Here is a 111,611-nt window from a genome sequence, read left to right as displayed (position 1 = left end):
GGATGCAGGCGACGTCAGCGGCGGTCTTGCCGGCGGCCGACCATTTCAGCACTTCCAGTTCCCGTTCGCTCATTTTTGGCTGGGGTGGGCAGAGGGCGTTCAGGTGGTGCTCGCACAGTACGGCGTGCAGGGTGTGGCACAGCCACTGCACGCTGCCGCCTTTTTCATAGAGTTCGTCGATCGCTATCCTGCCCGCCGGCCTGGCGACGCTCACCTGGCTCTCGTTGTGTTGCAGGTCGTGCAGCGACTGCGTCCAGCCATGACGCAGGCCATGTTCGCAGGCTACTTCGCGAAAGTGCGGGGCTTCACGGTACAGCTCGTCAGTCCAGAGCACGGGCGTGGTCTGGCAATGGCTTACGCGTGCGGCAGGGTCTTGCTTGTAGAACTCATCGCGCTGATAGCACTCGATCCACTCGGCGGGGTAGTTGCTGTAGAGGTACACCCGGGGCGACTGGGTGGCGATTTGGATGCGGATGTTCAGCCCGAGGTGTTGCATGCCCAGGTCCTGCACCAGGTGCACAGCGATGTCGAACAGCTTCCGTGGGGATCGCTCGCTGACAAAATGATGAAGATGCTCAGGCTTCCAGTGATGCATCCGTAACACTCCGAAGGGGCAACAGGATCCAATCCGATTGCATACCCGAAATATTGTAGGAAAAGACCTAGTGTAGCGTTGGGATTTTTTGTTATAGCGATCAGGATTATCTGCGTCATCGGCGGCATCGGCGTGGTGAGGCCTTACAAACCGGTGGTTTTTATCCAGGCCGCTTTGCGCGACACTGTGCGCACGTCAACCTTGGAGCCCGATATGACCGCCAGCGCCGAAAAGTTCACCCGCCAGACACTGCTCGATGTTCAGCCATTGACGCCGAACCTCTTCAGCCTGCGGGTCACGCGCGATTCGGGTTTTCGCTTCCGTGCGGGCCAGTTCGCTCGCCTTGGCGTGACCAAGGCCGATGGCAGTGTAGTCTGGCGCGCCTATTCCATGGTCAGCGCACCCCATGACGAGTACCTCGACTTCTTCTCGATCGTGGTGCCCGGCGGGGAGTTCACCAGCGAACTGAGCCGGCTGGGCGAAGGTGACAGCTTACTGATCGACCGGCAGGCCTTTGGTTTTCTGACCCTCGATCGCTTCATCGGCGGCCGCGACCTGTGGCTGCTGGCCACCGGCACCGGCATCGCACCGTTCATGTCCATCCTGCAGGACTTCGAGGCCTGGGAGCGGTTTGACAGCATCAAGCTGGTGTATTCGGTACGCGAGGCGAAGGAGCTGGCCTACGTGGACGACATCGCCGGGTTGGAGCAACGGGATTACCTGGCCGAGTTTGCCGGCAAGTTGCAGTTCATTCCGGTGGTCACGCGCGAGCAGCACCCCGGTGCGTTGAATGCGCGTATTACCACGTTGATCGAGAATGGCGAGCTGGAGAAGGCGGCGGGGCTGGAACTGTCGCCCGAGCATTCGCGCATCATGCTCTGCGGTAACCCGGAGATGATCGATGAAACCCGAAAGGTGCTCAAAGCGCGTGACCTGCAGTTGAGCCTGAGCAAGCGGCCGGGGCAGGTGGCGGTGGAAAACTACTGGTAACGTACGGGGCCGCAATGCGGCCCCAGTACGTTTCAGGGCAAGCGATTCTGGTTCTGCGTCTTGAGCAGGTCACGAATCTCGGTCAGCAGCGTTTCTTCAGCGCTTGGCACGGGCGGTGCGCTCGGTGCCACGGCTTCTTCGCGCTTCAGGCGGTTGATCGCCTTCACACCCATGAAGATGGCAAACGCAACGATCACGAAGTCGATCACGGTCTGGATGAACTTGCCGTAGGCCAGCACCACCGCCGGAATGTCACCTTCTGCAGCTTTCAAGGTAATCGCCAGGTCACTGAAGTCCACGCCACCGATCAACAGCCCCAGTGGCGGCATGACCACGTCACCCACGAAGGACGAGACGATCTTGCCGAATGCCGCGCCGATGATGATACCGACCGCCATGTCGACGACATTGCCTTTGACCGCGAAGGCCTTGAACTCACTGATCATACCCATGTTCGATTCCTTTGTAACAAATGGTGAGGTAAACGCAGTGTAAGCCACTTAAACGCTTCATGCGTTATGTACAGCCCTAATGACTGTGGTTAGAACGAATAGTTTTGTCGCATCTCGAAGCGTTCGAGACACGTCTCGCTCGGCTATCATGGCGGTTTTTCCAGGAGATTCCGCCCATGGCCAAGGCCAAGCGCTTGTATGGCTGCACCGAGTGCGGCGCGACCTTTCCCAAATGGGCCGGCCAGTGCGGTGAATGCGGGGCCTGGAACACCCTGGTCGAAACCATGATCGAAAGCGGCGGCGCGGCCGCGCCCAGCAGCGGCCGTGCCGGCTGGACCGGGCAGCAGGCGCAGATCAAGACACTGGCCGAAGTCAGTGTGGAAGAAATCCCGCGGTTTACCACCAGCAGCACCGAACTGGACCGCGTACTGGGCGGCGGCTTGGTCGACGGCTCGGTGGTGCTGATCGGGGGTGACCCAGGCATCGGCAAGTCGACCATCCTGCTGCAGACGTTGTGCAACATCGCGGTGCAGATGCCCGCGCTGTACGTCACCGGCGAAGAGTCGCAACAGCAGGTGGCCATGCGCTCGCGCCGCCTGGGCCTGCCCCAGGACCAGCTCAAGGTGATGACCGAAACCTGCATCGAGACCATCATCGCCACGGCCCGGGTGGAAAAACCCCGGGTCATGGTCATCGACTCGATCCAGACCATTTTCACCGAACAACTGCAATCGGCGCCCGGCGGCGTGGCCCAGGTGCGCGAGAGCACGGCATTGCTGGTGCGCTACGCCAAGCAGAGCGGCACGGCGATTTTCCTCGTTGGCCACGTCACCAAGGAAGGCTCGCTGGCCGGGCCTCGCGTGCTCGAGCACATGGTCGATACGGTGCTGTATTTCGAAGGTGAGTCCGATGGCCGCCTGCGGCTTCTGCGGGCGGTGAAGAACCGTTTTGGCGCGGTCAACGAACTGGGCGTGTTCGGCATGACCGACCGCGGCCTCAAGGAGGTCTCGAACCCGTCGGCGATCTTCCTCAACCGCACCCAGGAAGAAGTGCCGGGCAGTGTGGTGATGGCTACCTGGGAGGGCACGCGGCCGATGTTGGTCGAGGTGCAGGCGCTGGTCGATGACAGCCACCTGGCCAACCCGCGCCGGGTGACCCTGGGCCTGGATCAGAACCGGTTGGCCATGTTGCTGGCGGTGCTGCACCGCCATGGCGGCATTCCCACCCACGACCAGGACGTGTTCCTTAACGTGGTGGGCGGGGTGAAGGTGCTCGAAACCGCGTCTGACCTGGCGTTGCTGGCTGCGGTGATGTCCAGCTTGCGCAACCGGCCGTTGGCCCATGGGCTGCTGGTGTTTGGCGAAATTGGCCTGTCGGGTGAGGTGCGGCCGGTGCCCAGCGGCCAGGAGCGGTTGAAAGAGGCGGCCAAGCACGGCTTCAAGCGGGCCATCGTGCCCAAGGGCAATGCGCCGAAGGAGCCGCCTGCGGGTTTGCAGGTGATTGCCGTGACCCGGCTGGAGCAGGCCTTGGACGCCCTGTTCGAGTAATCCTGTGCCGGCCTCTTCGCGGGGCAAGCCCGCTCCCACAAGGTGGACTGCAAACCTGTAATTCCCTGGACTGCCCCCAAGAAGTTGGACACCAATACAACCCTTGGGGGATCTATGGGCAAGTACACCCTGTGGGAGCGGGCTTGCCCCGCGAAGAGGCCGGTGCAGGCAAACAAAAAGGGGAGCCGACGATGCGCATCGGCTCCCCCCGCGTAACCGCTCAATCAGCGGTCAATGCTCGGCAACCGCACTGCGCCTGGGCGCCTCGTTGCCATGCTCGTCCAGCTCCATCATCGGCACTTCATTGCCCTCGGCATCGAACAGCTTGCCCTCCTTGAAGTAGTCGCCATCGCGCAGTGCAGAGATGTCCGAGTACTGGATGGTGCGCTCGTAGGCCGCAGCGAACACCGACTGCTGGTCCGAATTACCGGCTGTGAAGTGGTTGAAGATCAGGTTCAGCAGAATGGCCATGATCGCCGCCGAGCTGATGCCGGAGTGGAAGATGGTCTCGAACCAGTTCGGGAAGTGGTGATAGAAGGTCGGTGCGGCAATCGGGATCATGCCGAAGCCCAGCGACGCGGCGACGATGATCAGGTTGACGTTGTTCTTGTAGCTGACCTTGGACAGGGTCCGGATGCCGCTGGCCGCCACGGTGCCGAACAGCACGATGCCCGCGCCACCCAGTACCGGGGTGGGTACCGCGGCAATCACCCGGCCCATGATCGGCAGCAGGCCGAGCACCACCAGGATCACGCCGCCGGTGGCCACCACATAACGGCTCTTGACCCCGGTCACGGCCACCAGGCCGACGTTCTGGGCGAAGGCACTTTGGGTGAACGAGCCGAAGATCGGCGCCAGGATGCTCGACGCCATGTCGGCACGCAGGCCATTGCCCAGGCGCTTGGAGTCGACCTTGGTTTCAATGATGTCGCCCACTGCGAGGATGTCGGCCGAGGTTTCCACCAGGGTCACCATGATCACGATGCACATCGACAGGATCGCGGCGATGTGGAATTCCGGCATGCCGAAGTGGAACGGCGTGGGGAAGGCGAACATCGGGCCTTGGGTGACCTTGCTGAAATCGGTCATGCCCAGCGCCCAGGCGATCAAGGTGCCTACCACCATGGCCAGCAGAATCGACAGACGGGAGATGGTCGCGCTGCCCAGCTTGCTCAGCAGCAAGACGATGGCGAAGGTCAGCGCCGCCAGGCCGATGTTGGCCATGCTGCCGAACTCCGGCGAGGCGCTGTTGCCGCCCATCACCCAGCGTGCGGCCACTGGCATCAGGGTCAGGCCGATGGTGGTGATGACGATGCCGGTCACCAGCGGCGGGAAGAACTTGGTGATGCGCGAAAACACGGGGGTAATCAGGAAGCCGATGAACGAGGCCGCCATGACCGCGCCCAGCACACCTGGCAGGCCACCGCCGCCCTCACTGCTGAGGATCGCGCCCATGGTTGCCACGCCAGCGAACGACACGCCCTGCACCAGCGGCAGCTGACAGCCGAAGAACGGCAGGCCCAGCGTCTGCAGCAAGGTGGCCAGGCCACCGGCAAACAACGAGGCGGCGATCAGCATGCCGATCTCGGCACCGTTCAGGCCTGCGGCCTGCCCCAGAATCAGGGGTACCGCGACAATCCCTCCATACATGGTCAACACATGCTGCAGACCATAGGCCAAGTTGGCCCCAAGGCCGAGGTTTTCATCCTCGGGGCGCTTGGCGGGAGACGTGCTAGGGGACGTAGTCATGGAGCAGGCTCTCTGCGTTTATTGTTGTGCCGCTACTGTAGACACTTCCTACAAATGATTGCCACAACAATTGTATACAATATTTTGATCGGAGCGCGAACAAGCAGGCTCGCAAGGTGTGCTAGAGCCCAATGCAGAACGCGTACCAAGTCGACAGAGGCTGTACTAGAGGGGTGTGTACAAAGCACTGCTACCCAGGCTTAAAGCTGTCTGGGTAGACAGGAAACACGGGGTGGGGAGGATGTTAGCTAGCTAAAAGATCCCATTATTCGATGAGTTCACGCAGCTCACGCATCATTTCGGTGCTGTCGGCCACGTTCAATTCCACAAGACGGTGCAAATGGGTCATCGAATCGATGTCGATGTAGAGGCAAACGAAGCCCAGGCGGGAGGGTTCTTCGTGGCGCAGTTCCACTTGCATCTCTACCCGCGTGGAAGGGTCGAGGTGGATAATTGCCTCGAAATCCTGGGTCAAGTCCGCTTCCCAGTTCGCCGGCCGTTCCACTAGCAGGCCTTTGAGTGAAACGTCCAGCAACTTCGTCGGCCAGCGCTGCAGGCCTTGGCGCAATTCGGTCGTTGCATCGAACTCGATGCGTTGAAAACGGCGGCGTTCGTCGTGATCGCTCATGGGCGGACTCTCCGGGTGACAACCTGACTATAGTGAGTATGGTAGGTACATCAGGTACCGCAATCTGGCCGCAGAGGCTCTAGACCAAAGCAAGTGTGGCAATGCGCGATGACTCGCCCTAGACTCGATAGGCGGTCTTTCCAATCCACTAGCTGGAAGCAAACCATGAACAACAATAATAGCCTGCTACGCCATATTCCGTGGCTGGCGCTGGCAGTCATAGGGGCCTGCGCGCTGGGTGTGGTTGCCCTACGTCGCGGTGAGGCGATCAACGCCTTGTGGATCGTGGTCGCGGCAGTGGCCATCTACTTGGTCGCCTATCGCTACTACAGCCTGTTCATCGCCACCAAGGTGATGCAACTCGACCCTCGGCGCGCCACGCCGGCGGTGCTCAACAATGATGGCCTGGACTACGTCCCGACCAACAAACACATCCTGTTCGGCCACCACTTCGCCGCCATCGCTGGCGCCGGCCCGCTGGTCGGCCCGGTACTCGCCGCGCAGATGGGCTACCTGCCCGGCACACTCTGGCTGATCGCCGGTGTGGTGCTGGCCGGTGCGGTGCAGGACTTCATGGTCCTGTTCATGTCCACCCGCCGCAATGGCCGCTCGCTGGGCGACATGGTGCGCGAGGAAATGGGCCGCATCCCGGGTACCATCGCCTTGTTCGGCTGCTTCCTGATCATGATCATCATCCTCGCGGTGCTGGCGCTGATCGTGGTCAAGGCCCTGGCTGAGAGCCCATGGGGCATGTTCACGGTGATGGCGACCATCCCGATCGCGATGTTCATGGGCATCTACATGCGCTATATCCGCCCGGGCCGCATTGGCGAGATCTCGGTGGTCGGCGTAGTGCTGCTGCTGGCGTCGATCTGGCTCGGCGGCGTGATCGCTGCAGACCCGGTCTGGGGCCCGGCGTTCACCTTCACCGGCGTGCAGATCACCTGGATGCTGGTGGGTTATGGCTTCGTCGCTGCCGTACTGCCGGTTTGGCTGGTACTGGCACCGCGTGACTACCTGTCGACCTTCCTCAAGATCGGTACCATCGTGGGCCTGGCCATCGGTATCCTGATCATCGCGCCTGAGCTGAAAATGCCGGCCCTGACCCAGTTCACCGACGGTACCGGCCCGGTCTGGAAGGGCACCCTGTTCCCGTTCCTGTTCATCACCATCGCGTGTGGTGCAGTATCGGGCTTCCATGCGCTGATCTCTTCGGGCACCACGCCCAAGCTGCTGGACAACGAAACCAACGCCCGTTACATCGGCTACGGCGGCATGCTGATGGAATCGTTCGTCGCCATCATGGCCATGGTCGCCGCCTCGGTGATCGAGCCGGGCGTGTACTTCGCCATGAACAGCCCGGCCGCCGTGGTGGGCGCCGACGTGGCGTCGGTGGCGCAGACGGTCAGCAGTTGGGGCTTCCTGATCACCCCTGAGCAGCTCGAAGCGGTCGCCCGCGACATCGGCGAGCACACCATCCTGGCCCGTGCCGGTGGTGCGCCAACCTTGGCGGTGGGTATCGCGCAGATCCTTCACCAGGTGCTGCCGGGTGAAAACACCATGGCCTTCTGGTACCACTTCGCGATCCTGTTCGAAGCGTTGTTCATCCTGACCGCCGTAGACGCCGGTACCCGTGCCGGCCGCTTCATGCTGCAAGACCTGCTGGGCAGCTTCGTGCCAGCCCTGAAACGCACCGAATCGTGGGGCGCCAACCTGCTCGCCACCGCTGGTTGCGTGGCACTCTGGGGCTACTTGCTGTACCAAGGCGTGATCGACCCGCTGGGTGGCATCAACACCTTGTGGCCGCTGTTCGGCATCTCCAACCAGATGCTGGCCGGTATCGCCTTGATGCTGGGTACCGTGGTGCTGATCAAGATGAAGCGCCAGCGCTACATCTGGGTGACCTTGCTGCCGGCTGTGTGGCTGCTGATCTGCACCACTGCCGCGGGCCTGATCAAGCTGTTCGACCCGAACCCGGCCGTGGGCTTCCTGGCCCTGGCCAAGAAGTACAGCACCGCCCTGGACGCTGGCCAGGTACTGGCCCCGGCCAAGGACATCGGCCAGATGCAGCACGTGATCTTCAACGCCTACACCAACGCGGGCCTGACTATTCTGTTCCTGCTGGTGGTCTTCAGCATCCTGTTCTTCGCCATCAAGGTCGGCTACGCCGCCCTCGGCCGCAAGGAACGCACCGACAAGGAAACCCCGTTCCAGGCGCTGCCTGACGCGTAAACGAGAGGACTGCAGCTATGTTCAACGACCTGGGTCGACTGGGTAAGTACCTGGGGCAGGCAGCCCGCCTGATGGTCGGCATGCCCGACTACGACAACTATGTCGAACACATGCAGAACAAGCACCCGGACAAACCGGTGATGAGCTACGAGGCGTTCTTCCGCGAACGCCAGGAAGCGCGCTACGGTGGCAAGTCCGGGCCCAAGTGCTGTTGACCCTGCAACACCTGTGAACCTGTGGGAGCCCGGGCAACTGGGCTCCCACAGTCATTTTCAGCTTCAGGAGTACATCGCGTGCAAACGCCTATCCCCGTCACTGTATTGACCGGCTTTCTGGGTGCCGGCAAGACCACCTTGCTCAAACACATGCTCAAAGCCGAGCACGGCCTGAAGATCGCCGTGATCGAAAACGAGTTCAGCGAGGCTGGCATCGACAGCCAACTGCTGGGTGACGAGCCGGTGCAAGTCATGACCCTGGCCAACGGCTGCGTGTGCTGCAGCATCCATGGCGACCTGACCCGAGCCCTGTACCTGCTGCTGGAACGCCTGGACGCTGGCGAGATCGCCTTCGACCGCCTGGTGATCGAGTGCACCGGCCTTGCCGACCCGGCACCGGTGGCACAGACCTTTTTCATCGACGAGGACCTGCGTGACCGCTACATCCTCGACGGCATCATCACCTTGGTCGATGCCGCCCATGCCGAGCTGCACCTGACCCAGGCCATCGCCCAGGCCCAGTTGGGTTTTGCCGACCGGCTGTTGCTGAGCAAGACTGACTTGGTCGAGCCTGCGGCGGTGGAGGCCTTGCGCGAGCGGCTGTCGCGCATCAACGGCCGTGCCGCTGTGCGTGTGGTCGAGCACGGGCGAATCGATTTGGCCGAGCTGCTTGATGTGCGCGGTTTCAACCTCAATACCGACTTGGGCGCCAGCCTTAAACCCACCCTGCGCCCGGTGCTCAAACCGGCCACCCCGGACCGCATCTCCACCCTGGTGCTGCGCACCGACACGCCGCTGGACATCGACCGGCTCAGCGACTTCATGAACGAACTGCTGGAAACCCATGGCAAGCAGTTGCTGCGTTACAAGGGCGTGCTGAACATTGCCGGCGAAGACCGTCGCCTGGTGTTTCAGGGCGTGCTGAAACTGTACGGCTTCGACTGGGATGCCGAGTGGGCAGCAGGCGAGGCACGCGAAAGCGTGATGGTGTTCATTGCCGACGAACTGCCCGAGGCTACGATTCGGGCTGGGTTCGAGGCTTTGAGCAAGCCTTGAGCCGCTGAGGTGCCTGAGCCGCGAACCAGGCCGGCCATGAACTGCGGTGGCGGGTTTGCACCTCGATGCACGGGATCAGGCGCTCCGTCAGCACGGCAGTCTGCCGCACGGCCTTGGCGGTGCGGTATTTGACGCTGTGGATGCACTCGCGGTCGCCGAATTCGCAGCGGTTCAGCGAGGTACCGCCGCAGGGGCCGTTGGCCAGGCCTTTGGGGCAGGTTTCCGGGCAGATGTAGAGGGTGTCTTCGAGGCGGCAGCGGCCGCAGGTGTCGCATCCCAGCAATGGGCGTTTCACCGCACGTTCCACCCCGTGCAGCACGCGGGCGCCCGAGGCCGAGGCCCATAGCGGTTGGCGAACGGCCCAGCCGAATGCCTTGCTCAGCCAGTTGTTGCGGCTGAACAGCAGGGCATGGAAGGCGTGCAGCAGGTGGTAGCGCGCTTTTTCTGTGCTCGACGCGCTGACCTTCGACTCGCCCTGGCGCCAGCTCGCTGCTGGGGGGTGGAAGACCACGGCGGGCAGGCCGGGCTCCTGCCAGCTTGCGGCCCAGGCGGGCGCCCACTGTTCCAGCGAATGGAGCTGCGCTTGCCAATGTTCGAGGCGTTGTTCCAGGGCCAGCAACTGCTTGAGTTCGTGAATGCCCGACAGGTGCACACCGGCGTAACCCATCAACTTCACACCGATGACCTGCAGGGCCAGACGGTCAACGCTGCGCGCCTGTGCGTACGCCTTGGACACGGCGGCCTCGGCTTCGAGCATGTCGCGCATGGACGGGCTGACCGTCACCCCGGCCACGTGATCGAGCATGGCGGCGCGCCCGTGGGTAAGGCTCATGAGGCACGCCAGCAAAGGTTTAGGGTTGGGCTGACGGTTCATCCACGCCTGGGCTTCCTGATGCTTGCTGGCATCGAAGCCCAGTTGCAGGGTCAGGAAATCGGCCCCTGCGGCGAGTTTTTTCTCGGCTTTGAAGTACTGCGCCCCCCCTTCTTCCTCGCAGTACTTGAACGGGTTGAGCGCGGCACCCAGCAGCCAGTGCGGGCAGGCTTGGCGCGCGATCTGCAGGGCGGCCACCGATTCCAGGTAGCGCACCGGGCGCTGCCCAGGTTGATGGCCGGGCAGGCGGTCGCCGGTGAGCAGCAGTAACTGGTCCAGCCCATCGGCGTCCATGCGTTGCAGTTGCGCGAGCAAGTGGTGGCGTTCGCGGTCCTTGCCCGAGAAGTGCGGCAAAGCCGGCACGGGCGAGCTGAAGCTGGCCAGGGCGTCGAGGGGCGACATGTCCAGTGGGCTGCCAACGCGATCACCGATGGCCACCGTCATCGGCCAGCCACACAGGTGCCCGCGGGCCATGATCGCTTGCATGGCGGCGAAGCGTTCCGACGACGGCTTGGGGACGAACTCCATGACGCAGACGAAGGTTTTTTCGTGCAGCGCCGTTTTCAGCAGGCTCATGGATCGGGCACCGAATTGGGGCAGGGTGGCATTGTGCGGCAAATGGTCGAGAGGGTCATGTCCGCATGCGTAGCGCGCTGCTCTGAACAAGACATCCCCGTACTCTGCACCGGTATTTTCGCGCGCTTCTGTGTAGGAGCAGCCTTGCGCTGCGAAGAGGCCCGTATGCCGGGTAGAGATGTATTAGCCGTAAGGGCCTCTTCGCAGCACAAGGCTGCTCCTACAGACCTCGCATGAACATGAGTAAATCTTGATTTCATCTCAAATTAAATGAGTTTGTCTCAAAGACTCGATGCCGGGAAAATTTCCCTTAATCATTTATGCGTTCTGAGGGGCAAGACATGGCACTGGCACATAACCTGGGTTTGGCGCGCATCGGCCACGATCGCGAACTGAAAAACGCCCAGGAAGCCTTCTGCAACGGTGAGCTCGACGAAGCCGGGCTGCGCGCGGTAGGCCGTGATCTGCGTGTCACCCACTGGCAGGAACAGAAAGACGCAGGTATCGACCTGCTGCCTGTGGGCGACTTCGCCTGGTGCGACCAGGTGCTCACCCACTCGTTGACCTTCGGCGTTGTGCCCGAGCGTTTGCGCAGCCACGACGGTGCCAAGCCAACCCTGCAAACCCTGTTCGCCATGGCACGTGGCCAGGAAATGACCCAGTGGTTCGACACCCACGCTTACTACCTGGCACCTGAGTTCAGCGCCGATCAGCAGTTCGCCCTGAGCTGGGAGCAGCTGTTCGAAGAGGTTGCAGAAGCCAAGGCCCTGGACCACGCGGTCAAGCCCGTGGTGATCGGCCCGCTGACCTACCTGTGGCTGGGCACCACCCAAGGCGCCGACTTCGACAAGCTGGAACTGGTCGATCGGCTGCTGCCGCTGTACGACGAAATCTTCAATCGCCTGGCCGCGCAGGGCGTCGAGTGGGTACAGATCGACGAGCCGATCCTGGTGCTCGACCTGCCGCAGGACTGGAAAAACGCCTACGAGCGCGTCTACAACATCCTGCAGCGCGCACCGCTGAAGAAACTGATCACCACCTACTTCGGTGGCCTGGAAGAAAACCTCGGCCTGGCGGCCAACCTGCCAGTCGATGGCCTGCACATCGACCTGGTGCGTGCCCCAGACCAATACCCCACCATCCTCGACCGCCTGCCCGCCTACAAGGTCCTGTCGCTGGGCTTGGTCAACGGCTATGACGACACGGCCGGCGACCTGGAAAAAGCCGTTACCGTCCTGCAGCACGCCGCCGAACGCCTGGGTGACCGCCTGTGGGTCGCGCCGTCCTGCTCGCTGCTGCACAGCTCGGTGGGCCTGGCCGTGCAGAAGTGCCAGCAAGTGGCCGTGCTGGCCAACGCCGTCAAAGCGCCAGAGGCTTTTGACGTGGCGGCTGCCTAACGCCTCCTTGCCGTGTGATGAGGTGCTTATAATGCCGGCTCGAAACGTACTCGACAGGGAGTGATGCGATGAGAGTTCTGGTAGTCGGCGCCAGCAAGGGGCTGGGCAAGGCCTTCATGGAAGGGCTGGGCAAGCCGGGCGATACGCTGATAGGTGTGTCCCGCTCGCGCCCCGAAGGGGTGGTGGTCGGCAAGGGGGTTGAGGTGCAGTGGATTGCGGCCGACCTCGGTCAGCCGGCTGCCGCCGTCGAGGCCGTTGCCCAGGCGCTGGCCGAGGGTGGGGTGGATACCCTCATCTACAACCTCGGGCTGTGGGAGGCCGAGGCGTTTTCAGAACACTACAGCTTCCTGGACGATCATGACCCAGAGCTGCAACGCATGGTCGACTGCAACATCACAGCCACTGTCCTGCTGATCAAGCGCTTGCTGCCGATGCTGCTGGAAAGCGAGAAACCACGGATTATCCTTACCGGTTCCACTTCAGGCCTGCCGCAGAGCGGGCGCCCTGAAGTGACGTTTGCTGCGTCCAAGTTCGCCCTGCGCGGGATTGCCGAGGCTTTGCGTGAGGGGTATCGCGAACAGCGCCTGGGTGTGACGTGCCTGAATTTGGGTTACCTGAACACCGAGGATGGCCTAAATGTGCCAATTGCCGACGCTGCGGCGCGGGGGGAGGGCGGGTTGATTCCGCTGCACGATGTGGTGCTGATGGTGCGGACGATGCTGGAGCTGTCGGCATCAAGTTATGTGCGCGAGTTGACCTTGCCGGCCATTGCCGATGAGCGGTTCTGAGTAAGCAGGCCTGGCCTCTTCGCGGGGCAAGCCCGCTCCCACAGGTAAAGCACAGCTCTCAAGGTTGTGCTTTAGCTGTGGCTCCCGCAGGTTAAGCACAGCTCTCAAGGTTTGTGCTTTAGCTGTGGCTCCCGCAGGTTAAGCACAGCTCTCAAGGTTTGTGCTTTAGCTGTGGCTCCCACAGGTTAAGCACAGCTCTCAAGGTTTGTGCTTTACCTGTGGGAGCGGGCTTGCCCCGCGAAGAGGCCGGGCCTGCTGGCATCAATGACTGATCAGCGCTCGATCGCCAACGCCACACCCTGGCCACCACCAATGCACAACGTGGCCAGCCCTTTCTTCGCATCACGCTTGATCATCTCGTGCAGCAAGGTCACCAGCACCCGGCACCCCGATGCCCCAATCGGGTGGCCCAGCGCAATCGCCCCACCATTCACGTTCACCCGTGCCGCATCCCATTCCAGCGCCTTGCCCACCGCCAGCGCCTGCGCGGCAAAGGCTTCGTTGGCTTCGATCAGGTCCAGGTCCGCCAGCTGCCAGCCAGCCTTGTCCAGGCAGCGCTGGGTGGCCGAGACCGGGCCGATGCCCATGATCGCCGGGTCTACGCCAGCACTGGCATAGGCCGCGATCTTGGCCAGCACCGGCAGGCCCAGGGCCTTAGCCTTGGTGGCGCTCATCAGCAGCACGGCGGCGGCGCCGTCATTAAGGCTGGAAGCATTGCCAGCCGTGACGCTACCGTCTTTTTTGAAGGCCGCGCGCAGCTTGCCCAGCGATTCGGCGGTGGTGTCCGGGCGGGGCTGTTCGTCGCGTTCGAAGACCTTGGGCTCACCCTTTTTCTGCGGCATCACGATGGGGGTGATCTCGTCCTTGAAACGGCCCGCCTCAATCGCGGCCACGGCCTTGCGCTGGGACTCGGCGGCAAAGGCGTCTTGCTGCTCACGGCTGAGGCCGTACTTATCCACAAGGTTCTCGGCGGTAATGCCCATGTGGTAGTCGTTGAAGGCATCCCACAGGCCGTCGGTAATCATGCTGTCGATCAGCTGGCCGTGGCCCATGCGCTGGCCCGTGCGCGCCGAAGGCATGACGTAGGGGGCCAGGCTCATGTTTTCCTGGCCGCCGGCAATCACCACCTCGGCGTCGCCGCAGCGGATGGCCTGGGCCGCGAGGTGCAGGGCTTTCAGGCCCGAGCCGCAGACCTTATTGAGCGTCAGCGCGGGCACGCTGAAGGGCAGGCCGGCCTTGATCGCGGCCTGGCGGGCCGGGTTCTGGCCTGCGCCGGCGGTAAGCACCTGGCCGAGGATGACCTCGTCGACCTGGGCGGGGTCCAGTTGTGTCTGTTCCAGCAGCCGCTTGATCACGGCGGCGCCGAGGTCGACGGCGGGCACTGTTGCCAAGGCGCCCTGGAAGCTGCCGATGGCGGTACGGGTGGCGGCGACGATGACCACGTCGTTCATGTTGTTGTTCTCCGTGCAATGGTGAGCGCCGCAAGGGCAGGATGCCGTCAGCATCGGTGGGTTTGGTTCATTTGTTAAGTTTGTTTTTCTTTTGGATTGATCTGGAAAACAAATGAATGACGCGGGCACGCTTGCGCTCTCCTGATCGGCAGCAGCACAGCATTCGCCGCCACCCAATGCACCACAGCCGATAAAAGCACCTGGCAAGACCCGGAAATCAAGACCGAGTACGAAGATTGAAGGCTGATGCCAACGAGCGCGCTTTTGAATCCCCCCGAATCACCCCGTAAGATGTGTCCGATAACCTGCGGGGGTAGTCTCACCCTCTGATCAATCGGAATCGCCCGTGGCGGCGCTTCCCTGGCATAAACCTGACGAGGTACAGACATTGGCCATCATTCATCCTAAGGTCCGCGGTTTCATCTGCACCACGACCCACCCGAAGGGCTGCGAGCTCAACGTCCGTGACCAGATCGAAGCCACCCGCAAGCTGGGCGTGCGCGAGGATGGCCCGAAGAAGGTCCTGGTGATCGGTGCTTCCAGCGGCTACGGCCTGGCAGCGCGCATTACCGCAGCGTTCGGCTTCAAGGCCGACACCCTGGGCGTGTTCTTCGAAAAACCAGGTACCGAGACGAAGGCCGGTACCGCTGGCTGGTACAACTCTGCCGCGTTCGACAAGTTCGCCAAGGCCGAGGGCCTGTACAGCAAGTCGATCAACGGCGACGCCTTCTCCGATGAAGCCCGTGCCAAGGTCATCGAGCTGATCAAGAACGAAATGGGCGGCAAGGTCGACCTGGTCATCTACTCCCTGGCGTCCCCGGTGCGCAAGCTGCCGAAGACCGGTGAAGTGATCCGTTCGGCGCTCAAGCCAATTGGCCAGCCGTACAAGTCGACCGCCATCGACACCAACAAGGACACCATCATCGAGGCCAGCATCGAGCCGGCTACCGAGCAGGAAATCGCTGACACCGTCACCGTCATGGGTGGCCAGGACTGGCAGCTGTGGATCGATGCCCTGGCCGGTGCCGACGTGCTGGCCGAAGGCGCCCGCACCGTGGCCTTCAGCTACATCGGCAGCGACATCACCTGGCCGATCTACTGGCACGGCGCGCTGGGCCAGGCCAAGCAGGACCTGGACGAAACCGCACTGCGCCTGGACCAGAAACTGGCCGGCGAAGTCAAAGGCGGCGCCAACGTGGCCGTGCTGAAGTCGGTGGTCACCCAGGCCAGCTCGGCTATTCCGGTGATGCCGCTGTACCTGTCGATGGTCTTCAAGATCATGCAGGAGAAAGGCGTGCACGAAGGTACCCAGGACCAACTGGACCGCATGTACCGTGATCGCCTGTACCGCGCCGATGGCGCTGCGGCTGAGGTCGACGAGAAAGGCCGCCTGCGCCTGGACGACTGGGAACTGCGTGACGACGTACAGAACGCCTGCAAAGCGCTGTGGCCGCAAGTCACCACCGAGAACCTGTTCGAGCTGACCGACTATGCCGGTTACAAGAAGCAGTTCCTCAACCTGTTCGGCTTCGAGCGCGCTGACGTCAACTACGACGAAGACGTGGCTACCGACGTAGAGTTCGACTGCATCGAGCTGTAACCACGGCTGAAAAGTCGGGGGCTGTACCGGCCTCTTCGCGGGGCAAGCCCGCTCCCACAGGGTATCCACTGAGCCAAAGAGCCGTGGAGACCTGTGGGAGCGGGCTTGCCCCGCGAAGAGGCCGGTACAGCCCCCGATTTTTTTGCTAGCGTTGGCGCACAACAACAGGATGTGCGCCATGAGCAGCCTCACCCAACCCGCCATCGCCTTTCGCCACACCGCAGCCGACGGCTACAGCCTCGGCGGCTTCTGCTGGCGCCACGCCCAGGCCAATCCCCAGCGCCCGCTGGTGATCATCAACGCCGCCACTTCGGTGCGTTGCCGCTACTACACGCGGTTTGCCGACTACCTGTTCGCCCAGGGCTGCGATGTGCTCACCTACGATTACCGCGGCATCGGCGAATCTCGGCCGCCAACGTTGCGTGGTTTTCAGGCGTCCTGGAGCGATTGGGGGCAGTTGGACTTCGAAGCCATGCTGACACACGCCGAACAGGCATTCCCCGGCCAGCCCATCGATGTGGTGGGGCACAGTTTTGGCGGTTGCGCAGTGGGGCTGGCGCCGTCTGCTGGCCGGGTCAGGCGGGTGGTGATGGTGGGCGCGCAGTTCGCCTACTGGCGCGATTATGCGGCGGATCAGCGCTGGCGCCTGTTCGGCAAATGGCATGTGGTGATGCCCTTGCTGACCCACGCCTTCGGCTACTTCCCCGGCAAGCGCCTGGGCTGGATGGAAGACACCCCGGCGGGCGTGGTGCACGACTGGACTACCCGTACGCCACGCTACGAGCACCGGCCAAGCGGGCGCAGGTTGCAGAGGGTGCCGTTTGCGCACGTCCGGGCGGCGACGCTGGCGATCAGCCTCACCGATGACCCATTCGGCACCGAGGCGGCGACAGAGCGGTTGCTAGGGTATTTGCAGGGGGCCGAGCGCCAGCACCTGCGCATTGCGCCTGTGGATATCTCGGTCGAGGAAATAGGCCATTTCGCGTTTTTCCATGACCGCTTTCGCGAGCGCTTGTGGCCGATTGCGCTGGCATGGCTGCAGTGCGGTGAATTGCCGCCGAACAGGCCGGGGCAGATCATCAGCTGATTGCCCCTCACAGGGCCTGGGCAATATCTGAGGCCTGTGCTGCCCCTGTAGGAGCTGGCTTGCCTGCGAAAGGGCCGCACAGCGGCCCCAGCAATCTCAAGCCTTGCGCGAAAGCGGCTGCGCGGTAAATTTCACACCCGCCAGGCCATGCTCGATCAGCGCCCGGATATTGCCATGGTCACTGCCCTCTGGCGTGGCCACGACATCGCGATAATGCTCACCAAAGGCCAGCAGGGCCTCTTCATCGCTCAAGCCTTCCAGCAGGGCCAGGCCCAGGGTCTTGCACGAGCCTTCGTTCTGCCCAGCGGCGTTTTCCACACCGCCGTTGTTGAAGGCCTGCGGCTGGTAGTTGTAGTGGGCGGCGATAAAGGCCAAGGTGTCGGCAAAGACGTGTTCGCCGCTGGCCAGGCTGGCGCGCAGGGTGTTCAGATCAGTCACGAGGTTTTCCTTTTTCGAACGCCGCTTGTTGTTCGGCGCTGGCTTCTTTCTGGTGTTGGGCTTTCCACTCGGCGTAGGGCATGCCGTACACCGCTTCGCGGGCGTCATCCAGGCTCAGGTCGACCTGACGCTCGTCGGCCGCGGCCTTGTACCACTTGGACAGGCAATTACGGCAGAAACCGGACAGGTTCATCAGGTCGATGTTCTGCACGTCGGTTCGTTTCTGCAGGTGTTCGACCAGGCGCCGGAACGCGGCGGCTTCGAGTTCGAGCTGTTGTTGCGGGGTCATGGGCTTCTCTCAGGTCATGCGATTCTTCAGGTGGCGGCCACCGTTGATGACCACCTGGCTACCGGTACTGTACTGGCTTTCGAGCAGGTATTTGACCGTCTCGATCAGCGGGCCGGCGCCGGGTTCGAATTCCAGCAGGGCCTTTTTCAAGGTCTGCTGGCGGTAGGCTTCATCGCCCCCTTCCTTGAGGATCAGCAGCCCAGGCAGGATACCGTTGACGTGCACCTGGGGCGCATATTTTTCGGCGAACGACAGCACCATGTTCTGCAGCGCGGCTTTGGTGGCGGCGTAGCCGATGTGGCTCTTGCTGCCCCGCGAAGACGTTTCGTCGCAGATGTGGATGATGTCGGCTTTGCCCGCGCTGCCGGCCTTGCCGAGCATCTCGCCCAGGGCCAGGTTGAGGTGGTAGGGCGCTTCGACGTGCAGGCGGAACATGGTGTCGAGGTTGGCTAGGCCATCGTCGAGCCACAGCGATGCGTTGTGAATGATCGCGCGCAAGCCGTCGTAGTTGCCTTGCAGGTAGTCGATAAGCGCCTGGCGGTCGGCGGCCAGGCACAGGTCAGCCTGGAACTGCACGATGTTGGGGTGTACGGACTGCGGCTGGAGGCTGCGGCTGGCACTGATCACAGTATGGCCGGCCTGGGCCAGTTCGAGGGCAAGGGCCAGCCCGACGCGCTGGCTGGCTCCGGTAACGAGAATTGGGCTGTTCATGTTCGGGGCGGTCAACTTGTCTGTCCTTTCGTTGCCGCCCAGCATACCCGAACTGTTTCCCTCTTGTAGACCAGCCCTCAGCGGCTGCGCAGCGCTGCTGGGGTGGGCGCAGCAGGGTTCAGCCAGCCGGCCAGCAAGCGGGTGGAGAGGGGGATGAACAGGTAGACCATCACTGGCGTCAGGGCCAGGGTACTGAGCATCACCCGTGGTACCAGGTCGAGGCCTGCCAGCCAATGGCCGAACAGCAGGTTGAACAGCAACGACACGGGGAAAAAGGCCAGCCAGATGGCGACGGCCTGCTTCCAGCGCGGCGGTTTTTGCACCGTATGGGTGCCAAACCAGTCATCGATACCACTGACACGCGCCTCTTTGGGGCGCTCGAACAGCCCGTTGCCACGTTGCAGCCAGGCCTTGCGCGAAGCGGAGTGCTCCCAGGCGTGCAGGGTAGGTTCGTCGCTGAAGCGGAAGATGATCTGGAATTCATCGCTGTCACGGGGTGGTGCCAGGATGCCGGAGCCGAGGTAGCCGGGGAAGTCGGTGGCCAGTTGCTCGCCTTCATGGAGCCAGGTCAGCAGGTCCTGGTAGCGGCCATGGGCGGCGCGGCGCGACACCATCAAGGTGACGGGTGGGGTAGACATCGTGTATCTCCTGGCGACGGGGCTGGCGGGTAGCTGGCCCCTTGGCTGCGTCGCCCGGGGTGGTGGGCGACGCCAGCGTGCATGCAAGAATCGGGCGCGAATTATCGCGATATTGCAATGTTCGGCAAGTGTTGGCTGGCAAACGGTTGTTAACCGGCGGCCTATGCTGTCGTAGTAACATACAGGTTCAACTTCGGCACACAGGGTACAAAGTGCAGATGAACAAACAGGGACGTAGCTCGGCAGTCGATGCGGGCCTGGAACATCAGGAGCTGTTCCCGATTCGGGAAGTCTCCCGACTGACAGGCGTCAACCCGGTCACCTTGCGCGCCTGGGAGCGTCGCTACGGCCTCATTCAACCAACCCGCACCGCCAGTGGCCATCGTCTGTACTCCCAGGCTGATATCGACGATATCCGCAGCATCCTGGGCTGGCTGGAGCGCGGCGTGGCGGTGAGCAAGGTGGGTAGCATCCTGGTGCGGTGCCAGGCGCAGGTGCAGCAAAGCAGCGACCTGATGAATGTGCGCCTGGCCTGGCAGCAGCAGATTCTCGAGGCGGTGCAGCGCTTCGACAGCGCGAGCCTTCACCGTTTGTTCGATCAGGTGTTAGCTGGCCATCCCCTGGATCAAGTGTTCGGCGATATCTTCATGCCGGTGTGGCACGACCTGGCAGCAGGCCAGGGTGGTTACGGTCCGCGGGCCTTTGGGCAGGCCAGCGCATGGCTGTTTCTGGATCAGTTCTTGCGCGGGCGAGTGTTCGTGCGACTTCAACTGGCGCGCATGGCCCGCAGCCGCACGGTGTTGCTGGCACCCTTGCCGGGGCCATGTCACGAACTGGAGCTGCTGGTGACCGCCTTGTTGCTGGGCAGCGACGAGGTGGGGGTGAGCTTGTTGGCGCCTGGGCAACCCCTGCAGGAGCTGATGCTGATCTGCGAGCGTCTCAAGCCTGATGCCTTGGTGTTGTTCTCCAATCAGGCGCCCACCGTGGAATTGAGCAAACGCCTCGAGCGCTTGGTGGTTGGCCTGGAATGCCCGTTATTGCTTGCCGGTGAAGTGGCCGAGCTGGCCCAGGACAGCCTGGCAGGCAGCCCGGTGGCCTGCCTGGGGGCAGAGAGCAGCGTGATGCGTCAGCGGTTGCGGCAGTTTCTGGCCGGTCAGCTCGACACCTGACTGTGCAGCTCTGGGTGCGCCTGACGATGGGCTTGCAGGATATAGCCGCGCAGGCGCTCGATTTCTTCGACCGGGCTGCGGCTTAAATCGTAGGCCGCCAGGTCAGGGCCAATGCGTCGGCGCAGCACCCCGTGCAGCTCGATGGGGGCAATGCCGGCCGGTGCGAAATGCAACTCGAAACGTGCAGGGGCTTGCGCCAGGTCGCGGATCTCGACCAGCGCGCCCTTGAACGAAATTTCGCGAACCCACAGGCCGCTCGGCTGATCGTGTGTATCCAGCAACGCGCTTGGTTGGTCCATGGACAAGCGCCATGGGCGTAGCATCGGGCCGTCTTCGTAGATTTCCGGTGAGCCCAGCTGCAGGTGCAGGGCATGGAACTCGTCTTCCACCAGTTGCAGCGGAAAGCTGATCTGCTGGTTGTTGAACTGCGCCTGCAAGGTTACCTGCTCGTTGGCCACCAAACGGGTGAGCAAGGTCTGGATCCGGCGGTCGCCATTGACCAGCAGGCTGGACATCGAGTCAGCCAGGTTCAGTTGTGGCGAATGCTGCATGTTCTGTATGAAATCCAGCTCGTCCTGGGTCAGGAGCGCATCTGCTTGCATGATCGAACTCGGAGGTGGCGATTTCTTCAACGGGATTGACCGTGCGTAGCGCGTTTGGTTCAGGAGCGTAGGTCGTTTTTCGGACGCGCGCACATTTCGGCCAGTTCGCGTTCCAGCTCGACCTGGCGGCTGACGTCCTTCTGGATACCGATGAAGTAGGTGCGTTGGTCGGCGTCGCTTTTCACCGGTGTGATCGACAACTCGTTCCAGAACGCGCTGCCGTCTTTGCGGTAGTTGCGCAGCACCTCTCGGCATGGCCGGCCTTCGGCCAAGGCTTTGCGAATGCGCGCACGGCCGAGCTGGTCGCGGTCACTGCCCTGCAGGAAGCGGCAATCCTGATAAAGAATGTCGTCACGGGTGTAGCCGGTCAGGCGTTCGAAGGCGGCGTTCACGTAGATCAGGATGGTGTCTTCGCCTTCCTGTTCAGCGACCACGATCCCGTCATTGGACGCATCGACCATGGATTGCAGCAGTTGCGCGTTGATCATGTTCGGGCCATTGGGCGAAGAGGCAGGGGGGCTGGTACTTAGGTAGGGGCGGCCTTTTGCCAGCGTTGAATGCTAGTATCCTACGTTTTCACTCAGTTTCGGAATCCTCTTCCCGATGAAAGTCGCCATTATTTCCGGGTCGGTGTACGGCACCGCCGAAGAAGTCGCCCGTCATGCCGAATCGTTGCTCAAGGCCGCAGGTTTTGAGGCCTGGCATGCTGCACGTGCCACCCTGCAGGACCTTGAAGGTTTTGCACCGCAGGCTTTTCTGGCGGTGACTTCGACCACCGGCATGGGCGAGCTGCCGGACAACCTCATGCCGCTGTATAGCACCCTTCGCGATACCTTGCCCGCCGCCTGGCGTGGCCTGCCGGGCGCGGTGATTGCGTTGGGCGACGCCAGTTATGGCGATACCTATTGCGGCGGCGGCGAGCAGATGCGTGAGTTGTTCGCTGAGTTGGGGGTACGTGAAGTGCAGCCGATGCTGCGCCTGGATGCCAGCGAAACGGTGACCCCGGAAGCCGATGCCGAACCGTGGTTGGCAGAATTTGCCCAGGCGCTGAAGGCCTGACGCGTGTAGGAGCGGCGCAAGGCCGCTCCTACAGGTCAGCGCTGCACCTCACACTCACGCAACAACGCTAGCCACGCCTGCGCCGCCCGTGACAGGTACGCCCCCCGCCGCCAGATGAATGCGATATCCCAACGCAGGTCGTCCGGCGATTGCAGCGCCAAGCGCACCACCCCAGGGCGCTCCAGCGCCTTTGCCACCACACGGGGCAGCAACACCACGCCTTGGCCGGCTGCCACCAACGCCACCAGGAAGTCGGCCTGGCCACTGCGCCCGCCTTCTTTCGGGGTAAAACCCTGCTGCTGGCAGGCCTTGAGCAGCCGGTCATTAAGCACGAAGCTGCGCTGATACAGCAAAAAAGGCGTATCGGCCAGTTGCCGCAAATGCACGCCAGCCTCCCCAGCCAGCGCATGCCCGGCCGGTAGCAGGGCATCGAGTGGCTCGTTGCAAAAGGGCTGGAACGCGAACGCTTCGTCACTGGGCGTCAGGCTGCCACCGAGCTCCAGCTCGCCGCTGCGCACCGCCTGCTCGACGCTGCGGCTGCCGCCTTCGAGCAATTGAATCGAGATGTTGGGGTAGCGTCGCCGGTATTCAGCGAACAGACCGGCGAACAAGGCGTCACTGCCCAGTATCGGCAAGCCCAGGCGCAATTCGCCGCGTGCCATCTGGCCGAGGTCATCCAGTTCGCTGAGCAATGCCTGGCGCTGGCGCAACAACGCTTCGCCGCGCTCTAGCACGATGCGCCCGGCGGCGGTCAGGTGCAGCTGCGAAGCCTGCCGCTCAAGCAGTGGCTGGCCTACATCTTGCTCCAGCTGAGCCACTTGCTTGCTTACCGCCGACTGGCTGATGTGCAGGGTCTGCGCCGCCTGGGTAAAGCCCCCGCGGTGCACCACTTCGATGAAGCTGCGCAGTTGTTTGAATTCCATGGTCGCAATTCCGTTTTGGAATGCTGATCAGTCTAACAATTCGCTTCTGGCCTAGGCAGGCAAATCTTAAAATGAGGGCCTGTCGAGGAAGTACCCCCATGAAACCCGCGTTAGTGAAAAAAGCCCTGCGCCTGCTCGTCGAGCTGGCGATCCTGTTTGCCTTGTTCCTGCTCGGTGGCCAGCTGGCTGTGTGGCTCGGCTGGCCCATCCCCGGTGGCGTGATGGGGCTGGCGCTGCTTCTGCTGCTGTTCGCCAGCGGTGTGGTCAAGCCGGCCACGTTGCAGCTGGGCGCCGGCTGGCTGATGGCAGAAATGCTGCTGTTCTTCATTCCGGCGCTGATGAGCCTGCTCGATTACGGCACCCTGGTGCGCGAGGAAGGCTGGCGCATCCTGCTGGTGATTGCCGGGAGCACGCTGATGGTCATGGTGGTGACTGCGCTCACCGTCGAACTGGTGTGCCGCTGGAGGCTGCGCCATGAGCCTTGAACCCATGCCGCTGTTCTGGCTGGCGCTGACCCTGCTGGCCTACCTGGGCAGCCGCTGGCTGTACCGGCGCAGCGGGCGCTACCTGCTGTCGCCGCTGATCCTGGTCCCTGCGCTCCTGCTGGCGGTGGCCGTGCCGTTGCACACCGCTTATGCCGAGTACGCGCGCAACACCCATTGGCTGATGGGCGTGCTGGGCCCGGTCACCGTGGCATTCGCGGTGCCCATCTGGCAGCAGCGGGCTATGTTGGCGCGCCACTGGCCGGCATTGCTGATGGGTATGCTGGCCGGCAGCACCGCTTCGATCGCCAGCTCCTGGGGGCTGGCTCACCTGTTGGCGCTGGACAATGCAATCAGCCTGTCGCTGGTGCCGCGCTCGATCACCACGCCGTTCGCCATGCCGCTGGCCCACGACCTCGGCGGCGTGCCGGAACTGACCGCGGTATTCGTGATGTTCACCGGGGTACTTGGCGCGATGTTCGGCGGGGTGCTGCTGCGTTGGTTGCCCTTGCGCACACCCTTGGCGCGGGGTGCGTTGTTCGGGGTCGGGGCGCATGGTGCTGGGGTCAGCAGGGCCCAGGAAGTGGGCCGCGAAGAAGGCTCCGTGGCCGGCTTGGTCATGGTCCTGACCGGGCTGCTGAACCTGTTCGCCGCACCGCTGCTGGCCATGCTCCTCTGACCGTTCGTGCCACTGACTCGCAAGGTCATCAAGCTGGCTGGCAACGCAAGTTTCAGCCCATGGGCGGCTGGCTAGACTCTGCCTCGACACAGAGAGCACATGTAAGTGCCGAGGTGACATGCAATGAGCGCAGCCTTGCCCTATTCCGTCAACACAACTTCACCGGGACCGATCTGATGCCTTTGGCCGAGATTCCATTGTGCGTCTGGCGTACCCGGGGACAGAGTTTCAGCTTCCGGGGCCAGAGCATCCGCTACTGGACCGCAGGGCAAGGAGAGCCCCTGCTTCTGTTACATGGCTTCCCCACTGCCAGTTGGGACTGGCACTACCTGTGGGCGCCGCTGGCCCAGCGTTTTCGGCTGATCGCCTGCGACATGCTGGGCTTTGGCGACTCCGCCAAACCGGTCAATCACGCTTACAGCCTGATGGAACAGGCCGACCTTCAGCAAGCGTTGCTCGCCCACCTCAAGGTCAACCAGCCTGTGCACCTGATGGCCCATGACTACGGCGGCAGCGTGGCCCAGGAGCTGCTGGCGCGGCACCACGAACAGCGCGCGGACATCGCCAGCTGCGTGTTTCTCAACAGTGGGCTGTTCCCCGAAAGCTGCCGCATGCTGCTGATCCAGAAGCTGCTGCTCAGCCGCCTGGGCTGGTTGGTAGGGCGCTCGTTCGGGCGTGACGACCTGGTGCGCAACGTGACCCAGGTTTATGGCCCCTGCACCCACCCCAGTGAAAGCGCACTGGACGATTGCTGGAGCCTGATCGCCGCCAACCGCGGCACGCGCATTTTGCACAAGCTGGCCGGCTACTGGCCGGAGCGCACCCTGCACCGCGAGCGTTGGGTGGGCGCGTTGCAACGTGACGGGGTGCCCTTGCGCTTCATCAACGGCGTGGTCGACCCGGTTTCCGGTGCGCGCATGGTCGAGCGTTACCGGCAACTGGTGCCGGAGCCCGATACCGTGCAATTGCAGGGTATTGGCCATTACCCGCATACCGAAGCACCGATGCAGGTATTGCGGCATTACCTGGCCTTTCGTGAGCAGCCGCTGAGTTTTTTGCAGTGCCTGGCATGAGTTTTAGCGCCATACCCTCGGCGTCCCTAACGCTATCACCTAACAACCACTAGGCAAAAAAAAGGCCGCTGCAATCGCAGCGGCCAATCGAGACGTTAGATCAAGGAGCTTCAAAATCTACGTCGGTGAACCTCGCGGGCCTGAAGGGCGGGGGGGTAGTGCCCTTCATGCCGGCCAGTGAGTTAAGAATAAGCGCTTGATCCTGTAGGAAAAATAGCCGCTTACGACATTCACCTTTACGTTTCGGGCAACAGTGGCCACCCGCTCACCCTTCAGCCGCGTACCCCATCCGCCAACTGGTATCACGCGCTGCAGCCAGCAGCCGCTGCGCCGCAGGACCGTGCTCGTCGGCATGGAAAATCGACGTCGGGCCGACCACGGTCATCACCGCAGCGATCTGCCCCAGAGCGTTGAATACCGGTGCAGACAGCGCATCCACACCCGGCATCAACAGGCCATGCACATGGTGCAGGCCACGTTCACGGATGCCCTCCAGCACGGCCGCATAATCGCTGGCGCTGTGCTGCAGCGCTGCCAGCTCCCGGTCGCGCAACTCGTCAGTTTCGCGTGCCGGCAGGTAGGCGGCGAACACCAGGCCGGTGGACGAACTGAGCAGCGGCAGCACCGACCCGATCTGGGTAACCACCGTAACTGCACGCACAGCAGGCTCGATGCTAACCACGGTCGCACCCTGATTGCCCCAGACGGCAATGAAGCAGCTCTCGTTCAACTCATCGCGCAGCTGCGACAACGGCAGCGCCGCAATCTTCAGCACATCGATGCTGCCCAATGCCGCCAACCCCACGCGCAACGCCTCACGCCCCAGGCCATAGTGGTTGGTGGCCGCATCCTGTTCGGCAAAGCCGCTGGCAATGAGCGCCTGCAGGTAGCGGTGCACCTTGCTGGCGGGCATCTGCACATGCTCCGCCAGGCGTGACAGCGACGTGGAAGGGGAGAGTTCGGCGAGTGCCTTGAGGATATCGGTGCCGACTTCCGCCGAGCGGACCTTCTGCTTGCCGTTATCGGTGGGTGAGCTGGCTTTGGCCATGGGCATAGGTATCCGGATTCGTCGAGTCGCGCCTTTATAGCTTGACGCCTTGCCCGTAGCAAATTACGTTATTCGTAATCTGATTACGATAAAAACAATGCAGACGTGCTGCCACCCCAGCAGCCAGCTGCCAGCAACGGCTCTGCCAGAGCCCGGAGGCATCGATGAACCGCGACACGTCCCCCGACCTTCACTACCTGAGCGGCTTCGGCAACGAGTTCGCCAGCGAAGCACTGCCAGGTGCATTGCCGGTCGGGCAGAATTCGCCGCAGAAAGCCCCCTACGGCTTGTATGCCGAACTGCTTTCGGGCACGGCGTTCACCATGACCCGCAGTGAGTTGCGCCGCACCTGGCTGTACCGCATCCGCCCGTCTGCACTGCACCCACGCTTCGAGCGCCTGGCACGTCAGCCGCTGAGTGGGCCGCTGGGCGCCGTCACCCCAAACCGCCTGCGCTGGAACCCGCAACCCATCCCTGCCGAGCCCACCGATTTCATCGAAGGCTGGGTGCCGATGGTGGCCAACGCGCCCGCAGATAAACCGGCGGGCGTGAGCATCTACATCTACAGTGCCAACCGCTCCATGGAACGGGTGTTCTTCAATGCCGACGGTGAACTGCTGCTGGTGCCGGAACAGGGCCGCCTGCGCATCGCTACCGAGCTTGGGGTCATGGACGTCGAGCCGCTGGAAATCGCTGTGATCCCACGGGGCATGAAGTTTCGCGTCGAGCTGCTCGATGGCCAGGCGCGTGGCTACCTGGCCGAAAACCACGGCGCGCCGCTGCGCATTCCGGACCTCGGGCCCATCGGCAGCAATGGCCTGGCCAACCCGCGTGACTTCCTCACGCCGGTGGCGCATTACGAAGAAGCCGAGGGCCCTGTGCAACTGGTGCAGAAGTTCCTCGGCGAACACTGGGCTTGCGAGTTGCAGCATTCGCCGCTGGACGTGGTCGCCTGGCATGGCAGCAACGTGCCCTACAAATACGACCTGCGCCGCTTCAACACCATCGGCACGGTCAGCTTCGACCACCCAGACCCGTCCATCTTCACCGTGCTGACGTCGCCCACCAGCGTGAATGGCCTGGCCAACATGGACTTCGTGATCTTCCCGCCGCGCTGGATGGTGGCCGAGAACACCTTCCGTCCGCCATGGTTCCACCGCAACCTGATGAACGAGTTCATGGGCCTGATCCAGGGTGCCTACGATGCCAAGGCCGAGGGTTTCCTGCCGGGCGGGGCTTCGCTGCACGGGGTGATGAGCGCCCATGGCCCCGACGCCGAGACTTGCGACAAGGCCATCGCCGCCGACCTCGCGCCGCACAAGATCGACAACACCATGGCCTTCATGTTCGAGACCAGCCAAGTGCTGCGCCCGAGCCGCCATGCGCTCGAATGCCCGCAATTGCAGGCCGACTACGATAGTTGCTGGGCCACCTTGCCGAGCACCTTCAACCCGAACCGGAGATAACCCATGAACCAGACCGCCATTACCCGTAGCTGGGTCGAGCATGCCAACGGGCACAGTGATTTTCCGCTGCAAAACCTGCCGTTGGGCATCTTCAGCCGGCCGGGTGAAGCGCTGCGCTGCGGCGTGGCCATCGGCGATGCCATCCTTGACCTGGAAGCGGTGCTCGCTGCGGGGTTGTTCGACGGCGAGGCCAAGGCTGCGGTGGAGGCTACCCGCGGTGGTGCGCTGAACGCCTTCTTCGCCCTCGGCCGTGGCGCCCGTGTCGCCCTGCGTGAGCGCCTGCTGGCGCTGCTCGGCGAACACAGCGAACACCAGTCGGCGTTGAAAGCGGCGCTTTACCCCGCCGCGGATTGCCAACTGCATGTGCCCGCCAAGATCGGTGACTACACCGACTTTTATGTCGGCATCGAACACGCCAAGAACGTCGGCAAGCTGTTCCGCCCGGACAACCCGCTGCTGCCCAACTACAAGCATGTGCCGATCGGTTACCACGGTCGCGCTTCGACCATTCGCCCCTCCGGTACCGATGTACGTCGCCCCAAAGGCCAAACCCTGCCGGCCGGGCACACCGAGCCAAGCTTCGGGCCCTGCGCGCGCCTGGACTACGAGCTGGAGCTGGGTATCTGGATTGGCCAGGGTAACGATATGGGCGAGTCGATCCCGGTGGGTGATGCCGCCGAGCACGTCGCCGGCTTCTGCCTGCTCAACGACTGGTCGGCGCGTGATATCCAGGCCTGGGAATACCAGCCACTGGGGCCGTTTTTGTCCAAGAGTTTCATTACCAGCATTTCGCCCTGGGTGGTGACGGCCGAGGCCCTGGAGCCGTTCCGCACTGCGCAGCCGGCGCGCCCGCAAGGCGATCCGCAGCCGCTGTCCTACCTGCTGGATGCACGTGACCAGGCCAAGGGTGCGTTCGATATCGAACTGGAAGTGCTGCTGCTGACCGAGCGCATGCGCGAGCAAGGCATTGCGGCTCACCGGCTGACCCTGAGCAACACCCGCAGCATGTACTGGACCGTGGCGCAGATGGTTGCCCACCACAGCGTCAACGGTTGCCAACTGCAACCGGGCGACCTGTTCGGTTCGGGCACGCTGTCGGGGGCAACGCCAGGCTCTTTTGGCAGCCTGCTAGAGATCACCGAGGGCGGCAAGCAGCCGGTGGAGCTGGCCAGCGGTGAGGTGCGCAAGTTCCTCGAAGACGGCGACGAAATCATCCTGCGTGCCCGTTGCACGCGTGATGGCGTGGCCAGCATCGGCTTCGGCGAATGCCGCGGCAAAGTCATCGCAGCCAACTGAGGGGGCAGGGGTATGGAGCTGTACACCTACTACCGTTCCACCTCGTCCTACCGGGTGCGCATCGCGCTGGCGCTGAAGGGGCTGGGTTACCAGTCCTTGCCGGTCAACCTGCTCAAGGGCGAGCAGCGCGGTGCGGACTATGTCGCCGTGAACCCGCAGGGCCGTGTACCGGCCCTGCGCACCGACAGCGGTGCGCTGTTGGTGCAGTCACCGGCGATCATCGAGTACCTGGAAGAGGTTTATCCACACCCTGCGCTGCTGCCGGACACGGCCGAGGCGCGGGCCAAGGTGCGTGGTTTGGCAGCGATCATCGGCTGCGATATCCACCCATTGCACAACGTCAGCGTACTTAACCAGCTGCGCCAGGCAGGGCAGGACGAGCCTCAGGTCAACCAGTGGATCGCGCACTGGATCGGCCAAGGGCTGTCGGCGGTCGAGCAACTGATCGGCGACCACGGCTTCTGCTTTGGCGACACGCCGGGCTTGGCGGATGTCTACTTGCTGCCGCAGGTGTACGCTGCCGAGCGGTTCAACATCGACCTCGGCGGTTACCCGCGCATTCGTCGGGTCGCCGCCCTGGCGGCCCAGCACCCGGCGTTCATCCAGGCGCATCCTTCGCAGCAGCCGGATACCCCGGCTCAGTGAATCGAACGGTTCACCGTCGGGAGTTTGCCGATCCGCTCGGAAAGCTTCAGGCGTTGGACCGGGTCTTCTGTGAGTAGCAGGGCATGCTCCAGGTCGAAACGTTCGGCCTGCGGGCAATCCAGAAACTGGTAGAGCGATGCGCGGGTGGTGTAGTCGCTGACTTGCACCGGGCCCAGCTGCATTACCCGTTCGGCGTCGATCAACGCAGCCAGGTGGTTGTCGTTGCTGATGTGCAATTGGCGCAGGTTGCGTGACAGGCGTTGCAGCATTTGCCGTGGGCTGGCCGTGCGCATGTGCTCTGCACTCAGCGGCACGTGTGGGCCGAACTGGCGGGCGAGCAGGTCGCGGCAATCACTGGGGTACAAGCGCCTGCCGCCGCAAGGGTCGAGCAGGTGGTCGGCGCCGGGCACGCGCAGCAGGAAATGGCCGGGAAATGCAACGCCTTCAAGCGGGATCGACAGGCGCCCAGCCAGCTCCAAGGCCAGGATGGCCAAGGTCAATGGCTGGCCACGGCGGCGCTGCAGCACTTTGTCCATCATCGCCGCGTGCGGCCGCAACGGGTGATATTCATCTTGTTGAAAGCCCAGTGCATTGAGTTGGCGCAGCAGCGGCTGGGCCAGTTCGCACAGGGGCAGCATCGGCAGGTTGGCGCTTATCTCGCGGTGCAGGTCGTGCAGCAGGGCAAGGCTGTTCGCGGGCTCGACACTTCGGTCGTGCTCGGCGGCCATCCACAATGCGGCTTCCAGCAGGGCGACAGGCTCGCGTTCCAGGCAGGCCAGGCAGGCTTGACGTGGCTTCATGGGGCTTCTCCACACACGTTTAACTATTAGCTGTGGCGCGCGGTTTCGTCCAGTGGTCTGACCGAGGCTTCCCGCACTTGGGCCTGCCTATACTGATAGGAGCACCTCGCTGGGGAGCCCGTCGATGTTCGCGTTAATGCAAAGCACCCGTACCCAATCGCTGCACCTGTTCATCGACCCGCCAACGGGGCTGAAAGCGGTGGTGGCGATCCACAGCGAGCAGCTGGGCCCCGCCATGGGCGGTTGTCGCTACCTGCCTTACGCCGATGACGAGAGCGCCATGCACGACGCGATCCGCTTGGCCCAGGGCATGAGCTACAAGGCCGCGCTGGCCGGTTTGGCCTTGGGCGGCGGCAAGGCAGTGATCATGCGCAACCCCCACGTGGAAAACCGCGCTGCGCTGTTCGAGGCATTCGGCCGTTTCGTCGATACCTTGCAGGGGCGCTTCATCACGGCTGTGGACAGCGGTACCTCGACGGTGGATATGGACTGCATCGCGCAGAGCACGCCGCATGTGACCAGCACAACAGCCTCGGGCGACCCTTCGCCCCATGCCGCCATGGGCGTGTTCGCCGGCATCCGCGCCACGTCGAAAGCACGGCTGGGCAGTAACAACCTGGAAGGCTTGCGGGTGGCCGTACAAGGGCTGGGTAACGTTGGCTATGCCTTGGCCGAGCAACTGCACGCGGCGGGAGCGGAGCTGTTGGTGAGCGACCTGGACCCCGGGCGGGTGCGGTTGGCGGTCGAGCAGTTCAATGCCCACCCGGTGACCAACGATGCCTTGATCAGCACCCCCTGCGACATCTTCGCCCCGTGTGGCGTAGGGCCTGTGCTGAACGGGCAGAGCGTGATGCAGCTGCGCTGTGCGGCGGTGGCGGGGGCGGCGAACAACCAGCTGACCACCCTGCAGGTTGCCGACCAGTTGGAATCGCGCGGGATACTGTATGCGCCCGACTACGTGATCAATGCCGGTGGGCTGATCTACGTAGCGTTGACCCATCGTGGCGAAGACCTGGGGACCATCACCGCGCACCTGGCGCGCATTCCTACGCGGCTGACCGAAGTGTTTGGCCATGCCCAGGCAGAGAAGCGCTCGCCGGCGCGGGTGGCGCAGATGCTCGCAGAGCGGCTGCTCTACGGCTAAGCCTGACGCTTCCCCTGTAGGAGCAGCCCAAGGCTGCTCTTACTGGGCTTGGCCTTCGAGCAACTCTGCCAACGCATCTGGCTGGCTCTTGAACGCCCGTGCGAACACGTCGCGGTTCTTGGCCATGTAGATACCGGCTTCTTCGACCTGTTGCTCAGTCAGCGATGGCACCGCCTTGTGCAGCACTTCTGCCAGGCGCTCGGCCAATTCGAGCATCTTGTCGTGACGATCTGCTTCGGCCTTATCCATGAACAAGCGCTCCGGGTCGCGGCTGCTGCGGTACACCACTTCGACGGCCATTCATCACCTCTATGCCTTTTTGCTGGTTGGGTTGCGTTTTACTGTATCTTTATACAGTAATGGCATTGGGCATCGTTGCGCAACCAGAATCTTCCCGCAAAAGCGTAGCCCACAGGTGCCTTGCGGCAATCGGTCGCCTTCCAAGGTGAGGGCCTGGCCCTTTAACTGCATGGCACAAGCGTCACACAGGTGACGCATTATCCTTCATGGCGTATCGGGGAATGGGACAATCGTGAACATCAAATGGGCTGAAAAGCTGCGCAAGGGCCTGCACGGCTCGGCTGACTCGCTGGGCAACCTGTGCGTCGAGGCATTCCATTATCTGGCGCTATTCGGCATTGGCGCCATCACCGCCTACGCGGCGGTGATGACCTTCCTGGACATGCTCGGCAAGGGCGGGGTCAGTGTCGATGACATCCTGCTGCTGTTCATCTACCTGGAGCTGGGGGCTATGGTCGGGATCTACTTCAAGACCAACCACATGCCCATCCGCTTTTTGCTGTACGTGGCGATCACCGCACTGACGCGCCTGCTGATCGGCGATGTGTCGCACCACAAGGCGCCGGACGAGGGGTTGTTGTACCTGTGCGGTGGCATCCTGTTGCTGGCGTTCTCGATCCTGGTGGTGCGCTACGCGTCGTACCGTTACCCCTCGACCAAGGTGCTGGATGCCAATGGCAAGGAAGTGGACGAGGGCAAGTAGCCCTCAGTTGGCCACGAAATGACGCGGTGCATGCTGCGCATCGCGGGTGAGTGCGGCGAGCACTTGCATCGGGTTCTGGCTCAGTTCGATGGCCAGGCCCAGGCGGATGCTGTCGATGACCCGCTGCAAGCGCACCGGGTCGTTACGCTGAGCCTGGCTGATCAGGCGCTTGGCGACCACGCCAGCGTCGTCGGCAAGGGTGAGCATGATGCTGCCATCCAGGTCGACGATGCTCAGGTTGACCCGGTACTCGGGGGCGAAGGCGGCGCTGATCTGTGCGAAGGGGTTGTTCATGGTCATGCATTCTGCAGCGATTGAGTGCAGGGGTTGACCGGCATGAGCGCGCGTTGGTTCAGCGCCGTTGATCGACAGAAACGAAAACGCCCGGCACTAGGCCGGGCGTTTTGTTACCACCCTCAGGCGTCGGGGTCACTTAGCTCCAGCACGCCGCGCTTGCTGCGCAACTTGCCGTAGAAGTGTTCAAGCGCGTGGTTGAGCTTGGTGGCGGCGCCATCGACCGCCTGGTCCAGCGAGGTGGCGGTGTGGGTCACGGAAATCGGTTGGTGGCCTTTCGGGCGAGCCTCCATTTGGCAACGTTTGTCATGCGGTCCGGGCTTGGCGCCGTTCTCGTCGCGCAGGTGCACCTCGATGCGGGTGAGGTCGTCCTCGTAACGTTCCAGTGAGCTTTCCAGCGTACTGCGGACCCACTCGTCGAGCCGGGCGTTGCCTTCGATATGGTTGCTGCTGTTGACCTGGATTTGCATGATTCAATCCTTATTCAGCTTGCTCGCATGGAGGCGTGCCTAGGCCCTTGAGACCCTTGGAATTTCTGCGCCTCTTGACTCTAAGGTCAGGCAACGGCGGAATGATTTCAAGCCCTTTTTGAAAATAAATTTCTTGTTGCAACTGCAAGGCGAGGGCCGCGCAGCGACCCCCGGGTTTCGTCAGAAGGCTACCGAGGTCTGCACGTACAGGGTCCGTGGTTCACCCACATACTTACCCTTGTTGTTGTCGTCGAACGAACGCGTGTAGTACTCGCGGTTGAACAGGTTCTTCACGCCTACCGCCACCTTCAGGTTCGACATCTGCGGGCCAAAGTCATACCCGGCGCGGGTGCTGACCAGCATGTAGCCGGGGATACGCCCGGTGCTGCCATCGGCACTTTCCTCGCCGGTATTGGCGTTGTCGGCATACTGGCTGCTCTGGAAGCTGCTATCCAGGTCCAACTGCCACGGGCCTTCGGTGTAGCCGACGCCCAAGGTGCCCTTGTGCCGTGAAGAGAACGGCACCTGATTGCCCTTGTTCGGGCCGTCTTCGCGGATGGTGGCATCGACGAACGCGTAGCTGGCATGCACGTCGAAGCCGGCCAGTGCCGGGCTCAGGCCGTCGAGGGCATAGCGGATGCTGGTCTCGATGCCTTGGTGACGGGTCTCACCGCGTGCAATCACCGAATCGTTGGTCTGGTTGCTTTCATACTGGTTGTCGAAGTTGATCAGAAACGCGCCGATCTCCGCTTGCACGTCGCCATTGTCGTAGCGGGTGCCGACTTCCCAGGTGCGGGCTTTTTCGGGTTTTACTTCACCGCTGCTGACGCGGTTGGGCATCTGGCTGTACTGCACGCTGCCGAACGAACCCTCGGTGTTGGCATACAGGTTCCAGCTGTCGGTGAGGTGGTACATCACGTTCAACGCCGGCAACGCGGTGTTGTAGCTGCCCTGGTAACGCTGGCCATTGAGCGTGTTGCTCTGTTCGGAGTCGATCACCTCGTAGCGTACGCCCGGGGTGATGGTCCAGCGGCCGATGTCGATACGGTCGTCCAGGTAGATGGCGTGGGCTTCGGTGCTGCCGCGGGTATCGCGGTCGTTGCGGCTGGCAGTGGTCGGCAGGTCGCCGTTGACCGGTTCGCGGAAGCGCAATTCGTGGCCGGCTTCGTTGACATAGCGGTAGCCGATGCCCAGTTCGTGCCAGCTTTCACCCAGCGCAACGCCTTGGGAGAACCGGGTTTCGATACCGCGCACCCAGTATTCGCGCGGCGACAGCGAAACGAAGCTGCCCTGGTCGAGGTAGCCACTGCGCAGGGTTTTGGTGAAGAAGCTGTTGACGCTGAATTGGCGGTCGTCCTGCTTGTAGTCGTAGCCGACGTTGACCAGCGTGCGACGGCCCCAGAACTTGTCCTTCAGGCGCGTCGATTGGTACGGGTCGGCATCGAAATCGGCAGTGCTCAGGCCGCCGGGCATGTCGGCTTCGCCTTCGTAGTATTGGGCCATGGCGTGCAGGCTATTGGCCTCATCCAGTTGCAGTTTGCCCTTGAGGATCAGGTCATCAATCTGCGTGTCGCTGTGCTCGCGCCAGTCGCCGCCACGGGTGCCAGAGTAGAGCAGGGCGCCGCCCAGGCCGTTGGCATTGGTGCCGCCGACCAGCAGGTTGGCGCTGTTCTTGAAACCGTCGTGGCTCGAGGACGGGCTGATCTGGTTTTGCATGGCGGCCTTGAAGGTGGCCTCCTCAGGGATTGCACGGGTCACGAAGTTGACGATGCCGCCGACGTTCTGCGGGCCATAGCGCACCGCGCCGCCGCCGCGCACCACGTCCACGGCATCCATGTTGCCCATGCTGATCGGCGCCAGTGACAACTGAGGCTGGCCGTACGGCGCGAACGGCACCGGGATGCCGTCCATCAGCACGGTGGAGCGCGACGCCAGGCGTGGGTTGAGGCCACGGATACCAAAGTTCAGCGCCAGGTCATGGCTGCCGGTGCCGTTGTTGTCTGGCGCATTCACCCCCGGGATGCGGTTGAGCACTTCGCGCGCGGTGGTGGCGCCGCTGCGTTCGAAGGCTTCACGGCGCACGACGTCGCGGGCGCCGGGGTGTTCGAAGACGTTGTCTTGCTGGGCTTCGGCCAACCAGTCGCCGACCACCGTTGAGGCCCCCAGCTCGACGGCGGCGCTGGTGCTGGCGGCACTCAGCGGCTGCAGGCTGAAGGCGTTGTCGGTTTCTTGCCGGGCTTGCAGGCCACTGCCGCGCAGCAGCGCGTCGAGGCCCTGGCGCACGTCGTACTGGCCGTCCAGGCCTGGGGTGTTCATGCCTTGGGTCAGTTGCGAACCGAACGAAATCAATGCGCCGCTCTCGCGACCGAACTGGTTGAGGGCGTCTTCAAGGGAGCCGGCGGCGATGTGGTAAGTGCGCGCTTCGGCGTGGGCCGCGGGGCTGGCGAGGCCGAGGGTGGTGGCGAGCAGCAGGGCGTGGACGAGGGGGCTGGGGCGCAACGGCATGGGTGAGGTCCTGAGAGAAGGGGTTTGCCTTGTCTGTCACGCGAACGTTGGGAAATGGCTCAGGTGAATGCAAAAAATCTGCGGCTGCTGTGCAGCCTATGGCCGGCAGGCCAGCTTCCACAGGTAACTGCGCAGGCTCAGACCTTGTGAGGACCCTGTGGGAGCGGGCTTGTCCCGCGAATGGGGATACGCGGTGCATGGCACCGGCTTCGCCGGTGTTCGCGGGGCAAGCCCGCTCCCACGGGTATAGGCCCGGCAACCTCACGTCAGGCTATCGACCGTCACCCAGTACCGGGTAAACCGTCGCACCCGCACCGGCAATGCCACCTCCAGCATCTGCAGAATTCGCTCACTGTCATCTAGCGGGTAAGACCCGGAAATCCGCAAGTCGGCGACCCGCTCGCTGCACCCCAGTTGCCCCTGCCGGTAGCGGCCGAGCTCGGCCAGGAAATCCCCCAGGCGCATCTGCGACGCTACCAGCATGCCGTCGACCCAGGCCCCGGCATTGCGGTCCAGCGCTGTGACCGCCCGCCAGCCGTTGCCCCCCAATCGGGCCTGTTGCCCTGCCAGCAAGGCCTCACCCGACACACTGGCGACGCCACTGAACACCGACACCAGGCTGAACCCGTCGTACTGCCGCACGTTGAAACGGCCGCTGTCCAACTGCAGCGCAGCTTCGCCGGTGCGCAGCAGCAAGGGCCGTGCATCCTTGGCCACCTCCAGCGCCAGTTCGCCTTCGAGCAGGCGCACCACCCGCTGGGGCCCATCAAAGCGCACATCGGCGGCGCTACGGGTATTGAGTTGCAGCAGGCTGCCGTCTTCCAGGTTCAACCGCCGACGCTGGCCGACCGGGCTGCGGTAGTCGGCCATCAGCCCTGGCAACGGGTTGTGCTGCTGCAGCCCCAACCCTGTGGCACTGGCCACACCGAGCAGCAGCAAGGCCTTGAGCGCACGCCGTCGAGCGGCCGATGGCGGCGCTTGCAGCGTCGCATGCACCACGGGCGAAGCCACCCCGCGTAGCCGCTGATTGACCTGCTGAATATGCGCCCAGGCGCGCTGGTGTTCGTGGTCGGCTTGTAGCCAGTGCTCCAGCGCCAACTGCTGGGCCCGGTCAAAATCATCACCCTGGGACTCGATCAACCAATGCACGGCCTGCTCGGCTACCTGCGGAGAAAACTGGGTATTCACAGGGCGAAGTAACAGCGCATGGCCGCCTTGTTCAGGTAGCGTTTGACCGTGGCCAGTGACAGGTTCAGCTCACGCGCGATCTCGCCCTGGCCCAGGCCGTCGACCTGCGCCAGCAGGAAGGCACGCTTGACCAGCGCTGGCAGGCCATCCAGCAGGCGGTCGAGCTCCAGCAGCGTCTCGAAGATGATCGCTTTCTGTTCTTCGCTCGGTGCCACGTCTTCCGGCACTTGGGCCAAGGCTAGGAGGTAGGCGCGTTCCAGTTCCTGGCGCCGAAAGTGATTGCACAGCACCCGCTTGGCGACCGTGGCCAGGAACGCCCGGGGTTCGATCAATTGCGGTGTCTCGCGTGCCTGAAGCAGGCGTACGTAGGTGTCCTGCGCCAGGTCGGCGGCACTCTGCGGGCAGCCAAGGCGGCGGCGCAACCAGCCGGTCAGCCAGCTGTGATGGGCGTGATAGAGGCCTTCGACCGTGGAGGAAAGGGCGCTGGACACCGTGGATACTCCGGCGCCAAGATGCGCGATTGGAAGTAATAATTGTTCGCATTGTAGTGGGCGACCCGGTGCTCGGCAATCCTCCAGGGGCGGATCGCCAGCCCGTCAGCGATGGGCGGCTAAGCAGCGGCAATATTTTGCTTATGCGAATTGAAATCATTATTATTGCAGCCCCGAAAATGCCCGGACCTCCGCCATGAAGCGCAACGCCGCCGGTCTCCCGCTCAGCTACCGCCTGGCCGTGGCCTCACGCTGCCTGGCTGCAACGCTGGGCGGTTATCTGCTGGCATCCATGGCCAGTGTCAGCATCGCCCTGCTGGCGCCCTTGCCACGGGTCGACGCGACACTCACGGGCTTGCTGTTGTCGTTCGTCTTCTACGTGCTGGCGTTCATCTGGTGCTTCGCTTGCCGTAGCGCCTGGCGTGCCTGGTGGGGCGTGCTGTTGCCAAGCGTGCTGCTGGGCGTGGTCAGCGGTTTTGCCTACTGGATGAAAAACCCATGAAAGAAGGCTTTCGCCAGGCCATGGCCTGGTTGCACACCTGGACCGGCCTGATCTTCGGCTGGTTGCTGTTCGCCATCTTCCTCACTGGCACGCTTTCGTACTTCAAGGACGAGATCAATCACTGGACCCAACCCGAGGTGCGCAGCCATGCGCTCGACCCGGTAAACAGCCTGGGCTTGGCCCAGCGCTACCTGGAGGCCAACGCCGCGCACGCCAGCAACTGGATGATCCGCTTGCCCAACGCGCGCGAGGCGGCGCTGAACGTGGGCTGGCGCGACCCCGAGGCGGGGCGCCGCGGTTTTGTCAGCAAAAGCCTCGATGCGCAGACTGGCCAGCCGGTCGAGGCGCGCGATAGCCGTGGCGGCGAATTCTTCTACCGCTTCCACTTCCAGCTGGAGATGCCGTACCCGTTCGGCCGTTGGCTGTCGACGTTCTGTGCCTTCATCATGCTGCTGGGCTTGGTTACCGGGATCATCACCCACAAGAAGATCTTCAAAGAGTTTTTCACCTTCCGCCCTGGCAAAGGCCAGCGCTCCTGGCTGGATGGGCACAACGCAATCGGCGTGCTGGTGCTGCCGTTCCACCTGATGATCAGCTACAGCAGCCTGGTGCTGTTCATGTACATGGTGATGCCTGCCGGCATTCTGGCCAGCTATGGCGGCAATACCGGCGAGTACTTCAACGAGCTGTTCGGCCGCGAAGATGCGCCCAAGGCTGCCAACGTCGCGACGCCCCTGGTGCCGTTGCCGACGCTGTACGCCAAAGTCGAGGAACTGGCGCCGGGTGCACGCATCGGTTTCATCCAGCTGCAAAACCCCGGTGACCGCAATGCCCGGGTCACCTTCACCCAGTCCTCGGCTGATAACGTCGCCTACCGGCGCAGCACCCACTGGACCTTCGATGGCGCCAGCGGCGCGCTGCTGACCCAAGGTGCACCGGAGAGCGGTGCGATGATGACGGCCTTCAGTTTTGCCGGCCTGCACATGGGCAATTTCGCCGGGCCCTGGCTGCGCTGGTTGTACTTTGTCTTCGGCGTGGCCGGCACAGCAGTCATCGGCACAGGGTTGGTGATGTGGTTGGGCAAGCGTCAGCTCAAGCATGCCAAGAGCGCGCACATGCCCGGCGAATTGCGCTTGGTCGAGGTGCTCAACATTGCCAGCATGAGTGGCCTGCTGCTGGCGGTGGCAGGGTTCTTCTGGGCTAATCGGCTGATCCCTGTGGCTGCCGAGGGCCGCGCCGATTGGGAGGTCAACACGTTCTTCCTGGTCTGGGCATTGTCGCTGGTGCATGCCGTGCTGCGATCCGGGCGCCGCGCCTGGGGAGAGCAACTGGCGCTGGGCGCGCTGGCCTTCGCCTTGCTGCCGCTGCTCAATGGCCTGACCACAGGCCAGGGCCTCGATCAGTCATTGCGGTCTGGCGACTGGGCCATGGCCGGGTTCGACCTCACGGCGCTGGCCACCGGCGTGTTCCTGGCGTGGACGGCCAGCAAAATGCTGCGCCCGGCAAAGCCGGTTACCAAGCGCGCCTCACGCGCGGCCCAAAAACCGACGGTCGAGGGCGGCGAGGTGAGCGGATGCTAGGTAGTGCGCTGATCGGCTTCGCGGGCTTCGTCGCCCTGTGCCTGGCCATGGAAAAACACTTCAATGAGCTGCTTGGGCGCAAACCCCAGGCGCAACAGTTGCGTGTGCTGCGCGTCGGTGGCTGGCTGCTGCTGGTGCTGTCGCTGGTACTCAGCGTGCACATGCGGGGGTGGGCGCATGGCCTGGTGGAGTGGATAGCGGTGTTGATGGCGGGGGTGACCCTGTGGGTGTTCGCCCTGCCGTACCAGCCCCGCCTGTTGCTGGGCCTGGCCGCCATCAGCGTGGTGCTCGGCCCGCTGTTGGCCGTGCTTGCTGTGTGACGCCTTGAGCGAGCCGGGTGACGTGATCGAGCCAGACGCTGACCACACTGGCGGCCGTGCGCGCTTCGTGCAGGTGTTTCTGGCGCAGCGTGCGCGCATGGAGGCATTGGTCAGCCGCCGGGTCGGTTGCCGGGCCACGGCATCGGACCTGGTCCAGGAGTTGTTCCTGCGCTTCTGGCGCCGCCCCGAGGTCAAGGTCGAAGCACTGGACACCTACCTTTTGCGCTGCGCCGGCAACCTTGCCATCGACCACCTGCGCAGCGAAGGCAGCCGCGAGCGCGTGGCTGAAGCCACGCAAGCCGTGGATGAGCAGTCCAGCGCTGCAGAACCTGAGCAAGCCCTGGAGGTCGATCACGACCTGCAACGCATCGAGGCTGCGTTGCGTGCCTTGCCCGATCGCACGCGGCAGATCTTCCTGCTCAATCGTATCCACGGCTGCACGTACAGCGAGATCGCCACGGCCATGCAACTGTCCCAGAGCGCCGTTGAAAAGCATATGATGCGCGCCCTCGAAGCGTGCAAGGCGAGTGTCGCCGAGCCCGTTTCCACCCTACGCAGGCCAGGGAGCGCCCGTCGATGAGCCGTCCGAATCCGATCACTGCCGCGCAGTCACAGGCCGCGCTGCAGTGGCTGAGCCGCATCAACGAACAGCCTGAGCAAGCTCAAGGTGCGGCGTTCAAGCGTTGGTTGGTGGCCGACCCGGGGCATCGAGAGGCGTACGCACAGGCTCAGGCGCTGTGGCAGATGAGCGCGACGCCAGCGGCGCGGCTGGCCGATGAAGAGCGTGAGGGCCTGCAAAAGTACCTGGATGCCATGGCCAAGGCGCCTGCCCGAGGCCGTTGGCGCCAACGCGTCGCCGCCTTGGCAGTTGCAGCCTGCCTGGTGCTGGCGGTTGGCACCGTGGGGGGTTGGCACCTTGGCTACTGGCTGCAGGACCTGCAGGCCGACTACAGCAGCGCCGGCAACGTCCGCCAGGTGACCCTGGCCGATCAATCGCAGGTGACACTCGATGCAGGCAGCGCAATCACGGTCGACTTCGCCCAAGGCGAGCGCCGTGTGCGGCTGCTGCGCGGGGCGGCGTTCTTCCAGGTCACCCACACCGGCGAGCCGTTTCTGGTCGCTGCCGCAGGCGGTGAGGTGCGGGTGCTGGGCACCCAGTTCGAGGTGCGTGAGCAGGGGGATGGCGCGCAGGTGACAGTGCGCAGTGGGCGGGTCGCGGTGACGCCGGGGCAAGGCGTGGTCGCCCGTGAACTGACGGCCAATCAGCAGCTGGCTTACGTGCACGGCCATGCGGGCAGCACCGTGAGCGTAGACAGCGAGAGCCGCCTGGCTTGGCGCCAGGGCTGGCTGAATTACTACCAGGTGCCGCTGGCGCAGGTGGTCGAAGACCTCGGGCGGTACTACCCGGGGCGCATCCTGCTGCTCGAGGGTGAGTTGGGGCAGCGCAAGGTCAGTGGCAGTTTCCCGGTGCAAGCGCCTTTGGCAGCGCTCGATTCACTTGGCCATGTGATGGGCTTTTCCCGGCAGACCGTATTGGGGCGGTTGACGATTATCCGCTAGGCACCTGTACCAGAACCTGTGGGCTTGCCCGCGAAGAGGCCGGCCCAGGAAAAAAATTCAATTAACGGATGAGGTAACAGGCCGTGGCATCCGTGTAATGAGTGGAAGTGCGATTCATTCGCAATCAACACCCACTTACAGGTCAGCGTCCATGAAGTTCACCCCGCGTTGCGTCCCCCTCTGGCTCGGCCTTTCGGTGTTCCCTGTCATCGCCATCGCACCGTTGGCCGGGGCGGCCGAGCAGGTACAGGCGTACACGTTTGCCCAGCCAAGCCAGCCCTTGGCCCAGGCGCTTAATGCCTTCAGCCAAGCCACCGGCCAGAGCGTGGTGTACACCCTCGAGCTTTCTGGCCAGCAGGCACCCGCCCTCAACGGCACCTTCAGCGCAGAGCAGGCGCTGCAGCAATTGCTGGGCACTTCCGGCCTGGCCTGGCGCCGCGTCGATGCCCGCACCTTCACCCTCGAAGCCGTGAGCAGCGACGGGGCACTCAACCTGCAGGCCACCACCGTGACCTCGCAGATGGACGCCTACAGCTATCAGCCCCCGGCTACGGCCTCGATCATGCGTGGCCAGGGCCCGAACCAGGACATCCCCCAGGCCATCAACGTGGTCCCGGCCCAGGTCATTCGCGACCAGGCCCCGCGCAACCTCGATGATGCCTTGACCAACGTCAGCGGCATTACCCAGGGCAACAACTTTGGCGGCACCTCCGACACCGTGATGAAGCGCGGCTTTGGGGACAACCGCGACGGCTCGATCATGCGTGACGGTATGCCCATCGTGCAGGGCCGCAGCCTTAATGCCAGCACCGAGCGGGTCGAAGTGCTCAAGGGCCCGGCCTCGCTGCTGTATGGCATCCAGGACCCAGGCGGGGTCATCAACGTGGTCAGCAAGCGCCCGCAACTGCAGCAGTACAACGCCCTGACGGTGCGTGGCTCGACCTACGGCAGCGGCAAAAATGGCAGCGGCGGTGGGTTCGACAGCACCGGCGCACTCGGCGACAGCAACTTCGCCTACCGCCTGATCGTCGACCACGAAGATGAGGACTACTGGCGTAACTTCGGTGTGCACCGCGAATCGCTGGTGGCGCCGTCGCTGGCCTGGCTGGGCGAGGACACCCAGGTGGTGGTGGCGTACGAGCACCGCGAGTTTCTTTACCCGTTCGACCGCGGCACGGCCTTTGGCAGCAACGGCCACCCCTTGGACATTCCGGCCACGCGTCGCCTGGATGAGCCATTCAACGACATGGAAGGGCGCTCTGACCTGTATCGCCTGGAGGTCGACCACCAATTGGCCGACGATTGGAAGCTGCACTTCGGCTACAGCTTCAACCGCGAGACCTACGACGCCAGCCAGGTCCGCGTGACGGGCGTCAACGAAGCCACGGGCACGCTGACGCGCAGCATCGACGGCACGCACAACGCCATGAGCCGCGACCAGTTCGCCACCCTGAGCCTTGCGGGCAACGTCGAGCTGGGCGGCCTGCAGCATGACCTGTTGTTCGGCCTCGATCACGAAGACCGCAAGGTGTTTCGTGGCGACCTGATCCGCCAGACGGCGCAGTCTACCTTCAGCTATGAAAACCCGGTCTACGGCCAGGAAGTGGAGGGCAGCAGCGTGCGCGCCAGCGACAGCGACCAGACCGACAAACTGCGCACCGACGCGCTGTTCGTGCAGGACGCCTTGCACCTGGACGAGCACTGGATACTGGTGGCCGGGGCGCGCTTCCAGCAGTTCGACCAATACGCCGGCCGCGGTCGCCCGTTCAAAGCCAATACCGACACTAGCGGCCAGGCCTGGGTGCCGCATGCCGGCATCGTCTACAAGGTCGATGACCAGCTGTCGTTCTATGGCAGCTACAGCGAGTCGTTCAAGCCCAACTCCAGCATTGCGCCGTTGACCGGCGGGGTGGTGCTGGATGCGTCGGTAGCGCCCGAGGAGGGCAAGTCGTGGGAGCTGGGGGCCAAGCTCGACATGCCAGGCAGCCTGACCGGCACCTTGGCGCTGTTCGACATCACCAAGCGTAATGTGCTGGTCGCCAACTTCGACACGGGTACCGGCGAGACGGTCTACAGCAATGCTGGCGAGGTCAATTCACGCGGTGTGGAGCTTGACCTGACTGGGCAGCTCAGCGAGCGCTGGAGCCTGATCGGCAGTTATGCCTTTACCGATGCCAAGGTCACCAAAGACCCGGACCTTGAAGGCAACCGCCTGCAGAACGTGGCCAAGCACAGTGGCTCACTCTCGGCCGTGTATGACTTTGGCCGCGTGTTCGGTGGTGACCGGCTGCGCTTTGGTGCTGGGGCCCGTTATGTGGGCGAGCGTTCGGGCAACTCGACCAACACCTTCGACTTGCCCAGCTATACCGTCGCCGATGCGTTTGCCACGTACGAGACCCAGCTCGACGAACACAACGTGCGCCTGCAGTTGAACGTGAAGAACCTGTTCGACAAGGTTTACTACAGCTCGGCGGTGAACCAGTACTTTGTCGCAGTTGGCGATGCGCGGCAGGTGAGCCTGTCCAGCACCTTCGAGTTCTAAGGGCTGAAGGCTGCGCGATAGTCGCCAGGCGTCGCTCCGAGTGCCTGGCGGAAGCGGTTGCTGAAATGGCTGGCACTGGCAAACCCGCACAGCAACGCCACCTCTCCCAGCGCAAGGTGGCCCAAGCGCAACAATTGGCAAGCACGGTGCAGCCGTCGTGCCAGCAGGTACTGATGTGGCGGCAAGCCGAAACTGGTGCGGAACATGCGCGCGAAGTGGTACTCGGAAAGGTTGCAGCGCAGGGCCAGTTCACCGAGGGTGATGGGCTGGTCCAGGTGCGCCTCGATGTACTCCACCAACTGCCGACGCAGGTTCGGCGCCAAGCCGCCTTTCAGGCGCAGCCCTTGACGTAACCCAACCTGGCTGAGCACTGCGTGGTCGACGATTTCATGCGCCAGGCTGCTGGCCAGCAGGCGCTCGCCGGGCTCGTCCCAGGCCAGGTTGATCAACTGGCGAAAGCGCGCCGACTGTTGCGGGTCATCGAGGAACGTCGCCTCCTGCAGCTGCAATTCCCGCGGCTCACGGTCCAGCAGGCGCACGCAACCCAGGGCGAACTGCGCCTCGCTGACGTACAGGTGCGCCAGGCGGATCGCGCCGTTGACCACCCAGTTCGACTCATGGCCGGCCGGCATGATGCACAGCTTGTTCGGTGCGCCCTTGTCGGCCGGTCGCTGGCGACGGAAGGTGCCGGTGCCATCGGCGATGTAGCACGACAGCGTGTGATGGCTGGGCGCCTGGTAATCGCGGGCATCGTCGCGGTTGCGCCACAGCGCCGCAGCCAAGCCGTCACCCAGGTGCGCGCTCAGCTCCAAGCGGGCGTGGGGCGAGGCGTGCATGGCGTTGAAGACGTGCAGCTGGGAGAGTGGGGTCATGGGCGATTCCTCTGGGGCCATCGTACTGCGCTTGCGTTGCGCTGACAGCTCCCTGGGTTGGAAAAGCGCAAGTTTGTGCAAGCGGGGAGGGCCAGGAGGGCGAACACTGAGGGCCTCGGCGAGGGCTGCGCCCTCGATTCGCGGGGCAAGCCCGCTCCCACAGAAATCGAAGAATGCTCGGTACTTGTGGGAGCGGGCTTGCCCCGCGAAGCGTCGGGCACCGATTCTGAAAGGCCCAAGGAACCACCCACATGAACCTGTCCCTGTACCTGCTCACCGTCCTGATCTGGGGCACCACCTGGATCGCCCTGAAACTGCAACTGGGCGTGGTCGCCATCCCGGTGTCCATCGTCTATCGCTTCGCTTTGGCCGGGTTGATCCTGTTCGCCATCCTGCTGCTCACCCGTCGCCTGCAACCCATGAACCGCCGCGGCCACCTGATCTGCCTGGCCCAAGGCCTGTGCCTGTTCTGCGTCAACTTCATGTGCTTCCTTACCGCCAGCCAGTGGATCGCCAGCGGCCTGATCGCCGTGGTGTTCTCCACCGCGACCCTGTGGAACGCACTCAACGCCCGGGTGTTCTTTGGCCAGAAGATCGCTGCCAACGTGCTGGGTGGCGGTGCACTGGGGCTGCTGGGCCTGGGCCTGCTGTTCTGGCCCGAACTGTCCCACCATGCCGCCAGCCGCGAAACCCTGTACGGCCTCGGCCTGGCTTTGCTCGGCACGCTGTGCTTCTCGGCCGGCAACATGCTGTCGAGCATGCAGCAGAAAGCAGGGCTCAAGCCCATGACCACCAATGCCTGGGGCATGGTCTATGGCGCGGCGATGCTGACGGTTTATTGCCTGTTCAACGGCATTCCCTTCGCCATGGAATGGAACACCCGCTACATCGGCTCGCTGATGTACCTGGTGATCCCGGGTTCGGTGATTGGCTTCACCGCCTACCTGACCCTGGTCGGGCGCATGGGCCCCGAGCGGGCAGCCTACTGTACGGTGCTGTTCCCGCTGGTGGCCTTAAACGTGTCGGCGTTTGTCGAAGGGTATCAATGGACGGCGCCGGCGCTGTTGGGGATGACGTTGGTGATGGGGGGGAATGTACTGGTGTTTCGCAAACTCAACGCCACACGCATTGCTACAGCCCCCTTACTCAGGCCGTGATGCTGCAGTATCGGTGGGTGAAATATCACCCGGTACGGATTTCACGATGCGCTGAATGTGACCGTGACGGCCTCTGTATCTTTAGATTCGTTACCGGCGCGTGAGAGGGCGGTATATACAAGGGTATAATCTCCGTATATGGCTTTTCCATCCATGAAGAATGTATCTTTAGGTATTTTACCTGTGATGGGCTGATCCTCTTTCGCGCGAGGCGGTGTCGTCAATGTCACGCTAATATTCTCGGGTCCGGTTATGTTAACCATGCAGTGGTCTCCAACTCTGTTATAAGTGAAAGGTGGGGCTGTAAAATCTAAACTGTCATGGTTGTCGAAGTAGGCGAGGTTGAATGCTGTGGTATCCATCGCCAATGGAGGCGCTTGGATGGGTTTTTTTAAGTCGACGGTGAAAGAGGTTGTGACTGTCCTTTCAGAACCATCTTTTGTTTTTAATACATATTGCAGGGTTTGTTTCTGACTTTTTTTGAATCGATCCGAAGGGAGCTGGAAGTGTAGCGACTCTGGAAGTGGTTTGTCGTACTGGCGATCAAGGATTGACTGGCCGCTCTCACTGGAGTGAGTAATGTAAAAATAGGAGGGTACCGGCCATTCGTCTGTTTGGGGGATGGTTATATTTAAATACTCTGCCATCTTGGCGGACGTGATGAGATTCTCTTCAATCCCCGGAATCTCTACAACGTCATCAAATTGAATGTCTCGAAAAATAGGGTTGAGATTTTTCACGTGGGTAGTCCTCAGAATAGCAATGAAGGTGGTGTTCTTCTGCATTGTTAATCTGAGGTGTAGCGGGTGTCACCTAGCAAAAATGATAGGTACGTAGCGTTGGCAATGGGCCAATAAGCGAGTTGTTTCAGATTGCTCGCTTATCGCAAGGGGCGTGGGCAGAGGGCGCGCGCCATTCGCCAGTAGCTTTGCGAACGGCGCGATAAAAACAGTTGAAAACGCTTAGTGCTTCCACACCTGCGGGTTCACCAGATCCCGCGGCCGTTCACCCAGCAGCGCCGCACGCAGGTTGTCCATCGCCCGGTTGGCCATGGCCTCGCGGGTTTCTGCGGTGGCCGAGCCGATGTGCGGCAGGGTCAGGGCGTTGGGCAGTTTGAACAGTGGCGAATCGCTCAGCGGTTCCTTCTCGTACACATCCAGGCCGGCACCGCGAATGGTGCCGTTCTGCAGGGCTTCGATCAGTGCTGCTTCATCGACCACCGGGCCGCGGGCGATGTTGATGAGGAAGGCGCTTGGCTTCATCAGCTTCAGCTCCCGTGCACCGATCAGCTTGCGGGTGGCCTCCGACAACGGCACCACGATGCAGACGAAATCGGCTTCGGCCAGCAGTTGCTCCAGGCTGCGGAACTGCGCCCCCAGCTCTTGCTCCAGTGCAGCCTTGCGGCTGTTGCCGGTATAGATGACCGGCATGTTGAACCCGAACCGGCCGCGGCGGGCAACGGCGGCGCCGATGTTGCCCATGCCGACGATGCCCAAGGTCTTGCCGTGCACATCGCTGCCGAAGTGCGCCGGGCCGACGGTGGCTTGCCACTGGCCGGCCTTGGTCCAGGCATCCAGCTCGGCCGTGCGCCGGGCGCAGCCCATGATCAGCGAGAAGCCCAGGTCTGCGGTGCTTTCGGTGAGTACGTCGGGGGTGTTGGTCAGGGCGATGCCGCGTTCATTGAAGTAGTCGACGTCATAGTTGTCGTAGCCGACCGAGACGCTGGAGACCACTTCAAGCTTGGCCGCGCCTTCGAGTTGCGCACGGCCAAGCTTACGGCCGACGCCGATCAGGCCGTGGGCCTCGGGCAGGGCTTCGTTGAATTGGGCGTTGATGTCGCCGAGCTTGGGGTTCGGCAGGATCACGTTGAAGTCTTGTTGCAGGCGCTCGGCCATGGCCGGGGTGATGCGGCTGAAGGCCAGGACGGTCTTTTTCATCGGCAACTCTCTGCAAGGCTAGGGTGGACTGCCAGGCAGTTGACCGCGTTGCGGTCATTCGCAGCACAAGGCTGCTCCTACAAAGGTCGCTGTAGGAGCAGCCTTGTGCTGCGAATGGAGGGCATCGCCCTCCCATGGTCCTGGCGCTGGAAGCAATGGTTAGCAACCTACCATTGCTCCTCCCCTGAATGCAGCATGTTTCTCAGTTGGCGATCTGCACCTGATGGGTTTTCAGGTCTGCCTCATGCGCTGCCAGAATTTCCGGCAGCGAATTGCGCAGGTACTCGACCCAGGTCTTGATCTTGGCATCCAGGTACTGGCGCGACGGATAGATGGCGTACAGGTTCAGCTCTTGCAGCCGATACTCGGGCAGCACCCGCACCAGGCTGCCGTCACGCAGCCCGTCGATGGCCGAATAGATCGGCAGCACGCCCACGCCCATGCCACTGCGAATCGCGGTTTTCATGGCGTCGGCGGTGTTCACCTGGAACGGCGAGCTGGTGATGTTGACCATTTCCTGGCCTTCCGGGCCGTCGAACAGCCACTTCTCCAGCGGGATCACCGGGCTGACCATGCGCAGGCAGGCGTGCTTGAGCAGGTCGGCAGGCTTGTGTGCGATGCCGTTGCGCACGATGTAGTCGGGCGAGGCGCAGACGATGCTGTAGGTGATCCCCAAACGCTGTGACACGAAGCCCGAGTCCGGCAGCTCGGTGGCCAGCACGATGGACACGTCGTAGCCCTCATCGAGCAGGTCCGGCACGCGGTTGGCCATGGTCAGGTCGAAGGTCACGTCCGGGTGCGATTCACGGTAGCGGGCAATGGCATCGACCACGAAGTGTTGGCCCACCCCGGTCATGGAGTGAACCTTCAATTGCCCAGCCGGGCGGGCATGGGCGTCGCTGGCCTCGGCCTCGGCTTCTTCAACGTAGGTAAGAATCTGTTCGCAGCGCATCAGGTAGCGCTTGCCGGCCTCGGTCAGCGCGATGCGGCGGGTAGTACGGTTGAGCAGCCGAGTTTGCAGATGGGCTTCCAGATTGGAGACCGCCCGCGACACGTTCGCGGTGGTCGTATCCAGTTGCGCCGCAGCAGCCGTGAAGCTGCCAAGCTGGGCTACGCAACTGAAAGCACGCATATTTTGCAGGGTGTCCATGGGTCACTCTCAAGGTAGAGGACAAAATTGTGTCACGAAGTAACGACGAAGTTATTAAAAGATGCCTTCGACCAAAGGCTGATTATCGCGCGTTTGGTAACAAAGATTCGCAGGAATATGCGCTTATCGCCAGTCCTGCCGCCCCCTAGAATTGCCCGGCCCCTCCACCTCTTCCTCGGGAAATCGCAGCTGTGCCGCGTCGCATCATCAGAACGCTTCAAGTGTTCAGTGCCTGTGCCCTTACCCTCACCTTGAGCGGCTGTATCGGAACCTGGGGCATTGCCCCGCAAAGCAAGACATTACACGCCAATACCCTGACCACCGACGCGGCGATACGCGAAGCGGCCACCGACGCGCACTGGCCCGACCAGCAGTGGTGGCAGGCCTATCGCGACCCCCAGCTGAACCGCTGGGTCGCATTGGCCGTCGAGGGCAGCCCGAACCTGGCCATGGCCCTGGCGCGGGTGCGCGAGGCCAAGGCCATGGCCGGTGTGGTCGAGTCGGCAGAAAAGCTGCAAGCCAACGGCCAGGCCACACTCAAGCGCCACAACTGGCCCGAGGATCAGTTCTACGGCCCTGGCGCACTGTCGGGCGCCAATACCTGGGACAACAACGCCGCCATCGGCTTCAGCTATGCCCTCGACCTCTGGGGCCGCGAGCGCAATGCCAGCGAGCAGGCTGTGGACCAGGCGCACATGAGTGTGGCCGAGGCTCGCCAGGCGCAGCTCGAGCTGCAGAACAACGTGGTGCGTGCTTACATCCAGCTGAGCCTGCACTTCGCCCAGCGCGATATCGTCAAGGCTGAACTCGAGCAGCAGGAGCAGATCCTGGCCCTGGCCAAGCGTCGGCTGGACGCAGGCATCGGCACCCATTTCGAAGTCAGCCAGGCCGAAGCGCCGCTGCCCGAAACCCATCGTCAGCTCGACAGCCTTGACGAAGAGATCGCCCTGACCCGCAACCAGCTTGCTGCGTTGGCCGGCAAGGGGCCAGGGGAGGGGGCGCAGATCCAGCGCCCGACCCTGACCCTTGGCGCCCCGCTCATGCTGCCATCGGCGCTGCCCGCCGAGCTGGTCGGCCAGCGCCCGGACGTGGTCGCCAGCCGTTGGCAGGTGGCCGCGCAAGCGCGTGGCATCGACGTCGCGCATGCCGGCTTCTTCCCCAATGTCGACCTGGTCGGCAGCCTCGGTTTCATGGCCACCGGCGGCGGCCCGCTGGAGTTTCTCACCGGGCGCAAGTTCAACTACAACGTCGGCCCGGCAATCAGCCTGCCGGTCTTCGACGGCGGCCGCCTGCGCTCGCAACTGGGCGTCGCTTCAGCGGGCTATGACATGGCCGTCGCGCGCTACAACCAGACCGTGGTCGGTGCATTGAAGAACATCTCCGACCAGTTGATCCGCCGCGAGTCGATGAAAGAGCAATCGCACTTTGCCGCCGAATCGGTCGCCGCCGCGCAAAAGACCTACGACATCGCCATGGTCGCCTTCCAGCGCGGCCTGACCGACTACCTCAACGTGCTCAACGCGCAGACCTTGCTGTTCCGTCAGCAGCAGGTACAGCAGCAGGTGCAGGCCGCCCGCCTGATCGCCCATGCCGAGCTGGTCACCGCCCTTGGGGGTGGCCTGCAAGCGGGCAAGGACGTGCCGGAGCAAGAGCGCCAGGCCGCACCGAAAACCCCGGCCACCCTGGCCATTTTCGACAAGCAGCCGGATAACGCCAAATGAGCACCTCAAGCCTGCCCGTGCGCTGGCTGCAGGGCCTGGAGTGGCGCCGGGGCTTCTTTGCCTGGGCGCGCACCGATGGCGTGACCTGGGTCTACATCTTCAAGGTGCTGGCCGCCGCCTTCATCACCCTGTGGCTGGCCATGCGCCTGGAACTGCCGCAGCCGCGCACGGCGATGATCACCGTGTTCATCGTCATGCAGCCGCAAAGCGGCCACGTGTTCGCCAAGAGTTTCTACCGGGTGCTCGGCACCCTGGCAGGCTCGGCGATGATGGTCGCACTGATCGCCATTTTCCCGCAGAACACCGAGCTGTTCCTGCCCAGCCTGGCCCTGTGGGTCGGCCTGTGTTCGGCTGGCGCGATGCGCTACCGCACCTTCCGTGCCTATGGCTTCGTGCTGGCCGGCTACACCGCGGCGATGATCGGCTTGCCGGTACTGGAGCACCCCGACCAAGCCTTTATGGCGGCCGTGTGGCGGGTGCTGGAAATCGCCCTGGGGATTCTCGTTTCAACGTTCGTCAGCGCCGCGATCCTGCCGCAGTCGGCCAGCGCGGCCATGCGTAACGCCCTCTACCAGCGCTTCGGTGTGTTCGCTGGCGTCGTAGTCGAAGCTTTGCGTGGTGACAGCCAGCGCGACCGCTTTGAAAGCAGCAACGTGCGCTTCATCGCCGAGGCTGTTGGCCTGGAAAGCCTGCGTAATGTCACCGCCTTCGAAGACCCGCACATGCGCAGGCGCAGTGGCCGGTTGGTGCGCATGAACAGCGAGTTCATGGCCATCACCACGCGCTTCAATGCCCTGCACCGGCTGCTCGAACGCCTGCGCGCCCGTGGCCCGCTGCAGATCGTCAGCGCCATCGAGCCGGGCCTGGACACCTTGGTCGAACTGCTTCAGCCCTACGTGGGCCGCGCCTTGACCGATTCGGACGCGCTGCGTCTGACGCTTGAGCTGGCCGCCTACAAGGAGGGCCTGCAAGCCCAGGTGCGTGGCTTGCGCGCCGAGTACCAGCAAACCAACCCCAGCGACTCCGACCTGCTCGACTTCCACACCGCCTTCGAGCTGCTGTATCGCTTTGTCGACGAGATGTTCAGCTACGCCGAGACCCATGCCTCGCTGGCCGTGCACAAGCACGAGCGCGAGCAGTGGGACGAGCCCTATGTGGCGCAGACCAGCTGGCTGGTGTCGTTGGCTGCTGGCGTGCGCGCCTCGGCGGTGCTGTTGCTGCTGGGCAGTTACTGGTTGCTCAGCGACTGGCCCAGCGGCGCCATGATGACGCTGATCGCCACGGTCACGGTGGGCTTGTCGGCGGCCTCGCCCAACCCCAAGCGCATGTCGTTCCAGATGGCCTGCGGCACGGCGATCGGGGCCTTCGTCGGGTTCTTCGAAACCTTCTTCGTGTTCCCCTGGATCGACGGATTCCCGCTGCTGTGCATGGTCCTGGCACCGGTCTTCGTGCTGGGGGCATTCCTGTCTTCGCGGCCCGCGTATGCCGGTTACGGCATCGGTTTGCTGGTGTTTTTCGCCATCGGTTCGGTGCCCAACAACCTGACCGTCTACGACCCTTACACCTTCATCAACGACTACATCGGCATGGTCATCGGCATGTTCGTCTGCGCCGCGGCCGGGGCGATCATCCTGCCGCCCAACAGCCGCTGGCTGTGGAGCCGGCTGGAGCAGGAACTGCGTGAACAGGTGCTGTTCGCCATCAGTGGCCGCTTGCGCGGCTTGGGTTCGGCCTTCGAGAGCCGCACCCGTGACCTGCTGCACCAAGCCTATGGCCTGGCTGCCGGCAAGCCGAAGGTGCAGAGCGAGCTGATGGGCTGGATGTTCACCGTGCTGGAAATCGGCCACGCCATCATCGAGCTGCGCAAGGAACAGGCCCGCGCCCCGATCCACCCGGCCTACGCCGAGTCGCAGCCATGGCGCCAGGCCATCCGCGTCATGGGCCGCGCCCTGGCGCGTTTGTTCCTGCAGCCCAGCGCCAGCAACCACGAGCGCGCACTGGTGGCGGTGGACCATGCCATCAGCCGCGTGCAGGCCACCGACGAACCCTTCGCCCGGCACTTCGACACCTCGGTGCTGCGCCGCGCGCAAAGCTACTTGCACTTCATCCGTTCTTCCCTGCTGGACCCACAGTCGCCGCTGGCACCGGCGAAAGGACTGCACCATGCCCCGTGAAATCATGCCCCGTGAAATCGCCTTCCATGGCGTGTACATGCCCACCATGACCTTGATGTTCCTGTTCGCCCTGGGCCTGGCCTGGGGCCTGGACCGCTTCATCGCCAGCCATGACGGCTACCGCTTTTTCTGGCACCCGGCGCTGCTGCGCCTGAGCCTGTTCGTCTGCCTTTTCGGCGCCCTCGCGCTGTCTGTCTACTGGTGAGAAACCTTCGATGAAAAAGTTCTTCAGCCTGATCGCCACCCTGCTGGTGCTGGTGGCCGCCGTGGCGATCGGCCGCCAGTTGTGGCTGCACTACATGACCACGCCCTGGACCCGCGACGGGCGTGTGCGTGCCGACATCATCAACGTCGCTGCCGACGTGCCCGGCTACGTGGTGGGTGTACCGGTCAAGGACAACCAGCGGGTGAAGAAGGGCGACCTGTTGATCCAGATCGACCCTGAGCACTACCAAATGGCCGTCGACCAGGCCAAGGCGCTGGTTGCCTCGCGCAAGGCCACCTGGGAAATGCGCAAGGTCAACGCCAAGCGCCGCGCCGACATGGACAACCTGGTGATCTCCAAAGAAAACCGCGACGACGCCAGCAACATCGCCAACTCGGCCCAGGCGGATTATCAACAGGCCCTGGCCGAACTGGCGGCCGCAGAGCTGAACCTCAAGCGCACGCACATCGTGGCCACGGTAGACGGTTATGTGACCAACCTGAACATCCACAAGGGCGACTATGCGCGCACCGGTGAGCCGGTGATGGCTGTGGTCGACGAGAACTCGTTTTGGGTTTATGGCTTCTTCGAAGAGACCAAGCTGCCGCACGTGAAGGTGGGTGACCAGGCCGAGCTGCAGATGATGAGCGGCGAGCGCATCAAAGGCCACGTAGAGAGCATTGCCCGCGGTATTTATGACCGCGACAACCCCCAGAGCCGCGAGCTGATCGCCGATGTGAACCCGACCTTCAACTGGGTGCGGTTGGCGCAGCGTGTGCCGGTACGGATCCACATCGATGAAGTGCCGGAAGGGTTTTTGCTGGCGGCGGGGACGACGTGTACGGTGGTGGTGAAGCCTCGCGAGGAATGAATCCCGGTAGCGGCGCTCAGTCACACGCCAGTGAGAGCCGCACTAGGTGTTCAGTGAAGATTTAAATCTGTGTGTTGCCGCGCCTGCCTCTCGCAGTAACGCGTCCCAATCATCAGGAGGGTGGCCGGTGAGCAGCATCTTCTGGAAGACTTTGTAAGCATCGTCAGTGCGCTCGTAGGCCCGCTTGCTCGTCTCGTCATTTACCCATGCCAGCACGATTATCCTGCTGGGGGTGTGGTAGCGAAAGAACAGCCGGTATTGCTGAAAGAACTTCGCTCGAAACCAGTGCTTGTGGTCGCCTCCTAGCGCTGAACCTTGACGGTACTCAGGCTTGGTCGGGGCTTGCGGGATGACGTCAAACGCCAATCGTTTGATCGCGGCCAGCCGCTTGTACGCGTTCTTTTTCGTGTAGCCGATCGGGTCTTTCTGCAACTGTGCCGCGACTTGCTCACTGAGCGCGTCCAGTTCGGCTAAGAACAGCGGGTGAGCAAATACAGTCCATCCATGAATAGTTAAAGGCTTCCTCGCATCACTCATTCATCTTCCGCCGATAGAGGTTGATCCAGGTCGATCTCGGCGTCGCCCACGAGGCTGTCGAGGCGAGCGATGAGGTCAGCATCGACAACTTGCAGACGTTGCGGATGGGTGGCGATATCGTGGGCCAGAAAATTCAGGAACTGGCCTAGCACAGGGTCGTCTTCGGTTGCCTCTGCGCGGGTGAGTATCACCTCCCCGTCGGGTTGAATCGAGTAATGGATCTTGTCACGCTTTTTCAAACCCAGCGCGCGACGCACTGTTTCCGGTACGGTTGTCTGGTAACGATCGGTCAGGGTGGATTCAACTTCGAAGGTGGCGGCCATGGCCATATCCTTTGCATTGCAACAATGAATGCAAGGTAATGCGATTGCATTACGCGGTCAATGCAGTGCATTGGGGAGCTGATGAATGGTTCAGGCCGCGCCCACCAATACCGGCACTTCTACCCGGTCAATCACCTTCGCGCTGATCGAAGGATCCAGCAATCGCCCCAATCGTGACAGGTGGCGATGACCCATGATGATCAGTTCGCAACGCAGATCTTGCGCCTTGCTGACGATGGCCTCGACCGGCTGCCCGGCCACCATGCAGCCCTGGCTGGTGAAGCCGGCGTCCTGCAACTCGCGCACGGCCTTGGCTACGGCGTGGTCGGCATGCTGCTGCTCCTCGCAGGCAGCGGGGTATTCCTCCAGTTCTTCGGCGGTGTAGGGCGCGGGTTGCTCGTGCACGGCGAAGGTGCTGTCGATGGCCAGCAGCACATGCAGCTCGTGTTCGGCGGGGCGGCAGTAGCGGCGGGCGAGGGTGAGCAGGGCAGCGGATGCGGGGGAGGCGTCGATGGCGATGAGGACCGGGGTGGGCATGGGAATCCTTGTCGAAGCTAAATGATGTGCTGGCTGTACCGGCCTCTTCGCGGGGCAAGCCCACTCCCATAGGTTGGCCGCACAAACCTCAGGCATTGCGGGGTACCTGTGGGAGTGGGCTTGCCCCGCGAAGAGGCCGGTACAGCCACTGCATCACTTATGGCCCAACCAACGCCCAGAATAAATGCCCCACCACGCACGACCTTATTGCGTCAGACGCAATCCTCCAACCTGCTACCATCGCCGTTCCCACAATCGCCACGGAAAACGGCCATGCAACTCCCGGACATGAACCTGCTCGTCGCCCTCGACGCCTTGCTTGACGAAGGCAGTGTGGTGGGCGCCGCGCAGCGCATGAACCTGAGCCCGGCCGCCATGAGCCGGACCCTGGGGCGCATTCGCGATGCCTTGGGCGACCCGATCCTGGTGCGCGCCGGCCGTGGCTTGGTGCCGACACCCCGTGCGCTGGCGCTGCGCGAGCAGGTGCATGGGCTGGTGGAGCAGGCCGGGCAGGTGTTCCGCAGCCGTGACGATGTCGACCTGGTCAACCTGGACCGGGCCTTCAACATCCGCACCAACGACCTGTTCATCGCCCTGTACGGCGCCCAGCTGTTGCGCATGATGCTGGCCCAGGCACCGCGTACGGTGCTGCGTTTCGTGCCCGAGGGCAGTGGCGACGATGATGCGGTGCTGCGCAACGGGCATATCGACTTGATCATCAGCTCGGCCGTCGAGCTGGGCCCGGAAATCAAGGTGCAGAGCCTGTTCAACACCTACTTCGTAGGCTTGGCGCGCGAGGGCCACCCGATCTTCGATGCCGAGATCACCCCTGAGCGGTTCGCCGCCTACCCGCAGATCAGCGTGTCGCGCCGGGGCAGAGCCAACGGGCCGATCGATGTGGCATTGGCCAACCACAAGGTCGAACGGCGGGTGGCGCTGATCACCACGAGCTTCCACTCGGCGATGTTTTCGCTGCCGGATTCGGACCTGATCCTGCCGATACCGGCCAACATCCTCAACAGTGTGCAGCGCTTGAAACTGCCCCTGCGCTCATTCGAGATCCCGGTGCCACTGGAGAAGGTCAACGTGATGCAGGCCTGGCACCCGCGGTTCGACAATGACCCGGCCCACCGCTGGCTGCGCCAAACGTTGAAGGTGTGCGGCAGCATCGACCCGTAACAGAGGCCGATTGCGTCTGGCGCAATATAAACCTGCCAACAAGTCAGTTTTCGTAAGCATTCGACCTTCTTAGACTTGCTCCAGCCCTGAAATTGTTGCTGGAGATGTATTCCCATGAGTTCCCTGACCGCGCCTTCTGCTGCGCTGGCTGCCGCCCCCGCGCCGGCCGCCCCCGTGCAGACGGCATTCGGCCTGCAGGTAGTGGTGGGGTTGTTTGGGGTGTTGCTGGCAGTACTCTGCGCCGGCCTCAACGAGGCGGTAACCAAGATTTCGCTGGCCGATATCCGCGGCGCCATGGGCATCGGTGCCGACGAAGGCGCCTGGCTGCTGGCCGCGTACAGCGCAGCTTCGGTGTCGGCGATGGCCTTTGCACCCTGGCTTGCGACGACCTTTTCCCTGCGCCGCTTCACCCTGTCTGCCATTGCTGTTTTCGCCGTGCTGGGCCTGCTGCAACCGTTCGCCCCCAACCTGCACAGCCTGATGCTGCTGCGGGTGCTGCAAGGCTTTGCCTCGGGCGCCTTGCCGCCGATGCTGATGAGTGTCGCGCTACGTTTTCTGCCACCGGGCATCAAGGTCTATGGCCTGGCCTGCTACGCCCTGACCGCTACCTTTGGGCCGAACCTCGGCACACCGCTGGCGGGCCTGTGGACCGAGTACGTCGGTTGGCAGTGGGCCTTCTGGCAGATCATCCTGCCGTCGCTGCTGGCGATGTTCTGCGTCGGTTGGGGTCTGCCCCAAGACCCATTGCGCCTGGAGCGTTTCAAACAGTTCGACTGGCGTGGCGTGCTGCTGGGCCTGCCTGCCATCAGTTGCATCGTCCTCGGCCTGTCGCTGGGTGACCGCTGGGGCTGGTTCGACTCACCGCTGATCTGCTGGCTGCTGGGCGGCGGCCTACTGTTGCTGGTGCTGTTCCTGTACAACGAATGGTCCGAACCGCTGCCGTTCTTCCAGTTGCGCATGCTCTCGCGGCGCAACCTGAGCTTCGCCCTGGTGACCCTGGCCGGTGTGCTGATCGTGCTCTCCGGGGTGAGCAGCATTCCATCGGCGTACCTGGCGCAGATCCAGGGCTACCGGCCGGCGCAGACCAGCCCGCTGATGATGCTGGTGGCCATGCCGCAACTCATCGCCCTGCCGCTGACTGCAGCGCTGTGCAACATCCGCGCGGTGGACTGCCGCTGGGTACTGGCGATGGGGCTCGGCATGCTGGCGCTGTCGTGCTTGGGCAGCAGCCTGCTGACCTCAGAGTGGATACGCGGCGACTTCTACCCGTTTTATCTGTTGCAGGTGTTTGGCCAGCCGATGGCCGTGCTGCCGCTGCTGATGCTCTCCACCAACGGCATGACCCCGCAGGAAGGCCCGTTCGCCTCGGCCTGGTTCAACACGGTCAAGGGGCTGTCGGCGGTGATTGCCGGCGGCTTGCTGGATGTCTTGGGCACCGTGCGCCGGCATTTCCATTCCAACCACCTGGTCGACAGCCTGGGCAATGCGCCGCTGATCGATGACAGCGCCGCCGGCCTTGCCCGGCGTATCCATGAGCAGGCCCAGGTACTGACCTCGGCCGACCAGTACCTGGTGATGGCGTGCATCGCCGTCGCGTTGATCTGCCTGATTCCCTTCGTGCCTACCCGGATCTTCCCGCCGCGTGCGGTGGCTTGAGCCCGTGACTGAATTCGAGACTTAGAAATGACCAACAACCGCAAGACACTTTTCATCGGCTCGGTGCTCGCCGTGGCCGTGCTGGCCGGTATCGTCGGGCCTTGGATGCTGGGCAGCGATCACCGCCAGCGCACCAACGACGCCTATGTGATCGCCGATTACACCGTGGTCGCGCCCAAGGTCGCAGGCTTTATCAAAGAGGTACTGGTCGAGGACAACCAGCAAGTCACGGCAGGCCAGTTGCTCGCGACCCTCGATGCCCGCGACTACCAAGCCGCGCTCGACGCAGCCCAGGCGCAATTGCTGGTGGCCAAGGCGCAGAGTGCCGATGCCCGCGCCACGCTGGAGCGCCAAGCCGCCTTGATCGCCCAGGCCGAAGCCGCCGTGAAAGCCGCCCAGGCCGAAGCGGCGTTTGCCGATCATGAAGTCAACCGCTACAGCCGCCTGGCCGAGCAAGGTGCCGGCACTGTGCAGAACGCCCAGCAGGCGCGCAGCGGGGTCGACCAGGCCCGTGCGCGCCTGGCCAATACCCAGGCGGCGTTGGTGGCCGCACGCAAGCAGGTGGACATCCTCAGCGCCCAGGTGGCCAGCGCCGATGGCCAGCTCAAACGGGCCGAAGCGGGGCTGGAGAAAGCCCAGCTCGACCTGTCCTACACGCGCATCATCGCACCGGTGGACGGCATGGTCGGCGAGCGCGCCTTGCGTGTCGGCGCCTATGTCAATCCGGGGGCTCGGCTGTTGTCGGTGGTGCCGTTGCAGCAGGCCTATGTGGTCGGCAACTTCCAGGAAACCCAGCTGACCCATGTGCAGCCCGGCCAACCCGTCAGCATCAGTGTCGATACCTTCTCGGGCGAGCAACTGCATGGCCATGTCGAGAGCATCGCGCCGGCCACCGGTGTGACCTTCGCGGCGGTCAAGCCGGACAATGCCACCGGTAACTTCACCAAGGTGGTGCAGCGCATCCCCGTAAAGATCGTGTTCGATGACGGCCAGCCGCTGCTTGCACGGCTGCGCGTGGGCATGTCGGTGGAAGCCACCATCGATACCCGCGGCGACAAAATCGAAGGCAAAGAGGTGAGCGCGCGATGAAACCGGCCTTTCGCTTGAGCCCGGTGTTGCTGGCGTTGCTGATGGCCGGCTGTACCCTCGGGCCAGATTTCAAACGCCCGGACAGCCAGGCCCCGCAACAGTGGGCTGGGTTGCAAGGCGAGGCTGCGGCCAGTCAGCCGCAGGCCGAACCCCTGGAACTGCGCTGGTGGGAAAGCTTCCACGATGCCCGGCTCAGCGCGTTGATCCAGCGGGTCGCCGAACGCAACCTGGACTTGCAGATGGCCAGTGCGCGGTTGCTGCAAAGCCGTGCCTTGCGCAGTACGGTAGCAGCGGATGAAGCGCCCTCGGTCGATGTGAACGCAGGCTACAGCCGTGCTCGCAACAGCGCCGAAGGGCTGAGTGACCCCTCGGGCCACGCGGGCAAATCGGCATTCAACCTGTGGCAGGGTGACTTGGTCGCGGGGTGGGAGCTGGACCTCTGGGGCCGAGTACGCCGGCAAGTGGAGGCTGCCGATGCGACGGTGGAAGTGGCCGAGAACGACCGCCGTGGGGTGTTGTTGGCGCTGTTGTCGGAAACCGCCGGCAACTACATTCAGCTGCGTGCGGTGCAGCACACCCTGGACGTCACCCGTGACAACCTGAAGGTGGCGCAGCACAGCCTGAAGTTGTCCGAGAATCGCCAGGCCGAAGGGGTCGCCACCCGCCTCGACGTGGCCCAGGCCAGTGCCCAGGTCGCCTCCATCGAAGCCCGCCTGCCCAGCCTTGAGGCCAAGCGCGACGACTTGATCAACGCCCTCAGCCTGCTCGCGGCCGAGCCACCTCGCAGCCTTCAGGCACAGTTGCTCGAAGGGGGGGAACTGCCCGCGCCCCAGCAGCAGTTCGCCATTGGCCTGCCGTCGGAGTTGGCCGAGCGCCGCCCGGACATTCGCCAGGCCGAGGCGCGCCTGCATGCGGCCACCGCCAGTATCGGCGTGGCCAAGGCCGACTTCTACCCGAGCATTCGGCTGTCGGGCAGCCTGGGTTTCCAGGCCATGCAGCTGTCTGACTTCGGCGGCTGGGACTCGCGCCGCTTCGCTTTTGGCCCGCAACTCTCACTGCCGATTTTTGAAGGTGGGCGGCTCAAAGGCACGCTGGAACTGCGTGAGGCGCAGCAGCAGGAAGCCGCGCTCAACTACCGCAAGGTGGTGCTCGGTGCCTGGCATGAAATCGACGATGTGCTGCGCCTGTATAACGCCAGCCAATTGCGTCGCGACCATTTGGCCGAGGCGGTGCGGCAGAACCGTATCGCCTTGGAGACTGCCCAGCGCCAGTATGTGGAAGGGGCGGTGGACTTTCTCAATGTGCTGACCGTGCAAGGTGCGTTGCTGGCCAGTGAAGAGCAGTGGATCGACAGCTCGGCGGCGGTTTCCCAGGCGTTGGTGGGGCTGTACAAGGCGCTGGGAGGGGGGTGGCAGGCGTTTGATACACAGCCTGCGAACAAGGTTTGATAGGTGTTGTGGCTGTACCGGCCTCTTCGCGGGTAAACCCGCTCCCACAGGTACCGTACAGATTTTGAGCACTGTGCAGTACCTGTATGAGCGGGTTTACCCGCGAAGAGGCCAGTACTGCCAAGCATCAATCAAAGCGGCCGCAGCAACCCAAACCGCTTGCGCAACACCCAGTCCAGCAAGCGCCGCGGCAACAGCCTGGCAATCAGCGGCAACGCCGTGCTGCCATTACCCAGCCTGACCACCGCAGGCACCGCCGTTTTGCGCGTAGCGGCCAACACCCCTTGGGCAAACACCGCCGCTGGCGTCGGCCGGTCCTGCGATGCCCGCGCCCGTGCCTGGACATATTCGCGCAGTGGCCACCACGGCGAATCCGCAGCCAACACCTGATCGGCCTGGCGCTGGGCATTGCTGGCGAACTGCGAAGCGATCGCCCCCGGCTGCACTTCCATCAGCCGAATGCCAAACGGCGCCAGCTCTAGGCGCAGGGCATCGCTCAGGGCGTTGACGGCAGCCTTCGACGCGCAGTAGGCCCCAGCGAACGGCGTGACCAGCACCCCAGAAACGCTGCCGATATTCACCACCAGCCCACGCGCGCGGCGCAGCAGCGGGAACAACGCGCGGGTCACGCCGACCACGGCGAAAACGTTGGTTTCGAATTGCTGGCGCATGGCGTCCACACCCCCGTCGAGCAATGGGCCCATGGCACCGTAGCCGGCGTTGTTGATCAGCATGTCGAGGCGCCCGTGGCTTGCCTCCAGCTCCTCGGCCAGTTGGGTCAGGGCTTGGCCATCATTGACGTCCAGTTGCCGGGCGGTGAAACCAGCGGCGGCTAAATGCGCGACGTCCTCAGGTTTGCGGGCGGTGGCCCAGACTTCATGGCCGGCATCGCGGAAGGCGTCGGCCAGGGCGCGGCCGATGCCGCTGGAACAACCGGTGATCAGGACGGTGGGCATGGGAGATGGCCTTGAGTCGGGTAAGTTTGTGTTGCCTGTAGTGGCCTCTTCGCGGGCAAGCCCGCTCCCACAGGTACTGCACAGCGCTCAAAATCTGGGCGGTACCTGTGGGAGCGGGCTTGCCCGCGAAAGGGCCCGACCAGGCGACAGATCAATTGGCAAATGTACCCTGCAGATGCTCAGCCCGAAACTCCAGTGTCTGCGGCCGATAGCCAGAGCGCAGTGGCGGCAAGGGCAGGCAATCCTTCCACTCGGCACCTGGCTGCAGCTCACCTGGCCCCCGGTAACGCGGCGCGCTGTAAGTGTTTTCGGCCAGGTTGACAGTATCCCCCGGCGCATACGCCCCCACCCGCCAACGCAGTTCGGTCAGCGGAGCCTTGTTGCCGTTCTTCATGTGAACCTGCAGCGCCCGGTCGGCGGGGCATTGGTCCGGGGCATAGTTCAGGCGCAAGTCCAGGCGTGCCAGTTGCGCGGCTTCGCGGCTGTCTTGCCAGGCCACGAACAGGGCGACCAGGCCGATGCCGCAGACGGCGGCCAGGGATATCGGCAACGCCTTCGCTGGGTAACGCAGCAGCAGTACCAGCCAGGTGAGAATTAGCACGGCGCCGATGATCATGGAGACAACCTTGATTGCACTGATCTGGCCATCCTAGCATTTCTGCCAGTACCGCCGTAGCCGCCCTCACCCTAATCTGAAAGCGCGTTAAAACTGGCTGCCTTCGTTGGCATCTGTGTGACAGGCAGCTTGTTACCACTCATTAAAATCATCAGCTTTCGGAGTCAATCATGAGCGTACTTAATACCCAAACCGGCAACGCATCTGGTGCGATGACTGCCACCCTGCCAACAGGCGAGCAATTCATTGCTCAAGACGTCTGGTTCGACCCGCTCGGCGGTGTGCTGGGTATCCGCAACCCCGCGCAGGGCGTTGAAGAATTCATCTACATTGGCTTCCCGTTGGACATCAAGGATGGCGACCATACCCTCGGTGAGGGCGGCACATCGGCCTACTTGGGGAGTGACGTATCAGGCCCTGCGCACAGTGGCGTGATACAAAGCCTGGTATGGAACCGGGAGGAGTGTGGGGTCGCGGGTAAGTTTGATTTCAAAGGCAAAGATGAATATGCGCGTGACTTTCAAGTCTCAAAGGGTGTGTTTGATATTGCCTATGAAAAGCCCGCCTCTGCGCTGCAGCGCAACACCGCAAGTGCTGCCTCTGCGGTCATCGTTCCCGCACTGAAAAATAATACCAAGTTCAACGCTAATGAACAGGGTTACAACGGTGACCGTGAGCGCCCGACGTTTGTCGCGGTCAAGCAGTCCATTGGCCTTGAGGGCGGCTTGCTGGCCCTGGGGGCGGTGTTCCTTCTGGAGTACGATCAAAACAACCAACCTTCGGTCAAGCGCGCCTTTGCCAGCGTTAATCACGGCTTGATTATGGCTGACGATTACGCCATTACCCAGTTGGCGTGGGCGCCAGGTAGAGCCTTGTCCTTCGCCTTCACGCTTGCATTCCACTACAACGCTCAGCCTTTCACATTTCAGGAAGGCCATGTCGACCTGAAGCTGTAAAACAGCAAAACGGTCATCCAAAAGCCCCACCTCTTTGCAAGAGGCGGGGCTGGCTTCGCATTACGGTGCGAGGGTCTTCAGGAAACGCACGCTGAACCGGAAGAAAATGGCACTGCGCAGGTGTTTTGGGACTGGGTAAAGGGGTGTTCCACCTAGCATTTTTGCCAGTTGCGCGTTAGTGGCAAAAGCCTAGAGTACAGCAGTGTTTGTGATGTTGAGCCTAATTTTTATTAATCCGCGTGAGGCGTCATGAGGAGCGGTGGCTATGGATTTAAATACCTTTGCAAACGCAAACGCAAAAGCTAAAGCGAACCTAGTGAAACTTGAACCGCTTCCGAGAAGTGAGCGCGGCCGGATAAATGCTTATTTTAATGGTAGGTTGGCAGCGTTTACTGGTCAATTTTATTGGGGTTATCAGGATATCAATAATGACAGGGTACTTGCCGGTGACGTGGTGTTGGAGTCAGGTCGTAAAGATATATTTGCTATAAATTTTCCACTGGACCTTGAAGGACCTGACCACGCTATTGGCGAGTACGATAGTGGGCTGCCATGGGTTTATCTGATGTCGACCTCTGTGTCAACTACGGGTAGGATCTGGTCGTTTAAGTGGGAGCGGGAAATAATAATTCAGGGTGCTTTTGAATGCCAGCTCGAGGGTTTCGAATCGATCGCTGTGACAGGTGGAACTTTTTACATGAATTGTCCGACCCTCTAACGTTTATCCACGTAGTGGGAAGAACGGTGCTGAGTACGTAGCGCCTCACGCGTTAGTTCAATGTGAGGCGCTACGTTCGTTTACTGCGCGATGGTTTTCACCGAAACCCCACGCTCGACCGGCGTGGAAGTGCGCCCATACACATCTTCGAAGCGCTCGATGTCATCTTCACCCAGGTAGCTACCGGACTGCACTTCGATGATCTCCAGCGGGATCTTGCCCGGGTTGCGCAGCCGGTGCACCGAGGCGATCGGGATGTAGGTCGACTGGTTCTCGGTGAGCAGGAACACGTTTTCGTCGCAGGTCACCTCGGCGGTGCCGGACACCACGATCCAGTGCTCGGCGCGGTGGTGGTGCATCTGCAGCGACAGGCTGGCGCCTGGCTTGACAGTGATGTGCTTGACCTGGAAGCGGCCGCCCATGTCCACCGAATCGTACGAGCCCCATGGGCGGTACACTTCCAGATGGTTCTGGGTCTCGCTGCGGCCTTGCTCGTCGAGGGTCTTGACCATCTGCTTGACGCCTTGGACCTTGTCCTTGTGGGCAATCATCATGGCGTCCTTGGTCTCGACCACGACGATGTTCTCAAGGCCGATCACCGACACCAGCTTGCCGTTGCCGTGGATCATGCAATTGCGGCTGTCCTGCACCACCACATCGCCCTTGGTGACGTTGCCGTTGTCGTCCTTCTCGTGCACATCCCACAGCGACGACCAGCAGCCCACGTCGCTCCAGCCGGCCGACATCGGCACCACGCAGGCGCGTTGGGTCTTTTCCATCACCGCGTAGTCGATGGAATTGTCCGGGCAGCAGGCGAAGGTGGCTTCGTCGATGTTCAGCACATCGCCGTCTGCCTGACTGCGCTCCAGGGCCAGCACGCAGGTGTCATAGATGTCGGCGTCGTGTTTTTTCAGCTCTTCGAGGAAGCGGCTGGCGCGGAACAGGAACATGCCGCTGTTCCAGAAGTAGCCCCCGGCCTTGACGAACTCGGCGGCGCGTTTCTCGTCGGGTTTTTCAACGAATTGCGCCACCCGCGCCACACCTTCGGGCAGCAGTGCGTCCTGGCTGGAGCGGATGTAGCCATAGCCGGTCTCGGGTTTGGTCGCCGGCACGCCGAACAGCACCATCTCGCCACGCTCGGCGGCCACGGTGGCCAGGGCCAGGGCGCGCTGCAGGGCTTTCTGATCGTCGATCACGTGGTCGGCGGGCAGCACCAGCATCAGGTCGTCGCGGCCTTCGCTGACCAGTTTCATCGCGGTCATCGCAACGGCAGGGGCGGTGTTGCGGCCAAACGGTTCCATCAGGATGCCCTGGGTTTTCAGCTTCAGTGCCGAGAGCTGTTCCTGAACGATGAACGTGTGGTCCTTGTTGCAGACCACGATCGGCGCGTCCATGCCTTCGAATACCAGGCGCTGGAGGGTTTGCTGGAACAGCGTGTGCTCACCGGTCAGGGCCAGGAACTGCTTGGGGAATTGCTTGCGCGACAGAGGCCACAGACGCGAACCGCTACCACCAGAAAGAATTACCGGGATCATGATGTTTCTCCAATAAGGTCGTTAATGAGGCAGGGGATCAGTTAGTGGACACTGGGCGGGTGACCCAGACCGGCGACAGGCTGCTGCCGGAACCGGTGACGTACAGCACGGCGGCTTCGCCGCGCTCCAGGGCGACGGGTTTGACGTCGCTGACTTTCTTGTCGCCGGCATACAGGGCGAGGTTGACCTTGACCGGGTTGATCTCACGCTCGCCACGGCCTTTGGCGGCGACCGGCGTGACTACTTCGGTCTTGCCATCGGCGGTCTTCAGGGTCAGCGACTGGTCGCTGAGGTTCTGTACGCGTACCAGGGCTTTCTGCTTGTTCTTGAACGGTGGCTCTTCGATCAGTTGCGGGTTGCCGCTGCTGCTGTTGACCAGGGTGTAGTACTTGTCCGAGGCCAGCTTGACCGGCACGCTCTTGCCGCCCACCTGGGCGGTGTAGTCACCGCCTGGGAGGAAGCTGAAATCGCTACTGGCCTGGGCGCCGACCTGCTTGATCTGGGTGTTGCCGACCGAGGCGGCGGCAGGTGCGCTGGCGGCGTTGTACAGGCGCACGAAGGTTGAACCTTTCGGTGCAGTCGGGCCGTACAACGCGGCGTCGGCACCGGCGAAGGCCTGCATCGAAGCAAGGGACAGGCCTGCTGCGAGGGTGAGGGCTTTGGCAATGGAAGTCTTGGTAGTCATGTGCATTTCCTCTCTTTCGATCAGTGGTTCGTCCGGGTGGACGACAGGGCCAGGTTTTCTTCGGATTTACGGGAGTTCTTCAGCTGGGCGATCCACTGCGGATCGAAGCTGCTGAGGTCGTTTTTCATGGGCAGATAACGTTCGGGGAATTCCCACACCACCACTTGTGGCGCGGCATTTTTGAAGGCATCGCTTTGCAGGTACTTGAGCATCGGCAACAGTGGGCCGTGGCCGTCTTCGGCGTAGTTGGCGACGTCGCTGCGCAAGGCTTGCTGCAAGGCGCCGAGGAAGTTCCAGTGCGGGTTGGCGCTGTAGCTGGTGCCGACCAGTGCGACCGGGATCTGGCTGTCGGCGAACAGCGCGTCGCCCGCATCGCCAGCGGCTTCGGCTGGGCGCGTGGTGCGTTGCTGCAGGTTGTCCGGGCTCGGCAGCAGGTTGCTGAACAGCGGGTCGAGTGGCAGGAAGTTGGTCAGGTCGCCTTTGTAGGGCGCCGTATTACCGGCTTCGGTGATGAAGGTTTGCGGGTCGCCATTGAGCAGGCTCTGGCGGCTGACCGCTTCGGCCAAGGCTTGCGCGGCGACTTCCGCGCCCATCGGCGTCCAGTGCGTGTCGGTACGCAGGAACACCTGGCCGCGGGCCTTGGCCTGCTCCATGGGCGCCATCAGGTCTGGGGCGAACACGTTGGCCTGGCGGGCTTGGGCATGGAAGCGGTTGTACAGGTCGTCGTGCAGGCTGGCGGGCAGCTCCTTGCCGACGTATTCGGAATAGACCCGCGCCTTGGCCGGCACGATTGCCAGCACCAGCTGGCTGCCGTGTTGTTGCAGGGTGTCGCGCACGCCACGGATCAGCGCCAGATTTTCCTGCATCAGTTGCTCGGCACCGGCGGTGGGTTTGAACTCTTCATCGCTGAACAGCCACTGGTCACGGCCCAGCACCACGCCCGGGCGGCCTTCGTTGAACAGCTTGAAGTCCAGCGCCGCCCAAAGGTTGGTGCCCAGGCGTTTGATCGGGAACTGCTCGTCGTAGTGGGTCTCGGCAGCCTTGGCCAGCTTGCCGTTGAGCAGGGTCATCTGCGCGGTGCGCTGGAAGCTTTCCAGGCCGCCGGTGGACCAGGCGCCCATGCCGACCAGCAGGCCGAGGAACGTCAGCGAATAGGTAATGCGTAATGTCCGGGTCATGGTCATCAACCTCAGAACTGGAAGTAAAGGAACGGCGAGTAGCTCTGCGCCGAAAGCTTGAGGATCGAGGCCACGAACAGCAGCAGGACCAGGGCGCGGGTCATCACCCGAGTCCAGTCCAGGCCGATCGAGCCGTCGGCGTTGACCTGCACCGGGGTTGCCTTGGGTGTCGGCTTGGCATTGCGGTAGAAGTCGCGCAGGCCGAAGAACGCCAGGGTGAGGTAGGCGATGACCAAGGTGGCCACTTGCAAGCCGGTCAGTTGGGCGCGGTTGAGCTCCGACAGCTGCCATTCACCAAAGCTGAACATAGCGGCGTACATGCGCCCGGCCACGTGCAGGTTCTCGGCACGGAAGATCACCCAGCCGACCACGACCAGCAGGAAGGTGAAGGCCCACTTGACCGGGTTGAAACGCTGCGGGTTGGTGTCGATGCCCAGCGCCCGCTCGATCGCCAGCCACATACCGTGCCAGGCGCCCCAGAGGATGTAGGTGAAGTTGGCGCCGTGCCACAGCCCGCCCAGCAGCATGGTCAGGAACAGGTTGCGGTAGGTGTTGAAGGTGCCTTTGCGGTTGCCGCCCAGGGTGATGTACAGGTAGTCACGCAGCCAGGTCGACAGGCTGATGTGCCAGCGGCGCCAGAACTCGGTGATCGACTGGCTGATGTAGGGCTGCTTGAAGTTCTCCATGAAGCGGAAGCCCATCATCAGGCCCAGGCCGATGGCCATGTCGCTGTAGCCGCTGAAGTCGAAGTACAGCTGCGCGGTGTAGGCCAGGGCGCCCAGCCAGGCATCGCCGGTGGTCGGGTTCTGCAGGGCGAAACAGTGGTCGGCCACCACCGCCAAGGTGTCGGCGATGAACACTTTCTTGATGAAGCCCTGCATGAAGCGGGTGCAGCCTTCGGAGAACTTGTCCAGGGTGTGGGTGCGGTTGTTGAACTGGTCGACCAGGTCTTTGAAGCGCAGCACGGGGCCGGCGATCAGGTGCGGGAAGATCGCCACGAACGCCGCGAAGTCGATCAGGTTGCGGGTGGCCGGGGTGTCGCCGCGGTACACGTCGATGATGTAGCTGATCGACTCGAAGATGTAGAACGAGATACCGATCGGCAGCAGCACGTGGGTGAGGATGAACGGCTCCAGGCCGAACGAGGTGATGATTGCATTGAGGCTGTCGACGCCGAAGTTGGCGTATTTGAAGTAGCCAAGGATGGCCAGGTCGACGCCCACGCCCAGCAGCAGCCAGCGCTGGGCCGGTTTGGTACGCACGCCGGCGGCGCCGACTTTCAGGCCGATCCAGTAGTTCCACAGGGTCACGCCAGCGAACAGGGCGAGGAAGTCCACACGCCACCAGGCATAGAAGATGTAGCTGGCGATCAGCAGCAGCAGGTTGCGATAGCGTTGCCCGCTCAGGTAGTACAGGCCGAGAAAGATCGGCAAGAACAGGAACAGGAACACGTTGGACGAGAAGACCATCCCGGTTCTCCTAATTTGTTCACAGCATCCAGGGCAAAACGCCCCCCAAACCCCCCACGCAATGTGGCGGGCTACCTAGATCCCTGTAGGAGCTGGCTTGCCTGCGATGCAAGGCGAAGCCTTGCCCAGCGATAGTCAGGGGCCGCTTCGCGGCCCATCGCCGGCAAGCCGGCTCCCACAGGGTTTTGCGTTATTTCTTCGAAGCCGCGCTCGGGTCATAGACCCGGGTCAGGTTGCCGCCGAGCCTGAAGCTGTCGAACGGCTGCATACCGTGCTTGCGATCAAGGGTGTCGCCGACGCACTGGTACAGCGCGCACCAGGGCTCGAGCCAGGCGTACTTGCTGTCGACCTTGAGGTCTTTCATGTCCTGTTTTGCACCGGCGCGTTCAGCGAAGTGGCGCGGGTCACGGGCGCCGGCCAGCACGCCTTCGCCCAGGCGCTGCAGGGCGAAGTTGTTCTCGCTGCGCAGGTCCACGCCATTGACCTTGGCGAAGCTGGCGATCATCGCCAGCGGTGGCAGGGCATAGTTGTGGTAAGCCAGGGCGCGCTGCTTGCGCTTGATTTCGTTGGGCAGGAAGCCTTGGTCGTCGATCTGGTTGGCGCCGACCTTGTATTCCTTCACGGCCCAGTCGAACAGGTCGCGACGGTCGGTGGCCACGGCGGTGGCCATCACCGACCAGGCCGCCCAGTAGCTGTGGTTGTTGATCTTCTCCAGCGGCAGGTCGCTCCAGTCGCGCACGGTCTGCTCGGCCAGGCGGGCGAACCAACGCTCGATCTGCTCGGCCTCGGCCTGGTGCGCGGCCAGGGGCTGCGCGTTAGAGAACTTCAGGCGCAGCCACGATCCGCTCATGCTGCCCAGTGCCCATTTGCGCATCGACTTGCCGGTGTGGTTGTAGTCGGTGGACAGCAGGGCGTCGGCCCGCGCCCAGGTTTCGAGCCAGGCCAGCGTGCAGTCGAGCTGCGCTGGGCGGCCGTCACGCATGTACTGGCCGACCATCTTGCTGACGCCTTTCTCCAGCGTGGTGATGTCGGCCGTGGAGTCGCGGAAGGCTTTTTCCGAGGCCACATTGAGGGTCGCCCGGGCCTTGTCGGAGCCTTCGTACTTGCTGCGAAACTGCAGCGCGCCGGTGTATGGCTTGGGGGCAGGTTCGCAGCGGAACTTGCCATCGCTGGTCTTGAGCTTTTCGATCCCCTCGTAGTAACCCAGGGGCGGTACCAGCGCGGCGTGCGCGGCGCCGCCGAACAGGGCCAGGCTGAGCAGGGCGGGGCTGATGAGTCGCTTGAATGGGGTCATGGTCGCCTCACTGGCCGGCTTGCGCGGTTTGCGCAGGCACGGCGAAGTTGTTGCGTTTGCAGAGTTTGGCCTCGACCTTCTGGGTGCCTTTCTCCGGCCCCTGGACCTCGAAGGCCAACAGGTTCTGGCTGGCCCAGTCTTCGTCTTCGCGCATCTGGAAGACGAAGCGGCCGTCGGTGTCGGAGGTTTCCGGTTTCTCCAGCTTAATGTCCTCGTGGCGGCCGTTGAGGTACCAGAGGGTGGCCTGCAGCACCTTCACCGAAGGGTCTTCGAACTTGACGTCCATCTGCAGGTTGCGGTTGATAAGGTCTTTGATCACACCGCCCTTGCCGTTGACCATCAGCTCGTTCTTGCCGGGCTTGAGCGTGGTGCTGGCGCTCATCAGCGCCGGGCGTGCGTCACAGCCATCGTCGAGCAGGCCGAGGATCTGCCGCCAGATGGTTTCCTGGTCCAGGCGATACAGGGGGGAGAACTCCCAGATCAGAATCTTTGGCGGGTTTTTCTGGAACTCTTCGCTGCCCAGGTACTGGATCATCGAGCCTTCCAGGCCACCGCCAGGGAAGGCGACGTTGAGCACGTCGGCGCCGATGTACTGTTCGAGGAAGCCCGAGAAGTTGTAGTTCTTGCCGCTGTGGCTGGTACCGACCAAGGTGATCTGCGCGTTGCCGCCATCGCCGAACAGGTCGTCGCCGCCGCTCGCGCCTTTTGGCTCGGTGGCGAACTGGTCCATGTACTGCACGGCGTAGCTGGTGCCGCAGAGCTGGCCGGCGACGTTGTGCAGGGTGCCGGTCTTGCCCATGCGCCCGGACTTCTTGGTTTCGAATTCCTTGCGTGGGATGCCTTCGAAGGCCGGCATGTGGTGCACGGTGTCGGCCACGATCTTGGCGGCGCGCTCGGCGCCATACGGCGTCCAGTGTTGGTCACCGCGGAAGTAGAAGTCTTTGCCCTGGTCGGCGGCGGCCAGTTGCTCGTTGGTCAGCGGCGACAGGTCGGGCACGTTGTAGCCCATCTTGCTGAAGCGCTGGAGCATGGCCTGGTAGTTGCCCAGGGCCTTCTGGTAGTCGAAGGCGGCTTTTTCTTCCGGCTTGAGCATGTTGCGGTTCACCAGGCCACGGGTCGGCTGGTAGACCACGACCAGTTCCACGCCGCGCTTCTTGAACGCGTCGTGCACCTGCTGCAGGCGTTTGTAGCCGGCGGGGGTGGTGTTGAACTCGGTACGCAGGTCCTCGCGGGTACGGAACAGCCAGTCGCCCTGGGCCTGTACCAGCGTGGTGAAGTTCTGCTGGTAGCGGGTGGTGTAGCGGCTGGCGTCGTGCGCCTCGGGGCACAGTTGGCAGCAGGGTTCGGCGCTGAACGTCGGGGCTTTCACCTCGTCGGCGCGCACGCCCTGGCTGATCGCCAGAAGGGCGGCGGACAGGCCCAGCAGTTTCATCAGGTGTGGAGTCATGGTCTGGGCTTCCTTAATCGATCATTTCGGTCTGGCGTTCGACCGGGTCGATCAGCACAGCCTTTTGCTGGCGCACCAGCAGGTCGAGGATTTCGTCCTGGCGCTCGCCGAGGATGCCGTTGAGGCTGATGCCGTTGGCCTTGCGCGGTGCGAGCATCGACACCTTGTACAACTCGACCGACAGCGGCGAGTCGATCGACAGCGGCCCGGAGCCGTTGGCCGCCAGCTCACCGCCCACCACGATCAGCGAGACTTTGGTGTCGAACGGGTCGAGGGCGATGTCGCGGTCGGTGTCGGACAAGTCCTTGATGTGCCCGTAGACACCCACCAGGCCATTGGCCATGGCGACGTTTTCGTACAGGCGGATGTTCACGCTGTTGCGCACGCGGATGCCGTGGCGGCGGTTGTTGATCAGCTTGTTGCCCCAGATCAGGTTGTCGCCGCTTTCGTACAAGGTGATGCCGTCGGTGTGGTTGCGGTAGATCTCGTTGTAGGCGATCAGGTTGTTGACGCTGTTACGGTCGATCACCAAGCCCGAGAGCTTGTTGTCGTAGCTCTTGTTGTTGATGATCCAGCTGTCGTTGACCTCACGCGAGACGATGATCCCGTGCTTTTTCTTGGTGCCGTACACCGTGTTGCCGGCGATGATCAGGCGGTGCGAACGGTCGTGCGGGTCGATGCCGTAGACGATGTTGTCGCGGTAGGTGTTGTCCTTGACCACGAAGTCCTGCGTCTCGTAGCAGTAGAAGCCGTACCACATGTCGCTGAATTCCGAGCCGATGATCCAGCCGGTCGGCTCCGGGCGGCCCATGCGCTTGGCCATGTTCGGCGTGTACTGCGAGATGCTCACACCGTACGACTTGGACTTGGCGTAGCCGAAGCTGGCCATCTTGGTGTTGACGATGTAGGTCTCGGTGCCGCCCCACGACAGCAGGAACGGGCGGAATTCCTTGGGCGAGCGGAAGGTCGCCGGGCCGTTGTCCTTCTCGCGCCAGCCGGTGACCTGGGTGTCGCTGACGAACAGCTTGCCGTCGTTGACCAGAAACGCGCCGCCCTCCTGGGACAGGCGCAATTGCTTGACCTTGCCGTTGATTTCGAGGATGCCCTTCTGCCCGACCACGATTGGCAGGCGCGCCAGGTACACCCCCGGCTCGACTTCGCTGAGGTACTGCTTGGGTACCTTTTTGCTCAGCTCGACCAGGTCGACATGGCCGTCATCGACGAAGATCGCCTGGGGGATGCCGTGCTGGCGTTGCACCCATTCGGCGGCCTTGTTGTCGCCACCGATGAACTCCTTCAGCGACTCTTCCTGCAGCATGCGGCGCACGCTGACCTTGCCTTTGTGGCGGCGGTCGATCTTGTTCTGCACCGCCTCGGCAGTGAAGCCGCTGAGGTCGGGCAGTTTCGGTGGGTCCATGTGCAGCGGCTCGGTGGGCGCGCTGGACACGGTGTAGGTCTTGGCCTGCTGCAGTTCCTTGGCGATCACCGTGGGTTCTGCGGCGACGGCAAGGCCTGAGGCCAGCAGCAAGGCGCTGGCCAGGAGGCTGTGACGTAGGTGCGGGTGAAGGGGCATGACAAGAAATCCTCTACCGGCCTCAGAAGCGCCAGATCACGTCGACAAAGGCACGGTGCATGTACGAGTCCGCTTCCTTGCCATAGGCGTCACCTGGCTTGAACACACCGGCGCGCAGGCGCACCAGCGCGGACGGTTCGTCGATTGCCTGGCTCATCGAAGCGGGCAACAGGCCCTGCTTGAAGTACTTGGTGACGACCACGTCCATCTCCTGGCCGAGGTCTTTTTCGCCATTGATCAGCGGGCGGTTCACGCCGTTGTCGTTGACCGCAGCGTTGATGCCGCTGGAGCCAATGTTCTGCTCGCCATCCACGCGCCAGAACTTGTGGTAGATCAGGCTGGCGTCGTAGTCGTCGCGCAGTTGCCACGAGGCAAACAGGGTGGCCGCCTGCAGGTTGCCCAGCTCGCCACGGAAGGCCTCGCCGAAGCGGTGCACACGCGAGCGGGTACCGGTGAAGTTGGAGCGGTTGCTCTCAAGGCCGGTCTGCTCGAAGTTGTTCGAGCCGTCATCGCCACCGCCGCCGCTGCCACGGGCGTAGGCCGCACCGACTTGCCAGTTGGGGTCAAGGCGCAGGCGGATGCCGAGGTCGGTGGCCCAGGCGTTGACGTCGCCGCTCTGCTTGCCGGTGGCCACTTGATCGTCGCCTACCTGTTGGCTGCTGAGTTTGTCGCGGTCACCGGTCAGCCAGGTCAGGCTGCCCCAGTAGTTGACGGTGTGGTCGTTGCGCCAGTTGTAGGCGTCACTGTTGGCTTCCAGGCCCAGCCAGGTGAGGTCGCCGGTGCGGGTCTTGTCGAGCGCGTCGATCGTCTCGCCGGGGCTTTTCAGGCTGCCGCTGTCATGGGTGTGGTGGGCACGCAGGCCGACCCAGTGGCCGGGGGTCCATTGCGTGGCGACGTTACCGTAGAGGTGCGTGCGGTCTTTGTCTTCCGGGGCCAGTTCGGTGAGGTCGGTGCGGTACTCGCTGAAACGCTGGGCCACGCCCAGGTCGGCCTTGAGCAGGGTGGTGTCGAAGGTCCAGTTGAGGGCTTCGATGTTGGTGTCGCGCCACATGCCGTCGTCGCTGCGCAGGCGCTGGCGGCCTAAGCGCAGTTGCTCGCCAGGGTACTGGGTGAGGCCGCTGTAGCCGACCCAGAACTCGCGCATGGCCAGGTAGCTTTTGTCCGGCTTGCGGCTGTCGTCACCGGTGTCGGTGGTGGTGCCGTCGTCGTTCTGGCGCAGGGTGTCGGTTTCGATGGTGTCGGTGGCCGCGACGGCCTGGCCCATGGCGTAGGCGCTCCAGTTGCCGCGCTCGCCGTACACCCAGGGGCGCAGGTCGAGGCCGAGGCCGTTGACGTCACCGCCGGGCCGGGTGCCGAGGTCGCGATCGTCTTCCGACTGGCCGGTGATTTTCACGTCCAGGCCGAAGTTTTTCTGCGCGGTCATGTCGGCCAGGGTCGGGCAGGACCACAGCAGGGCGAAGCTCAGGCCGATGCCGGCTTTCACGAAGGGATTGAGCGTCATAGCGAGTCCTCACCGTCTACTTCTTGTTCGTCGTCTTGCAGGGCTTCGAGGGCCAGGGTGCTGTTGGCGCCTTGGGCCATGCTGCCGCGCGCCTGTTTTTCCTGCGTCAGCAGGGTTTGCGCCTGGCTGCGCTGGTCTGGCGTGAGTTGCTGATCGAGTTGCTGCAGCAGTTCGGCCGACTGTGGCGTCGGGTTGGCCTGCGACAGTTGCGCGAACACCCAGGCGTTGCCCGGTTGCGGGCGGATGCCATGGCCTTCGCTGAACAGCTGGGCCAAGGCATAGTCGGCGCTGTTCTGGCCGCCACGGGCGGCAGCGAGCAGGTGGTCGACGGCCTTCTGTGGCTCGACATTGCCCAGGTAACCGCGGCGGTACAGCTGGCCCAGGTAGTAATGGGCGCTGACCTCGCCAGCGTCGGCGGCGGCCTGCAGGTGCTGTTCGGCTTTTGCCGCATCGGCGGGCAGCGTCTTGCCTTCGTAGTAGAGGCGGCCCAGCAGCAATTCGGCGCGTGGCTGTTCGGCGGCGCGGCCTTTGTCGATGTAGGCCAGTAGCTGGTCGGTGTCGCCCAGCTCGGGGAAGTCGTAGACTAGTTGCGCAAGGCTGACCCACGAAGCCGGGTTGGCCGGCGCCACCTGTTCGAGCAGGTCTTTGGCGGTTTTTTCGTCGGTCTGGCCTAGGCTGCGGTCAGCCAGCACACGGGCGACGCTGTCGACCCGGGTGGCCGGTACGGCGCCGCGGGCATAGGCCGCCTTGAGCTGGCCGAGCAGGGCGGCTTGCTGGTCGGGCTGGCCGCGCTTCTGGTACACGGTGGCCAGCTCGACGTAGCAGATGTCGGTGGTATTGAGCGCGGCCTTGCAGATGCTCTCGACCTCGCCCAGGTGCTGGTCGTAGGTGCCCTGGGTGCGATACAGCAGCACCTGGGCCAGGCCCGCCTCCGGGTTGCCGGCGGCGCGCCACTGGTCGATCTGTTGCTGCGCGTTGACGTTGGGGAAGCTCTGCGGGTATTGCAGGTAGAGCATCGCCAGCGGGATCAAGGTATTGCTTTCGCCTTGCTGGGCGGCGCGTTTGAGCAGCGTTTCGGCCTCTTCACGTTCAGCCTGGGTGCTGTCGGGTTTGGCCACCAGCAGGCGGCCTAGCCGAGCCTGGGCCCGTGGCGAAGTGGAGGCTGCGGCGCGGTATGTAGCTTCGGCTTGCTTGATCTGCGCGGGGTCGCGGGTGGCGACCTTGATGTCGGCCAGGCCGACTTGCGCATCGCTGTAGCCGAGGTCGGCCAGGGCCTTGTAGTTGCGCTCGGCCAAGGCGGTGTCGCCGCGCTTGAGGGCTTCGTTGGCCAGGCGCTGGTCAGGCAGGCCGGCACAGCCGGCGAGCGTGATGGCGGCGGCTAGGGCGCACATCCCAAGGTTCACACGGACCCTGTGGGAGCCGGCTTGCCGGCGAGAGGCCTGCGCGGGCGACACATCTGCTGGGCGAGTGCTGCGCACTCGATCGCCGGCAAGCCGGCTCCCACAGGTATCGGGTTGTGTGCTAATCATCGGCTTGTCCTCTTACAGCCCACGGGCCACGGCTTTGTCGATCAGCCAGTTGAACGACGGCCCGCGGTCGCTGCTGACCGAAGCAGGGCGCCCGGCAAGTTCTGCTGGCAGGCCGCTGTCAGGCTTGATCTGCACACGGATGTCGGAGGCCAGGTCTTCGCTGTTGAGGCTGGCGCTGCTGACGATCTGGCCGGTGCGCACTTCGTCTTCGCCGGCCACCTGGAAGTTGACCCGGGTGCCGGGCGTGACCTCGTCGAACTGGCGGTAGCTGAAGCGCGCTTCGACCATCGGGTTGGTGGTGCGTGGGATCAGCTGGAAGATCGGTTGGCCCTTGGCGGCGTACTGGCCGTCATCCACCAGTTGGCGGGCGACCACGCAATCGCAGGGGCTGGTGAGGGTGCCGGAAAGCTGCTTGCCGAACAGTTCCTCAACCTTGGCCGGCTCCAGTTGCGAGTCGTCCAGGTGGCCTTTGAGCATGTCCAGCATGCTGGTGCTGAAACTCGCCAGGGGCGCGCCCTTGACCACTTGGCCGCCGCTTTCGACCAGGCTGTTCACGGTGCCGTCGCGGGGCATGGTGACGCTGGTGGTGGGCACTGCCACCACGCCAGCTTCGGCGTGGCTGACGAAGTACATGCCGTACAGCGACTTGGCAACGAAACCGAAGGCGGCCACGCCGATCACGAACACGCCGAGGGTCACGCTGACCGCCTTGAGGCGGCCGAAGGCGGTCAGGCCGGCACCGCCATCCTTCTGCTTGCGCGCCTTGGTGAAGTTGTCGCGCTGCAGCGTGCTGAGCACATCACCGATGCTGATCAGCTCACCCGACAGGTGGCTGGTGATGATGTGCCGCAGGGTGGCGATGTCGCGGGGCTCCAGGTTCTGGAACTGCGCGCCGGTACGGCCATTGCTGGGGTTGAAGGAGCGCACCTGGAACTCGATGTCGATCGACAGGCCCAGATTGTCGACCACGAACTGCAGCCGCCCGCGCAGCACTTCGCCCACCGACAGTTGCTGTTTGGTGTGGAAGCTCAGGCCACCGGCGGATAGGTCATCGACCTTCACTTCGTGGGTTTGGCGCTGGTTATCCAGGAAGCGCAGCTTGGCTGGAATGCGCACCCGGGCGTGTTGGCGCTGGGCTTCGGACTCATGCACGACGTTGACGTTCACGGCGGTATTCATGGTGGTTTGTTCCTGTTAGATCCGATCCGGTTGGGCTCACACGACCATGAACAGCACAGCAACGAAGATGCTGGCCGCCGAGAAGGTCATGGTCCGCGAGGACCAGGTGTTGAACCATTGTTGAAAGCTGGCGAGGTCACGTTTTAGGGCAGTGGGCTGGCGGGTCCAGGACTGCTTGTCGAGGCGGAAGAACACGTAGATCTTCATCATCGCGCCGACGATCTGGTTGTAATAAAGGATCAGCGGATAGGCCGGCCCGACCTTGTGCCCGGAGCACAGCAGCATCACGGTCAGGATCAGGCGAGTGATGCCGATCCACAGCAGGTACACCAGCAGGAAACCCAGGCCAAACTTGAGGCTGGCGATCACCGCCACGGTCAGGCCCAGCAGGCTGGTCCACATCGACACGCGCTGGTCGAACAGGACGATGCTGGTGAACAGCCCCAGGCGCCGCAGGCCCAGGCCCAGTGCGCGGGAGTTCTGCCGCAGGTTGTTGCCGTACCAGCGGTACATCAGTTTGCGGCTGGCCTTGAGGAAGCTTTTTTCGGGCGGGTGCTCGACGGTGTTGATGGCGGCATCCGGCACGTAGAAGGTGTCGTAGCCCAAGCGCATCAGGCTGAACCAGCTGGACTTGTCGTCACCGGTGAGGAACTTGAAGCGGCCCAGGCGCCAGTGCATCAGCGAGTCGCTTTCGACGTCGGCGATGAACTCGGGGTTGGTCACCACACTGGCGCGGAACATCGACATGCGCCCGGTCATGGTCAGCACGCGCTTGGACAGGGCCATCGAACACATGTTGATGTGGCGCTGGGCGAAGCGCAGCTTGTGCCACTCGCTCATGATGTAGCCGCCGCGCACTTCGCAGAATTCGTTGGTGGTCAGGCCACCGACATTGGGGTAGAGCTTGAACCACGGCACGGTCTTGCAGACCACGCCATCGGCCAGCACGGTGTCGCCATCGATCACAGCCACCACGGCATTTTCGTCTGGCAGCATCCGCGAGATGGCGCGAAAACCATAGGCCAGGCCGTCACGCTTGCCGGTGCCGGCGATGCGCACGATGTCCAGCTTGACGTGTGCCGGCGGGTTGTATTTGGCCCATAGGCTTTTCACCAACAGCTCGTCCGACATCTCCACCAGCGAGCAGACCACCGTGGTGGGGAAGCCGCAGTTGATGGCTTCGCGGATCACCGAGCTGTACACCTGCGCGGTGGTCAGCGCATCGATACGAAAGCTGGTGACCATCAGGTACACGTGGGACGGGTCCGCAGCCTTGCCCAGCTTCTGCACCTTGCGGCGCAGGTACGGGTAGACGGCGTACAGGAAGATCATGCCGCGGATGAAATGGGTGGCGCCCATCGAATAGCGCCAGATGCCGACTGCGCCGACCAGGAAGATGAAGTGCTTCGACTGCGAGTCGAAGATATCGGCCGGCAGGGCCAGGGCGATCAACATGAGCAGGCTCATGTAGAGCAGCCACCCGGCGCACTGCAACAGCACTGTCTGGAGCCTTTGCATGTTCAGCATCCGTCGCGAAATCAGGGAAGGAAGGGCAGCGCTTGTCCCCTGAGGAGCACCTGCGCTGCCCGGCCAAGGGTGTTACCAGCAGATGCCTTCGGTACGGCTGGTGCCGCAGGTGGCTTTGCTCATGAAGCCCACCAGGTCGATCACCTGTTTGCCTTCCGGCGCTTGCTGGGCAAGGGCGCGGAACTGCTCGTCACGGTTGCCCAGGACGATGATGTCGGCGTTGTCGATGACCTGCTGGAAGTCGGCGTTGAGCAGCGAGGAAACGTGCGGGATCTTCGATTCGATGTAGTCCTTGTTGGCGCCGTGAACACGGGCGTACTGGACGTTCTCGTCGTAGATGCCCAACTGGTAGCCCTTGCCGATCAGGCGCTCGGCCAGTTCCACCAGCGGGCTTTCACGCAGGTCGTCGGTGCCGGCCTTGAAGCTCAGGCCGAGCAGGGCGACCTTGCGCTTGTCGTGGGCTTCGATCAGCTCGAAGGCGTTCTGCACCTGCGACTCGTTGCTGGCCATCAGCGAATCGAGCAGTGGCGCTCGCACGTCGAGGCTGGCGGCGCGGTAGGTGAGGGCGCGCACGTCCTTCGGCAGGCACGAGCCGCCGAAGGCGAAGCCTGGGCGCATGTAGTACTGCGACAGGTTCAGTACCTTGTCCTGGCAGACCACGTCCATCACGTCGCGACCATCGACACCGACTGCCTTGGCGATGTTGCCGATCTCGTTGGCGAAGGTGACCTTGGTGGCGTGCCACACGTTGCAGGTGTACTTGATCATCTCGGCCACTTCGATCGGCTTGCGGATGATCGGGGCGTCGAGTTCTTCGTACAGGCTTTGCAGCACGTCGCCGCTGGCGCTGTCCAGTTCACCGATGACCGTCATCGGTGGCTGGTCGTAGTCCTTGATCGCGGTGCTTTCGCGCAGGAACTCAGGGTTGACTGCAACACCGAAGTCGACCCCGGCCTTTTTGCCCGAGCAGTCTTCGAGGATCGGGATCACCACGTTCTTCACGGTGCCCGGCAGCACGGTGCTGCGGACCACGATGGTGTGGCGACGGGTGGTGTCACGCAGCACGTAGCCGATTTCGCGGCACACCGACTCGATGTACTCAAGGCCCAGGTCGCCGTTCTTCTTGCTGGGCGTACCGACGCAGATCATCGACACATCGCTGGCGCGGATGGCCTCGGCGAAGTCGGTGGTGCCGCGCAGGCGGCCATTGGCGATGCCCTGTTGCAGCAGTGCTTCCAGGCCAGGTTCGACGATGGGCGACTTGCCCTGGTTGATCAGGTCGATCTTGGTGCTGGACACGTCCACACCAATCACTTCATGGCCTCGCGCCGTCAGGCAGCCTGCACAGACCGCCCCTACATAACCCAAACCAAAGATGCTGATACGCATCGCTATCACCTCATGTGTGTTTATCACGCCGGCTCCTTCGGAAAGAGCCGGGCCAGGTTGATTAACAACAGTTTTTGGGCGCACGGGTCCATGGCGAATGCACACTTCGCCGAGCGCAGGCAAAATTATTCCGGAGCGCGAAAAGTTATGCGCTCAAACTTGGCAGTAAAAAGCCATTATTAAAAAACGTGCCTTGGCGTGCAGCCGTCTTTATTGCAATGCGCTACGTGGCGCGCTGCTGTGCTTGTTTTTTCAAGTGGATAAATCCTTTGAAATCAACCACTAGGACGATTTGTAAGGGCGCGTCTCTCCTGCGTGGACAGGGCTCTTGGGGGGTGCCCGTTATACCTGTCGAAGTTGCTTTGGCGGGCAGTGGATACCTGCCGTTGTCATCTGTAAGTCATCTCTCACAGCCCAGGGGCAGGAAAATCGTTACGGCACTATGAGCGATCCGGTATGACAGAAGTTCCTGGCTGGGTTTTGCCCGGATGAAAGATTTCTAAATAATTCTTCAGTGATAAATAGTTTCAATCTGATAGCACTGGGGTGTTTCGTCCCGGTATATAAAGGGCGGGATTGAGGGGGGATGTTTTAATGCCAGTATCGAAAAATATTTTTCAAAAAACGTCAAAAAAGGTACGAACGGTCTTATGGCGTTTGGCGATAAAGGGTGGTGTGGTGGTTTTTTGGCGTCGGGATTGTGGCGTGATGGCGGTTTGATTGGGGCCGGTGTTGGGGGCGGGGGAGGGCGGGCATTTTCTCTGGTTTCGAGATCGAGCGCCGCCCTCGCGGCGCCTTCACAGGCGTGACTGGCCCGAAAATGTAGGAGCAGCCTTGTGCTGCGAAGCGCCGCGCGGGCGGCGCTCGATCTCAACGGCGACGCTACCGTCGGGGAGAGCTTCAAGCCTGCGCGTGATCCCGCAAAAACACCAGGTGATCCGCCTTCGACTGCTCGGCACTGTAGTAGTACCCCTGCACGTCGAACTGCTTCAGCTGCTCTGGGTCGTTGATGCGCTGCTCGATCACGAAGCGGCTCATCATCCCGCGGGCTTTCTTGGCGTAGAAGCTGATGATCTTGTATTGGCCGTTCTTGAAGTCCTTGAAGTCGACGTTGATCACGCGGGCCTTCAAGGCGCCGCGTTTTACCGCGCTGAAGTACTCATTGCTGGCCAGGTTCAGCAGCACGTCATCACCTTGGTCGGCCAGGGCCTGGTTCAGCCATTCGCTGATGCGCGTGCCCCAGAAGGCATACAGGTCCTTGCCGCGGGCGTTGGCCAGCTTGGTGCCCATTTCCAGACGGTACGGCTGCATCAGGTCGAGCGGGCGCAGCAGGCCATACAGGCCAGAGAGCATGCGCAGGTGGTCTTGGGCGTAGCTAAAGTCGTCTTCGCCAAGGCTCTCGGCGTCCAGACCGGTGTACACGTCACCTTTGAACGCCAGCAACGCTTGCTTGGCGTTGGCCGGGGTGAAGTCTGGAGTCCAGCTGCCGAAACGGGCGGCGTTGAGGCCGGCGAGTTTGTCGGACAGGTGCATCAGTTCACTGATCTGGGCGGGCGACAGCTCGCGCAGTTGCACGATCAGTGCCTGGGAGTCGTCCAGGTACTGGGGCAGGGTGAAACGCTCGGTCACCGGCGGGGTGTCGTAGTCGAGGGTCTTGGCGGGGGAAATCACCGTCAGCATCGGGTCGGCTCCTGGAATCGTTGGCGGGGATTCTACGGGCTGGGCCTGGCAAGTCCAAACTATGCCGACGATAGTCACAGACCATCGCCAAGCCAGGCGCTATAGTGCGCGTTTTGCTGTTGCGGAGCTTCCCACCGTGCGCATTGCATCGGCCTTGCTGGCCACGCTGTTGAGCTTGGCCGTGCAGGCCGCCCCATCACCCCAGGCAAGCCTGGACCGCAGCCTGTGGCCCGAGCAGTTGGACAGCCCGGCGCTGTTCGATGTGGCCTCGCGGGCCGAGATCCTCTCGTTCGCCCAGGTGCTGCACGAGAGCGAACTGCTGGACGATGGCGCACTGGCAGGCCGGTTAGGGTTGCGGCAGATCAACCTGCAAAAGGTCCGCCTGGTGCGGGCACGCCTGTGGCAGCGTTTGTGGCAGGGTTATCAACAGGCCCAGCGCAGCTGCGAACAGGATGCTTCGTTCTGCTACCCGGTCACGTCGATGGCGGAATTGCGTACGCAAGCAGCGACGTTCGCTGCAGATGTCGGCACATTTTATACCGGCTGGATCGAGCCGAGCCATCAGTTCCATGTCCGTTACCTGGATGAGCAACTGCGCAAGGCAGCCCTGTTGCCGAACACCAGCAGCGAGGTCGAGCGCCTGTCCAACCGGGAACGCAATGGCGATGAGCTCAACGATCGCATGTTCCTGCTGACCTTCGTGGGGGGCCCAGGGCCCGACGGCGGCTATACCGATACCCTCACCCATTACCTGCGCCGGCAAAAGCTTGAAGGCACGTTCTTCGTGCTTGGCAATCGCCTGCAGCAACGCCGTGACGCTGCCACCGTGCAGGCCCTGCGACAGCTCTATCGCGGGCAATGCGTGGGCATTCAGGGCTGGGAATACCGCTCTCATGCCCAGTGGCAGGGCTGGCAGGATTCGTTGCGGCGCAGCCAGGCGCGGGTGCAGGCTGACCTGCCAGCGCAGTACGTGCCGCTGTTCCGCCCGCCTTATGGCCAGCGTCGGGCCGATGGCGAAGCGTTCATGGCCAGCCAGCAGTTGCAGGTGTCGTTGTGGGATATCGATGCCCAGGATGAGGGCGTGTTGAGCGCAGAGGCCTCGGCGCAGCGGGTGCTGACCTTGATGCTGCTATGGCGCAAGGGGGTGATCCAATTCCATGACAGCCTGCCCAAGGCACAGCCGGCGGTAGAATGGTTGCTGCGCAACACCGCCCAGAGCGGCATCGGCTGGGAGGGCTGCCACGCTTATGGGCACCGTGAGCAAGGGGACTAATATCTGACTGTAGACCTCACTTGCCCCCTCGCCAACCCCTGTTCGTCATTCGGAAAAATAAACTTCACCTGCGCGTAAAAATGCTTTTTTTAGTCATCGTTTATGCGGTATGAAGAAACCAGACAGCCGAGCCCTGCAGCACAGGTGGCGTCATCCACCGTGTCAGGTTCGCTTCCCGCCCGTAGCAACGCGGATACGGGAAGACCGGCAGTCACTCTGCGGCGCAGCAGACCGCGCCGTGTGGCTTCGACATAAGGTGACCGAGTATGGATGACCAAGGACGCAACCCTTCCTCCAGCAAGCCAATCCTGTATGTGCTCGATACCAACGTCCTGATTCACGACCCCAACGCACTGCTCAACTTCGAGGAGCACCACGTCGCCATTCCGATGACGGTGCTGGAGGAACTCGACAAGCTCAAGACCGGCAAACAAAGCATCGCCGCCGAATGCCGCCAGGCCATTCGCCTGATCGACCAGACCTTAGGTAACGCCTCGCCCAGCGATGTCGAGCAGGGCGTGCCGATCCAGCGCAACAAGAGTGGGCCCAAGGGCTTCCTGTCCATCCTGATGACCCCGCGCAACGAGCCGAACAAGCTGCTGCCGGAAAACCTCAACGACAACATCATCATCAACCAGTTGCTCGAAGTACGGGCCCGGCGCACCGACCTTGACGTGGTGCTGGTCACCAAAGACATCAACATGCGCCTGAAGGCGCGCGCCTGCGGTATCGCGGCCGAGGACTACAGCACCGACCAGCTGGTCGATGACGTGTCGCTGTTGTCCAAGGGCTATCATTCGGTCACCGGCTCGTTCTGGGACCGGGTCAGCAAGGTCGACACCCGCCAGGAACGGGGCCGCACCTGGCACCGTGTGCAAATGATCGACAACCTGCCGGCAGTGCATATCAACGAGTTCATCATCGATGAACAAGGCTTCGTCGGCTGGATCAAGGGCATCCGCGATGATGAACTGCTGCTGCTCGACCTGCATCAGGAACCCCTGTTGCACCAGGAAGCCTGGGGCCTGAAACCGCGAGACATCCATCAGAGCCTGGCCCTGTTCGCCTTGCTCGACCCGGATATCCACCTGGTCAACCTGACCGGCGCCGCCGGCTCGGGCAAGACCATCCTGGCCCTGGCCGCGGCCATCGAGCAGACCATGGTCAGCAAGCGTTACCGGCGCATCATCGCTACCCGCAGCGTGCAGGGGCTGGACCAGGAGATCGGCTTCCTGCCGGGCACCGAAGCGGAGAAGATGGAGCCCTGGCTGGGTGCCATCACCGACAACCTCGAAGCCTTGCACATGGATGACGAGAGCACCCACGGCAGCGTCGAGTACATCCTTGAGCGGGTGCCGCTGCAGTTCAAGTCGCTGAACTACATTCGCGGTCGCAGCTTCCAGCAGAGCCTGATCCTGATCGACGAGTGCCAGAACCTCACGCCGCACCAGATGAAAACTATCATCACCCGTGCCGGCTCCGGTTCCAAGGTGGTCTGCCTGGGCAACCTGGCGCAGATCGATACCCCTTACCTGTCCGCGACCAGCTCGGGACTGACCTACCTGACCGAGCGCTTCAAGGACTTCCCCCATGGCGTGCACATCACCCTGCAGGGTGTGCCACGGTCGGTGCTCGCCGAGTACGCCGAGTCGCATCTGTAACCCATCCAGCCGGGTGGTGCACCGCCCGGCCTCTTCGCGGGACAAGCCCGCTCCCACAGGAGACCCACTCGATTCAAGGCCAGTGGAGATCCTGTGGGAGCGGGCTTGCCCCGCGAAGAGGCCGGCACCGACAGTACATGCCACTGCTCAAACCTGACCCACAGGTTTACACTCTGTGTTCCCTTCACAGGAGCAGAGCAGTGCTGACACATCTTGATTCCCAGGGGCGGGCCAACATGGTCGACGTCACTGAAAAGGCCGTGACCGAGCGCGAGGCGATTGCCGAGGCGCGGGTGCGCATGTTGCCGCAGACCTTGCAGATGATCGTCGACGGTGAGCACCCCAAGGGCGATGTGTTCGCCGTGGCGCGCATTGCCGGTATCCAGGCGGCGAAAAAAACCAGCGACCTGATCCCGCTGTGCCATCCGCTGATGCTGACCAGCGTCAAGGTCGAGCTCAGCGCCGAAGGGCAGGACGCAGTGCGCATCGTCGCCCGCTGCAAGCTGGCCGGCCAGACCGGCGTCGAGATGGAGGCACTGACCGCTGCCAGCGTTGCCGCACTGACGATCTACGACATGTGCAAGGCCGTGGACAAGGGCATGGTGATCGAGCAGGTGCGCCTGCTGGAAAAACTCGGCGGCAAGAGCGGCCACTACAAGGTGGACGCGTGATGAAGGTCAAGGTGATGTATTTCGCCCGTTACCGGGAATTGCTCGGGCTCGATGCCGAACGCGTGGAAGGTGACTTCGCGGTGATCGACGATGTGCGCAAGGCGCTGGTGGCCAAGGGCGGGCACTATGAATTGCTGGCGGAGCAGAACCTGATGTGCGCGCGCAACGAAGAGCTCTGCCGGCTCGACGAGCCGCTGCAAGAGGGCGACGAAGTGGCGTTCTTCCCGCCGGTGACCGGAGGCTGAGCATGACGGTGCGAGTGCAGCACGGGGCGTTTGACCCGGGTGTCGAGGTCAATGCCATGCATGCCGCGAATGTCGGCGTGGGCGCGGTGGTCGGGTTTGTCGGCTACGTGCGTGATTTCAATGATGGCCGCGAGGTGGCCGGGATGTTCCTTGAGCACTACCCGGGGATGACCGAGAAGGCGTTGGCCAAGATCGTGGTCGAGGCCGAGCAGCGCTGGCCCTTGCTCAAGGTCGAGGTGTTGCACCGGATTGGCGCGTTGGAGCCGGGCGAGCCGATCGTTTTCGTCGGTGTGGCCAGTGCCCATCGGCAGGCGGCGTTCGATGCCTGCAACTTCATCATGGATTACCTGAAGACCCGGGCGCCGTTCTGGAAGAAGGAAAACACCCAGGACGGGCCGCGCTGGGTGGAAGGCAAGCAGAGTGACCAGGATGCGGCGGGGCGCTGGTAGAACCGTTTTGGCTGGCCGGGGTTTTACCCCGGTTCGCGGGGCAAGCCCGCTCCCACAGGAATCTCGCAGACTTCAGGTCAGCACGATTTCTGTGGGAGCGGGCTTGCCCCGCGAAGAAGTCACCACCGATCAGTGGTGTTTTCGCGGCACCGGCTTGAGCAGTTCATCCGGCGGCATCTCGCATTTGATCTTGCGCCCCAGCAGCTCTTCGATTGCCGGCAGTTGGTAGGAGTCATCCTCGCCGGCAAAGCTGATCGACACGCCACTGGTCCCTGCGCGGCCGGTACGGCCGATGCGGTGAACATAGTCATCAGCATCTTCGGGCAGGGTGAAGTTGATCACGTGGCTGATGCCATCGATGTGGATACCGCGGCCCGCCACGTCGGTGGCCACCAGCACGGTAATCCGGCCTTCGCGGAAGCTCTCTAGCGTACGAATGCGCTTGTGCTGCGGCACGTCCCCCGACAGTTGGGCGGCGTTGATACCGTCGCGCACCAGCTTCTCTTCGATACGGCGCACTTCATCCTTGCGGTTGGCGAACACCATCACCCGTTCCCACTTGTTCTGGGTCACCAGGTTGTACAGCAGCTTGTACTTGTCGCTGCCGGCCACCGCGTAGACGTGCTGCTCGACCGTCTCGCTGGCGACGTTTTCTGGCTCGATCTCGACGATGGCCGGGTTGGTGGTCCACTGCTTGGCCAGGTTCATCACGTCTTCGGTGAAGGTGGCGGAGAACAGCAGCGTCTGGCGTTCGCTTTTCGGCGGGGTCTGGCGAATGATCTGACGTACCTGGGGGATAAAGCCCATGTCGAGCATGCGGTCGGCTTCGTCCAGCACCATCACTTCGACCATGTCCAGGTGCACTTCACCGCGCTGGTTGAAGTCCAGCAGGCGGCCCGGCGTGGCGACCAGGATGTCGCAATGACGAGCTTCCAGGGCCTTGAGCTGCTTGTCGAAGTCCATGCCACCGACAAAGCTCATGACGTTCAGGCCGGTGTACTTGGTCAGGGCGGCGGCGTCCTTGGCGATCTGCACCACCAGTTCGCGGGTTGGCGCGATGATCAGCGCGCGCGGTTCGCCCATGAAGCGTTCTTTGGGCGGCGGCGTCTGCTGCAGCTGGGAAATGATCGAGATCAGGAACGCGGCGGTCTTGCCGGTGCCGGTCTGGGCCCGGCCGATCGCATCCTGGCCGCGCAGGGTGTAACCCAATACCTGCGCCTGGATCGGCGTGCAGTAGGGGAAGCCCAGGTCGTGGATCGCGTGCATCACTTCACTGGACAGCTTGAAGTCGTGGAAGCGGGTTTTACCTTCCTGCGGCTCTACCACGAAATCTTCCAGCTTCCACAGGCTGGCCTGCGGCTTTGGCTTGCGTTCGCGGCGCGGTTTGTCCTTGGCCGGTTTGTCGGTGGCGGCAGGCGCTTGGGCCTCAGGGCTGGCGTCGGCGAGTGTTGGGGCCGGCTGAGGCGCTGGCTGAGACTGGGGCTGAGCCACAGCAGCGGGAGCAGGCGCGGGCGTTTTCACGCTGGCAGCGGGATCGACGGCCTGAGGCGCGGCGTCTCCTTTGCCGAATATTTTTTTGAGTGCCTTGAGCACGATCGTCTCATCAACTGGTTAAGGAATGTACGCCGGGCAGTGTAAAGCAAGAACTGGACACGGCGTAGCGGAATACACCTACATCGACGGGCGAGCCTGGCTTATTGCAATTGCTGGCTCAACCAGCCGTGGATGTCGCTCAGTTCGTTGATGGCCACTTCATGCTCCATCGGGTATTCGTGCCATTGGGCGGCAACACCCCAAGTATTCAGGTATTCGAAGGCCGTGCGCCCCATCGAAGGAATCACCACCGGGTCGTGCACGCCATGCAGGCACAGGGCCGGGGTGCGTTGCTGGCAGGCGCTGAGCTCGTGGGCATCGTTGAAGGTGGGCGCGTAGGTGGACAGCGCGATCACCCCGCCCAAGGCTTCTTGCCACTTTATATAGGCAGTGTGCAGCACCACAGCGCCACCTTGGGAGAAACCGGCCAGGAAAATCCGCGACAGATTGATGCCCTTGGCCTGTTCGGCCTTGATCAGGGCGATCACCTGTTCGGCCGATTCCTCCAGTTGCGCCTCGTCGATGGCGCGCGCCGGGGTCATGGCCTTGATGTCATACCAGCTGGGCATGGCATAGCCGCCATTGATGGTGACTGGGCGGGTAGGGGCCTGGGGCATGATGAACCGGGTACTGAGCAGTCGTTCCTGCATGAATTCGGCAACCGGTAGGAAGTCGTAACGGTCGGCGCCCAGGCCGTGCAACCAGATCACACAGGCGTCGGCGGTTTTCTGCGGTTCGAGAATCAGCGGGTTGGTCATGACTGCTCCGAAAGTGTGCGTGTCTTGTTTTCGTGTGCGTAAAAAGAAGGCGCTGCAAATGATTGTCGGAAAAAGAATGTCGCAACGATACAACTTTCCCTACTTGACGAGCGCTTAAACGCTTTAGCCGTCAACTGTGGTACGCCCTTTGCTATGAATCATCCGATGCAAGGGTCAGGCCGTGACGGTAACACCCTTTGCACGTGAAGGCTGTCATAGAACAGCCCATTGCGCCATTGACCCAATAACAAGCCAACACGGGTCGGATACGCCTCAAAAGGGTGCGGTGCAATTCCGGCTCGGTACAACAAGAGCGATTTGGAGGTTGTGAATGAAGATGTTGAAAACCACCCTGGCAGTCCTGACCGCTGCCGCTGCGCTGGGCGCTGTGACAACCGCCCAGGCCGGCGCCACGCTTGATGCGGTAAAGAAGAAGGGCTTCGTCCAGTGTGGCGTGAGCGACGGTCTGCCAGGCTTCTCGGTACCTGATGCGCAAGGCAAGATCGTCGGTATCGACGCCGATGTCTGCCGCGCCGTCGCTGCCGCCGTGTTCGGCGATGCGACCAAGGTCAAGTTCAGCCAGCTCAACGCCAAGGAACGCTTCACTGCGCTGCAGTCTGGCGAAGTCGACGTGCTGTCGCGCAACACCACCTGGACCAGCTCGCGCGATGCCGGCATGGGCCTGGTGTTCGCCGGTGTCACCTACTATGACGGCGTCGGCTTCCTGGTCAACAAGAAGCTGGGGGTTTCCAGTGCCAAAGAGCTCGATGGCGCGACCATCTGCATCCAGGCCGGTACCACCACCGAGCTGAACGTTTCCGACTACTTCCGCGCCAATAACCTGAAGTACACCCCGATCACCTTCGACACCTCCGACGAAAGCGCCAAGTCGCTGGAGTCCGGCCGTTGCGACGTGCTGACCTCGGACAAGTCGCAGCTGTTCGCCCAGCGTTCCAAGCTGGCCGCGCCGACCGACTACGTGGTGCTGCCGGAAACCATCTCCAAGGAACCCCTGGGCCCGGTGGTGCGCAAGGGCGACGAAGAATGGTTCAGCATCGTCAAGTGGACCCTGTTCGCCATGCTCAACGCCGAAGAGGCCGGCATCACTTCGAAGAACGTCGAGGCTGAGGCCAAATCCACCAAGAACCCGGACAACGCCCGCCTGCTTGGCGCTGACGGCGAGTACGGCAAAGACCTCAAGCTGCCCAAAGATTGGGTAGTCCAGATCGTCAAGCAAGTGGGCAACTATGGCGAAGTGTTCGAGAAGAACCTGGGCCAGAGCACTGACTTGAAGATCGACCGTGGCATGAACGCCCTGTGGAACAACGGCGGCATCCAGTACGCGCCACCTGTGCGCTGATGGCTGCACCCTGCGGCGGCATCCCGCCGCCGCAGGCTGTTCGAATCCCTACTGTCCGGGGCACTTCATGCAAAATCGAATCGGCGCACAAAAGGGGCTATCCCTGAACGATCCGCGTGTGCGCGCGTGGTTGTTCCAGGTTCTCACGATCGTCTTCGTGGTGGGCCTGGGCTGGTACCTGTTCCACAACACGCAAACCAACCTGCAACACCGGGGCATCACCTCGGGCTTCGACTTTCTCGACCGCAGTGCCGGCTTCGGCATCGCCCAGCACCTGATCCCTTATGTGGAATCCGACAGCTACGCGCGGGTGTTCGTCATCGGCCTGCTCAACACGCTGTTGGTGACGATCATCGGCGTCATCCTGGCGACCGTTTTGGGGTTCATCATTGGTGTGGCACGGCTGTCACCGAACTGGATGATCAACAAACTGGCAACCGTGTATGTGGAGACCTTCCGCAACATTCCGCCTTTGCTGCAGATTCTGTTCTGGTATTTCGCGGTGTTCCTGACCCTGCCAGGGCCGCGGGGCAGCATCAACATCAACGACCTGTTCTTCATCAGCAACCGTGGCCTGAACATGCCCGGCGCCTCGATGGCCGATGGCTTCTGGCCGTTTGTCATTGCTCTGGCGCTGGCGATCGCGGCCATTGTGGTGATGGTGCGTGTTGCCAACAAACGCTTCAACGAGACCGGTGAGCCGTTTCACAAGTTTTGGGTGGGGCTGGCGCTGTTCATTGCCATCCCTGGCCTCTGCGTGCTGCTGTTCGGCAGCCCCGTGCACTGGGAAGTGCCGCAGTTGAAGGGCTTCAACTTCGTCGGTGGCTGGGTGCTGATCCCGGAACTGCTGGCATTGACCCTGGCGCTGACGATCTATACCGCGGCGTTCATTGCCGAAATCGTGCGCTCTGGCATCCGTTCGGTCAGCCATGGCCAAACTGAAGCTGCGCGTTCGCTGGGCCTGCGCGAGGGCCCGACCCTGCGCAAGGTGATCATTCCCCAGGCACTGCGGGTGATCATTCCGCCGCTGACCAGCCAGTACCTGAACTTGGCGAAGAACTCGTCGCTGGCGGCCGGTATCGGCTACCCAGAGATGGTCTCGCTGTTCGCCGGTACGGTGCTCAACCAGACCGGCCAGGCCATCGAGGTGATTGCCATCACCATGAGTGTCTATCTCGCCATCAGCATCAGCATTTCGCTGCTGATGAACTGGTACAACAAGCGCATTGCGCTGATCGAGCGGTGAGGATACGCCCGTGAATGCTCACGTTTTCAAACCTGACATGCCGCCACCGGTGAAGACCGTCGGCGTGCTCGCATGGATGCGTGCCAACCTGTTCTCCAGCTGGCTCAATACCCTGCTAACCCTGTTCGCCCTTTATTTGGTGTGGCTGATCGTACCGCCTTTGCTGCAATGGACGCTGATCGATGCCAACTGGGTCGGCACCACCCGCGCAGACTGCACCAAGGAGGGCGCCTGCTGGGTGTTCGTGCAGCAGCGCTTTGGCCAGTTCATGTACGGCTACTACCCGACGGAACTGCGCTGGCGCGTGGACCTGACCGTGTGGCTGGCCGTGCTCGGCGCCGCGCCGCTGTTCATCAAGCGCTTCCCGCGCAAGGCCGTGTATGGCCTGGGCTTTCTGGTGCTGTACCCGGTTCTCGCCTACACCCTGCTGCATGGCGGCTACCTGGGCCTGGAAAGCGTGCCGACTAGCCAGTGGGGCGGGCTGATGCTGACCCTGGTGATCGCCACCGTGGGGATCGTCGGTGCGTTGCCGCTGGGCATCCTGCTGGCATTGGGGCGGCGTTCGCGGATGCCGGCGGTGAAAGTGGTCTGCGTGACCTTCATCGAGTTCTGGCGCGGCGTACCGTTGATCACCGTGCTGTTCATGTCCTCGGTGATGCTGCCGCTGTTCCTGCCTGAAGGCATGAGCTTCGACAAGCTGCTGCGGGCGATGATCGGCGTGATCCTGTTCCAGTCGGCGTACATCGCCGAGGTGGTGCGCGGTGGCCTGCAGGCTATCCCCAAGGGGCAATACGAAGCGGCTGCGGCCATGGGCCTGGGCTACTGGCGTGCGATGGGCCTGGTGATCCTGCCCCAGGCGCTGAAGCTGGTGATCCCCGGCATCGTCAACACCTTCATTGCCCTGTTCAAGGACACCAGCCTGGTCATCATCATCGGCCTGTTCGACCTGCTCAACAGCGTCAAGCAAGCGGCGGCCGACCCGGCCTGGCTGGGCATGGCCACCGAGGGCTACGTGTTCGCTGCGCTGGTTTTCTGGATTTTCTGTTTCGGTATGTCCCGCTACTCCATGCACCTGGAGCGCAAGCTGGACACTGGCCACAAGCGTTAGGAGTTTCGAAATGAGTGAAGCGATCAAGCAGCCTGCTGGCCCCGAAGGCATCATCCAGATGCAGGGTGTGAACAAATGGTACGGCCAGTTCCATGTGCTCAAGGACATCAACCTGAATGTGCGCCAGGGCGAGCGCATTGTGCTGTGCGGGCCATCCGGGTCGGGCAAGTCGACTACCATCCGCTGCCTTAACCGGCTTGAAGAGCACCAGCAGGGGCGCATCGTCGTCGATGGCGTCGAGCTGACCAACGACCTCAAGCAGATCGAGGCGATCCGCCGTGAGGTGGGCATGGTGTTCCAGCACTTCAACTTGTTCCCGCACCTGAGCATTCTGGAAAACTGCACACTGGCGCCGATGTGGGTGCGCAAGATGCCGCGGCGCAAGGCCGAGGAAATCGCCATGCATTATCTGGAGCGGGTGCGTATCCCTGAGCAGGCGCACAAGTACCCGGGGCAGTTGTCGGGCGGCCAACAGCAGCGTGTGGCGATTGCCCGGGCGCTGTGCATGAAACCGAAGATCATGCTGTTCGACGAGCCGACGTCGGCGCTCGACCCAGAGATGGTCAAGGAAGTGCTCGATACCATGGTGGGCCTGGCCGAGGACGGCATGACCATGCTGTGTGTCACCCACGAGATGGGCTTTGCCCGCACCGTGGCGAACCGGGTGATCTTCATGGACAAGGGGGAGATTGTGGAGCAGGCGGCGCCGGATGATTTCTTCGATCGGCCGCGCAGTGATCGGACCAAGTTGTTCTTGAGCCAGATTCTGCACTGATGCTGTTGGGGCCGCTTTGCGGCCCATTCGCAGCGCAAGGCTGCTCCTACAAGGCAATGCGATCCCCCTGTAGGAGCAGCCTTGCGCTGCGAATGGGCTGCAAAGCAGCCCCAGTGTTACTTCTCTTCCTGAGTCGTCGCCGGAGCAGGCGGCGGCCGCAGCCCCACCTCGGCGACCAGCTTCAGTTGCTGCCCATTGCGCATCACCTCGATGGTGATCTTCTCGTTGGGCTTGATCCGCGCCACCTGGTTCATCGACTTGCGCCCGTCACCCGCCGGCTCGCCGTTGATGCTCATGATCACGTCACCCAGCTGCAGCCCGGCTTTTTGCGCCGGCCCTTCACGGAAGATCCCTGCCACGACGATGCCTGGGCGATTCTGCATGCCGAACGACTCAGCCAGTTCCTGGCTCAGCGGCTGCACTTCGATGCCCAGCCAGCCACGGATCACCTGGCCGTGTTCGACGATCGACTTCATCACTTCCAGCGCCAGCTTCACCGGGATGGCAAAACCAATGCCCTGGGAGCCGCCGGACTTGGAGAAAATGGCCGTGTTGATGCCGATCAGGTTGCCGTTGGCATCGACCAGAGCACCGCCGGAGTTACCCGGGTTGATCGCCGCGTCGGTCTGGATGAAGTCTTCGTAGTTGTTCAGGCCCAGCTGGTTACGGCCGGTGGCACTGATGATGCCCATGGTCACGGTCTGGCCGACGCCAAAGGGGTTGCCGATGGCCAGCGAGACATCACCAATGTGGATGTTGTCGGAGCGGCCGATGGTGATGGCCGGCAGGCTCTTCAAGTCGATCTTCAGCACCGCCAGGTCGGTTTCCGGGTCGCTGCCGATCACCCGCGCCAAGGTTTCGCGGCCATCCTTGAGCGCTACCACGATCTGGTCGGCGCCACTGGTGACGTGGTTGTTGGTCAGCAGGTAGCCCTCGGGGCTCATGATTACCGCCGAGCCCAGGCTCGACTCCCAGCGCTTCTGCTTAGGCAGGTTGTCGCCAAAGAAGCGGCGGAACTGCGGGTCTTCGAACAGTGGATGGGCGCTCTTGTTGACCACCTTGGTGGTGTACAGGTTGACCACCGCCGGTGCGGCTAGGGTCACGGCGTCGGCATACGACACCGGGCCCTGCATGATCCGGGTGGTTTGCGGGGCCTGCTGCAGGTTGACGTCCTGGCTGGGCAGGCCGACCCATTGCGGGAAGCGCTGGATGATCAGCATGGCGATCAACACACCGGTGAGCAGGGGCCAGCCAAAATAACGCAGAGCCTTGAACATGAACGAATCCTGGGAGTAGGGCGGGAGCCAGATAGCAGCGCCACGGGGCGCGAGCGCGCGCGATCATACACCTGAAACCGCTGATCGGCGAAGGCTTGTCTGGCCTGCACCCAGGCGGCTGACGCCGGTTTCCCCAAGGCCGGCGACGGCTCATAATGGCCGCCAGTATACGGGTGTTGAACCCGGCAAAAACGCAGATTTCGAGGAGATTTTCATGGCCGTCGCTCTGAACACACTGGTCGAGGAAGCCGAGCGCTACCTGGGCAGTGCGAAGATCCAGGATTATTGCCCCAACGGGCTGCAAGTCGAGGGCCGTCCGCAGGTCAGCCGCATTGTCAGCGGTGTCACGGCCAGCCAAGCGTTGCTGGATGCTGCGGTCGAGGCCGAGGCCGACCTGGTGCTGGTGCACCATGGCTACTTCTGGAAGGGCGAGAACCCCTGCATCACGGGGATCAAGCAGCGCCGTTTGAAAACCCTGCTCAAGCACGACATCAGCCTGCTGGCGTTCCACCTGCCGCTGGATGTACACCCGGAGGTGGGCAACAACGTGCAGCTGGCGCGCCAGTTGGATATCACCGTCGAGGGGCCGCTGGACCCGGAAAACCCGAAAGTGGTTGGCTTGGTCGGTTCGCTGGCCGAGCCGATGACTGCACGGGATTTTGCCCGGCGGGTGCAAGAGGTGATGGGGCGTGAGCCGTTGCTGGTTGAAGGCGAGCAGATGATCCGCCGCGTGGGCTGGTGCACCGGGGGCGGGCAGGGGTATATCGATACCGCGATTGCCGCAGGGGTGGACCTGTTCATCAGTGGCGAGGCGTCGGAACAGACCTTCCACAGTGCCCGCGAAAACGGTGTCAGCTTCATCGCCGCCGGGCACCATGCCACCGAGCGCTATGGCGTGCAGGCCCTGGGCGACTACCTGGCCCGGCGCTTCGCCGTGGAACATCTGTTCATCGATTGCCCGAACCCGATCTAACCCTTCCGGATCGCCCACAGCCCCTGTAGGAGCAGCCTTGCGCTGCGAAGAGGCCGGTACAGGTAAAGTGCCACCACTGGCCTCTTCGCAGCACAAGGCTGCCCCTACAACGACCGGTGGTGAGTAGCCAGAGCCCAAACCCCCAGTCATATCGTTAGATTGTTTCGATCTAGCCCGCCTCCTAAATAGAATCAGCCGCTGTGATAAAGTGGCTCGCTCGAACACGGCCCGCAGGCCGTCCATAAGATCGTTTTTCGTGAGTAGCCATGGTCGACAAACTGACGCACTTGAAACAGCTGGAGGCGGAGAGCATCCACATCATCCGCGAGGTGGCCGCCGAGTTCGACAACCCGGTGATGCTGTACTCGATCGGCAAGGATTCCGCCGTGATGCTGCACCTGGCGCGCAAGGCCTTCTTCCCGGGCAAGCTGCCGTTCCCGGTGATGCACGTCGACACCCAGTGGAAATTCCAGGAGATGTACAGCTTCCGCGACAAGATGGTCGAGGAAATGGGCCTGGAGCTGATCACCCACGTCAACCCTGAGGGTGTGGCGCAGGGCATCAACCCCTTCACCCATGGCAGCTCCAAGCACACCGATATCATGAAGACCCAGGGCCTCAAGCAGGCGCTGGACAAGCATGGTTTCGACGCCGCCTTCGGTGGTGCCCGCCGTGACGAAGAAAAGTCGCGCGCCAAGGAGCGCGTCTACTCGTTCCGCGACAGCAAGCACCGCTGGGACCCTAAGAACCAGCGCCCCGAGCTGTGGAACGTGTACAACGGCAAGGTCAACAAGGGCGAGTCGATCCGCGTCTTCCCGCTGTCGAACTGGACCGAGCTGGACATCTGGCAGTACATCTACCTCGAAGGCATCCCGATCGTGCCGCTGTACTTCGCCGCCGAGCGTGAAGTCATCGAGAAGAACGGCACCCTGATCATGATCGACGACGAGCGCATCCTCGAGCACCTTTCCGAGGAAGAAAAGGCCCGCATCGTCAAGAAGAAGGTGCGTTTCCGTACCCTCGGTTGCTACCCGTTGACGGGGGCTGTCGAGTCCGAAGCCGAGACCCTGACGGACATCATTCAGGAAATGCTCCTGACCCGTACGTCCGAACGCCAGGGCCGTGTCATCGACCACGATGGCGCCGGCTCCATGGAAGACAAGAAACGCCAAGGCTACTTCTAATTTCAGGGTTACTCCATGTCGCACCAATCTGATCTGATCAGCGAGGACATCCTCGCCTACCTGGCCCAGCACGAGCGCAAGGAACTGCTGCGTTTCCTGACCTGCGGCAACGTCGACGACGGCAAGAGCACCCTGATCGGGCGCCTGCTGCACGACTCGAAGATGATCTACGAGGACCACCTCGAAGCCATCACCCGTGATTCGAAGAAGTCTGGCACCACCGGCGAAGAAGTCGACCTGGCGCTGCTGGTCGACGGCCTGCAGGCCGAGCGCGAGCAGGGCATCACCATCGATGTCGCCTACCGCTACTTCTCTACGGCCAAGCGCAAGTTCATCATTGCCGACACCCCGGGCCACGAGCAGTACACCCGTAACATGGCCACCGGTGCATCCACCTGTGACCTGGCGATCATTCTGGTCGATGCCCGCTACGGCGTGCAGACCCAGACCCGTCGTCACAGCTACATCGCCTCGTTGCTGGGCATCAAGCACATCGTCGTCGCCGTCAACAAGATGGACCTCAAAGGGTTCGACGAAGGCGTGTTCGAAGACATCAAGGCCGACTACCTGAAGTTCGCCGATGCCATCAACCTGACGCCGAGCAGCCTGCACTTCGTGCCGATGTCGGCGCTCAAGGGCGACAACGTGGTCAATCGCAGCGAGCGTTCGCCGTGGTACACCGGCCCTGCGCTGATGGAAATCCTCGAGACCGTGGAAGTCGCGGCCGACCGCAACTTCACCGACCTGCGCTTCCCGGTGCAGTACGTCAACCGTCCGAACCTGAACTTCCGCGGCTTTGCCGGCACCCTCGCCAGTGGCGTGGTGCACAAGGGCGACGAAATCGTCGTGCTGCCGTCTGGCAAGAGCAGCCGGGTCAAGTCCATCGTCACCTACGAAGGTGAGCTGGAAAACGCCGGCCCAGGCCAGGCCGTGACCCTGACCATGGAAGACGAGATCGACATCTCCCGTGGCGACCTGTTGGTTCATGCCGACAACGTCCCGCCGGTGACCGACCAGTTCGACGCGATGCTGGTGTGGATGGCCGAAGAGCCCATGCTCCCCGGCAAGAAATACGACATCAAGCGTGCCACCAGCTATGTGCCGGGCTCGATCGCCAGCATCACCCACAAGGTCGATGTGAACACCCTCGAAAAGGATGCGGCCAGCGCGCTGCAGCTGAACGAGATCGGTCGCGTCAAGGTGTCCCTGGACAGCGCCATCGCGCTGGACGGCTATGACAGCAACCGCACCACCGGTGCATTCATCGTCATCGACCGCCTGACCAACGGCACCGTTGGCGCCGGCATGATCATCGCACAGCCAGTGCTGCCGCACGGCAGCACTGGCCAGCATGGCAAGCAGGCTCACGTGTCCACTGAAGAGCGCGCCCTGCGCTTCGGTCAGCAGCCGGCTACCGTGCTGTTCAGCGGCCTGTCCGGCGCTGGCAAGAGCACCTTGGCTTACGCCGTGGAGCGCAAGCTGTTCGACATGGGCCGTGCAGTGTACGTGCTCGATGGCCAGAACTTGCGCCACGACCTGAATAAGGGCCTGCCACAGGACCGCGCCGGCCGCACCGAGAACTGGCGCCGCGCCGCCCATGTGGCGCGCCAGTTCAACGAAGCCGGCATGCTGACCCTGGCCGCCTTCGTCGCCCCGGATGCCGAAGGCCGCGAACAGGCCAAGGCGCTGATCGGCAAGGAGCGCTTGGTGACCGTTTACGTCCAGGCCTCGCCAATCGCCTGCCGCGAGCGCGACCCGCAGGGCCTGTATGCTGCCGGTGGCGACAACATCCCGGGTGAAAGCTTCCCGTTCGATGTGCCGCTGGACGCTGACCTGGTGATCGATACCCAGAACACCAGTGTCGACGAAGGCGTGAAGCAAGTGCTGGATGTGCTGCGTCAGCGTGGCGCGATCTAAGCGCTGAGGCTGCATGAAAAACCCCGCTTCGGCGGGGTTTTTTGTTTGTGTCCGGACGTGCAAATCTCACAGGTCTGGAACGCACTAATTTTTAAGGAGTAACACCCCGCATGAGCGGGGTGTTGGATTTACTCTGCTTTAAATCCTGGCTTGCCGTTAGCTGCGCGCCACTCTTTTATGATGCGTACGATTTCCTCTGGCGTATCAAGGCCGTCTGCCTCAGGCCAGTATATTAAGTCCGAGCCATTCGGATGTTCGCTTAGCGATTTAAATCTCATGATGTGTGAATCTAAAACCTGTTCGCTTATATTGTTGGGTGGGTTTGTAATTGAAGTTATAAATTCAAGGAACTCCAGTTCTGTGAATTCAGATATGCTGTTTTTTGGAGTCATTCTGATGCCCCGTAATGTATGTTGTGATGCGCTGCTGGCGTGACAATCTTCAAGTTGTCAGCATCGTATACAGCTCCATGTTCGGAAATTGGAATCACGTGATGAAGTATAAAAGTAGCGTGCCCCTTGTAGTGATCTTTGTCACGTGCTTTGGGGGCGTGTCCTCTAGCCATGAGATTTCTATTTGCAGTGTTAAATTGACTAGACAGCTCGGGGTATTCGGCTACAGCCTTCCAGAATGCGGCTCGGAAAGCATCGAAATCTCGAAATTCCCGTCCCCTCAGCACATCCGCAATCTGCGTTGGAATTTCTGCCCCGGTCTGCCTGGCTGCTTCATCGAGCCAGATACCAGTGATTGGCGAGCCTAACCCTGTAGCAATCCCTGGCTCATATCGCGGGCTCTTGAACACCACCAGAATAGGCGGCAAACCCGAATCCAGCGGAAAGGTGATGATCAGCCGTTCTTGATCCAGTAGCTCCAGAGCCGGATAACCGTCCTGCTCGGTGCTTACAGGATTAAGGCTGCTGCCGGTGTAAACGACAGTCCCAGGTGGTGCCGGCGGAAGACTGGTAGAGCTTCCCTGTTCATCCCCCGGTGCGCTGGCTGGGGTCCAGGTCAGAATTCGCTGAGGGTTCTCCAGTGCCAGGCTGTAAAGCTGGCGCTCGCTGTCGAACGTCGCGGCGCGAACGGGTACTGGCTTAGCGCCAGGTACCACGTAGAGATCCAGCCCATGTTGGTCTTCGGCCCCAGCAAGAAGGTAAGGTAAATCGATACTGGTTGATGAGAGGGCAAGGGCGACTAGATCCGGACCGTTCGGAGGTGAAAGGTTAGCGAGGGGCGTGCTGATGAGGTAGTGACGTTCGCTGTTGGCCAACGTCGACGGCCAGGCCATAGCCAGGGAGCCCACCGCTAGGGCGGGAGTGGAAGCCGCAATAATCCTGGTCAAAGCTGCAGATATTGCAGCCCCTAAGGCTGTATAGGCGGTCTCGGCGATTGCGAACGTTGCAGCACCGATGGGGATGATTGCAGGGACCGATGCCGCCAGTCGGCCTTCGTGGTTGTAACTTATACGTTTGAGCAACTTCTCGAGCTGCTGCCGTTTCGCCTCGGCAGCTAAACGCTCAGTTTCGGCTTGCTGGCGTGCCGCTTCTTCTGCGGCCAATCGCTCAGCTTCGGCTTGCTGCCTCACCACTTCCTCGGCAGCCAGGCGCTCAGCCTCAGCCTGTAGCCGAGCGGCTTCCTCAGTCGCCGCCTGTTGCGCTGCAAACTGAGCTTGTAAGTGTTCAACCTCGGCCGCGCGCTGGTTAAGATTCTGCGTAGCACTTGTGAAGGTATCGAGGAACCTGATCGATTCGCTCAATGCAAGGGCCTGGTGATATTCCTTCCAGCGCTGACCAGCTCGGCGCAATCTTTGCTCATCCACAAGATGCAACAGTCCTTCTAGTTGGGGTTTCGACAGAGGGCTGCTGATCCGCGGATTTTGATCTGGGTACTGCGGTATTTGCGATTGTTTGCTCTGCACCAGAGCAGAGGCGGTGGCCAAGTAAGCATTGAACGTTTGGGCGAGTGTGTACGCGTCCTCAATGACGGTTTGCCCGAGCTCATGCTGAATAACATTAGGCAAACATTCGAAGTGAATTTGCCGCTCGACGTGAATCTGAGCTGTTCTACGCGCAATCACCTTCAACAGGTCTAAAGGCTGCTGGGTCAGCTCCTCTTCATCTACCTGCACTGCCAGCCCTTTGAGTTCATCCGCTAGCGACTGATGCTTCTGGGCTAGCAGGTGTGAACGATAGGCGCCGTCCCACGACCTCTGCAGTTTTGTGGCCCATTCCGCACCCAAGGCTTCACCCGTTGTTGATTCGATGAAGCCAGGGTCGAGAAACCGACTCATCATTGAATCGCCGCGCTTATAGAACGCGGGTACGCCAAAATAGCTATTTGCGTCGGGTAAAATCTGCAGGTAGTTCTCACGCATCTGGCTGATACGTGAGGTCAAAACCTGTTGTTCAACTATTGCTTTTAAAGATTGGTTGGGTGTGTTCTGCGCGTCGGATCTGATTTGAGCTTTTAATGCGGCAATCGTTTCTGGGAGCTGGTTTATCTCTTGAGTATATTTTTCTTCGTGGTCTTTCTCGATGACCTGATATTCCTCTGTCAACACTCTCCGTGTTGAAATGACCCGCGCAATATCATTTTTGGTTGGGCTGGTACCGCGAGGGTAGCCTTCACTCAGCCCCCAGCCCCCTCCGCCTGGTCCGCCTCCAGCGCCACCCAGCAACCTGAGTTCAGCACCCGTGGGGGCAGCGGCACTAATCCAAAGCCCTTCGGTGAGATAATACGTTTTGTCCTGTGCCATGTAGGTTCTCCTGATCACTACATGGCAAAGCTTTTCGTGTATTGAATGTGCAGTATGTCAGTTGCAGCCTATCCATCGGTAGGACCCTTCCTGCCGTTCGGAAAGGTCTGAATCAGATATGCTTTTCCGACACAGGAATCACGCGCCTCTCTTTCACTGCCTTATATGAAAAACTCGAATAAATTTCCTTAACGCCCGGCAACCGCTGCAGTACTTCCCGGGTGAATTCCCCAAACGACTCAAGGTCCCGCGCCAGTATTTCCAGCAAGAAGTCATAGCGCCCGGAAATATTATGGCAGGCAACGATTTCGGGTATTTCCATCAACCGCTTCTCAAAGGCCAAGGCCATGTCTTTGGTATGCGAATCCATCATGATGCTGACAAAAGCGGTTACGCCAAACCCCAATGACTTAGGGGAAAGAATGGCCTGGTAGCCGGTGATATAGCCGTTATCTTCCAGCAATTTGACCCGCCGCCAGCAAGGCGAGGTGGTCAGCGCTACCTGGTCGGCAAGTTCGGAGACGGTAAGGCGGGCGTTGTCCTGCAGGGCAGCGAGCAGCGCGCGGTCGGTGCGGTCGAGGCTCGAAGGCATGGTTTGCCCTCCTGATCGAATAATTGTTGTTTTTGTTCCAAAAAGTGCTCGATTGCGTGGGCTATTTTGGAAAAACTCTGGCAGCTCGGTGGCATAAGCTTATAACAAACCACCAGAGGCTGTTGCCATGCGCGACTCCCATAACAACACCGGTTTTTCCACACGGGCCATCCACCATGGTTATGACCCGCTTTCCCACGGGGGCGCCCTTGTGCCGCCGGTGTATCAAACAGCGACCTATGCCTTCCCCACCGTTGAATATGGCGCTGCCTGCTTTGCAGGGGAGGAGGCGGGGCACTTCTACAGCCGCATTTCCAACCCGACGCTGGCCTTGCTGGAACAGCGCATGGCGTCGTTGGAAGGGGGCGAGGCCGGGCTGGCGCTGGCTTCGGGGATGGGGGCCATCACCTCGACGATCTGGACCCTGCTACGGCCGGGTGATGAACTGATTGTTGGGCGCACGTTGTATGGCTGCACCTTCGCTTTCCTGCACCATGGCATTGGCGAGTTCGGGGTAAAAATCCGTCACGTCGACCTTAACGATATCAAGGCACTCAAGGCGGCGATCACCAGCAAAACACGGATGATCTACTTCGAAACACCCGCCAACCCCAACATGCAACTGGTCGATATCGCGGCGGTGGCTGACGCCGCGCGTGGGCATGATTTGCATATCGTGGTCGACAACACCTACTGCACGCCTTATTTGCAGCGGCCCCTGGAAATGGGAGCCGACCTGGTGGTGCATTCGGCCACCAAGTACTTGAGCGGCCATGGTGATCTCACCGCAGGGCTGGTGGTGGGGCGCAAGGCGCTGATCGACCGGATACGCCTGGAAGGCCTCAAAGACATGACGGGCGCGGTGCTGTCGCCGCATGACGCTTCGCTGTTGATGCGCGGTATCAAGACCCTGGCCCTGCGCATGGACCGCCATTGCGCCAACGCCCAGCAGGTGGCTGAGTTTATCGCGCGCCAGCCGCAGGTCGAGTTTATCCATTACCCAGGGCTGCCCTCGTTTGCCCAGTACGAACTCGCTCAACGGCAGATGCGCCTGCCGGGTGGCATGATCGCATTTGAGCTCAAGGGCGGCATCGAAGCGGGGCGGCGCTTTATGAATGCCCTGCAGCTGTTCGCGCGGGCGGTGAGCCTGGGCGATGCCGAGTCGCTGGCGCAGCATCCGGCGAGCATGACCCATTCCAGCTATACGCCGACGGAGCGGGCGCATCACGGGATATCGGAGGGGTTGGTGCGCTTGTCGGTGGGGTTGGAGGACAGCGAGGACTTGCTGGCGGATGTTGAGCAGGCATTGCAGGCTTGTAGCTAAGAGGCCTATGAATTCAGCCCACAAAAAAGGCCTCCTGAGAGGCCTTTTTGGTAATCATCAAATCAACGCTTGAGCCCGTAGCTCTCATCGAGCATACCCGGCGAGTTCGGCGTTTTTGGCGCGTAGTCGCGTGGCACTTCGGCGGTGTCCTTCGGCGGGGTCAGACGGTCGCGTGGGCCTTGGGCCGCTTCGGAGTGCAGGGCGGCCAGCAGGCGCTGGCGGGTGACATCGTCGAGGGCCAGGGTGTTGGCGCCATCGGCGAGGTGATCCTGGACATCCTGGTAGCTCTGGGTGAGTTTCTTGACCAGTACGGCGGTGCTGTTGAAGTGGGTGACCACTTCGTTCTGGTAGCTGTCGAAACGCTGCTGGATGTCATCCAGTTGACGTTGCGTGCTGCTCGGCGCGGCATTGGGCAGCAGGCGGGCTACGACGAAACCAACCACCACGCCGATGACCAGGGCCAGGGTCGGCAACAACCAAACAAGGAGCGAGAGTTCCACGAGTCCTTCCTCTATAAACGGCTTTGCTTTACGTTAACGGCTCAGACCTGCGCTGTATACCGCGAGCGATCGCAAATCAGAACAGAATTCCTCACCTAGACGAATCGACCCTTCCCGAGGTCACGGAGTAGTGCCTTGCTTGTCCGCGAAACCCCCTTGTTCATCGATGGCCCTTGTGGCCAGTTGGAAGCCTTGTACCTGGACGTGGCTGATGCCCGCGGCGTGGTGCTGATCTGCCACCCCAACCCGGTCCAGGGCGGCACCATGCTCAACAAGGTGGTTTCGACGTTGCAACGCACCGCGCGTGACGCCGGTTACGTGACCCTGCGCTTCAACTACCGGGGTGTCGGCCAAAGCGCCGGCAGCCATGACATGGGCGCGGGCGAGGTAGCAGATGCCGAGGCTGCGGCTGCCTGGTTGCGGGCGAAGCACCCCGAGCTGCCGGTGGTGCTGATGGGCTTCTCGTTCGGTGGTTTCGTCGCGACCAGCCTGGCAGGGCGCCTGGAAAGCGCTGGCGTTGAGTTGCAACACCTGTTCATGATCGCCCCGGCGGTGATGCGCCTGACAGACGAATTCCCGTTGCCGCAACGCTGCCCGATCACCCTCGTGCAGCCCGACAGCGACGAGGTCGTCGATCCGCAGTTGGTCTACGAATGGTCTGACACCCTGTCGCGCCCCCATGAGCTGCTGAAAGTGGCAGAATGCGGACACTTCTTCCATGGCAAGCTGACCGATCTGAAGGATCTGCTGCTGCCGCGCCTTTCGAATTGAGCCAAGCCTGAATAAGCGAACACCCATGACCACGCGCATCCTTACCGGTATCACCACCACCGGCACCCCGCACCTGGGCAACTACGCCGGCGCCATTCGCCCGGCGATCCGCGCCAGCCAGCAACCCGGTGCCGATTCGTTCTACTTCCTGGCCGACTACCACGCCCTGATCAAATGCGACGACCCGCTGCGCATCCAGCGCTCGCGCTTGGAAATCGCTGCCACCTGGCTGGCCGGTGGCCTCGATCCGGACAAGGTGACCTTCTACCGCCAGTCCGACATCCCGGAAATCCCCGAACTGACCTGGTTGCTGACCTGCGTTGCTGCAAAGGGCCTGCTTAACCGTGCCCATGCCTACAAGGCCTCGGTGGACAAGAACGTCGAGAGCGGTGAAGACCCGGACGCCGGCGTGACCATGGGGCTGTTCAGCTACCCGGTGCTGATGGCCGCCGACATCCTGATGTTCAACGCCCACAAGGTGCCGGTCGGCCGTGACCAGATCCAGCACGTGGAAATGGCCCGTGACATTGGCCAGCGCTTCAACCACCTGTTCGGCCAGGGTAAGGACTTCTTCGCCCTGCCGGAGGCGGTGATCGAAGAGAGCGTGGCGACGTTGCCGGGCCTGGACGGGCGCAAGATGTCCAAGAGTTACGACAACACCATCCCGCTGTTCACCAGCGCGAAGGACATGAAAGACGCTATTTCGCGCATTGTGACCGACTCGCGCGCGCCGGGCGAAGCGAAAGACCCGGACACTTCGCACTTGTTCACCCTGTACCAGGCCTTCTCGACGCCGGAGCAATGCGCCGGGTTCCGCGAAGAGCTGCTGCAGGGCCTGGGCTGGGGCGACGCCAAGCAGCGTCTGTTCCAGCTGCTGGATGGGCAACTGGCCGAGAAGCGCGACCACTACCATCAACTGATCTCGCGTCCATCGGACCTGGAAGACATCCTGTTGGCCGGTGCCGCCAAGGCCCGCAATATCGCCACGCCGTTCCTTGAGCAACTGCGCGAAGCCGTTGGCCTGCGTTCGTTCCGCAGTAGCGTCCAGGCCAACACCGAAGTGAAGAAAAAGGCCGCCAAGAGCGCGCGTTTCGTCAGCTTCCGTGACGAGGATGGCAGCTTCCGCTTCCGCCTGCTGGCCGCCGACGGCGAGCAACTACTGCTGTCGCGCAGCTTCGCCGACGGCAAAAGCGCCGGCGCCGTCAGCAAGCAACTGCAGCAAGGTGGCGAAGCCGATGTGCGTGCCGAAGGGCTGAGCTTCAGCCTGTGGCTGAATGGCGAGCAGGTGGCTGAAGGGCCGCAGTTTGACACGGCCGAAGCCCGTGATGCGGCTGTTCAAAGCCTCCACGAGGCCCTGGTGCCACAGCAGGACTGAGACAGTTTGACGCAAGTCTGATTGCCATTAAGCGGGCCTGTCGCTACAGTGACGGCCCGTTTTTTGTTGCCTCGCTAACGAAATCATGACGCCCCTAGAACGATACCAAGCAGATCTGAAACGTCCCGACTTCTTCCATGATGCGGCGCAGGAGACTGCGGTGCGTCACTTGCAGCGCCTGTACGACGACCTGGTACATGCGCAGAACAACAAGCCGGGCGTGTTCGGCAAGCTGTTCGGCAAGAAAGAGCAGACGCCGGTCAAGGGCCTGTACTTCTGGGGTGGGGTAGGGCGTGGCAAGACCTACCTGGTCGACACCTTCTACGAGGCGCTGCCGTTCAAGCAGAAGATGCGGACGCACTTCCACCGCTTCATGAAGCGCGTGCACGAGGAAATGAAAACCCTCAAGGGCGAGAAAAACCCGCTGACCCTCATCGCCAAGCGTTTCAGCGACGAAGCCAAAGTCATCTGCTTCGACGAGTTCTTCGTGTCCGACATTACCGATGCGATGATCCTCGGCACCTTGATGGAGGAGCTGTTCAAGAACGGCGTGTCCTTGGTGGCGACGTCCAACATCGTGCCGGACGGCCTGTACAAGGACGGCCTGCAGCGTGCGCGCTTCCTGCCCGCCATCGCCATGATCAAGCAGTACACCGACGTGGTGAACGTCGACAGTGGCGTCGACTATCGCTTGCGCCACCTGGAGCAGGCCGAACTGTTCCACTTCCCGCTCGATGACGCCGCACACCAGAGCATGCGTGCCAGCTTCAAGGCGCTGACCCCTGAGTGCACCCAGGCTGTCGAGAACGACGTGCTGATGATCGAGAACCGCCCGATCAACGCCCTGCGCACCTGCGATGACGTCGCCTGGTTCGACTTCCGCGCCCTGTGCGACGGGCCGCGTAGCCAGAACGACTACATCGAGCTGGGCAAGATCTTCCATGCGGTATTGCTGAGTAATGTCGAGCAGATGGGCGTTGCCACCGATGATATCGCCCGCCGGTTCATCAACATGGTCGACGAGTTCTACGACCGTAACGTCAAGCTGATCATTTCGGCTGAGGTGGAGTTGAAGGACCTGTACACCGGTGGCCGTCTGAGCTTTGAATTCCAGCGGACCTTGAGCCGGTTGCTGGAGATGCAGTCGCACGAGTTCCTGTCGCGCGCGCATAAGCCGTAAGGCATGGGGGCTGCTGCGCAGCCCTTTCGCGGCACAAGGCCGCTCCTACAAGAGATCGCGTTCTTTTGTAGGGGCGGCCTTGTGTCGCGATGGGGCGCGAAGCGGCCCCCTAGGCCTCAAGCCTCTTGCATGAACTGCTGCCGATACTGGTTCGGCGACAACTCCGTGTGCTGGCGGAACAACCGGGCAAAGAAGCTGGCATCGTCGTAGCCCACTTCGTAGCTGATGGTCTTGATGCTCTTGCGCGTGCTCGACAGCAAGCCCTTGGCGGTCTCGATCCGTAGCCGTTGCAGGTAATGCAGCGGTTTATCGCCCGTCGCGCCCTGGAAGCGACGCATGAAGTTGCGAATGCTCATGCCGTGGTTGCGGGCCACGTCCTCGAAGCGGAACTTGTCGGCGAAGTGCTCTTCCAGCCAATGCTGAATCTGCAGAATGATCAGGTCCTGGTGCAGTTTCTGCCCACCAAAACCCATGCGCCCCGGGGTGTAGTTGCGCTGCACTTCGTAAAGGATATCGCGGGCCACGGCGCGGGCCACGTTGGCACCGCAGAAGCGCTCGATCAGGTAGATATACAGGTCACAGGCCGACGTCGCACCGCCCGCGCAATAGATATTGTCGGCATCGGTCAGGTGCTTGTCTTGGTTCAAGCGGATTTTCGGAAAACGCTCGGCAAAATTGGCGAAGAAACGCCAGTAGGTCGTCGCCTCCTTGCCGTCGAGCAGGCCGGACTCGGCCAGCCAGAACACGCCAGAGGCTTCAGCGCACAGCACGGCGCCACGGGCATGTTGCTCGCGCAGCCACGGCAACACCTGTGGATAACGCTGCATGAGGTTGTCGAAGTCGTCCCAGAACGCTGGGAGGATGATGATATCGGCATCGTTCAGGCCGCCGTCAACCGGCAGCTGGACATTACTGAAGCTGTCCACGGGCTGGCCGTCTGGGCTTACCAGGCCAATTTCGAACATGGGCTGCAGGCCCAGGCCCAATTGCTTGCTGTACCGCAGGCTGGCGAGGTGGAAGAAATCCTTGGCTTGCATCAAGGTCGAAGCGAACACCTTGTCAATGGCCAGGATGCTGACGCGCCGCAGCGACGCGGAGGGTTGGGTAAACATCATTGTCATTGTTCTTATAGGGTAGAGTGGTCAATCACCGGCTGGATCGTCTTATTTTTTGGCGATTGTGTCTACCCCGCAGAATTGCACGGTCCCTTTCGCGAGTTCACCCGCGAAAGGGACAGCGTTGCACTGGGTTCAGGGTGCCGGGTTGGGCTGGTCCTGATGAATTGCCTCGATCGCCGCCAGCAGCTCATCGCTTAGCTTCAGGTCCAGGCTCGCCAGGTTGCTCTCGAGCTGTTCGATGCTGGTCGCACCGATAATGTTGCTGGTCACGAATGGCTGGCGTGTGACGAACGCTAAGGCCATCTGCGCCGGGTCCAGCCCATGTGCCTGGGCCAGCTGCACATAGCGGCTGCAGGCCGCCACGGTCTGCGGGTTGGAGTAGCGGGCGAAGCGGCTGAACAGCGTCAGGCGGCCTTTTTCTGGCCGGGCGCCGTTCTCGTATTTGCCCGATAGCATGCCAAAGGCCAGCGGCGAATAAGCCAGCAGCCCGCATTGCTCACGGATCGCGATTTCCGCCAGGCCCACCTCGAAACTGCGGTTGAGCAGGTTGTACGGGTTCTGGATCGACACCGCGCGCGGCCAGCCGCGGGCTTCTGCCAGTTGCAGGAACTTCATGGTGCCCCACGGCGTTTCGTTGGATAGGCCAATGTGGCGGATCTTGCCCGCGCGCACCTGCTCATCGAGCACTTCGAGGGTCTCTTCCAGTGGGGTGAAGTGGTCCTGTGGCAGGTGCTGATAGCCCAGCTTGCCGAAGAAGTTGGTGCTGCGCTCCGGCCAGTGCAGCTGGTACAGGTCGATGCGGTCGGTTTGCAGGCGTTTCAGGCTTTCGTCCAGCGCCGCGACGATGTGCTGGCGGTTGTGCTTGAGCTGGCCATCACGGATGTGGCTGATGCCGTTGCCGGGGCCTGCGACCTTGCTGGCCAGGATCCAGTCGTCGCGATCGCCCTGCTCGCGGAACCAGTTGCCGATGATGCGCTCGGTGGCGGCATAGGTCTCTGGGCGCGGTGGCACCGGGTACATTTCGGCGGTGTCGATGAAGTTGACCCCGGCGGCCTTGGCCATCGCAATCTGCTTGAAGGCCTCGTCCTGAACGTTCTGTTCGCCCCAGGTCATGGTGCCCAGGCACAGGGCGCTGACGTTGAGATCGGTACGGCCGAGCTGGCGGTATTCCATCGGGAAAACTCTCCTTAGGTAAAGAAGCCCATAAAAGCAGGTTGAAATTTTTCGCGCAATCTGGATAATTCGGCACCTCTCCGTGTGGCGGAAGTGATGCACCACCACGCAGGAAGAACCCCGTCGAACATTGGCGTGCCCGACCCGAGCCCCCAAAAGCGTCTGTGTTCGGCTGCGCGCTTGCCCTTGGCAAGCTGTGCACTATCCAGTAAGATTCGCCGTCTATTTTTCGCTGGGCGGCCTCTGAGGCTTTAGAGAATGAAAACTTTTACTGCTAAACCGGAAACAGTAAAGCGCGAGTGGTTCGTAGTCGACGCCGCTGGCCAGACCCTGGGTCGTCTGGCTACCGAAATCGCTAGCCGTCTGCGTGGCAAACACAAACCAGAATACACCCCTCACGTTGACACCGGCGACTACATCGTCGTCATCAACGCCGAGCAAATCCGTGTAACTGGCGCCAAGTCTTCCGACAAGATGTACTACTCCCACTCCGGCTTCCCAGGCGGTATCAAGGAAATCAACTTCGAGAAGTTGATCGCCAAGGCCCCTGAGCGTGTTATCGAAACCGCGGTCAAAGGCATGCTGCCGAAGAACCCGCTGGGTCGCGACATGTACCGTAAGCTGAAAGTGTACGCGGGTGCAGCTCACCCACACACTGCTCAGCAGCCTCAAGAACTGAAGATCTAACGGGATAGTTCATTATGTCGGCGACTCAAAATTACGGCACTGGCCGTCGCAAGACCGCAACCGCTCGCGTTTTCCTGCGTCCGGGTACTGGTAACATTTCCATCAACAACCGTTCTCTGGACGTGTTCTTCGGCCGCGAAACCGCTCGCATGGTTGTTCGCCAGCCGCTGGAACTGACCGAGACCGTTGAGAAGTTCGACATCTACGTCACCGTTGCTGGTGGTGGTGTCAGCGGTCAAGCCGGTGCGATCCGTCACGGTATCACCCGCGCTCTGATGGAATACGACGAAACCCTGCGTGGCGCTCTGCGTCGTGCTGGCTACGTCACCCGCGACGCTCGTGAAGTTGAGCGTAAGAAAGTGGGTCTGCGTAAAGCGCGTAAGCGTCCTCAGTACTCCAAGCGTTAATTTCGCTTCGGCAGTCGAAAAAGCCCGGTTCCTTTGGAGCCGGGCTTTTTTTATGTCTTGAACTAACCTGTCAGCATGTCCGTGACGGCTTACCGCATAGACGCAGATCAAGCAAAGCGAGGGTTGTAGCCCGCAATCGGGTAATCACCTTGTCAGTGTGTGGATTTGTTTCTTACCATGGCGGCCAATTTTTAGTGCCACAGACATTACCTAAGTACAGGCCTGATCCAACAGGCCAAGCAAGCTGATGGGAGAGGACTGAATGAGCAATGACGGCGTCAACGCAGGCCGGCGCCGCTTCCTCGTAGCCGCGACCTCTGTGGTCGGGGCGGCGGGGGCAGTGGGGGCTGCGGTACCGTTCGTGGGGTCATGGTTTCCCAGTGCCAAGGCGAAAGCCGCGGGTGCACCGGTGAAGGTGAATATCGCCAAGGTCGAGGCCGGGCAGCAGATGGTGGCCGAGTGGCGTGGCCAGCCTGTATTCATCGTACGGCGAACGGAGGAGATCCTCGGGAACCTCAAGAAAATTACCGCAGACCTGTCCGACCCCGAGTCGAAGGCCTCGGTGCAACCCACCTACGTCGACCCACAAGTGCGCTCGATCAAGCCGGAAATACTCATTCTCGTAGGTCTGTGCACCCACCTGGGTTGCTCGCCGACGTTCCGCCCTGAAGTGGCGCCCGCCGACCTGGGGCCAAAGTGGGTAGGGGGCTATTTCTGCCCGTGCCACGGTTCCCACTACGACCTGGCTGGCCGTGTCTACAAGTCGCAGCCGGCGCCTCTCAACCTGCCAGTGCCACCGCACTCGTATGAGTCGGACGACATCATTGTCATCGGCGTCGATCAGGAGAACGCATGATGAGCAAGTTCATGGACTGGATTGATGCGCGCTTCCCTGCCACCAAGATGTGGGAAGACCACCTGAGCAAGTATTACGCGCCCAAGAACTTCAACTTCCTGTATTTCTTCGGCTCCCTGGCGTTGCTGGTGCTGGTCAACCAGATCG

107 protein-coding genes and 2 pseudogenes (2 of these 109 only partly in view) are annotated in these 111,611 nt (G+C 62.3%); 57 read left to right on the top strand and 52 right to left on the bottom strand.

Annotated features, from left to right (window positions below; translation table 11 throughout):
- Positions 1-595 carry the 5' portion of an autoinducer binding domain-containing protein gene (locus tag HU750_RS07090; protein ID WP_027595432.1) on the bottom strand. 113 nt of this gene lie to the left of the window's left edge, so 595 of the gene's 708 nt are visible here — the first part of the coding sequence; its start codon is at positions 593-595; its stop codon lies off the left edge, out of view.
- Positions 596-808: 213 nt separating this feature from the next.
- On the opposite strand from HU750_RS07090, the gene HU750_RS07085 reads away from it, so the two are divergent.
- Positions 809-1,585, top strand: a complete 777-nt coding sequence (locus HU750_RS07085) for a ferredoxin--NADP reductase (protein WP_027595229.1) — start codon at positions 809-811, stop codon at positions 1,583-1,585.
- A gap of 32 nt (positions 1,586-1,617) precedes the next feature.
- Here HU750_RS07085 and mscL read toward each other — a convergent pair whose 3' ends face one another.
- Positions 1,618-2,037: a large-conductance mechanosensitive channel protein MscL gene (mscL, locus tag HU750_RS07080; RefSeq protein WP_027595230.1), complete on the bottom strand. Its 420-nt coding sequence runs from the start codon at positions 2,035-2,037 to the stop codon at positions 1,618-1,620.
- Between the two features lie 176 nt (positions 2,038-2,213).
- Between mscL and radA the strand changes: the two genes are divergently transcribed.
- Positions 2,214-3,584: a DNA repair protein RadA gene (radA, locus tag HU750_RS07075; protein WP_027595231.1), complete on the top strand. Its 1,371-nt coding sequence runs from the start codon at positions 2,214-2,216 to the stop codon at positions 3,582-3,584.
- Between the two features lie 231 nt (positions 3,585-3,815).
- Here radA and HU750_RS07070 read toward each other — a convergent pair whose 3' ends face one another.
- Positions 3,816-5,333, bottom strand: a complete 1,518-nt coding sequence (locus HU750_RS07070; protein ID WP_033694267.1) for a nucleobase:cation symporter-2 family protein — start codon at positions 5,331-5,333, stop codon at positions 3,816-3,818.
- Positions 5,334-5,598: 265 nt separating this feature from the next.
- On the bottom strand, positions 5,599-5,961 hold the full coding sequence (locus tag HU750_RS07065) for a PilZ domain-containing protein (protein WP_099455305.1): 363 nt from the start codon (positions 5,959-5,961) through the stop codon (positions 5,599-5,601).
- A gap of 165 nt (positions 5,962-6,126) precedes the next feature.
- Between HU750_RS07065 and HU750_RS07060 the strand changes: the two genes are divergently transcribed.
- From HU750_RS07060 to yjiA, 3 genes are all read left to right on the top strand, one after another.
- Positions 6,127-8,193, top strand: a complete 2,067-nt coding sequence (locus HU750_RS07060; protein ID WP_012274172.1) for a carbon starvation CstA family protein — start codon at positions 6,127-6,129, stop codon at positions 8,191-8,193.
- Between the two features lie 17 nt (positions 8,194-8,210).
- A complete protein-coding gene (locus HU750_RS07055; RefSeq protein ID WP_027595234.1) occupies positions 8,211-8,408 on the top strand; it encodes a YbdD/YjiX family protein in 198 nt (65 codons plus the stop codon).
- Between the two features lie 78 nt (positions 8,409-8,486).
- Positions 8,487-9,464, top strand: coding sequence for a GTPase (gene yjiA, locus HU750_RS07050; RefSeq protein ID WP_186677931.1), 978 nt, complete (start codon positions 8,487-8,489; stop codon positions 9,462-9,464).
- On the opposite strand, the gene HU750_RS07045 is transcribed toward yjiA, so the two are convergent.
- Positions 9,424-10,911, bottom strand: a complete 1,488-nt coding sequence (locus HU750_RS07045) for a methylenetetrahydrofolate reductase C-terminal domain-containing protein (RefSeq protein WP_186677928.1) — start codon at positions 10,909-10,911, stop codon at positions 9,424-9,426. The two genes, yjiA and HU750_RS07045, sit on opposite strands and share 41 nt — an antisense overlap.
- Positions 10,912-11,252: 341 nt before the next feature.
- Between HU750_RS07045 and HU750_RS07040 the strand changes: the two are divergent.
- Positions 11,253-12,305: pseudogene (locus tag HU750_RS07040) on the top strand (5-methyltetrahydropteroyltriglutamate--homocysteine S-methyltransferase); the annotation flags it as partial.
- Between the two features lie 71 nt (positions 12,306-12,376).
- Entirely contained in the window at positions 12,377-13,096 is a 720-nt protein-coding gene (locus HU750_RS07035) for an SDR family NAD(P)-dependent oxidoreductase (protein ID WP_186677924.1), read from the top strand.
- 272 nt (positions 13,097-13,368) lie between these two features.
- Here the strand turns inward: HU750_RS07035 and HU750_RS07030 are convergent, their stop codons facing one another.
- Positions 13,369-14,547 carry an acetyl-CoA C-acetyltransferase gene (locus tag HU750_RS07030; protein WP_186677912.1) on the bottom strand — a complete coding sequence of 393 codons (1,179 nt, stop codon included), beginning with the start codon at positions 14,545-14,547 and terminating at the stop codon, positions 13,369-13,371.
- Between the two features lie 141 nt (positions 14,548-14,688).
- Here HU750_RS07030 and HU750_RS27400 point away from each other — a divergent pair.
- The 3 genes and pseudogenes from HU750_RS27400 to HU750_RS07020 form a co-directional block, all read left to right on the top strand.
- Positions 14,689-14,763: pseudogene (locus HU750_RS27400) on the top strand (PepSY domain-containing protein); the annotation flags it as partial.
- Between the two features lie 172 nt (positions 14,764-14,935).
- Positions 14,936-16,147: an enoyl-ACP reductase FabV gene (fabV, locus tag HU750_RS07025; RefSeq protein ID WP_186677994.1), complete on the top strand. Its 1,212-nt coding sequence runs from the start codon at positions 14,936-14,938 to the stop codon at positions 16,145-16,147.
- Positions 16,148-16,325: 178 nt separating this feature from the next.
- Entirely contained in the window at positions 16,326-17,234 is a 909-nt protein-coding gene (locus HU750_RS07020) for an alpha/beta hydrolase family protein (RefSeq protein ID WP_186677909.1), read from the top strand.
- A gap of 96 nt (positions 17,235-17,330) precedes the next feature.
- Here the strand turns inward: HU750_RS07020 and HU750_RS07015 are convergent, their stop codons facing one another.
- From HU750_RS07015 to HU750_RS07000, 4 genes are read right to left on the bottom strand one after another with little or no spacing between them, the layout of a single operon-like run.
- The gene (locus HU750_RS07015; RefSeq protein WP_186677906.1) at positions 17,331-17,672 is read right to left on the bottom strand and encodes a HopJ type III effector protein; all 342 of its coding nucleotides are present in this window, start codon (positions 17,670-17,672) and stop codon (positions 17,331-17,333) included.
- A complete protein-coding gene (locus tag HU750_RS07010) occupies positions 17,665-17,961 on the bottom strand; it encodes a DUF1244 domain-containing protein (RefSeq protein ID WP_027595249.1) in 297 nt (98 codons plus the stop codon). The genes HU750_RS07015 and HU750_RS07010 overlap by 8 nt, the downstream gene beginning before the upstream one ends.
- Before the next feature lie 9 nt (positions 17,962-17,970).
- Positions 17,971-18,717 carry a dihydromonapterin reductase gene (gene folM, locus HU750_RS07005; protein WP_186677903.1) on the bottom strand — a complete coding sequence of 249 codons (747 nt, stop codon included), beginning with the start codon at positions 18,715-18,717 and terminating at the stop codon, positions 17,971-17,973.
- 32 nt (positions 18,718-18,749) lie between these two features.
- Positions 18,750-19,310, bottom strand: a complete 561-nt coding sequence (locus tag HU750_RS07000; protein ID WP_027595251.1) for a putative antibiotic biosynthesis monooxygenase — start codon at positions 19,308-19,310, stop codon at positions 18,750-18,752.
- 218 nt (positions 19,311-19,528) lie between these two features.
- Here HU750_RS07000 and HU750_RS06995 point away from each other — a divergent pair, with 218 nt between their 5' ends.
- On the top strand, positions 19,529-20,479 hold the full coding sequence (locus HU750_RS06995) for a MerR family transcriptional regulator (RefSeq protein ID WP_186677901.1): 951 nt from the start codon (positions 19,529-19,531) through the stop codon (positions 20,477-20,479).
- Here HU750_RS06995 and HU750_RS06990 read toward each other — a convergent pair.
- The gene (locus HU750_RS06990) at positions 20,464-21,081 is read right to left on the bottom strand and encodes a hypothetical protein (RefSeq protein WP_027595253.1); all 618 of its coding nucleotides are present in this window, start codon (positions 21,079-21,081) and stop codon (positions 20,464-20,466) included. The two genes, HU750_RS06995 and HU750_RS06990, sit on opposite strands and share 16 nt — an antisense overlap.
- A gap of 59 nt (positions 21,082-21,140) precedes the next feature.
- Positions 21,141-21,569, bottom strand: coding sequence for a PAS domain S-box protein (locus tag HU750_RS06985; RefSeq protein WP_027595254.1), 429 nt, complete (start codon positions 21,567-21,569; stop codon positions 21,141-21,143).
- A 115-nt stretch (positions 21,570-21,684) separates the two neighbouring features.
- Here HU750_RS06985 and HU750_RS06980 point away from each other — a divergent pair, with 115 nt between their 5' ends.
- Positions 21,685-22,140, top strand: coding sequence for a flavodoxin (locus HU750_RS06980; protein ID WP_186677899.1), 456 nt, complete (start codon positions 21,685-21,687; stop codon positions 22,138-22,140).
- Positions 22,141-22,175: 35 nt separating this feature from the next.
- Here the strand turns inward: HU750_RS06980 and HU750_RS06975 are convergent, their stop codons facing one another.
- The gene (locus HU750_RS06975) at positions 22,176-23,063 is read right to left on the bottom strand and encodes a LysR family transcriptional regulator (RefSeq protein WP_186677897.1); all 888 of its coding nucleotides are present in this window, start codon (positions 23,061-23,063) and stop codon (positions 22,176-22,178) included.
- 98 nt (positions 23,064-23,161) lie between these two features.
- Here HU750_RS06975 and HU750_RS06970 point away from each other — a divergent pair, with 98 nt between their 5' ends.
- The 3 genes from HU750_RS06970 (at position 23,162) to HU750_RS06960 (ending at position 25,297) form a co-directional block, all read left to right on the top strand.
- Positions 23,162-23,548, top strand: a complete 387-nt coding sequence (locus tag HU750_RS06970) for a CidA/LrgA family protein (RefSeq protein ID WP_186677895.1) — start codon at positions 23,162-23,164, stop codon at positions 23,546-23,548.
- Complete coding sequence (locus tag HU750_RS06965) at positions 23,538-24,224, top strand: LrgB family protein (RefSeq protein ID WP_027595258.1); 687 nt, start codon at positions 23,538-23,540, stop codon at positions 24,222-24,224. Before HU750_RS06970 ends, HU750_RS06965 begins: the two co-directional genes overlap by 11 nt.
- Positions 24,225-24,400: 176 nt before the next feature.
- Positions 24,401-25,297 carry an alpha/beta fold hydrolase gene (locus tag HU750_RS06960; protein WP_186677893.1) on the top strand — a complete coding sequence of 299 codons (897 nt, stop codon included), beginning with the start codon at positions 24,401-24,403 and terminating at the stop codon, positions 25,295-25,297.
- Positions 25,298-25,562: 265 nt separating this feature from the next.
- Here HU750_RS06960 and HU750_RS06955 read toward each other — a convergent pair whose 3' ends face one another.
- The gene (locus tag HU750_RS06955; RefSeq protein ID WP_027595260.1) at positions 25,563-26,345 is read right to left on the bottom strand and encodes an IclR family transcriptional regulator; all 783 of its coding nucleotides are present in this window, start codon (positions 26,343-26,345) and stop codon (positions 25,563-25,565) included.
- A 164-nt stretch (positions 26,346-26,509) separates the two neighbouring features.
- Here HU750_RS06955 and hmgA point away from each other — a divergent pair, with 164 nt between their 5' ends.
- The 3 genes from hmgA to maiA are packed head-to-tail and all read left to right on the top strand — an operon-like array spanning position 26,510 to position 29,752.
- On the top strand, positions 26,510-27,811 hold the full coding sequence (hmgA, locus tag HU750_RS06950) for a homogentisate 1,2-dioxygenase (protein WP_186677891.1): 1,302 nt from the start codon (positions 26,510-26,512) through the stop codon (positions 27,809-27,811).
- Between the two features lie 3 nt (positions 27,812-27,814).
- A complete protein-coding gene (gene fahA, locus HU750_RS06945) occupies positions 27,815-29,107 on the top strand; it encodes a fumarylacetoacetase (protein WP_186677889.1) in 1,293 nt (430 codons plus the stop codon).
- A 12-nt stretch (positions 29,108-29,119) separates the two neighbouring features.
- Positions 29,120-29,752, top strand: coding sequence for a maleylacetoacetate isomerase (gene maiA / locus HU750_RS06940; RefSeq protein ID WP_186677886.1), 633 nt, complete (start codon positions 29,120-29,122; stop codon positions 29,750-29,752).
- On the opposite strand, the gene HU750_RS06935 is transcribed toward maiA, so the two are convergent.
- Positions 29,746-30,552 (bottom strand): SirB1 family protein, encoded by an 807-nt coding sequence (locus HU750_RS06935; protein WP_027595264.1) that lies wholly within the window; start codon positions 30,550-30,552, stop codon positions 29,746-29,748. The two genes, maiA and HU750_RS06935, sit on opposite strands and share 7 nt — an antisense overlap.
- 124 nt (positions 30,553-30,676) lie before the next feature.
- On the opposite strand from HU750_RS06935, the gene HU750_RS06930 reads away from it, so the two are divergent.
- A complete protein-coding gene (locus tag HU750_RS06930) occupies positions 30,677-31,696 on the top strand; it encodes a Glu/Leu/Phe/Val dehydrogenase family protein (RefSeq protein ID WP_186677884.1) in 1,020 nt (339 codons plus the stop codon).
- Positions 31,697-31,735: 39 nt separating this feature from the next.
- Here HU750_RS06930 and HU750_RS06925 read toward each other — a convergent pair whose 3' ends face one another.
- Entirely contained in the window at positions 31,736-31,996 is a 261-nt protein-coding gene (locus HU750_RS06925) for a YebG family protein (protein ID WP_027595266.1), read from the bottom strand.
- A gap of 232 nt (positions 31,997-32,228) precedes the next feature.
- Between HU750_RS06925 and HU750_RS06920 the strand changes: the two genes are divergently transcribed.
- A complete protein-coding gene (locus tag HU750_RS06920) occupies positions 32,229-32,699 on the top strand; it encodes a phosphate-starvation-inducible protein PsiE (protein WP_027595267.1) in 471 nt (156 codons plus the stop codon).
- Positions 32,700-32,702: 3 nt separating this feature from the next.
- Here HU750_RS06920 and HU750_RS06915 read toward each other — a convergent pair whose 3' ends face one another.
- The 5 genes from HU750_RS06915 to HU750_RS06895 all read right to left on the bottom strand — a co-directional run bounded on the left by HU750_RS06915 (position 32,703) and on the right by HU750_RS06895 (position 37,647).
- Positions 32,703-32,993, bottom strand: coding sequence for a DUF3509 domain-containing protein (locus HU750_RS06915; RefSeq protein WP_027595268.1), 291 nt, complete (start codon positions 32,991-32,993; stop codon positions 32,703-32,705).
- A 122-nt stretch (positions 32,994-33,115) separates the two neighbouring features.
- The gene (locus HU750_RS06910) at positions 33,116-33,463 is read right to left on the bottom strand and encodes an HPF/RaiA family ribosome-associated protein (RefSeq protein ID WP_027595269.1); all 348 of its coding nucleotides are present in this window, start codon (positions 33,461-33,463) and stop codon (positions 33,116-33,118) included.
- A gap of 180 nt (positions 33,464-33,643) precedes the next feature.
- Positions 33,644-35,968 (bottom strand): TonB-dependent Fe(3+) dicitrate receptor FecA, encoded by a 2,325-nt coding sequence (gene fecA / locus HU750_RS06905; protein ID WP_186677881.1) that lies wholly within the window; start codon positions 35,966-35,968, stop codon positions 33,644-33,646.
- 261 nt (positions 35,969-36,229) lie between these two features.
- Positions 36,230-37,156, bottom strand: coding sequence for a FecR domain-containing protein (locus HU750_RS06900; RefSeq protein WP_186677877.1), 927 nt, complete (start codon positions 37,154-37,156; stop codon positions 36,230-36,232).
- Positions 37,153-37,647 carry a sigma-70 family RNA polymerase sigma factor gene (locus HU750_RS06895; RefSeq protein ID WP_186677874.1) on the bottom strand — a complete coding sequence of 165 codons (495 nt, stop codon included), beginning with the start codon at positions 37,645-37,647 and terminating at the stop codon, positions 37,153-37,155. The genes HU750_RS06900 and HU750_RS06895 overlap by 4 nt, the downstream gene beginning before the upstream one ends.
- Positions 37,648-37,843: 196 nt before the next feature.
- Here HU750_RS06895 and HU750_RS06890 point away from each other — a divergent pair, with 196 nt between their 5' ends.
- From HU750_RS06890 to HU750_RS06865, 6 genes are all read left to right on the top strand, one after another.
- Entirely contained in the window at positions 37,844-38,149 is a 306-nt protein-coding gene (locus HU750_RS06890) for a DUF3649 domain-containing protein (RefSeq protein ID WP_027595273.1), read from the top strand.
- Positions 38,146-39,729: a PepSY-associated TM helix domain-containing protein gene (locus HU750_RS06885; protein ID WP_186677867.1), complete on the top strand. Its 1,584-nt coding sequence runs from the start codon at positions 38,146-38,148 to the stop codon at positions 39,727-39,729. Before HU750_RS06890 ends, HU750_RS06885 begins: the two co-directional genes overlap by 4 nt.
- On the top strand, positions 39,723-40,049 hold the full coding sequence (locus HU750_RS06880) for a DUF3325 domain-containing protein (protein WP_186677846.1): 327 nt from the start codon (positions 39,723-39,725) through the stop codon (positions 40,047-40,049). Before HU750_RS06885 ends, HU750_RS06880 begins: the two co-directional genes overlap by 7 nt.
- 4 nt (positions 40,050-40,053) lie before the next feature.
- A complete protein-coding gene (locus HU750_RS06875; protein ID WP_099430971.1) occupies positions 40,054-40,629 on the top strand; it encodes an RNA polymerase sigma factor in 576 nt (191 codons plus the stop codon).
- Positions 40,626-41,609, top strand: coding sequence for a FecR family protein (locus HU750_RS06870; RefSeq protein WP_186677844.1), 984 nt, complete (start codon positions 40,626-40,628; stop codon positions 41,607-41,609). The genes HU750_RS06875 and HU750_RS06870 overlap by 4 nt, the downstream gene beginning before the upstream one ends.
- Before the next feature lie 151 nt (positions 41,610-41,760).
- On the top strand, positions 41,761-44,151 hold the full coding sequence (locus HU750_RS06865; RefSeq protein ID WP_186677841.1) for a TonB-dependent siderophore receptor: 2,391 nt from the start codon (positions 41,761-41,763) through the stop codon (positions 44,149-44,151).
- Here the strand turns inward: HU750_RS06865 and HU750_RS06860 are convergent.
- Entirely contained in the window at positions 44,148-45,023 is an 876-nt protein-coding gene (locus HU750_RS06860) for a helix-turn-helix domain-containing protein (RefSeq protein ID WP_186677838.1), read from the bottom strand. The genes HU750_RS06865 and HU750_RS06860 overlap by 4 nt on opposite strands.
- Positions 45,024-45,274: 251 nt before the next feature.
- Between HU750_RS06860 and HU750_RS06855 the strand changes: the two genes are divergently transcribed.
- Positions 45,275-46,180: a DMT family transporter gene (locus HU750_RS06855; RefSeq protein WP_186677835.1), complete on the top strand. Its 906-nt coding sequence runs from the start codon at positions 45,275-45,277 to the stop codon at positions 46,178-46,180.
- Positions 46,181-46,221: 41 nt separating this feature from the next.
- Here HU750_RS06855 and HU750_RS06850 read toward each other — a convergent pair whose 3' ends face one another.
- From HU750_RS06850 to HU750_RS06840, 3 genes are all read right to left on the bottom strand, one after another.
- Positions 46,222-46,920: a hypothetical protein gene (locus HU750_RS06850; RefSeq protein WP_186677832.1), complete on the bottom strand. Its 699-nt coding sequence runs from the start codon at positions 46,918-46,920 to the stop codon at positions 46,222-46,224.
- A gap of 222 nt (positions 46,921-47,142) precedes the next feature.
- Positions 47,143-48,117 (bottom strand): 2-hydroxyacid dehydrogenase, encoded by a 975-nt coding sequence (locus HU750_RS06845; protein ID WP_186677829.1) that lies wholly within the window; start codon positions 48,115-48,117, stop codon positions 47,143-47,145.
- A 202-nt stretch (positions 48,118-48,319) separates the two neighbouring features.
- Entirely contained in the window at positions 48,320-49,267 is a 948-nt protein-coding gene (locus HU750_RS06840; protein WP_027595283.1) for a LysR family transcriptional regulator, read from the bottom strand.
- Between the two features lie 191 nt (positions 49,268-49,458).
- Here HU750_RS06840 and HU750_RS06835 point away from each other — a divergent pair, with 191 nt between their 5' ends.
- From HU750_RS06835 to HU750_RS06820, 4 genes are read left to right on the top strand one after another with little or no spacing between them, the layout of a single operon-like run.
- Complete coding sequence (locus HU750_RS06835; protein WP_186677826.1) at positions 49,459-50,988, top strand: efflux transporter outer membrane subunit; 1,530 nt, start codon at positions 49,459-49,461, stop codon at positions 50,986-50,988.
- A complete protein-coding gene (locus tag HU750_RS06830) occupies positions 50,985-53,162 on the top strand; it encodes an FUSC family protein (protein ID WP_186677824.1) in 2,178 nt (725 codons plus the stop codon). The genes HU750_RS06835 and HU750_RS06830 overlap by 4 nt, the downstream gene beginning before the upstream one ends.
- 4 nt (positions 53,163-53,166) lie before the next feature.
- The gene (locus HU750_RS06825) at positions 53,167-53,367 is read left to right on the top strand and encodes a DUF1656 domain-containing protein (protein ID WP_027595286.1); all 201 of its coding nucleotides are present in this window, start codon (positions 53,167-53,169) and stop codon (positions 53,365-53,367) included.
- 10 nt (positions 53,368-53,377) lie between these two features.
- Entirely contained in the window at positions 53,378-54,238 is an 861-nt protein-coding gene (locus tag HU750_RS06820) for an efflux RND transporter periplasmic adaptor subunit (protein ID WP_186677821.1), read from the top strand.
- Positions 54,239-54,280: 42 nt separating this feature from the next.
- On the opposite strand, the gene HU750_RS06815 is transcribed toward HU750_RS06820, so the two are convergent.
- The 3 genes from HU750_RS06815 to HU750_RS06805 form a co-directional block, all read right to left on the bottom strand.
- Positions 54,281-54,775: a type II toxin-antitoxin system YhaV family toxin gene (locus HU750_RS06815; protein ID WP_186677818.1), complete on the bottom strand. Its 495-nt coding sequence runs from the start codon at positions 54,773-54,775 to the stop codon at positions 54,281-54,283.
- Positions 54,772-55,098: a type II toxin-antitoxin system PrlF family antitoxin gene (locus tag HU750_RS06810; protein ID WP_027595289.1), complete on the bottom strand. Its 327-nt coding sequence runs from the start codon at positions 55,096-55,098 to the stop codon at positions 54,772-54,774. The genes HU750_RS06815 and HU750_RS06810 overlap by 4 nt, the downstream gene beginning before the upstream one ends.
- A 90-nt stretch (positions 55,099-55,188) precedes the next feature.
- Positions 55,189-55,635: a universal stress protein gene (locus tag HU750_RS06805; protein ID WP_186677815.1), complete on the bottom strand. Its 447-nt coding sequence runs from the start codon at positions 55,633-55,635 to the stop codon at positions 55,189-55,191.
- Between the two features lie 273 nt (positions 55,636-55,908).
- Here HU750_RS06805 and HU750_RS06800 point away from each other — a divergent pair, with 273 nt between their 5' ends.
- The 4 genes from HU750_RS06800 (at position 55,909) to HU750_RS06785 (ending at position 61,007) form a co-directional block, all read left to right on the top strand.
- Positions 55,909-56,814: a LysR family transcriptional regulator gene (locus HU750_RS06800; RefSeq protein ID WP_027595291.1), complete on the top strand. Its 906-nt coding sequence runs from the start codon at positions 55,909-55,911 to the stop codon at positions 56,812-56,814.
- 114 nt (positions 56,815-56,928) lie between these two features.
- Positions 56,929-58,470 (top strand): MFS transporter, encoded by a 1,542-nt coding sequence (locus tag HU750_RS06795; RefSeq protein WP_099455271.1) that lies wholly within the window; start codon positions 56,929-56,931, stop codon positions 58,468-58,470.
- 27 nt (positions 58,471-58,497) lie between these two features.
- The gene (locus HU750_RS06790) at positions 58,498-59,559 is read left to right on the top strand and encodes an HlyD family secretion protein (RefSeq protein ID WP_186677812.1); all 1,062 of its coding nucleotides are present in this window, start codon (positions 58,498-58,500) and stop codon (positions 59,557-59,559) included.
- Positions 59,556-61,007 (top strand): efflux transporter outer membrane subunit, encoded by a 1,452-nt coding sequence (locus HU750_RS06785; RefSeq protein WP_099430395.1) that lies wholly within the window; start codon positions 59,556-59,558, stop codon positions 61,005-61,007. Before HU750_RS06790 ends, HU750_RS06785 begins: the two co-directional genes overlap by 4 nt.
- Positions 61,008-61,138: 131 nt before the next feature.
- Here HU750_RS06785 and HU750_RS06780 read toward each other — a convergent pair whose 3' ends face one another.
- Together HU750_RS06780 and HU750_RS06775 are read right to left on the bottom strand one after the other, a co-directional pair.
- On the bottom strand, positions 61,139-61,963 hold the full coding sequence (locus HU750_RS06780) for an SDR family oxidoreductase (RefSeq protein WP_186677809.1): 825 nt from the start codon (positions 61,961-61,963) through the stop codon (positions 61,139-61,141).
- Positions 61,964-62,114: 151 nt separating this feature from the next.
- Positions 62,115-62,579, bottom strand: coding sequence for a multidrug transporter (locus HU750_RS06775; RefSeq protein ID WP_186677806.1), 465 nt, complete (start codon positions 62,577-62,579; stop codon positions 62,115-62,117).
- A 170-nt stretch (positions 62,580-62,749) separates the two neighbouring features.
- Here HU750_RS06775 and HU750_RS06770 point away from each other — a divergent pair, with 170 nt between their 5' ends.
- Positions 62,750-63,535 (top strand): hypothetical protein, encoded by a 786-nt coding sequence (locus HU750_RS06770; RefSeq protein ID WP_186677803.1) that lies wholly within the window; start codon positions 62,750-62,752, stop codon positions 63,533-63,535.
- Positions 63,536-63,800: 265 nt separating this feature from the next.
- A complete protein-coding gene (locus HU750_RS06765; protein ID WP_186677800.1) occupies positions 63,801-64,253 on the top strand; it encodes a hypothetical protein in 453 nt (150 codons plus the stop codon).
- Positions 64,254-64,333: 80 nt separating this feature from the next.
- On the opposite strand, the gene HU750_RS06760 is transcribed toward HU750_RS06765, so the two are convergent.
- The 13 genes from HU750_RS06760 to yaaA all read right to left on the bottom strand — a co-directional run bounded on the left by HU750_RS06760 (position 64,334) and on the right by yaaA (position 82,239).
- Complete coding sequence (locus HU750_RS06760; protein ID WP_186677797.1) at positions 64,334-65,788, bottom strand: mannose-1-phosphate guanylyltransferase/mannose-6-phosphate isomerase; 1,455 nt, start codon at positions 65,786-65,788, stop codon at positions 64,334-64,336.
- 37 nt (positions 65,789-65,825) lie between these two features.
- On the bottom strand, positions 65,826-66,473 hold the full coding sequence (locus HU750_RS06755; protein WP_186677794.1) for an alginate O-acetyltransferase AlgF: 648 nt from the start codon (positions 66,471-66,473) through the stop codon (positions 65,826-65,828).
- Between the two features lie 20 nt (positions 66,474-66,493).
- Positions 66,494-67,651, bottom strand: a complete 1,158-nt coding sequence (locus tag HU750_RS06750) for an alginate O-acetyltransferase (RefSeq protein ID WP_186677792.1) — start codon at positions 67,649-67,651, stop codon at positions 66,494-66,496.
- 11 nt (positions 67,652-67,662) lie between these two features.
- On the bottom strand, positions 67,663-69,120 hold the full coding sequence (locus HU750_RS06745) for an MBOAT family O-acyltransferase (protein ID WP_085273969.1): 1,458 nt from the start codon (positions 69,118-69,120) through the stop codon (positions 67,663-67,665).
- A 190-nt stretch (positions 69,121-69,310) separates the two neighbouring features.
- A complete protein-coding gene (locus tag HU750_RS06740; RefSeq protein ID WP_186677789.1) occupies positions 69,311-70,414 on the bottom strand; it encodes a mannuronate-specific alginate lyase in 1,104 nt (367 codons plus the stop codon).
- A 7-nt stretch (positions 70,415-70,421) separates the two neighbouring features.
- Positions 70,422-71,861 (bottom strand): alginate O-acetyltransferase, encoded by a 1,440-nt coding sequence (locus HU750_RS06735; RefSeq protein WP_085273970.1) that lies wholly within the window; start codon positions 71,859-71,861, stop codon positions 70,422-70,424.
- Between the two features lie 13 nt (positions 71,862-71,874).
- Positions 71,875-73,434 (bottom strand): mannuronan 5-epimerase AlgG, encoded by a 1,560-nt coding sequence (gene algG, locus HU750_RS06730; RefSeq protein WP_186677787.1) that lies wholly within the window; start codon positions 73,432-73,434, stop codon positions 71,875-71,877.
- A gap of 22 nt (positions 73,435-73,456) precedes the next feature.
- Positions 73,457-74,935: an alginate export family protein gene (locus tag HU750_RS06725; RefSeq protein ID WP_085273971.1), complete on the bottom strand. Its 1,479-nt coding sequence runs from the start codon at positions 74,933-74,935 to the stop codon at positions 73,457-73,459.
- On the bottom strand, positions 74,932-76,326 hold the full coding sequence (algK, locus tag HU750_RS06720) for an alginate biosynthesis TPR repeat lipoprotein AlgK (RefSeq protein WP_186677785.1): 1,395 nt from the start codon (positions 76,324-76,326) through the stop codon (positions 74,932-74,934). Before algK ends, HU750_RS06725 begins: the two co-directional genes overlap by 4 nt.
- 150 nt (positions 76,327-76,476) lie before the next feature.
- Complete coding sequence (locus tag HU750_RS06715) at positions 76,477-77,643, bottom strand: alginate biosynthesis protein Alg44 (protein ID WP_186677784.1); 1,167 nt, start codon at positions 77,641-77,643, stop codon at positions 76,477-76,479.
- A 36-nt stretch (positions 77,644-77,679) separates the two neighbouring features.
- The gene (locus HU750_RS06710) at positions 77,680-79,161 is read right to left on the bottom strand and encodes a glycosyltransferase family 2 protein (RefSeq protein ID WP_172960386.1); all 1,482 of its coding nucleotides are present in this window, start codon (positions 79,159-79,161) and stop codon (positions 77,680-77,682) included.
- An 81-nt stretch (positions 79,162-79,242) separates the two neighbouring features.
- Entirely contained in the window at positions 79,243-80,559 is a 1,317-nt protein-coding gene (locus tag HU750_RS06705; protein WP_027595311.1) for a nucleotide sugar dehydrogenase, read from the bottom strand.
- A gap of 900 nt (positions 80,560-81,459) precedes the next feature.
- A complete protein-coding gene (yaaA, locus tag HU750_RS06700) occupies positions 81,460-82,239 on the bottom strand; it encodes a peroxide stress protein YaaA (protein WP_186677782.1) in 780 nt (259 codons plus the stop codon).
- A 136-nt stretch (positions 82,240-82,375) separates the two neighbouring features.
- On the opposite strand from yaaA, the gene HU750_RS06695 reads away from it, so the two are divergent.
- The 5 genes from HU750_RS06695 to moaE all read left to right on the top strand — a co-directional run bounded on the left by HU750_RS06695 (position 82,376) and on the right by moaE (position 86,538).
- Entirely contained in the window at positions 82,376-83,512 is a 1,137-nt protein-coding gene (locus HU750_RS06695) for a polysaccharide deacetylase family protein (protein WP_186677780.1), read from the top strand.
- 266 nt (positions 83,513-83,778) lie between these two features.
- Positions 83,779-85,173: a PhoH family protein gene (locus HU750_RS06690; protein WP_027595314.1), complete on the top strand. Its 1,395-nt coding sequence runs from the start codon at positions 83,779-83,781 to the stop codon at positions 85,171-85,173.
- Between the two features lie 200 nt (positions 85,174-85,373).
- Positions 85,374-85,844 (top strand): cyclic pyranopterin monophosphate synthase MoaC, encoded by a 471-nt coding sequence (moaC, locus tag HU750_RS06685; RefSeq protein ID WP_027595315.1) that lies wholly within the window; start codon positions 85,374-85,376, stop codon positions 85,842-85,844.
- Positions 85,844-86,089 carry a molybdopterin converting factor subunit 1 gene (moaD, locus tag HU750_RS06680; protein ID WP_186677991.1) on the top strand — a complete coding sequence of 82 codons (246 nt, stop codon included), beginning with the start codon at positions 85,844-85,846 and terminating at the stop codon, positions 86,087-86,089. The genes moaC and moaD overlap by 1 nt, the downstream gene beginning before the upstream one ends.
- A 2-nt stretch (positions 86,090-86,091) precedes the next feature.
- Positions 86,092-86,538 carry a molybdopterin synthase catalytic subunit MoaE gene (gene moaE / locus HU750_RS06675; protein ID WP_027595317.1) on the top strand — a complete coding sequence of 149 codons (447 nt, stop codon included), beginning with the start codon at positions 86,092-86,094 and terminating at the stop codon, positions 86,536-86,538.
- A gap of 129 nt (positions 86,539-86,667) precedes the next feature.
- Here moaE and rhlB read toward each other — a convergent pair whose 3' ends face one another.
- Positions 86,668-88,131, bottom strand: coding sequence for an ATP-dependent RNA helicase RhlB (gene rhlB, locus HU750_RS06670; RefSeq protein WP_027595318.1), 1,464 nt, complete (start codon positions 88,129-88,131; stop codon positions 86,668-86,670).
- A 101-nt stretch (positions 88,132-88,232) separates the two neighbouring features.
- Positions 88,233-88,889, bottom strand: a complete 657-nt coding sequence (locus tag HU750_RS06665; RefSeq protein ID WP_027595319.1) for an alpha/beta hydrolase — start codon at positions 88,887-88,889, stop codon at positions 88,233-88,235.
- 331 nt (positions 88,890-89,220) lie between these two features.
- Here HU750_RS06665 and HU750_RS06660 point away from each other — a divergent pair, with 331 nt between their 5' ends.
- The 4 genes from HU750_RS06660 to HU750_RS06645 all read left to right on the top strand — a co-directional run bounded on the left by HU750_RS06660 (position 89,221) and on the right by HU750_RS06645 (position 93,378).
- Complete coding sequence (locus HU750_RS06660) at positions 89,221-90,249, top strand: amino acid ABC transporter substrate-binding protein (RefSeq protein WP_027595320.1); 1,029 nt, start codon at positions 89,221-89,223, stop codon at positions 90,247-90,249.
- A 67-nt stretch (positions 90,250-90,316) separates the two neighbouring features.
- Entirely contained in the window at positions 90,317-91,495 is a 1,179-nt protein-coding gene (locus HU750_RS06655) for an amino acid ABC transporter permease (RefSeq protein WP_099430380.1), read from the top strand.
- Between the two features lie 10 nt (positions 91,496-91,505).
- Positions 91,506-92,603 (top strand): ABC transporter permease subunit, encoded by a 1,098-nt coding sequence (locus HU750_RS06650; protein ID WP_186677778.1) that lies wholly within the window; start codon positions 91,506-91,508, stop codon positions 92,601-92,603.
- A gap of 10 nt (positions 92,604-92,613) precedes the next feature.
- Positions 92,614-93,378 (top strand): amino acid ABC transporter ATP-binding protein, encoded by a 765-nt coding sequence (locus HU750_RS06645; protein ID WP_003251792.1) that lies wholly within the window; start codon positions 92,614-92,616, stop codon positions 93,376-93,378.
- 116 nt (positions 93,379-93,494) lie between these two features.
- Here HU750_RS06645 and algW read toward each other — a convergent pair whose 3' ends face one another.
- Positions 93,495-94,655, bottom strand: a complete 1,161-nt coding sequence (algW, locus tag HU750_RS06640) for a Do family serine endopeptidase AlgW (protein WP_027595323.1) — start codon at positions 94,653-94,655, stop codon at positions 93,495-93,497.
- Between the two features lie 214 nt (positions 94,656-94,869).
- Between algW and HU750_RS06635 the strand changes: the two genes are divergently transcribed.
- The 3 genes from HU750_RS06635 to cysN all read left to right on the top strand — a co-directional run bounded on the left by HU750_RS06635 (position 94,870) and on the right by cysN (position 98,729).
- Complete coding sequence (locus tag HU750_RS06635; protein WP_027595324.1) at positions 94,870-95,628, top strand: Nif3-like dinuclear metal center hexameric protein; 759 nt, start codon at positions 94,870-94,872, stop codon at positions 95,626-95,628.
- A gap of 266 nt (positions 95,629-95,894) precedes the next feature.
- Positions 95,895-96,812, top strand: a complete 918-nt coding sequence (cysD, locus tag HU750_RS06630) for a sulfate adenylyltransferase subunit CysD (RefSeq protein WP_003251799.1) — start codon at positions 95,895-95,897, stop codon at positions 96,810-96,812.
- A 15-nt stretch (positions 96,813-96,827) separates the two neighbouring features.
- Positions 96,828-98,729 (top strand): sulfate adenylyltransferase subunit CysN, encoded by a 1,902-nt coding sequence (gene cysN, locus HU750_RS06625; RefSeq protein WP_085273976.1) that lies wholly within the window; start codon positions 96,828-96,830, stop codon positions 98,727-98,729.
- Positions 98,730-98,857: 128 nt separating this feature from the next.
- Here the strand turns inward: cysN and HU750_RS06620 are convergent, their stop codons facing one another.
- The 3 genes from HU750_RS06620 to HU750_RS06610 all read right to left on the bottom strand — a co-directional run bounded on the left by HU750_RS06620 (position 98,858) and on the right by HU750_RS06610 (position 102,073).
- The gene (locus HU750_RS06620; protein WP_099455249.1) at positions 98,858-99,121 is read right to left on the bottom strand and encodes a bacteriocin immunity protein; all 264 of its coding nucleotides are present in this window, start codon (positions 99,119-99,121) and stop codon (positions 98,858-98,860) included.
- Positions 99,118-101,481 carry a pyocin-S2/colicin E7-DNase domain-containing protein gene (locus tag HU750_RS06615; RefSeq protein ID WP_186677776.1) on the bottom strand — a complete coding sequence of 788 codons (2,364 nt, stop codon included), beginning with the start codon at positions 101,479-101,481 and terminating at the stop codon, positions 99,118-99,120. Before HU750_RS06615 ends, HU750_RS06620 begins: the two co-directional genes overlap by 4 nt.
- Positions 101,482-101,593: 112 nt before the next feature.
- A complete protein-coding gene (locus HU750_RS06610) occupies positions 101,594-102,073 on the bottom strand; it encodes an Lrp/AsnC family transcriptional regulator (protein ID WP_027595326.1) in 480 nt (159 codons plus the stop codon).
- 127 nt (positions 102,074-102,200) lie between these two features.
- Between HU750_RS06610 and HU750_RS06605 the strand changes: the two genes are divergently transcribed.
- Positions 102,201-103,397: a methionine gamma-lyase gene (locus HU750_RS06605; RefSeq protein ID WP_186677766.1), complete on the top strand. Its 1,197-nt coding sequence runs from the start codon at positions 102,201-102,203 to the stop codon at positions 103,395-103,397.
- 62 nt (positions 103,398-103,459) lie between these two features.
- Here the strand turns inward: HU750_RS06605 and HU750_RS06600 are convergent, their stop codons facing one another.
- Positions 103,460-103,897, bottom strand: coding sequence for a Z-ring associated ZapG family protein (locus tag HU750_RS06600; RefSeq protein ID WP_027593992.1), 438 nt, complete (start codon positions 103,895-103,897; stop codon positions 103,460-103,462).
- 135 nt (positions 103,898-104,032) lie between these two features.
- On the opposite strand from HU750_RS06600, the gene HU750_RS06595 reads away from it, so the two are divergent.
- The 3 genes from HU750_RS06595 to zapE all read left to right on the top strand — a co-directional run bounded on the left by HU750_RS06595 (position 104,033) and on the right by zapE (position 107,223).
- Positions 104,033-104,668 carry an alpha/beta hydrolase gene (locus HU750_RS06595; protein ID WP_027593993.1) on the top strand — a complete coding sequence of 212 codons (636 nt, stop codon included), beginning with the start codon at positions 104,033-104,035 and terminating at the stop codon, positions 104,666-104,668.
- A gap of 25 nt (positions 104,669-104,693) precedes the next feature.
- Entirely contained in the window at positions 104,694-106,043 is a 1,350-nt protein-coding gene (locus tag HU750_RS06590; protein WP_186677764.1) for a tryptophan--tRNA ligase, read from the top strand.
- Positions 106,044-106,128: 85 nt separating this feature from the next.
- Positions 106,129-107,223 (top strand): cell division protein ZapE, encoded by a 1,095-nt coding sequence (gene zapE, locus HU750_RS06585; RefSeq protein ID WP_186677762.1) that lies wholly within the window; start codon positions 106,129-106,131, stop codon positions 107,221-107,223.
- 116 nt (positions 107,224-107,339) lie between these two features.
- On the opposite strand, the gene HU750_RS06580 is transcribed toward zapE, so the two are convergent.
- Both HU750_RS06580 and HU750_RS06575 read right to left on the bottom strand, forming a co-directional pair.
- Positions 107,340-108,260 (bottom strand): GlxA family transcriptional regulator, encoded by a 921-nt coding sequence (locus HU750_RS06580; RefSeq protein WP_172960431.1) that lies wholly within the window; start codon positions 108,258-108,260, stop codon positions 107,340-107,342.
- Between the two features lie 213 nt (positions 108,261-108,473).
- Positions 108,474-109,514, bottom strand: coding sequence for an NADP(H)-dependent aldo-keto reductase (locus tag HU750_RS06575; protein ID WP_186677760.1), 1,041 nt, complete (start codon positions 109,512-109,514; stop codon positions 108,474-108,476).
- Between the two features lie 258 nt (positions 109,515-109,772).
- On the opposite strand from HU750_RS06575, the gene rplM reads away from it, so the two are divergent.
- The 4 genes from rplM to HU750_RS06555 form a co-directional block, all read left to right on the top strand.
- Complete coding sequence (gene rplM / locus HU750_RS06570) at positions 109,773-110,201, top strand: 50S ribosomal protein L13 (protein WP_008097538.1); 429 nt, start codon at positions 109,773-109,775, stop codon at positions 110,199-110,201.
- Between the two features lie 14 nt (positions 110,202-110,215).
- A complete protein-coding gene (gene rpsI, locus HU750_RS06565; RefSeq protein ID WP_009404633.1) occupies positions 110,216-110,608 on the top strand; it encodes a 30S ribosomal protein S9 in 393 nt (130 codons plus the stop codon).
- A gap of 262 nt (positions 110,609-110,870) precedes the next feature.
- Positions 110,871-111,464 (top strand): ubiquinol-cytochrome c reductase iron-sulfur subunit, encoded by a 594-nt coding sequence (gene petA, locus HU750_RS06560; RefSeq protein WP_027593998.1) that lies wholly within the window; start codon positions 110,871-110,873, stop codon positions 111,462-111,464.
- Positions 111,464-111,611 carry the beginning of a cytochrome b gene (locus tag HU750_RS06555; protein WP_027593999.1) on the top strand. It continues 1,064 nt past the right edge of the window, so the window shows 148 of its 1,212 coding nt (coding positions 1-148); its start codon is at positions 111,464-111,466; its stop codon lies beyond the right edge, outside the window. Before petA ends, HU750_RS06555 begins: the two co-directional genes overlap by 1 nt.

The organism is Pseudomonas sp. SWRI50 (assembly GCF_014269095.1).
In the GTDB taxonomy this organism is placed as follows: Bacteria; Pseudomonadota; Gammaproteobacteria; order Pseudomonadales; family Pseudomonadaceae; genus Aquipseudomonas; species Aquipseudomonas kermanshahensis.
Note: the sequence above shows the minus strand (reverse complement) of the source record. Positions and strands in the feature narration are given on the sequence as shown.

Excerpts from the sequence above, each read along its gene's own strand:
- HU750_RS06610 (WP_027595326.1), bottom strand. The coding sequence starts at position 102,073 with ATGCCTTCGAGCCTCGACCGCACCGACCGCGCGCTGCTCGCTGCCCTG.
- HU750_RS06830 (WP_186677824.1), top strand. The coding sequence starts at position 50,985 with ATGAGCACCTCAAGCCTGCCCGTGCGCTGGCTGCAGGGCCTGGAGTGG.
- HU750_RS06925 (WP_027595266.1), bottom strand. The coding sequence starts at position 31,996 with ATGGCCGTCGAAGTGGTGTACCGCAGCAGCCGCGACCCGGAGCGCTTG.
- HU750_RS07055 (WP_027595234.1), top strand. The coding sequence starts at position 8,211 with ATGTTCAACGACCTGGGTCGACTGGGTAAGTACCTGGGGCAGGCAGCC.
- HU750_RS07030 (WP_186677912.1), bottom strand. The coding sequence starts at position 14,547 with ATGAACGACGTGGTCATCGTCGCCGCCACCCGTACCGCCATCGGCAGC.
- HU750_RS06825 (WP_027595286.1), top strand. The coding sequence starts at position 53,167 with ATGCCCCGTGAAATCGCCTTCCATGGCGTGTACATGCCCACCATGACC.
- HU750_RS06955 (WP_027595260.1), bottom strand. The coding sequence starts at position 26,345 with ATGGCCAAAGCCAGCTCACCCACCGATAACGGCAAGCAGAAGGTCCGC.
- HU750_RS06750 (WP_186677792.1), bottom strand. The coding sequence starts at position 67,651 with ATGACCCGGACATTACGCATTACCTATTCGCTGACGTTCCTCGGCCTG.
- HU750_RS06785 (WP_099430395.1), top strand. The coding sequence starts at position 59,556 with ATGAAACCGGCCTTTCGCTTGAGCCCGGTGTTGCTGGCGTTGCTGATG.
- HU750_RS06590 (WP_186677764.1), top strand. The coding sequence starts at position 104,694 with ATGACCACGCGCATCCTTACCGGTATCACCACCACCGGCACCCCGCAC.
- HU750_RS06605 (WP_186677766.1), top strand. The coding sequence starts at position 102,201 with ATGCGCGACTCCCATAACAACACCGGTTTTTCCACACGGGCCATCCAC.
- HU750_RS07065 (WP_099455305.1), bottom strand. The coding sequence starts at position 5,961 with ATGAGCGATCACGACGAACGCCGCCGTTTTCAACGCATCGAGTTCGAT.
- rplM (WP_008097538.1), top strand. The coding sequence starts at position 109,773 with ATGAAAACTTTTACTGCTAAACCGGAAACAGTAAAGCGCGAGTGGTTC.
- HU750_RS07070 (WP_033694267.1), bottom strand. The coding sequence starts at position 5,333 with ATGACTACGTCCCCTAGCACGTCTCCCGCCAAGCGCCCCGAGGATGAA.
- yaaA (WP_186677782.1), bottom strand. The coding sequence starts at position 82,239 with ATGCTGACGGTGATTTCCCCCGCCAAGACCCTCGACTACGACACCCCG.
- HU750_RS06575 (WP_186677760.1), bottom strand. The coding sequence starts at position 109,514 with ATGGAATACCGCCAGCTCGGCCGTACCGATCTCAACGTCAGCGCCCTG.
- fahA (WP_186677889.1), top strand. The coding sequence starts at position 27,815 with ATGAACCAGACCGCCATTACCCGTAGCTGGGTCGAGCATGCCAACGGG.
- HU750_RS06880 (WP_186677846.1), top strand. The coding sequence starts at position 39,723 with ATGCTAGGTAGTGCGCTGATCGGCTTCGCGGGCTTCGTCGCCCTGTGC.
- HU750_RS06980 (WP_186677899.1), top strand. The coding sequence starts at position 21,685 with ATGAAAGTCGCCATTATTTCCGGGTCGGTGTACGGCACCGCCGAAGAA.
- cysD (WP_003251799.1), top strand. The coding sequence starts at position 95,895 with ATGGTCGACAAACTGACGCACTTGAAACAGCTGGAGGCGGAGAGCATC.
- HU750_RS06805 (WP_186677815.1), bottom strand. The coding sequence starts at position 55,635 with ATGCCCACCCCGGTCCTCATCGCCATCGACGCCTCCCCCGCATCCGCT.
- HU750_RS06935 (WP_027595264.1), bottom strand. The coding sequence starts at position 30,552 with ATGAAGCCACGTCAAGCCTGCCTGGCCTGCCTGGAACGCGAGCCTGTC.
- HU750_RS06995 (WP_186677901.1), top strand. The coding sequence starts at position 19,529 with ATGAACAAACAGGGACGTAGCTCGGCAGTCGATGCGGGCCTGGAACAT.
- algG (WP_186677787.1), bottom strand. The coding sequence starts at position 73,434 with ATGCCCCTTCACCCGCACCTACGTCACAGCCTCCTGGCCAGCGCCTTG.
- HU750_RS06885 (WP_186677867.1), top strand. The coding sequence starts at position 38,146 with ATGAAAGAAGGCTTTCGCCAGGCCATGGCCTGGTTGCACACCTGGACC.
- HU750_RS06635 (WP_027595324.1), top strand. The coding sequence starts at position 94,870 with ATGGCCGTCGCTCTGAACACACTGGTCGAGGAAGCCGAGCGCTACCTG.
- HU750_RS06970 (WP_186677895.1), top strand. The coding sequence starts at position 23,162 with ATGAAACCCGCGTTAGTGAAAAAAGCCCTGCGCCTGCTCGTCGAGCTG.
- HU750_RS06760 (WP_186677797.1), bottom strand. The coding sequence starts at position 65,788 with ATGATCCCGGTAATTCTTTCTGGTGGTAGCGGTTCGCGTCTGTGGCCT.
- maiA (WP_186677886.1), top strand. The coding sequence starts at position 29,120 with ATGGAGCTGTACACCTACTACCGTTCCACCTCGTCCTACCGGGTGCGC.
- HU750_RS06960 (WP_186677893.1), top strand. The coding sequence starts at position 24,401 with ATGCCTTTGGCCGAGATTCCATTGTGCGTCTGGCGTACCCGGGGACAG.
- HU750_RS06815 (WP_186677818.1), bottom strand. The coding sequence starts at position 54,775 with ATGAGTGATGCGAGGAAGCCTTTAACTATTCATGGATGGACTGTATTT.
- mscL (WP_027595230.1), bottom strand. The coding sequence starts at position 2,037 with ATGGGTATGATCAGTGAGTTCAAGGCCTTCGCGGTCAAAGGCAATGTC.
- HU750_RS06710 (WP_172960386.1), bottom strand. The coding sequence starts at position 79,161 with ATGCAAAGGCTCCAGACAGTGCTGTTGCAGTGCGCCGGGTGGCTGCTC.
- HU750_RS06655 (WP_099430380.1), top strand. The coding sequence starts at position 90,317 with ATGCAAAATCGAATCGGCGCACAAAAGGGGCTATCCCTGAACGATCCG.
- HU750_RS06845 (WP_186677829.1), bottom strand. The coding sequence starts at position 48,117 with ATGAAAAAGACCGTCCTGGCCTTCAGCCGCATCACCCCGGCCATGGCC.
- HU750_RS07020 (WP_186677909.1), top strand. The coding sequence starts at position 16,326 with ATGAGCAGCCTCACCCAACCCGCCATCGCCTTTCGCCACACCGCAGCC.
- HU750_RS06860 (WP_186677838.1), bottom strand. The coding sequence starts at position 45,023 with ATGACCCCACTCTCCCAGCTGCACGTCTTCAACGCCATGCACGCCTCG.
- HU750_RS06975 (WP_186677897.1), bottom strand. The coding sequence starts at position 23,063 with ATGGAATTCAAACAACTGCGCAGCTTCATCGAAGTGGTGCACCGCGGG.
- HU750_RS06820 (WP_186677821.1), top strand. The coding sequence starts at position 53,378 with ATGAAAAAGTTCTTCAGCCTGATCGCCACCCTGCTGGTGCTGGTGGCC.
- HU750_RS06985 (WP_027595254.1), bottom strand. The coding sequence starts at position 21,569 with ATGATCAACGCGCAACTGCTGCAATCCATGGTCGATGCGTCCAATGAC.
- zapE (WP_186677762.1), top strand. The coding sequence starts at position 106,129 with ATGACGCCCCTAGAACGATACCAAGCAGATCTGAAACGTCCCGACTTC.
- cysN (WP_085273976.1), top strand. The coding sequence starts at position 96,828 with ATGTCGCACCAATCTGATCTGATCAGCGAGGACATCCTCGCCTACCTG.
- HU750_RS06645 (WP_003251792.1), top strand. The coding sequence starts at position 92,614 with ATGAGTGAAGCGATCAAGCAGCCTGCTGGCCCCGAAGGCATCATCCAG.
- HU750_RS07060 (WP_012274172.1), top strand. The coding sequence starts at position 6,127 with ATGAACAACAATAATAGCCTGCTACGCCATATTCCGTGGCTGGCGCTG.
- HU750_RS06580 (WP_172960431.1), bottom strand. The coding sequence starts at position 108,260 with ATGCAAGCCAAGGATTTCTTCCACCTCGCCAGCCTGCGGTACAGCAAG.
- moaE (WP_027595317.1), top strand. The coding sequence starts at position 86,092 with ATGACGGTGCGAGTGCAGCACGGGGCGTTTGACCCGGGTGTCGAGGTC.
- HU750_RS06800 (WP_027595291.1), top strand. The coding sequence starts at position 55,909 with ATGCAACTCCCGGACATGAACCTGCTCGTCGCCCTCGACGCCTTGCTT.
- HU750_RS06855 (WP_186677835.1), top strand. The coding sequence starts at position 45,275 with ATGAACCTGTCCCTGTACCTGCTCACCGTCCTGATCTGGGGCACCACC.
- HU750_RS06840 (WP_027595283.1), bottom strand. The coding sequence starts at position 49,267 with ATGGACACCCTGCAAAATATGCGTGCTTTCAGTTGCGTAGCCCAGCTT.
- fecA (WP_186677881.1), bottom strand. The coding sequence starts at position 35,968 with ATGCCGTTGCGCCCCAGCCCCCTCGTCCACGCCCTGCTGCTCGCCACC.
- HU750_RS06725 (WP_085273971.1), bottom strand. The coding sequence starts at position 74,935 with ATGACGCTCAATCCCTTCGTGAAAGCCGGCATCGGCCTGAGCTTCGCC.
- HU750_RS06620 (WP_099455249.1), bottom strand. The coding sequence starts at position 99,121 with ATGACTCCAAAAAACAGCATATCTGAATTCACAGAACTGGAGTTCCTT.
- HU750_RS06870 (WP_186677844.1), top strand. The coding sequence starts at position 40,626 with ATGAGCCGTCCGAATCCGATCACTGCCGCGCAGTCACAGGCCGCGCTG.
- HU750_RS06705 (WP_027595311.1), bottom strand. The coding sequence starts at position 80,559 with ATGCGTATCAGCATCTTTGGTTTGGGTTATGTAGGGGCGGTCTGTGCA.
- folM (WP_186677903.1), bottom strand. The coding sequence starts at position 18,717 with ATGCTGGGCGGCAACGAAAGGACAGACAAGTTGACCGCCCCGAACATG.
- HU750_RS06810 (WP_027595289.1), bottom strand. The coding sequence starts at position 55,098 with ATGGCCGCCACCTTCGAAGTTGAATCCACCCTGACCGATCGTTACCAG.
- radA (WP_027595231.1), top strand. The coding sequence starts at position 2,214 with ATGGCCAAGGCCAAGCGCTTGTATGGCTGCACCGAGTGCGGCGCGACC.
- HU750_RS06715 (WP_186677784.1), bottom strand. The coding sequence starts at position 77,643 with ATGAATACCGCCGTGAACGTCAACGTCGTGCATGAGTCCGAAGCCCAG.
- HU750_RS06745 (WP_085273969.1), bottom strand. The coding sequence starts at position 69,120 with ATGGTCTTCTCGTCCAACGTGTTCCTGTTCCTGTTCTTGCCGATCTTT.
- HU750_RS06740 (WP_186677789.1), bottom strand. The coding sequence starts at position 70,414 with ATGACCCCATTCAAGCGACTCATCAGCCCCGCCCTGCTCAGCCTGGCC.
- HU750_RS06865 (WP_186677841.1), top strand. The coding sequence starts at position 41,761 with ATGAAGTTCACCCCGCGTTGCGTCCCCCTCTGGCTCGGCCTTTCGGTG.
- HU750_RS06665 (WP_027595319.1), bottom strand. The coding sequence starts at position 88,889 with ATGACCAACCCGCTGATTCTCGAACCGCAGAAAACCGCCGACGCCTGT.
- rpsI (WP_009404633.1), top strand. The coding sequence starts at position 110,216 with ATGTCGGCGACTCAAAATTACGGCACTGGCCGTCGCAAGACCGCAACC.
- HU750_RS06765 (WP_186677800.1), top strand. The coding sequence starts at position 63,801 with ATGGATTTAAATACCTTTGCAAACGCAAACGCAAAAGCTAAAGCGAAC.
- algW (WP_027595323.1), bottom strand. The coding sequence starts at position 94,655 with ATGTTCAAGGCTCTGCGTTATTTTGGCTGGCCCCTGCTCACCGGTGTG.
- HU750_RS07085 (WP_027595229.1), top strand. The coding sequence starts at position 809 with ATGACCGCCAGCGCCGAAAAGTTCACCCGCCAGACACTGCTCGATGTT.
- HU750_RS06965 (WP_027595258.1), top strand. The coding sequence starts at position 23,538 with ATGAGCCTTGAACCCATGCCGCTGTTCTGGCTGGCGCTGACCCTGCTG.
- HU750_RS06775 (WP_186677806.1), bottom strand. The coding sequence starts at position 62,579 with ATGATCATCGGCGCCGTGCTAATTCTCACCTGGCTGGTACTGCTGCTG.
- HU750_RS06660 (WP_027595320.1), top strand. The coding sequence starts at position 89,221 with ATGAAGATGTTGAAAACCACCCTGGCAGTCCTGACCGCTGCCGCTGCG.
- HU750_RS07010 (WP_027595249.1), bottom strand. The coding sequence starts at position 17,961 with ATGACCCCGCAACAACAGCTCGAACTCGAAGCCGCCGCGTTCCGGCGC.
- HU750_RS06770 (WP_186677803.1), top strand. The coding sequence starts at position 62,750 with ATGAGCGTACTTAATACCCAAACCGGCAACGCATCTGGTGCGATGACT.
- algK (WP_186677785.1), bottom strand. The coding sequence starts at position 76,326 with ATGTGCGCCCTAGCCGCCGCCATCACGCTCGCCGGCTGTGCCGGCCTG.
- HU750_RS06930 (WP_186677884.1), top strand. The coding sequence starts at position 30,677 with ATGTTCGCGTTAATGCAAAGCACCCGTACCCAATCGCTGCACCTGTTC.
- HU750_RS06615 (WP_186677776.1), bottom strand. The coding sequence starts at position 101,481 with ATGGCACAGGACAAAACGTATTATCTCACCGAAGGGCTTTGGATTAGT.
- moaD (WP_186677991.1), top strand. The coding sequence starts at position 85,844 with ATGAAGGTCAAGGTGATGTATTTCGCCCGTTACCGGGAATTGCTCGGG.
- HU750_RS06795 (WP_099455271.1), top strand. The coding sequence starts at position 56,929 with ATGAGTTCCCTGACCGCGCCTTCTGCTGCGCTGGCTGCCGCCCCCGCG.
- HU750_RS06990 (WP_027595253.1), bottom strand. The coding sequence starts at position 21,081 with ATGCAAGCAGATGCGCTCCTGACCCAGGACGAGCTGGATTTCATACAG.
- HU750_RS06790 (WP_186677812.1), top strand. The coding sequence starts at position 58,498 with ATGACCAACAACCGCAAGACACTTTTCATCGGCTCGGTGCTCGCCGTG.
- hmgA (WP_186677891.1), top strand. The coding sequence starts at position 26,510 with ATGAACCGCGACACGTCCCCCGACCTTCACTACCTGAGCGGCTTCGGC.
- HU750_RS06780 (WP_186677809.1), bottom strand. The coding sequence starts at position 61,963 with ATGCCCACCGTCCTGATCACCGGTTGTTCCAGCGGCATCGGCCGCGCC.
- HU750_RS07035 (WP_186677924.1), top strand. The coding sequence starts at position 12,377 with ATGAGAGTTCTGGTAGTCGGCGCCAGCAAGGGGCTGGGCAAGGCCTTC.
- HU750_RS06690 (WP_027595314.1), top strand. The coding sequence starts at position 83,779 with ATGGATGACCAAGGACGCAACCCTTCCTCCAGCAAGCCAATCCTGTAT.
- HU750_RS07045 (WP_186677928.1), bottom strand. The coding sequence starts at position 10,911 with ATGAGCCTGCTGAAAACGGCGCTGCACGAAAAAACCTTCGTCTGCGTC.
- HU750_RS06735 (WP_085273970.1), bottom strand. The coding sequence starts at position 71,861 with ATGACTCCACACCTGATGAAACTGCTGGGCCTGTCCGCCGCCCTTCTG.
- HU750_RS06755 (WP_186677794.1), bottom strand. The coding sequence starts at position 66,473 with ATGACTACCAAGACTTCCATTGCCAAAGCCCTCACCCTCGCAGCAGGC.
- HU750_RS06915 (WP_027595268.1), bottom strand. The coding sequence starts at position 32,993 with ATGAACAACCCCTTCGCACAGATCAGCGCCGCCTTCGCCCCCGAGTAC.
- petA (WP_027593998.1), top strand. The coding sequence starts at position 110,871 with ATGAGCAATGACGGCGTCAACGCAGGCCGGCGCCGCTTCCTCGTAGCC.
- HU750_RS06890 (WP_027595273.1), top strand. The coding sequence starts at position 37,844 with ATGAAGCGCAACGCCGCCGGTCTCCCGCTCAGCTACCGCCTGGCCGTG.
- HU750_RS07000 (WP_027595251.1), bottom strand. The coding sequence starts at position 19,310 with ATGTCTACCCCACCCGTCACCTTGATGGTGTCGCGCCGCGCCGCCCAT.
- HU750_RS06910 (WP_027595269.1), bottom strand. The coding sequence starts at position 33,463 with ATGCAAATCCAGGTCAACAGCAGCAACCATATCGAAGGCAACGCCCGG.